Here is an 83,131-nt window from a genome sequence, read left to right as displayed (position 1 = left end):
CCCCCATTTAATAGGAAAAAAAGAGAACTTTCCTATTAAATTAAAAAATGAAAATGTCGAGGTAAAGGGTTAAAAGCCCTATGCCTCGACATTTATTATTCATCTTCAAGTCTACTAAGTATTAACTTATATCCATCAGCTCCATAATGTAGGCAACGATTTACTCTACTGATTGTAGCTGTACTGGCACCAGTTTTATCTTCAATTTCATTATAGGTTTTTCCTTCCTTTAGCAATTTCGCAACCTCCAGCCTTTGAGAAATGGACTGAAGCTCTTTTATGGTACATACATCCTCAAAAAACCTATAACACTCTTCAATTGTTTCTAATTTTAAAATAGCTTGGAATAAACCATCGGTAAAGGGGTCTTGAAGTTTTGACCGGTAGGTCATACAATCACCTCAATTCTTTTATTGATGTTATTTATTCTATTAATTTTATCAAAATCCTGTTTTAGCATCAAAAAATATACATCATTATTCTCTTGGGCTAATCTGAAAAATAAAAAACACCCTCCAAACACCAGATACACTCTAAGATTTGGAGGGCGCTTTATATAACGCTATGCATATAAGCAATAATTAATTTATGAGTTTTCCTATAACTAGCTAAAATGTATGTGCTTGATTATTAATTACTAATTATTAATTGGAGTTACTAGCTCTCCACATTACTAATTAGCTTTTCTATTGCATCCTCTAAACCTAAGCCTATTTCCTTTTGATTCTCAGATAGATTATTCAGCTTTTCTATTTCAGTTGAAACAGATTTAACTTCATGGTTAATAGTGTTTAAAATGTCACCTATTTGATTCGCGAACTCCTCATTATTACTGGCAAGCTTTTGAACCTCTTTGGCTACAATGGCAAAGCCTCTTCCATGCTCTCCGGCCCTAGCAGCCTCAATTGAAGCGTTTAATCCAAGGATATTGGTTTGCTGAGTGATCTTACTCATAATCTTGATTATTTCATCGGTTTCCTTTACCAAATTAATTGTTCTGGCGGCAAATTGATTGAGGGTATTGCTTAAAACAACAGTACTATCAATTGTATCATTCATCTTATTGATACTTTCTGCTGTTACTGAACTGAGCTTATTAATCTCTTTAATTTGAGATTCAATTTTATTCACTAGCTTTTCTTCATTCTCTACTAAATGCATCATTAAGTTGGCTGCAACACTGGACATTATAGTAGCATTATGTATGTTATTATTTTCAATTTCATTTTTTACCCGCTCTACACCAGTAGCCTCTATTACAATATCCATTTTTTTTGACATTAAATCTTTTATACTAATTGCATTAAAAATATCCAGGCTTTTAGCCAATTGTATACCCTGGGCATCCTCATTTATATCTGCGATTCCAACAATATTTACCCCATCCATTTTGGTTAAAGTTTTTAGTATCGCTGTGCCCCCTTGGCCTTCACCTACAATTCCTACATGCATTATATGAAACCTCCTTGTTTTTTTGCTAAAATATTACATTGCTTACATTGATTATACATTAAGATCGTTATTATTTCAAAATATTTGTTAATCAGTCAAAGTAGAACTTTCTTATCCAATATTTATTAATCTTATAGCCCTATAAAACCTTCTTTTTATGCACAAACTATAACAAACATTTAGTGGAGGTTTTATTATGAAAAAAAAATCTAAGGAAAGCTTTAGAAATCCTCAAGATATGATTGATAGCACCTTTAATAGACGGGATTATAAAATATCGGAAAAGACCATTAATGCCTATGTTATGCCTCTAGATATGGTAAAGGATAGAGATGCACTAGATTCAAGACGTTTCTATAATGAGGAATGGAATAAGGAGCTAAAAAAACTGAGATAGCAGAAATCAACCCAGCCAATAGATTTTTGCTGGGTTGGTTCTTTTATTTTTCTATAAATACCTTTCCTTCTAAGGGACTTAGTTTTGTATTTAAAGTACCGTCCTTAATTTCTACAAGACTATTTGATAAGACTTCTAAAGCTCCATCACTAAAATATTCTTTTACATTGATATCTATCGTATGACAATCCTCTTTACTGCTATTCATTAACACTAAAGCAGTTTTCCCTGTCATGGGTTGATTAAAAACATCCCTTCCCCCTTTAAAGATTCTGATAAAACCATATACACAATGATCCATCACTATTGGAATCCAAGCTGCTCTTTTAAAAACTGGGTTTGCTTTTCTAAGCATAATCATTAGCCTGTACCATTGAAGAAGATCTTCATCTTCACTTCCCCAAGGGTAGGTTCCTCTGTTGAAGGGATCATCAAAGCCCTCTAAGCCTGCTTCATCTCCATAGTAAATAGAGGGGACACCAGGAAAGGTCATTTGAAAAAGTACCATCAGCTTAAGCCTTTTTACAGCCCATTCTCTTTTTTTAATGGGTAGTCTAAAGCTGGCCTTTTCCTCTAATGATAAATTAGTATTGCATCCTCATCAATTTGTCGTAGACCCTTTTTAAAGGCCTTTACAAAGGGAGTGGGTAGCTCGTCCACTACGTCCAAGCGCCAGCCCTTTATTCCCATCCTATGCCACTTATTGATTACGCTATCTGAGTGGTGAATGATATAATTCTGGTAGGATTCCTCCTGCTCATTTACATTGGGCATATTATCATAGCCCCACCAGCAGTCATATTTATCAGGGTATTCTTCAAAGAAGTACCAATTAAAGTAAGGAGATTCCTTTGATTGATATGCTCCTAAGCTGTCAAAATTGTCATCTTTGTTAAAATAGATACTGTCACTTCCCGTATGGCTAAAAACTCCGTCAAGAATTATGTTAATCCCCCTTTTCTTTGCCTCTATACAAAGCTTCAGAAATATCCCTTCATCCCCTAGCAGATCATCAATTTTTTCATAATCAGAAGTATCATAACGATGATTGCTTGGTGAAAGGAAGATTGGATTAAGATACAGAAGATTAATTCCTAAGTCTTCTAAGTAATCTAGCTTATTCGTAATACCTGCTAAATTTCCTCCAAAGAAATCCCATTTGCTAATTCTACCTGATTCGTCTCTAATGTAAGAAGGGGTATCCTGCCAGTTTTTATAGATGTAGCAATGCTTCTTGAAGGGGGATGGCATTTGCGAATCTCTATAGAAGCGATCTGGAAAGATTTGATACATAATAGAATCCATAAACCAAATTGGAAGCTTACCCTTATAATCAAAGACAGTAATTTGGTAAGGCAAGGGCTTCTCATCATAAATATCCCCCAATCCCCCCAAGGCTTGTTGATTGTTTCCGTAAAAAATCGTCTGATTTTTACAATGTATTTTAAAATAATACCACACCAAGGAGGATTTTGAGGGAAGCTTAATCTCTACTTCATATCTGCTGCTCTCATGGTCTATGCTATGTAAGCTTAAACTGCAGGTCCTTTTTTCAAGACCCTCTATCCAATAGACTAGCTTAACCCATTCAACCTCCATAATATTGGCAACTGAAATCCTCAGTCTCACCGTCTCACCTATTGGCAAGCTACCAAAGGGAAATCTATAGAATTCATCCTGGGAATTATGATGTATCTTTATATTATCCATAAATGCACCTACCTCTATTATTTTCCGTTACCCACAAGTCTATATTAGCAGAGATATCGTTAAAATAAAAATCCTGCAGCAATCCATATATAGTCAGTATAGGGAAAAAAACCTACTACTCCATGAATGACTGCAGGAACATTTAATTTTGTGCAATATCTCTCCGATATGTGATGCCTTCAAAGTATATCTTTTCTGCGTTACGATAGGCCTTTGACCTTGCCTTTTCTATATTGCCCCCTAATGCGGTGATTCCTAAAACCCGACCCCCATTGGTAACAATTTTTTCATCAATAACCTTAGTTCCGCTGTGGAAAACCATAACATCCGTATCGATACTTTCTAAACCTTTAATTTCTTTACCCCTTTGATACTCTATTGGATACCCCCCTGATGCCAATATTACACATACAGCTGCCTGTTCCTTCCAAGTAATATCAATTTTTTTCAGCCTCTTCTCCAATGTAGCCTGTAATATTTCCACCAAATCCGTCTCAAGTCTAGTTAAAACAACTTGGGTTTCTGGATCTCCAAATCTTACATTGTATTCTAAAACCTTAGGGCCTTGAGGGGTAATCATTAAACCAATAAATACAATGCCCCTATAATCCATACCCTCCTGCTGAATTCCATAAAGGGTTGGTTCTAGGATTTCTTCCTTTACATCTAAAGCCATCTCTTCATTATAGATATCATTTGGTGAATAGGTACCCATCCCACCTGTGTTGGGCCCCCGGTCTCCATCATAGATTCTTTTATGGTCCTGACTGCTAACCATTGGTAGGATTCTATTTCCATCAACAAAACAAAGAATAGAGGTTTCAATGCCTTCCAGGTATTCTTCTACAATCACCCGATCACCAGAGCTTCCAAAAACCTTGTCCTTTAGAATTTTCTTTAAGGCCTCTTCCGCCTCCTGTTTATCTCCGCATATAAACACACCTTTTCCCGCAGCCAAACCATCCGCCTTAATGACCACTGGGTATTCATAGTTCAACAAAGACTTTAAGCCTCCTTCATAGGAAGAGACTTCGGTATATTTTCCTGTAGGAATTTTGTATTTTTCCATAAACCTCTTTGAGAAGGCTTTACTCCCCTCCAACATAGCTCCTTCCTTTGTTGGACCGATGATCCTTAAGCCTTCCTTGCGAAAGGCATCGACAATACCCATTACTAAGGGTTCTTCGGGGCCCACAATTGTTAAATCGACACTTATTTCCCGGGAAAATTCGACTAAGGCCTTAATGTCATTGGCCTTTATTTCTACACATTCCGCAATTTCCCCAATCCCAGGGTTGCCTGGAGCGCAATAAATTTTTGTCACCTTAGGGCTTTTACTTAAACTCCAAACAATTGCATGTTCTCTTCCACCTTCACCTATTACAAGAATCTTCATCAAAACCACCTCCATATAAGGCAAATTATAATAAGTAATGAATGCTTAGTAATGAGTAATTAGTAACTGATTATCTAAAGAAATACCAAACTGATGAATGAAGAATTGATAATGAGAAACAGAGAAATTTAAGACATTTAAAAAGAAGTAAAGAGGAAGCAAAGGGAAGGTTCTGTTGCTTCTTCATTAGCAATTGACACAAAGGAACCGTCCCCCTGTGTTCTTTTTAGTGTTTAAAATGTCTCATTCCAGTAAATATCATTGCAATGCCAGCTTCATCACAGGCTTCAATTGACTCTTCATCCTTCTTGGAGCCACCGGGCTGTATAATAGCAGCAATACCTGCTTTAGCCGCAGCCTCAACACAATCCTTAAAGGGAAAGAAGGCATCCGAAGCCAAAACACTGCCCTTTAATGGATGAGGGGAATTTTTAATGGCATTCTCTAAGGCCCATATCCTACTACTTTGACCAGGGCCTATGGCTAATGTCTGCTTATTCTTGGCAATTACAATCCCATTAGATTTCGTATGTTTAACCACCTTATAGGCAAATAATAAATCCTCCATTTCTGTATCTGTTGGCTTATTGGCTGTTACCCTTCGAAGTTCTTGAAAAAGTTCTAAGTTTTCATCCTGTATCAGGATACCTCCCGATACCCTTTTTATATCATAATTCTTAGTGGGACCTTTCTTAATATCTTGAAGCTTTATCAATCTGATATTTTTCTTTTTCTTAAAGATTTCAAGGGCATCGGCAGTAAAATCTGGTGCTATGATAACCTCCAAAAAGATCTCCATCATATCTTTAGCTGTGGCACCATCAATTATTTCATTGGCTGCTATGATTCCTCCAAAAATCGACTGTGGGTCTGCCTTATAGGCCTTTATATAGGCCTCATGAATACTACTTCCGCTGACCACTCCACAGGGGTTTGTATGCTTAATCGCTACAACAGTTGGTTCCTGGAATTCCTTTAGTAGTTGTAGAGCACCATTAGCATCATTAATATTATTGAAGGAAAGTTCTTTACCTTGTAATTGTATTCCAGCTGTCAGACCTCCCTCAATATTTTCCACCTGCCTATAATATGCAGCCCTCTGATGGGGATTCTCACCATACCTCAAATCCTGTAGCTTCTCATAGGTGAGGGTTAGGGTTTCTGGAAAATCGTTAGAATTCTTTCCAAGGTAACTTGCTATTAAGGTATCATAATGGCTAGTATGTCTAAAGACCTTCAGTGCCAGCTGATATCTAGTTTCCATCAGTGTATCACCATTATCCTTTATTTCACTAAGTATCGGTTGATAATCCTCAGGATTCACCACTACAGTAACATCTCTATAGTTTTTAGCAGCCGACCGTAGCATGGTTGGCCCACCGATATCAATGTTTTCTATAGCCTCCTCAAGGGTTACCCCTTCCTTTAGGATGGTCTCCTTAAAGGGATAAAGGTTAATGACAACCAAATCTATTGGAGTTATTCCTTGCTCCTTGATGGTGTCCATATGAGTCTTATTATCTCTAATGGCTAAAATACCGCCATGTATGGCTGGGTGAAGGGTTTTAACCCGGCCGTCTAAACATTCTGGAAAGCTGGTTATATCCGAAACATCCACTGCCTTCACACCAGAATCTCTTAATAGCTTGGCGGTACCTCCAGTGGAAATAATCTCTACCCCTAGTTCAGCAAGACTTTTAGCAAAATCAACAATACCACTTTTATCAGAAACACTGATTAATGCCCTTTTAATCATTTAGCTGATCTCCTTTCAAATATGAATCAAGAACCTTTTGTTGTTAATTTAATGCAGTTTTTTCTTAATGCTTTGATTTATCCAAGCTACCATAATACAATATAATAGTGCCTTTCCTCTTAACTTTTCATTTTTCATTTTTAACTTTTCATTTATCATCTACTCAACTCTCAATTTCATTGATGATCTCTACCCTATCATCTACTATCTTTAATCTACCTTCGGCAAAGAGCTTTACAGCCCTAGGTAACAATTTATGCTCAAGGGCCAATACCTTCTTTTGGAGACTTTCTTCATCATCACAAAATTCTACCGCTACTGCCTCTTGTAATATAATAGGACCTCCATCGGTTTCTTCGTTCACAAAGTGAACGGTAGCTCCCGAAATCTTTACCCCTCTTCTTATGGCTTCTTTATGAACCCTTTCTCCATAAAAGCCCTTACCTGAAAAGCTGGGAATTAAGGACGGGTGAATATTCATTATACGATTTTCATATTCTTTTATAATTCCTTCAGATAGAATATCTAAATATCCAGCCAATACTACTAAATCTATCTTATGGTCCAGTAGAAGCTGTAATAAGGCTTTTTGTCTTTCTTCCCTTAAGGGGTACTTCTTTATATCAAGAATTTCAGTTGAAATCCTATGGTTCTTTGCCCTGATCAGTCCATAGGCGTCCCTTTTATTGGAGATTACCAGATTTATTTCAGCTGCCAGCTCCTTTCCTTCTATAGCATTAATAAGCGCTTGGAGATTTGTTCCGCCACCTGAGATTAAAACCGCAATTTTTAGCACAGAATCACCCTTCTCTGTCCTTCTTCAATCCTACCAATAATAGAAGGATTTTCTCCTTCCTCTTTAAGAATGGAAATGGCTGAATCTACAAGGTTTCTATCAACCACCAGCATCAACCCAATACCCATATTGAAGGTATTATACATCTCGGCTTCCTCTATATTCCCCAGTTTCTGTAGTCTATTGAATATTTCAGGTATGTGCCAGCTGTCCTTCTGTATAATTGCATCCACAGCTTCTGGTAAAACCCTCGGGATATTCTCATAGAAGCCTCCTCCGGTAATATGAACCATCCCTTTAATGGTTATAGCCTGAAGTAGCTTTAAAATAGGCTTTACATATATTTTTGTTGGTGTCAGAAGCTCTTCTTCTAAGGTTCTATTAAAGCCTTCAAGAATGGTGGTTGTATCATAGCCCTCAACTTCAAATAGAAGTTTTCTAACAAGGGAAAAGCCATTACTATGAATTCCGCTGGAGGGTAATCCTATGATGACATCTCCCGCCTTTATATCCTTACCATCAACAATCTTAATCTTATCAACTAACCCCACTGCAAATCCAGCAAGATCGTAGTCATTGCCATGGTATAATCCTGGCATTTCAGCCGTCTCTCCACCAATTAAGGCACAGCCTGCCAGCTTACAGCCGTCGGCAATTCCCGACACAATCTCTGCTATTTTTTCTGCCTGTAGGATCCCTGTAGCTATATAATCTAAAAAGAATAGGGGTGTGGCACCTTGGCATAGTATATCATTCACACACATTGCTACACAATCCTGTCCAATTGTATTATGCTTATCTGTCATAATGGCTACCTTCAACTTGGTTCCTACACCATCGGTTCCCGACACTAAAACAGGCTCTTTTATATTCTTTAGGTCTAAGGCAAATAAACCACCAAATCCACCGATATCTGTTAAAACTTGAGGTGTAAAGGTGCCTTTAACATGATTTTTCATCAAATCAACTGCCCTTTGCCCTTCATCTACATCCACTCCTGCTCCCCTGTAGGTAAGCTTTTCCATAGTGATAACCCCCTATATGATTAATTAAAAATTAATAATTAAGAACTAAGAATTAAGAATTAAGAATTAAGAGTTAAAATTCAATAATATCAAATTGCTTCGATGCATCGAAGCTACTGCAATTCAACATTCAACATTTAACATTCAACATTATTCATTCATTTTCTATCTTAACGGTATTTCCAACGGATAATCCCCGCAGAAACATGCAGTGCAATAGGGGTCATTCGCTATACCAACTGATCTCTTTAATCCCTCCGGACTGATATAACCAAGGCTATCTGCACCAATGGCCTGTCTTATTTCCTCTATTGTCTTTACTGCTCCAATTAATTGTTTATTATCAGGGGTATCAATGCCATAATAACAGCTATAGGCAACAGGAGGCGAGCTTATTCTAACATGTACCTCCTTGGCTCCTGCCCGTTTTAAGGTATTTACAATTTGTTTGCTGGTGGTTCCCCTTACAATGGAATCATCTATCATTACCACCCTTTTTCCTATGATATTGCTTCGCAGGGGATTAAGCTTTAGCCTTACAGCCAGTTCCCTCATAGATTGATCTGGCTGTATAAAGGTTCTGCCAATATATCTATTTTTGATAAATCCCTCGCTAAAGGGAATCCCTAAGGCCTCTGAGTAGCCTATAGCAGCTGGTATTGAAGTATCTGGCACTGCAATAACCATGTCAACTTCAACTGGATGCTCCTTGGCCAATATTTCCCCGGCATTTTTTCTTGCTTGATAAACCCCCACTCCATCGATGACACTATCTGGCCTAGCAAAATAAATATATTCAAATATACAGGAGGCCTTTTTATATTCTTTATTGAGCTTTATAGACCTTATACCCTCTTGATTAATGATGACTATTTCTCCTGGTTCAACATCCCGGATAAGCTCAGCTCCTACTGAATCAAGACCACAGCTTTCTGAAGCTATAACATAGCCATCCTCCAGCTTGCCAATGCACAAGGGCCTCAAACCATGGGGATCCCTTACTCCAATAAGTTCTCCCTCTGTCATAATCACTAGGGAGTAGGCCCCCTTAATGAGATCCATGGTTCTCTCTATTGCGGTTGGAATACCATCACTGCTATATCTGGCAATTAGATTTACAATAACCTCACTATCTATGGTTGTTTGAAACACTACGCCATCATCTTCTAAACCACTTCTAATTAGGGGTGCATTTACCAAATTACCATTATGGGCCAGCCCAATACTTCCTCTTCGATATTTAACCACCAGTGGCTGTGCGTTGTTAATATAGCTCTCACCAGTTGTTGAATACCTCACATGGCCTATTCCAATGTTTCCCTTTAAGCTTCGAAATATCTCATCATTAAAAACCTCATTTACCAAACCCATTCCCTTGTGAAAGTAGGGCATGTTTCCATCATTTGTTGCAATACCAGCACTTTCCTGCCCTCTATGTTGGAGGGCAAATAGTCCATAGTAAACCATTTGGGCAACATCATCCATGGTGTTACGATAAACACCCATTACCCCACACTCTTCCTTAAGCTTATCACAGCTAAGATTATTAAACATTTAATAGCACCCCTCTATTGTTCTTCAGATATAAAAAAATATTGCTAGGCCTTTAGTCGATTCAAAACCTCCTGATAGGCCTCCTCTACCTTCCCTAAATCCCTTCTAAAACGATCCTTATCAAGCTTTTCATTGTTGGTTGCATCCCATAGCCTACAGGTATCAGGCGATATCTCATCAGCCAGGATAATCCTATTCTCATATCTTCCAAACTCCAACTTAAAATCTACTAAAAGGATGTTCTTTTCAATGAAGAACTCCCTAAGAATCTCATTTGTCTTTAGTGCCATATTTCTAATACATTGAATCTCCCACTGACTTGCTATATTCAGGGCTACAGCATAATCATCATTTATAAAAGGGTCACTCAATTGATCATTCTTGTAGGAAAACTCTAGAACAGGAAATTTCATCCTTATTCCTTCCTCTAACCCCAGACGTTTAGCCATAGCACCAGCTGTAATATTACGAACAATTACCTCTAGGGGTATAATTTCCACCGCCTTTACCAGCATTTCTCTTTCATTTATTAGGGCAATAAAATGGTTTTCCACCCCTAGCTCTTGGAGAAGTTTAAAAATCATTGCAGACATTTGGTTATTTACTTCTCCCTTATTTAAAATGGTTCCCCTCTTTTCTCCATTAAAGGCAGTGGCATCATCCTTATAGGAGACAATATACTCCTGATCTACCACGGTTTTATAAACCCTTTTTGCTTTTCCTTCGTAGAACATTTCTAATTTTTTATACATATCCTTACCCTCCGATTTCTAGCTTTTCATTTTCTCTTCAAGATATTTTAAATAACCAATCTTTTCAAGCTTTTCTGCCTTTTCCTCAACAGTCCTTTTCATGTTTTCCTTAAATAGGAGTAGGGCTTCTCTTATACTGGGGTATTTGATTGCTAGAATCTCTGCTGCAAGAATTCCAGCATTTCTGCCACCGTTAATTGCCACCGTTGCCACTGGCACCCCCGGAGGCATCTGAAGGATAGAGCAAACAGAATCGATACCATTCATACTATTGCTTCTAATGGGTACCCCCACCACAGGTAAAATGGATATGGCTGCAACCATCCCAGGTAGATGGGCTGCCCCACCAGCTCCTGCTATTATAACCTCCAACCCCTTTTTCATAGCAGATTCACTATATTGATACAATCTTTCTGGAGTTCTATGGGCAGAAACGATGGTGCATTCAAAGGGGATTCCCAGCTCCTCCAAAAGGATCGCTGCCTCCTGCATAACTGGAAGATCCGAATCACTTCCCATAATAATTCCAACCTTTGGCTCCTTCATTACACATCCTCCTCAGCAATTACCTTTATTTTACCTTTCAAATCTGTTGCAATCCTTAATCCCTTTTCCAAATCATCATTTAATACTGTAAAGTGACCCATTTTCCTGTGGGGCTTGGTTTCTGTTTTTCCATAGAAATGTAGATAAGCCTCTGGTGTCTTCATTAAATCCTCATAACCCACCACCCTTGCCCTTCCACTTGATTTGTCCTCTCCAAGGAGATTCATCATCACAGAGGGCTTTATCAAATCTGTGCTGCCCAAAGGCAGTCCCAATATTCCCCTAATATGCTGATAAAACTGTGAAGTGCTGCAGCCCTCCATACTGTAATGGCCGGAGTTATGAACTCTAGGTGCTATTTCATTTATTAATATTTCATCCTTTGCATCCACAAACATCTCAATGCAGAAAACTCCTACCCCCTCCAATAGCTCCATAACCTTTAGGGCTGTTTCCTTTGCCTTATTTTCAATCTTCTTAGATATCCTTGCGGGTACTAAAGTGGTAAATAAGATATTATTTTTGTGATGATTTTCAGATAATGGATAAATAGCCGTCTGCCCCTCTGTACTACGGGCTACGATGGCTGATACCTCCATATTAAAGTCTACAAAGGCTTCAACCATAAGGTCATTTTCTCTCTCTCCCTTTAGATGTTTATAGGCCTCTGTCATCTGCCCTTCATCCCTTATTAGGAAATTTCCCTTCCCGTCATAGCCACCCCTTCTGCTTTTTAAAATAAGGGGTAAGCCTATTTCTAAAGCTGCCCCTCTAAGATCCTCCAATGTATTAATTGGTCTAAAATCCGGTAGGGGAATCTGATGGTTCTTTAAAAATTCTTTTTGATGATATTTGTCTTGTATAATCTTTAATGTATAGGGGGATGGATATATTTTATAACCATCTTTGGCTAGTTGGATCAATACCTCTGCATCAATATGTTCAAATTCATAGGTTATAATATCTGTTAACTCAGCTAATTCCTTGATTTTATCTTTATCGTAAAAGCTAGCAATGATTTGCTGATCTACCACCGATGCAGCAGGACAATTAGGTTGAGGATCTAATATGATAAAGCTTAATCCTAGCTTTTTCCCCTCAAGGGCCATCATCTTCCCTAGTTGACCACCCCCAATGATTCCAACTGTTATCTCATTTATACTTTTCTTCAAGTAAATCACCTCATTTAAAGAATTTATTATAAAAGAAAAAAATAAAGCCCGGACGGATAGGTTTTTATCAAGTGAAACCTATCCGTCCGGGCTTTTATCCCCTCGGTGTAGCATAAAAATGCTTGTATCGCTCGGTCCTGCTCTAGTATAGACGGAACCCTAGATACACTTTCACCCATAGTAGGATATTTTACGGTTATCCCTAGAAACTGTCGAACCATATTATCGACATTATATGAGGAAATCTATAAAATTTTAGATCTTTTACTCTTTTATCATATCAAATGGAAAAGAAATTATCAATAGATTATTCGAACATTGTGCTACTATTGCATTTATTTAATATGATATAATCCGAACTTTACTCAGTTAAGTTATAATAATTGTTTGTTTTATTCCACCAACAGCTATAAGCAGTAGTGTTATTTATCTGTTATATTAAGGTCCCCTTATCTAGGATAAAGGGACCTTAACAATATATACCACTCTCAGATAAACACTCTACTCCTTTAGTTATTACTCCCACTCAACAGTTGCAGGGGGCTTTGAGGTAATATCATATACGATTCGATTAACTCCCTCCACCTCATTTACAATCCTCCGGGACATCCTCTCTAAAACATCATAGGGAATTCTAGCCCAATCGGCAGTCATGGCGTCAGAGCTGGTAATAGCCCGGATGGCAACGGTATGGGCATAGGTTCTCTCATCCCCCATTACTCCTACTGTCATGATTCCTGGTAGCACCGCAAAGTACTGCCATATTCCTCTATCTAAGCCAGCCCGTTTGATTTCATCCCGTACAATGGCATCGGCTTCTCTCACTATTGTTAGTTTTTCTTCTGTTATTTCCCCTAAAACCCTTACAGCTAGCCCAGGTCCCGGGAAGGGCTGTCGCCATACAATTTCTTCAGGCAAGCCAAGCTCTGTGCCTACCTCTCTAACCTCATCCTTAAAGAGATATTTAAAGGGCTCAATTAGCTGGAACTCCATGTCTTCTGGTAAACCACCAACATTATGATGGCTTTTTATAACGGAGGCTGTATCTGTTCCGCTTTCTATGATATCTGGGTACAGGGTTCCCTGAACTAAATAATCTATTTCACCAAGCTTATTGGCTTCTTCCTCAAACAATCTTATAAATTCTTCACCGATTATTTTTCTTTTCTTTTCAGGATCTGCTACTCCCGAAAGTTTACCTATAAATCTTAGAGAGGCATTTACCCTTATAAAATTTATTTTGAATTTGTTCTTAAACATATCCTCTACCCAATCCCCTTCATTTTTTCTAAGTAAGCCATGGTCAACAAAAATACAGGTGAGATTATCCCCAATGGCCTTATGAACCAATACAGCAGCCACAGAGGAATCCACCCCTCCAGAAAGGGCACATAAAACTTTTTTATTACCAACCAATTGTCTAATGGATGCTACTTCCTCTTCAATATAGTTCTCCATTGTCCAATTACCTTTACAGCCACATACATTGTATAGAAAATTCCTTAGAATCTCCCTTCCACCCTCTGTATGCTCAACCTCTGGGTGAAACTGTACGGCATATAAGCCCCTATCAGGGTTTTCCATGGCTGCAACAGGACAATCCTCCGTTGAAGCTGTTATCTTAAAGCCCATTGGAGGGGATTCTATAAAATCTGTATGACTCATCCAGCATATAGAGTCTTGAGGTATATCCTTAAATAATAAGGAGGCTTCACTAATTTTTAATTGAGTTTTTCCATATTCCTTGTTTTTAGCACGGTTAACCTTCCCCCCTAGAACTTCTGCCATCAGCTGCCCACCATAGCAGATCCCTAAAATGGGTATTCCCAACTGGAAAATCTCTTCATTGCATTTGGGTGCCTTCTCCCCATAAACACTTGCTGGCCCACCAGTAAAAATAATTCCACTAGGGTTTTTCTCCTTTATTTCTTCTATAGTAATTTTATAGGGTACCACTTCACAATAAACATTATGCTCCCTTACACGTCTTGCGATTAATTGATTATATTGGCCACCAAAATCTAAGATTAGTATTAATTCATTGTTCACAGCCTTCATCCTTTCATATATCAATTAGTAATGTGTAACTAAAGATGAAATTTGTGCTAGCAAATTTCTTCAATAATTCAACATTCAACATTCACCATTTAACATTTCATTTTCTATCTACTCATTTATACTATAATTAGGTGCTTCCTTCGTTATAGAAATATCATGGGGATGGCTTTCCTTTAATCCTGCTCCAGTAATTCTGATAAATTTACCTTTATTTTGTAATTCCTCAATGGTGGCAGCTCCACAGTAGCCCATACCCGCTCGAAGGCCACCAATCAATTGATATACAGTATCCTTCAAAGGCCCCTTATAGGGAACCTTGCCTTCAACCCCCTCGGGAACAAGTTTTTTACTGTCAGCCTGGAAGTATCGATCCTTACTTCCCTTTTCCATAGCTGCTATCGATCCCATCCCTCGATAGGATTTGAAGCTCCTTCCCTTGTAAATGATGGTTTCACCAGGGCTTTCTTCAGTTCCAGCAAATAATGAACCCACCATAATTACGTTAGCACCGGCTGCAATGGCCTTTGGTAAATCTCCAGAGTATTTGACTCCCCCATCGGCAATAATCGGTACACCATGTTTTTTAGCCACTAGAGCGCAATCATAAATTGCTGTTACTTGGGGTACGCCAATTCCTGCAACAACCCTTGTTGTACAGATTGATCCCGGACCGATTCCTACTTTAACAGCATCCACACCTGCTTTTATCAGTTCTTCTGTAGCTTCGGCTGTAGCCACATTCCCAGCAATAAGCTGTAGCTCAGGATATGCTGTTTTTATTTTCTTTACTGCTTCAATAACTCCCTTCGAATGACCATGGGCTGTATCAACTACTACAATATCCACCTTAGCCTTTACCAGGGCGTCGATTCTTTCCATCATATCTTTAGTTATTCCCACAGCAGCGCCAGCTAATAATCTTCCTTTACTATCCTTTGCTGAGTTAGGATATTTTATCGCCTTTTCTATGTCTTTAATTGTTATTAAACCCTTAAGGGTTCCTTCTTTATCAACGATAGGAAGCTTCTCAATCTTATATTTCATAAGAATCCCTTGGGCCTCTTCCATGGTGATTCCTTCTAGAGCAGTTACAAGATTATCCTTTGTCATAACCTCTTTTATAGACTTTTGATAATTGGTTTCAAATCTGATGTCTCGATTGGTTATAATTCCTACAAGTTTGCCGTCGGTGGTTATGGGTACACCAGATATATGGTAACGTTCCATTAGTTCTAAGGCATCGGCTACTATATGATTAGGGCTAAGATAGAAGGGATCTACAATTACTCCATGTTCACTCCGCTTAACCTTGTCCACCTCTAGGGCCTGTTCTTCGATGGACATATTTTTATGAATAATCCCTACGCCACCTTCTCTAGCCATGGAAATAGCCATCTTCCCCTCAGTAACTGTATCCATTCCCGCACTCAACAACGGTATATTGATTTTAAGAGTTTTGGTTAAATGTGTTGTAACATTTACTTGATGGGGCAGTATTTCTGATTTAGCGGGAATCAACAATACATCGTCAAAGGTCAAGCCTTCCTTTAAAAATTTATCCTCCATCCTTTCTCCTCCTTGTATAAATTTCTTTAAAAAATAAAAACCCATATAACAATTACCCTCATAGAGTGAAATTATTATACAGGTTCTTATAAAACCTCAGCAAAACCACATAGTACTCCCTACTACATAGCCCCACCGAATTGGCTTTTGAATATAATAATCCCACCCATAGTCAAACGATTTACGGTCATTTGGTAGAAACAGCCAAACCTTATTAATGGCATTATATGAGTGAAAAAATCTATTGAATTATATTATAAGTTATCAGAAGGATTTTGGTATGTCAAGATAATTTTATTAATAAAAAGAAGGCACCTTAATGATGCCTCCAAATTATCAAATAGAATAAAAACCATTAAACTCCTGCAATCCGAGATAACAAGAAAATGGCGGTGCCTACATTCTATTCTTCTATAGGGTTTTTCTTATTATTGGTCTTTTCAATAAATCTATCTAGTTGTATTATGTATCTTTCATGGGTTCCTTCTCCGATTTTTTCCTTTTCATCAAAGGCCTCCACCTTAAAGGTTAATCTCTTTCCTTCAATTTTAATCAGCTCAGCAGTTGTGTAAACCTTCATTCCCACTGGAGTTGCAGCCAAATGCTTCACATCAAGATGGGTGCCTACCGTTGAATATCCCTTAGGCAGATGAGGATCTACGGCCTTAAGGGCTGCCTTTTCCATTAATCCAATCATTAAGGGTGATGCAAATACCTTCACACCGCCACTTCCGAAGGCCTCTGCTGTATCCTTTTGATCAACAACTATTTCCACCTTAGCCACCATATTTAGAACCAAATTAAATTCATCCATTTAACCTCACCCTCCTAAAAAAATTATTTAATTATTTGCTCAAAAACCAGTGGACATACCCGCACTGATCACAGACATAATTATCAGCAGCTTTATTAGCCCAGTCAAAGCCTAAAAAGGAGGCTCCAGCTGTATTCATAAGGGTTTCTCTATGCCAAAACTGATCATGACCGCAAACCTGACATTTTAGCAAGTTCCCCAAGACTTCAATTGATTTTGCCTCTTTACCCATTTTTATACCCCTTTCTATCCAATCTTTTTATTCATGATATCATCCACTGCCTTTAACCTTTCGATAATGGGCAGCTTCTGTGTACATAAAGTTTCACAGGCTCCACAGGCTATACATTCAGAAGGAAGAGGATTGGTATCCTTTATTGTTCCAATTTCTTTAAGCCAATTTAGATGCCTTACCATCGCTTCCTCACCATCTAATATTGCTAAATTATATGCCTCCAAGTAATGATGTATCATAATCTTTTGGGGACATTTTAGACAATAGCCACAGGTGGTGCATAGTGAATTCATTTCTTCACCCAATCTACTGTTTATTTCATAATACTTTTCTTTAGATACAGTTATTGGATGATTGGCAACCTCTACATTTTCTTCAACCTCTTCGATACTAGACATTCCAGCCAATACTACCGTAATCCCCTCTTGAGCTGCATTAAATCTTAGGGCAGCCTGACTAACAGTTTCACCCTCTCTTTCAGTTAAGAAGCTAAAATAGTCCTTGTGCTGGGGTATGAGACCGCCTCCTAAAGGATTCATGGTTACTACACCGATGCCCTTCTTTAAAGCAGCATCCACTCCTCTTTGTCTATAGGGATGATTAATAACATTATACCCTAGAAGAACTCCTTCAAAAACATCATCATTAATAATCTTTTCGATATCTTCACCCTTACAATGGGTCGAGAATACAAGATGATCTATTAATCCTTCTTCCTTTGCCTTCAAAGCCCCTTCATAGGCTCCACCCGGAGTCATAACCCTCTCATAATGATTTAGGTCCATTATACACCACATGTGAAAGAAGTTGATTTTCTCTAAACCCATTTTCATTAGGGAGTCCTCAATCCTCCAGCGAACCTTATCGGCAGTATCCTCTTTATTTACTGAGCTCTTTGTAGATACATAGAATTGTCCAGGCATCTTCTTAAAGGCTTTACCAAAAATGTCTTGGCTTCTATCGTTACAATAAAAAGGAGCTGTATCGAAGTAGTTAATCCCCAATTCATTGGCTCTTCTTACTACCTCTGCAGCATAATCTTCATCCTTTCCAAATCTCATTCCTCCAAAGCCTATTACAGATACTTCTTTTCCTGTTTTCCCGTAGGGTCTGTATATCATCTGCTATGCCTCCTTCGCTTTAGTTATAATATTGATATTTTATGCTAACAAATCTCAAATCCTCTATTGTATCTGTATTGCATATTCATAGCTAAGTATCTAACTATAATTTAGTTCTTTTGCATTTTCAATTTTCAGTTCTCCATTGTCAATTTGAGACTTTATTTAGCATTACTTTAATTATACTAAAAATTATTTCGTTTTTCCAATTATTCATAGATATATTATCTGGTGATCAGTTAACCTATAGGCTATTGTGGGAAACAAAAAAATAAACAACCGGGTATTCAATAGGATTGAATTACCCGGTTATCTTATAATCCTTCTCTGTTCAGCAGAATAAAAAATCTTCTGTAATACTCAGAACCTCAAATCCCTTCTAACAGAAAAACGATATTCACTAAATTTGCCTTACTTCTTACTTCTTACTTCTTACTTCTTACTTCTTACTTCTTACTTCTTAACTGCAAAATTCATACTTCATACTTCATACTTCATACGAACTTCTTTGAACTTCTTACATACAGTTAAATGGTAAAACCTTACTCAGCGAAACTAATATTTTTACGGACAACCTGCATAAAAATGGTACTGCTTCATCAGAGAAGGATTAGCAAGAAGAAGTGAAGCTTTCTTCTTGTATTCATTATATCACAATCCTATAAGGTGTGCAATATAAAATTAATTATTTAAAATTTTCTGATATTGTATAAATATGTAAGAGGGTGCAGTATTCCACACCCTCTTTTTCATTACATCATTGGCATTCCGCCGCCCATTCCACCAGGCATTGCTGGTTCTTCTGATTTTATATCAACAATGGCTGCTTCTGTAGTTAATAACATAGCAGATACTGATGCTGCATTTTGTAATGCTGATCTAGTAACCTTAGTTGGATCAACGATACCAGATTCTATCATATTTACATACTTCTCATTTAATGCATCAAAGCCTATTCCAACACCAGAAGTCATAACCTTATCAACGATTACAGAGCCTTCTAAACCAGCATTTTCTGCTATTTGTCTTAATGGCTCCTCTAGAGCTCTTCTGATAATCTTAACTCCAGTTTTTTCGTCTCCCTCTGTGGTATCTAGTAAGGCATCTACTGCTGGAATTGCGTTTACTAAAGCTGTTCCTCCACCAGATACAATACCTTCTTCCACAGCCGCTCTAGTTGCATTTAATGCATCTTCAATTCTTAGCTTTCTTTCCTTAAGCTCTGTTTCAGTGGCAGCACCCACTTGAATCACAGCAACTCCACCAGAAAGCTTAGCAAGTCTTTCCATAAGTTTTTCTTTATCAAATTCTGAGGTTGTTTCTTCTATTTGAGCCTTTAATTGATGTACTCGATCTTTAATTGCTTTTTGATCTCCAGCACCTTCAACAATTGTTGTATTTTCTTTATCTACCTTAACAGTTCTGGCAGTACCTAACATATCCAATGTAGCTGTTTTTAAATCATAACCTAACTCCTCTGAAATCACAGTTCCTCCAGTTAGGATGGCGATGTCTTCTAACATAGCCTTTCTTCTATCACCAAAGCCAGGAGCTTTTACTGCTAAACACTCAAATGTTCCCCTTAGCTTGTTAACTACTAGAGTTGCTAAGGCTTCACCCTCTACATCTTCAGCTATGATTAGTAGCTTTCTACCTTGTTGCACGATTTTTTCAAGGATTGGAAGGATTTCTTGGATATTTGAAATCTTCTTATCGGTAATTAGAATATATGGGTCATTTAATACAGCTTCCATCTTTTCTGTATCTGTTACCATATAAGCGGATAGGTATCCCCTATCAAATTGCATACCTTCTACCACCTCTAGAGTAGTTCCCATAGATTTTGATTCCTCTACAGTGATAACTCCATCCTTACCAACCTTCTCCATTGCGTCAGCAATTAGCTTACCAATTTCTTCGTCACTGGCTGAAATTGCTCCAACTTGAGCAATAGCATCTTTGCTTTCAACTGGTTTAGAAATTTTCTTTAACTCCGCAACTACTGCATCTACAGATTTTTGAATACCCTTCTTTAAAATCATAGGATTAGCACCAGCAGCAACGTTCTTTAAACCCTCTCTGATAATGGCTTGAGCCAATAATGTAGCGGTGGTTGTTCCGTCTCCTGCTACGTCGTTGGTTTTAGTAGCAACCTCTTTAACCAATTGCGCTCCCATATTTTCATAGGCATCTTCTAACTCAATTTCTCTTGCAATAGTTACCCCATCATTGGTTATAAGAGGAGAACCAAACTTCTTATCTATAACTACATTTCTTCCCTTTGGACCTAATGTCACCTTCACTGTATTTGCAAGCTTATTTACGCCTTCCTCCAATGAGCGGCGAGCTTGTTCACTAAATTTAATTTCCTTGGCCATTTTATATAACCTCCTTATAGAATTATTTATTAAAATTAAGTATGATGTTTCTTACTCAACAATGGCTAATATGTCACTTTGTTTTAAAATGGTGTACTCAACACCATCATACTTGATTTCTGTACCTGCATATTTTGAAAATATAACTTTGTCTCCCACCTTAAGCTCCATTTTTACTTCCTTACCATCAATCATTCCACCTGGGCCTACAGCCATTACTTCAGCCATTTGTGGTTGTTCCTTTGCAGAACCTGGTAATACGATACCGCTTTTGGTCTTTTCTTCAGCTTCAAGTCTCTTAATTACTACTCTGTCACCTAATGGTTTGATATTCATTATAAACCCTCCTTATGATTTTTATTATTAATTAATTTTTTCTCTTCACTGTTAGCACTCACCACTATCGAGTGCTAATCACAATTATAATGTTATATAAAAGTAAATATACTAGCAAACCTCTAATTTCATCATTTTAGCCTATTATTACCACTATATGAATAATATATGTGATTACTTAGTTATTTCACTTATTTTCATTAATTTTCTTCATATACTTTGGTTTTTCTAATAAAATAAGGACTTAAAACAATAAAATGAAGGAGTCCAAATTGGAATTCCTTCATTTTAACCAAAGAATCAATTATCAAAGAACCTTTGTCTCGTTCATTACAAGCTGAGACCTAGCATCTAGGAAGTCGGCGGCTCTCCTACACATCATCATTCTAGTTAGGAAAATCTCAAAATACTCCATTATTGAGGATATCTCTAAATCAATATTTAAATCTAGCTGAATGGTTCTTTTACCCCCATCCACCTCTAAATTAGAATGAACTACTGCATAATTAACCCTATAACGAATAATGTTAGTATTTACCTAAGCTTATCAATAAATGTCGCCACAGTATTTAGTATAGGCTGTACAAAGGGATAAAATATTGGAATAAACACTGCAGGAAGCATGTTACCAACAGAGATTTTTTTAATTTCTAGAATATTGATAGATATCCCCATAATTAGCAAGCCACCTATTGCTGACATTTCAGCAATAACTCCCTCAACCAGCAATGGCTTTATAAAGGAGGCTGTCACGGTAATTAAGCCTTGATAAACGAATACCGCTATAGAAGAAAAAACCACTCCAATTCCCAAGGTAGATGCAAATATAATTGCCGAGATACCATCGATAAGGGATTTAGCGTACAGGGTCTGATTGCTTCCGGTTAAACCACTTTCCAAAGAGCCTACAATTGCCATTGCCCCTACACAGTAAATTAGGCTGGCGATCACAAAACCCTTGGCCATTGTTCCTTCGCCTTTACCCACATTACCTTCTAGCCAATCACCAAGCTTTTGAAGCTTGTCCTCAATTTTTAAGGCTTCCCCTATTATGCTACCAATTACAATAGAGAATATCATCAGAAGTATATTTTCACTTTTTAAGGCTCCCATTAATCCAATAATCAAAACACTTAAACCTAAGCCCTGCATAATGGTGGTTTTATAGCTGTCAGGGATTCCCTTTCGCAATAAAATACCTAAAAGTCCTCCAACAATAATTGCTGCTGCGTTAACAATTGTGCCTAACATCCTTATCCTCCTTACCAATGTTCTTTTCTCGTCCATAATAAAAAAAGTACTGCTGTGCATATCCTGCATATTCCCCATACTGATTTTTTGCAAAAGCCTCTATATCCTTCTCCTTCATATCCTTATGAAAGTAAAAGTGCTCCATTAAGCGTTTTATCCATACATCCACAGGAAAAGCATCCAGCTTTCCAAAGGAGAAAAATGCTATACAATTGGCCACCTTTGGTCCTACGCCCATTAGCTCCAATAATCTCTTTTTGCAATTGACTGTGTCTTCTTTATAAAGACTATTTAAAAGTTCTGGCTCCTCATATACCCTTTGGGCTGTTTTAATAATGAATGGCCCTCTATATCCCATATTGCATGCTGATAAAGCCCCATTATCCAAATCCTTCAATACATGGGGCTCTGGAAAGCTATAATATTCAACTCCATTGAAGCTTCCAATTCTTTTTCCATAGCTCTTACATAGCAATTCAATAGATTTTTTAATTCTAGGAATGTTATTATTAGCAGAAATGATAAAGGAGATAATCGTTTCCCAAGGATCTTGCCTTAGAATCCTTATACCACTGCCGAAGGCAGTAGCAGCCCTCATAACCTCATCATTATCAGAAAGCTGATTCTTAATAATGGAATAATCGGTATTTAAGTCGAAATAATTATGCCATATTCCGACAAAGTCATCCTCTGTACTGCCTTTAAAATAGATATCCTGTTTTTTTTGAGTCATGTTCAATATTCTACCCTGGACAACTCCTGTATAGCTACCATCAGCTTCCTTATTCCATCTAAAGCATTGTCCACATTCAAAAATATGCTCCAGCTGAAAATCTCCCTGGTTTTTTAGGTATATTGAATCACCATGCTGTATCAGTTTTTTCATTTTATCACCATGTCTTTTCTAGTCTTCTTCATTCTGATTTACTGGTTTATAGATGTAATACAATTGATAAATCTGCTTTCCTGTTAATGCATCAAAGTATACAATTATTTGTTGTTGATTTTGATCCACTTTGAAGCTGTGGGTTAATCTAGGCTTATACCTTGTTTCAAAGGTTCTAATTACCGACAACCCATCATATTGCAAGGAACCATATTCTTTAGTATAAGTAGCTATGATGTCCTCAACATTAACGACGTCATCAAAGGAGGGGGTAATGGTTCTGCTATAATCATTACTATATTTTATTACCTCTCCAGAGCGGGAGTCAATGTTAATTGTGTATGCATCAGACACCATCTTAATGTCTTTGTCTATGGGGGTAAACCTAAAGGAATATATGGTCTTTTTCTCGTCTTCTATCTTTAGGTTAAATATTTCTTCAAGGACATCATATTTATAAAAGCCCTTTAAATATTCTCTAGCCAGCTCAAGGGCATTTTCTTGGCTTAAACTTTTCTTTCCACCAGTGGATCTATCCTCAAAATTCCTTATTGCACCATTTAGCGCGTCCACCCACACAATATGCTTTATTTCTTTATTATCTTCAATAGTAAATTGATAGTAATGAAGACCATCCCTATAATTAGGAGGGCTGATATCTGCATCCTCAACTTCAAAATCAGGATATGCCTTTAGAAGAGAAGCAGTGGCCTTTTCTTCAGAAATATAGTGGGGATGCTTATTGGGAATTACACTATGTCTGTAAAGTCGAGACATCTCCTCTACATTTCCAGCCCACTGAACTAAATTCATTATTGATTCCTTTCCCTTATCCCCTGGCTGTTCCTTAAGCTTAGTAAACACCAAAGAGAATCTATCAAAATTTTCGTGGGCCTTGTCCAACATTTCTATATCAAACTCATTTAAGGTATTTTCATTCACAATGAATTGGGTATTAAGATAATTAATCATTGTATTTCGAAGGGCCTCTATACCACTTAAGCCTTTAGCTAATTCTTCATTAGGGTTTTCTATTGATTGATTTAAAGCAACCCAATGGCTAAAGGAGACTACCAGTTCTTGAACTGAACCCTGAAGGCTTTGAAGGGATATCAAAGACTTACTCTCCTTTAAATCTCTTATATGTAGCATCGTTTGTCTAATATTTCTTTCCACTTGTGCAGAAACAAGTTGATTGGTATCCGTTAATTTATCCCTTGCTTCCTTAAGCTGAAAATAATAGATAGCATTTAAAGACAAACTTAATAACAAAATAATGATTATAATAAAGCGTATTATTTTTGTCATAGCTGCCCCTCCTTATCTATAGCTATAGAATAATCATACCACAAAGTGCTGGCTGTGAATAGCTTACTAATTCATAAGGTTTTCTTAATCAAAAAAATCTTTAAACCAAGAAGGGATACTGGCTTCCATCTTGGCTTAAAGAAATATTCTTAATCTAATTATAAATCTTACTCTTCATTCTTAACTCTGCATTCTTAATTCTTCATTTCCTATCTCGTTTTCCCACATTAGTATGGCTTCAAGGACTCCACCAGCAATACATCTACCCTTGTCTGATATCGTCGTGATATAGGAAGGTTCTATTCGGGGATCTATGTCTCCAATCTTAAGGCCTGCTTTTACCTCTATACCCTCATAAATAAGACCCCTAAGGATACCATCAATAGCCGCTGTAACAGGACACCCATTCACAGTAGCTACAATATCCCCCTTTATCACTCTATCCCCTATTTTTTTGATGTTTTTTATAACCCCATCGACGGGTGATTTCAAAAGCCTATCTCTAGAGAAGCCCACGATATTTCCAGGGATTCCTGTATCAGCCTCTGCCCTTCCTTTAAGGATTATTCTACCTAAATTATGACCCCTATTGGTTTCGATTACAACATCTACATCTTCACCAGCTGTAAATCCTGGCCCTAGCCCAATGACTAAAGCTTCCTTCATCTTATATGTACCTAGATTCTTTTTGGCTAATATTGCATCAATCACCACATCAAAGCTAAGTTTTTCATTGATAACCCCCTCTGGGTCTGGGATAACAGGAATTACCCCCTCCTCAAGAATATCTAACGCCGCCAGATGGGTTAATGCCCTTTTAGCCTTTACTCCTTCTACCTCCCACTCTTCTTCGAAAATACAATTGGCGAAGGAAACGGTTCTTCTGATACAAGTAGGTACATTTATATCCGTCATAACTACTTGAAAGCCACTTCTAAATAGCTTGTGACCAACTGCAGTTGCTAAATCTCCTGCTCCCTTAATTAATACTAACTTCTTCATACAATAACCCTCAATTCTATTTAAAAAATACCCTCCACCTGCAACTCACTAATTTCTTCATCACTCAAATCCAATAGTTCCTTTAAGATTTCATGAGTATGCTCTCCAAGAATCGGAGCTGGTCTAGTAATCTCCCCTTGAGTTTCGCTCATTTTTATTGGAACTCCTGGCATCTTAAAGTTACCTGCAGTTGGGTGTTGAACCTCCACTACCATTTCCCTAGCCAATAGTTGAGGATTTTCTAGTACCTTATCTATGGTATTAATTGGTCCATTGGGAACTCCAGCTGCATCAAGGATTTTTAGCCAGTCCTCAGTGGTCTTCTCTTTAATTTTATCAGCAATGATAGGTCTTAGTAAGGGGTAATTTTGATTTCTAAGGGGGTTGGTTTTATATTTTTCATCCTCTATAAGATCTTGACAATGAATAGCCTCACAGAATTTTGCCCAAAGGACATCATTTCCAGCTGCAATCATAATTTCTCCATCTGCCGTTTCAAAGGGCTCAAAGGGTACAATTGAGGAGTGTCGATTACCTGCTGGTTTAGGAATCTCTCCCGTTACTACGTATCGAGCAATGGCATTTTCCAAAATTGCCAGCTGGCAATCCAACATTGCGACATCTACCTTTTGACCTTGCCCCGTTTGGTTTCTATAATTTATAGCTGCAAGAATGCCAATAGCACTGAATAATCCCGCCGTAATATCTCCGATGGATGGTCCAACCCTCGTAAACTTACCATCCTTTTCGCCAGTAATACTCATGATCCCCCCCATGGCTTGTACTACAGCATCATAGGCGGCCCTTTGGCTGTAGGGACCAGAATGGCCGAAACCAGAGCAAGCGGCATAGATGATTGCTGGGTTTACTTCCTTTAGCTTATCATAACCTAGACCAAGCTTTTCCATAGTTCCGGGTCTAAAGTTTTCAACAATTACATCACACTTTTTCATCATATCCATAAAGAGTCTCTGAGCCTTTTCCTTTTTCAGATTTAAGGTCATGCTCCTTTTGTTTCTATTAATACTCATAAAATAGGCGCTTTCTCCATTAACATAGGGTCCGAACTGCCTTGAATCGTCCCCTACCCCGGGCATTTCAACCTTAATTACCTCAGCACCCATATCAGCCATAATCATGGTTGCATAGGGCCCTGCTAATACTCTTGTTAAATCCAGAACCTTTATTCCTTCTAAAGCTTGCTTCACAGAATTACCTCCCATTATTTTTTATAGGGTATTCTTTTAGATGGCTCAAATCCACTTTTTCCTTCTGTTAAAATCTCACCATATACCTTTACATTACGATCTTCAAGGTGATCAAAGATCATTGGGGACTTTGTTCCATAGCTGATGTATCTTATAGGATTAGGATCTAGCTTGGCAGCAATAATTTCCTCTGTACCTCTGGCCAATGCAAGGGTCTGTCCTATGGGACTTATAATCATACTATGACCAAAATAATAATTCTTACCTGCATCAGGCCCTATTGAATTGGCTGCCAGCATATAAACATGATTATCATAGGCTCTAGCCTTATTTACAAATTCCCAGATTTCAAAGCTTCTTAAAAGGGCAGAGGGTCTCGTTACAATTTCAGCTCCCTTTAGGGCCAGTACCCTTACCAGTTCTGGAAAGTCTCCATCATAGCATATAATCATCCCAATTTTACCAAGCTTAGTTTCCACAACTACTGTATGGTTTCCTGGAGTTGTCCACCCACCGCCCTCAATTCTTTCGGTGGGGAAGGGGTGAGTCTTATGATAATTCCCCAATATTTCTCCATCATCATCTATTAAAATGGAGCTATTATAGATAACCCCCTTTTCTTTACCCCTCTCGTATAGCGGGAAAATCACATGGACTCCTAACTCTGCTGCTAGCTTTTGAATTCTTACCGTATGATCTCCCGGCACGGGCTTAAGGAGCTCATAAAACTCTTCAGAGGGCATAGCGGGGCTAAAGCCCGTAGTGATGGATTCTGGAAACACCACCAATTCAGCTTCATAATCCTTTACGGCCCTTTCTAACCAATGGCAGCATTTATCAATGTTATAATTAATATCATTGGGCTCAACAGCTATTTGTACACATGCTGCGATATGCTCCTTCATATATATATCCCTCCTACCTTCATATTAAAATTTACCCGCCCCATTGGGACGGGTAAAAGATTATTTTTCATCAAAGGCTACGATTCTACAAATACTGGATTCTCCACCAACAAATTTCCATGGGAAGCATCCAATGATCAGTCTTCTATTTAATACCTTATCGATTTCTCCCCCAAGATTTTCTGCATGGATGATTTCATGAGGCTTAGGGAATACCTTAATATGCATTGCTTGGTAGGTATCTGGCCAGGAATACATTTCATCTAAAGACTTACCATATTTCTGCTTCATATATTCATCGGCCCTCTTAGCCTCTAATGGTTCCCAATCTCTAATTTTAGTATTCATAGGGTGATCTGCAGAACCACAATCAACGCCTATCCACTTGATTTCCATCTCCTTAACCCAATCTACAAAGTCCATTGATGGGCCAGGATGTCTTAACATATACCTTCTTTCGTCTGCCTTTGGTTGATCCCAACCATACTTATGATAGCCTGTATTAATAATTAATATATCGCCCTTTTTAACTTCAACCCTATCAGTTATATCCTTGGGTGTATAAATTCCATAGTCTTCTGCCATATCAGAAAGGTCTACCACAACACCAGGACCAACAAGCTTATCAAGTTCTAATGAAGCTATATCTCTACCAGCTGTATCAAAATGCAATGGACCATCCAGGTGGGTACCCACATGATTGGAGGTTGTAATCAGCTGACCATTGGCTCCATTAGGCGATAATCTTTTGAAGAACTTAATTTGTAGAGGCTCATAGGTGGGCCATGGGGGTGTTAAGTGACTGATGTTTTGTGTTAAATCATACATTTTTACATTGTTCCAGAAATTCATTATAAATTCCTCCCTTATAATTTGATTTAAATGAATAGCTAATGATGCAGGTTAAATGTTAAATGTCGAATGTTGAATGTTGAATGTTGAATTATTGAAGAAATTTCTATGGAAATTTCGTAATAAATTTTCAAAATCTTTGATTCCACATTTATTCTCAATAAAAATATGTTTTAACAACTGTGATTTCTAGTTTTTAATTTTCTACCTCTATTCCTTATTCCTTATTACCTATTCCTTATCACCTATTACCTATTACTTATTACTTAGCTTTAATCGATTATCCCTTCCTCCTCCATCAATGCAACAAAGGCCTCAAGGGCATCTTCAAAGCATTTCATCGGTGGCCTAACCAAACCTGCTCCAACTTGACCTACACCAGGATCTTTATGGGCGATTCCGGTATTAATAATTGGTAATATCCCAGTTTCCACAACCTTTAAAAGATTGATTCCCGTTGCAGTTCCTCTAAAATTCAAAACAGGAATCTTATAGGCATTATTTTCAGCCTCTGTTATTTCATACATGGTTTTTGAAAAGTTCATAGCATCCTGAGGGGTTCCCCCTACAAATTGAACGATAGCAGGGGCTGCTGCCATTGCGAAGCCACCAATTCCTGTTGTTTCAGTTATAACACTATCTCCTATATCTGGATTTGCATCTTCTGCCGTAAATCCTGGAAAAAACAAGCCATCAATAATCTCTGCCGGAGCTGTAAACCACCTATCCCCTAGTCCAGCAACCCTGATGCCAAACTCAGTTCCATTTCTAGCCATGGCATAGACAAGGGTACTATATTTCACTTCACCTGCAGGATCAAGGGTGGCCTTACAGGCAGGCATCGAGAGATTTAAGAAAAAATGATCATTACTATGAATAAACCTTAGCACAGCCGCCTTCTCATCATTGGCAAAGGAAGTTAGTATGATATGAGGAGCCAATTCTCTAATGAACAAAGATGTGCCCGCCTTGTTTCTATTATGAGCTTCATCCCCCATCATAACTACTTGAGCGATCATGGATTTTAAATCTATTGGGCCAGCTAAGGTTAAGGCCTCCTTAAGAACTGGTGCCAGGGTTTTTTCGATCCATTTAAGCCTCTCTATTACATCTTCACTATAGGCTCCATATCTTAGAACTTTCCCTAATCCTTCATTAAGGGTACAGTAGGCTTTGTTTCCATAGCCTCTATTCTCAACAATCCAAACAGGCATAGAAGCTGTTACTACCCCAGCCATTGGACCTACAGCATTGTGATGATGACAGGGATCAAACTTTATTTCTCCAGATTCAGCAAGGGCTATTGCCTCTGCCTCTGTTTTTGCTAAGCCTTCATATATCAAACCACCAATTATAGCTCCTCTAAGGGGTCCACTCATTTTGTCCCAGGTTATAGGAGGGCCTGCATGGAGAATGGTTTTTATATCCATCCCAGGTATTTCTTCAATAGCGATTCCAATTCCTATTAATGTAGGCTGTGCATTTAAAATTCTTTCTATGGCTTCTTTATTAGCCTTTTCTACTAAATGCATCAAGTTTACCAACTCCCTTTTTAATGAAAAATTTAAAATTAAAAGTTAAAATTTAACTTAATTTACACCAAATTTATCATTTTTCACTTTTCATTTTTCACTTTTCACAATTGTATTTTTCTACTTTAGCTTATTTAACAACTTTGCCATCCTTTCATTCCCACCGGCTGGAGGTCTCCAATCTACGTGAATCACCTGAATATCTTGTTGTTTCAAATCTGTTGCAAAGGATTTAAGACCTACATTTACAACCTTGAGTTCCTTTTTAAATAACGGATTGATTTTATTCATTGCTTCACACCTACCTCTTTGCTTGGTATTTTAATATTTCTGCCGAGAAGGCCACAGCCTTAGCATTGGAGGGTAATATAATAACACCAGCCTCCTTAAGCTTAGCCTCCTGCTCCCTTAAATTCTGGGGGTCCTTTTCAGTTCCGCAAACAGAGGCAATATAAAGGGCTTCAACACCCTTCTCCATCATAACTTCTTTACTTCTTTTTATGAAGGGGACCATTTCTCCAGCAGGATCTGGATTCGAACCATATCCCAGCACAAAATCCATTAGAAAAACTGCAACCTCAGGATCCTCAGCTTCTTTAAGTAATCTTTCCTGCCGAGTGGATGGATCAATCATTGGATGAGGTCGCCCTACAGTAAAATCATCATCCCCTAAATCAATGCAGGTATGCTCCTTACTGATATTTAAGTTTTCTAGCTTTAGTTGAGGCTTTAGAGGTATATTAGAGTATATACCACCAATGTCCTTCGATAATAACTTCATAGCCTCGTCACATAGGGTTCCACCGGTATAAAGTCCCCGAAGATATTTTTGTTCTGGTTTTAGAAGCTTTAATTGATCCTTCAATAATTCCTCCAGGTTCATATTAGAGTCCATGGATTTTGCCTTTAAACCCGTCAGCTCAACTGCCTTTATAGCTGCATCCTCTAAACTGGCTCCATACACCCCTCCATATTTTTCAACCACCTCAGGGCTACCGCCAATAAAACTCACAACAAAGGGCTTTCCTCCATCCTTGGCAGCTTGTAGGACCTTTTCAGCAATCTCAGGTGATGGCGGCTTCGAAACCAACAATAGCACCTTGGTTTCTTCATCTTCTGTTAAGGCCTTAATGCCTTGAAGCATCATGATTCCTCCGATTTCTTTACTTAAGTCTCTTCCCCCGGTGCCTATAGCTTGGGAAATCCCTCCACCCAGCTTATCTATGATTACACTAACCTCCTGTGCTCCAGTTCCTGATGCTGCAACTATACCGATATGTCCCTTATTTACCACATTCCCAAAGGCCAAAGGAACTTGATTGATTATTGCGGTTCCACAATCCGGCCCCATCATTAATAAGCCTTTGTCTCTAGCTATTTCCTTTAGCTCCTTTTCCTCTTCAACCTTTACATTGTCACTAAAAAGCATAACATGCAGATTCTTATTTAATGCCTTTTTAGCTTCTTGATAAGCATATTTCCCCGGAACAGATATAATAACCAAATTGGCATCATCCATATACTTTAATGCTGAACTTAAAGTTGCAGGGGAATAATCATCTGAAGCTTCATCTTTTTTGTTCAATAGCTCTTCTACCTTAAGAAGTAACTCCTCTAGATTCTCCTCCCTTTCCCATTCTACAGTGATGAAAAAATCATTGGCATTTAACTCCTCTATTTCGTTATTGGAAAGGCCTAAATTCCCAACTAGCTCCTTATTAAGATCAGTTGCCATACCAACCAAAACCTCGTTAACACCATCAAGCTTCTTCAGCTCTTTACTAACCAGCATCAGGGTTACTGAATCATAGTATTTGTTTTTTTGAATCCTAACGCTTTTATTCAAATAAATTCACCCTCTCGTTGTGTATATTAAAAAACAGAACACATCCAACATATAGACCTGAAGCCATATCTGATCCAGAGGTGCTGCCATGATTTATAACTCTCAAAATAGCTTTTTCAAAATCTTCAGTAGCACCTAGAGAAAACATTCCCATCATCAGAACCTTAACATCTTCCGACCCTTCACCCTTTGCAGCATGTCGAAGCATTTCGGAACTAACGATTGTGGTCCTTAGCTTCCATTCCTCTACCATCCTAGCAAAATTACTAACTAAAGGTTTTATATCCACATTACTATAAATAGCACTATAGATCATGGAGATCATCAAGCCAGCAACAAAATCATCTGCTGAGGGGGTAAGGCCTGGTCCAAAGCCAATAATCTCTTTAGAAGTATGAATGATTTCTTTTTCTTTACCATCTTTTATGGCATTTATAAGTTTGAGCATTCTAGGCAATATGTAGCTACTATAATGATTTATTGGTAATTTCTCCTTAAAAACTCTTCCTAAAATAGAACCTTCAACCTCAGGAAAAATTGATGCAACCCCTTCGTAGGATGCAGCATTTAAGACTATATGCCTTAAAACCTCTACATTTTTTTTAAGGTCTTTCCTACCTACCCCTTCAAAGGCTGGAGGTTTGCCATCCCATTGACTTGCATGGGTTAAGTCCAATTCAACCATTCCTTCAATCCTTAATATCATATCCAAAACTTCTACCTCTAGGTTCCTTTTAAATCCCATGGATGAAAATTCTTGATTTTGGAGGAGCTCCACTAGGATTCCCCCTGGACTTATGGATAATTGGTGAGATATCAGGGGTATCAATATCCCTTCGGGTGTAATTATGTTACAAACCCGCTTAAATACCGAATGTATTCTACCCCTTATTACCCTCTTGCTATTGAGGATTTTCTTCGTATTGTGGCAAATCATCAGTGGCTTCATAGCAACCCTTCTTTTCTGTCTATTGGAAATATATTTCAGACTGTTGAAAAAGTAATAATTCAAATCTGAAACCACTATGTTTTTAAATAAAGAGAAATATGTGGAGTTAATAATAAAAGAACGATAAGATGGGAGATCAGTATTTTCAATGTTTGAGCCGAAGGTGAGTTTTGAAAATACCTGACATCTTTGAGTTCATCCTGCCTTTTGTCCGAGAACCAATTTCTCTGTTTTAAAATATAGGGGTTTTTTAACAACCTCATCCATTGATATATTTCTTCTATTGATAGATCAAACCTTTATACAGTTATTCTAAATATAGGTACTGATTTTTGTATTCTTTTACTATGTTTTTTTGAGAACATCATAAATTTTCAAAGCCATTTGTAAGCTCAGCTTGTCATCAGCATCATCTAGGTCCATACCCGTTATTTCTTTTATTCTTTGCACTCTATAAATAATAGTATTGTAATGGGTATACATTTCTTTAGATATACGTTTTAAATTGCCTCCAAATTTAAAGTACATATTTAACGTCTTAACCAACTCCGAATCTTTATCTTCATCATACTCAACTAAGGGCAGAAGAATTTCTTTGTAGAATCGTTGCATTTCATCCTCCAACTCATCGAATCCCATCACACGATAAACCCCAAGATCGTCATAATGTTGTATATTACTGTTATTTTCTACAATTGATTTGCTAACTGCCTTTATTGCTTCTTGATGGCTACGCCAGAGCTTTGCAGGTGTTTGATAAAATCTACCTAAGCCAATGGCTATCCTTGTATTCTTCAGTTGGAAGGCAACCTGCTTTAAAATATCTTGGGAAAAATGCATCAACTCATTTTTTGAAACCATCCATTTTTTTTCATGATCCGTACCAAACAAGATAATTATTTCATCGGTTTTGTTGCCAAAGAGGGTTTTGATTCCTTGGTTTCTGGAGAGTCGTTCAACTATTTGCAGTATTTTACTATTTATATCGTATAAGAAGGTGGAGTTATTAAAGGTTTCCTTCACCAAATCCCTTATATTGATGACCTTTATAATCATAACAGCATACGCAAAGTTACTGTCAAAATCGAATAATGGCCCCCTATCCAGAGCCCTTTTATGCCTTTTTTCATCCTTAGAGAGCAAATCATCTAAAAATTCGATTTTATGACGACTTTCAATCTCAAAAATTGAAATCTTCTTAATTAAGTCTAATAAAATGATAGATATAGAGGACTCAATAGCTGTCAACTCTATGGGGCTCAATTTTTTGTTATCCTCCCATACAAATAAATAACCATAATTTCTGTTTTCACCAAGTATATTGTAGTGAATCCTGTTTACTTCTTTATCATTTACTATATCCTTACTGACTTTGTAATTTCTAGTCTCAAGGGTAGCTATGGTTTTATTTTTATTATAATCTGCCCCAACTAATCCAATATAGTCTTCACTCCTACCATTAGGGGAGGCTATCACGATGTTGTCGAATATATTCTCTTTAATTGCTACAGTATTCCCAATGGTGTTTGCAATCCCTTCAGCAATTTTTTCAAGACTTCCACCCTTTATCATTACGTCAACTAGCTTGTTATGGATCTCATGAACCTTTATCAAAATATTTGATTGATTCCCAATAATTTCTGTTAACACTGGCATCATGATATCCGTATAGGATACATCAAAGGGAATTTCGATAATGGGAAAGGCCAATTCATTAGCCAGCTCTATGATGGAACTAGGCAACTCATCTATATATCTCTTGGTTTTTATCCCAATGCCTGCCAAACCCTTCTTTTCCATCTCCGGGAGTAATTCCAATAAAACCTGGGGTTTATCTTTAATGGAATAGGCCGTTGTTAGAAGGAATTCCCCTGCATCTACCCAATTTATAATATCCGGGACTTCCATAACATTGATCTTGGTAACCCTTTTCTTGGATCCAGATCCACCGGCCAGAAGTTTTGCATCCTTCATAATTTCCATTGAAAGCATTTCATCAACGGTAATGCCAAATGCCCTATACATATTTCCCTTCCCCCTCAATATTACTTGTTAAAGTATACCAACCCATTAGATACCCTGTCTTTTTTTATTTTGTGATATATTACTATGGTTTTTATATAAACTTCTGCATTTAGTAATTATTAATTGTTTATATATACTATTATACAATTAATTATTAAGGGATAAATCAAAATATTCTATAAACATACCAATAATAATTTGTGATATGTTAACAAAACCCCCTATCATTATGATAAGGGGCCATGCCGAGGACATAGTTAGACTGATATAAATCCCTTTATCCCACAATATGGATGTTTTTTTGTCAAGGAAAGGTAAAGACCCTTATCTTAAGATAAGGGCCTAGGAGTTGGGGTTATATGTTATTTTAGATAATTATTTTTCTGGCAATACCTTATTTAAGATGATACCAACTATCGCAGCCAGTGCCATTCCTTCTACTGCAAAATTAACATCTCCAATATTTACAGGTAACGAAGCCCCGCCAAGACCAAGGACTAGAATAACAGCTGCAATTATTAGATTTCTTGATTGGGTAAAATCAACCTTATTTTCAACTAGGGTTCTTCCCCCAATAGCTGCAATCATACCAAATAGAATAATTGAAATACCTCCAACTACTGGAACTGGTATAGAAGAGATTAATGCACCTAATTTTGGTATAATACCAACTAAAATAGCAAAGCCAGCTGCAACCCTCATAATTAGAGGCTTATGTACTCTTGTTAAAGCAAGAACCCCTGTATTTTCTGAATAGGTTGTATTTGCTGGGCCACCAAACATAGCAGAAATTGAAGTTGCTATACCGTCTCCAATCAATGTTCTATGAAGACCAGGCTCCTTCATAAAATCCTTCTCTACTGTTTCACCAATGGCCAATACATCACCAATATGTTCTACCATTGTAGCAATAGCAACAGGAGCAATCATCATAATAGCAGAAAAATCAAACTTAGCCATTGTAAACTTTGGAATTCCAAGGATAGCAGCATCTCCAATGGGGGCAAAATCAACATTACCTGTAATAATTGCAACGATGTAACCACCTATCAAACCACAAATAACTGGTAGAAGCTTGATGAAGCCCTTCGTAAATATACTAACAAAGGCAACTATTACAAAGGCAACTATCGCCAGCATCCAATTACCCGAGGCCATTCCTATTGCAGTCGGTGCTAGCTTTAAGCCTATTACCATAATGATAGGACCCGTTACAATTGGTGGGAAAAACCTCACTACCTTCTCATATCCAAATACTGAAACCAGACCTGCAACTAATAAATAAATAAGACCTGCAACTACTATACCTCCCTGTGCATAGGGCAGCATCTCTGGCTTAAAAGTATCTGTACCTGCAGCACCAGCAACTGCTGCGATTGGTGCAATAAAAGCAAAGGAAGATCCTAAGAAAGCTGGTACCCTTCCCTTTGTAATTAGGTGGAATATTAGGGTTCCAATACCTGCCATAAACAAAGCCACTGAAATATCTAAGCCGGTTATGATCGGAACTAAAACCGTTGCACCGAACATCGTAAAGGTGTGCTGAATTCCTAGAATGATGGTTTTACTTAAGGGTAAAACATCCTCTTCTCGAATTACATCCAACATTTGATTCTTCTCAACTGCCTTTTCTTTACTCATATAGTCGCCCCTTTCTTTTTTCATTTTGACCCCACTCCTTTTTATATTGTGAGCCAGGCTAATGTCTTTCAACATTAGCCTAGGCCAATTACTGTTTTTCCTTTATAGCCTTTAAAACTTTTTCAGCTGTTATTGGCAGGCTATTTACCCTAATTCCCAGGGCATCATATAGGGCATTGGCAATTGCTGGCGCAGTAGGAACCATACAGGGCTCCGCCACTCCCCTAGCTCCAAAGGGTCCTGTTTCCTCTGGATTTTCAACAAAGCTGATAATCATTTCTGGCATATCATCGGCTGTAGGAATCTTGTAATCAACAAAATTAGGGTTTTTTACAATGCCATTTTCTAAGATTAACTCCTCTAATATAGCAGAACCTAGACCCTGAAGGATTCCTCCCTCAACTTGACCCTCAATAAGCTTGGGATTGATGATTTTTCCTACATCAAAGCTAGATGCAACCTTTTTAACCTTTATTTTTCCAGTTTCAATATCAACCTCAATTTCAGCCCCTTGACAACCATAGGTCCAGAAGGCCGTTGGTTTTTCCCCTTGACCAGTGGTTTTATCTGTATTTTTCACATCAGGAGGTATGAAGGAACCCCTACCGATAATCGGTCCGTGGATACCAGAGCCATCCTCCATAGATAACCCAAGGGCCAATTCCTTAATGGGAACTTTCTTGTTTTCATTTCCCTTAGCAACAATATATTCATCAGCTAGGATAAGTTTTTCCTTCGGAACACCTAACTTTATTTGGGCTAATTCAAAGAGTTGGTCCTTGGCATCTTGGCAAGCCTTTACCACCGCATTACCTGCACAGTAGGTAATACGACTGGCCACTGTTTGCCATTCATAAGGTGTATAATCTGTATCTCCAGTCTTAATGGTAATTTTATCAGGAGGTATCGTCAAGACCTCAGACGCAATTTGTGTTAAGGTGGTATCTGAACCCTGACCAATATCTTGGGCACTTACCAATAGTTGGCATGTTCCATCTTCATTGATTCTAATAATGGCAGAGGATGCAACATTATTTGGCATAGATGGCGCTTTAAATCCACAGGATATCCCTCTACCTATATATATATTAGGCTTAGAAGAAGGTTTCTTTTCTTCCCTTTCCCAACCCAACTTATCCACTACATCTTCTAAACAATCTTGCAAACCGCAGACTTCTACTATTTGACCAGTGGCGTTACTTCCTCCTGGTCTTAACCCATTTATCCGTCTTACCTCAATAGGGGTGATTCCTAACATCTCTGCTAAAATATCCATGTTCTGCTCTATAGCAAAATGAATTTCTGACATTCCAAAGCCCCGATAAGGCCCTCCTACTGGATGGTTGGTGTAAACACATACAGAATCAGTCCAAACGTTGGGTATATCATAAGGGCCCGTCGATGAATACCCTCCTGCCCTTACAATATTTACACCATACTCTGTATAGGCTCCCCCATCCCACACAAATGTATTCTTTACAGCAACAATTTTCCCATCACTATTTATACCTGTTTTGATCGTTGCATGCATCCCTTGTCTAACGAAACTGTTTATAAATTCATCTTCTCTACCATAGGTCAGCTTCACAGGCCTTCCCTTAACCCTCATAGCCAAAGGAATCACAATTCCCTCTAGAGTTGTGCCCGCCTTTCCACCGAATCCTCCCCCAACAGCGGGAGATATAACCCTAATTTTGTTTTGGGGTAATCCAAAGGCAACAGAAAGGGCCTTTTGAACAGCAAAGGGCGACTGACAGCTGGACCATATGGTTAGAGCTTCTTCAGGGTCCATCTGGGCAATTACACTATGGTTTTCTATGGGACTATGCTGGATATGGGGCACAAAAAACTGATTTTCCACCACATGCTCTGCTTCAGCGAAACCTTTATCGATATCACCTTTACGTATTTTATAAAGATTACTGATATTGGTACCTGGCTCTGGAAAAAATATGGGCCCCCATTTATAATCCCCTAGATCTGGATGAACAAGAGGAGCATCTGATTTTATACCCTCAAGAGCATTGGTAACAGCCGGTAGTTCCTCATACTCCACCTCTATTAGTTTAATGGCCTCTTGGGCAATCTCATGGGTTTCAGCTGCTACCGCTGCGATAGCCTCTCCCCTATACCGAACCTTATCATTTGCTAAGAAGGTTTTATCCTCAAGATACAAACCTACTCTATTCGGAACATCCTTACCAGTTATTACAGCTTTAACCCCCGGTAGCTTCTCAGCTTTGGTTATATCAACCTTTAAGAGCTTTGCATGGGGATACTCACTCCTTTTCACAGCAGCATAAAGCATTCTGGACATCTTCAAATCATCAACATATTTTAATGAACCTGTAACCTTCTTAATTCCATCAACTCGATTTACACTTTCTCCTACAAATTTCATTAATATCACCCTCCTATCGAGCCGAGTTTGTCTTATCGGCAACCTCCATGATTGCCTCAACAATCTTCTTATAACCAGTGCACCTACATAGATTTCCACTAATTGCCTCTTTAACCTCTTCTTCAGTAGGGCTAGGGTTATCCATCAACAGTGCCTTTCCTGACATAATCATCCCTGGCGTACAATAACCACATTGTAGGGCAGCATGATCGATAAATGCCTGCTGTATCTGATCCAACTTATTGTTAACGGAAAGACCTTCTATTGTCAGTATTTCCTTACCATCAGCCTCCACAGCTAACATAAGACAGGCGTTTATTGGTTTTCTATCAACCAGTATCGTACAAGCACCACATTCTCCTGCACCACAGCCTTCCTTAGCCCCCGTTAAGTCGAAGTCCTCCCTTATCACATCCAAGAGGGTCCTATTTGCAGCAACCTCGTGGGTTATTTCTTCATTATTTAGTATAAAGTTAATTTTATGCTTCATGATGATATCCTCCTTTACCCCATTAGATCTCGTAAACCCCTGCTTACAAGAACCCTAGCAATTTCTTCTCTATATTCCTTAGTAGCTCTTACATCACTTATTGGTGACACTTCCTCAAGGGCCCTATGGGTAGCTTCTTTAATTAATTCTTCCGTGAGTTTTTTGCCCCTTAGGAAATCTTCTGCTTTTCTACATCTTATGGGAGTTGGCGCCACTGACCCTAAAGCAATTTTTATTTCACCATCAACCATTAAAACTGATGCACAAACAGTGGCTAGATCAACAGCATCCCTTCTTGAATGCTTTTGATAGGATCCCTTTAATTCCTTATAATATGGAACCTTAACAGCCGTTACAACATCCCCAACCTTTAGCGAAGTTCTTCTTACAAAAACAAAAAAGTCGTTGATAGAAATCTCTCTAGGTCCCTCTACTCCAAAAACCTCAACCACCGCATCAAGGGCCAAAAGGGGCGTAGCTGTATCAGCTAGTGGAGAGGCATTGGTAATATTCCCGATAATGGTTGCTCTATTTCTTACTTGACAGGAGCCAACGGTATGGGCGGCCTCTGCAATAATTTGATAGTTCTCTAAAATGTCTTTATGATTTATAACCGCATTCATATTGGCGCAGGCACCTAAAACCAATCCATCCTCCTTACTAAAACTTATTGTTTTCAACCCCGATATTCCCTTTATATCAACAAGGGCCTTGGGATGATTTAATCCATCGTGAATTCTAACAATTACATCAGTACCACCATTTAATATAGAAGCTTCCCCATTGTACCTCGTCAGAATTTCGCATGCTTCTTCTATGGTTTTTGGCTTATAATACAAAAAGTCTTTCATGAATATACACCTCCATATTATATTTATACGTCCAAATGCTTTTCGGAGTGTCCTAGAGAACACATGGGTTCTCTGGAAAACAAAAGCATTTTAACCATAGAGAATTAACCCACAAAAATGCTTTTGTTCATATTGTAAGATTTTGCTTATTATTTTATATCCATAATATTTCGTCAAAGTTTCTTTTAATCTTTTGTAACAACTCACTAAAAAAACGATTATTTTTTTATAAATCTTACTAATCATAATTTTTAGAATTTTGATAATATATAGAAGTTTCTTACATTAATTTTATCATATAATTTCTTCAACAGAAACAAAATTACCCTTCTCATAATAAATAAAATATCGTAGGGTATAGATTTTGAAAATTTAAGATTAAGAGCAAATTTCATTTGTAATTTTCATACGAATATGTTATAAAAAAATATAACAGGAGGAGGAAGTACTTATGCCTTATTTAATAACCGTTGGAATAATAGCAGTAGTTCTGATTTTAGTTATTGGAAAGTACAATAAGTTGATAATCTTACGAGATTCTGCTGAAAGTGCTTGGCATCAGCTTGATGGTAGATTACAGGAAAGAAATGACTTGATTCCCAATCTTCTTAATGTCGTTAAGGGCTATGCTAAGCGCGAATCAGAGACCTTAGAGAAGGTTATTTCTGCAAGAAACTCATTGATAACTGCACAAGGTCAAGGAGATATTTCAGAAATCGCCATAGCTGAAAATCAACTACAAGCAACTTTAAAATTCCTCTTTGCTCTAAAGGAAATTTACCCTAATTTAAAGACTAATAAAAGCTTCCTACAGCTTCAAGAAGAGTTTACTCAAATGGAAAGTAAGATTGCACCCTTAAAACAGCACTACTACGACTCCACTACTAGATATAATAATGAAGTTGAAAAATCCAACATGATGGCAAGGGTCTTTAGTCTTAAAAAAATGCCACTATTTGAGTTAACTCCTCAGCAGCAAAAGTAGTAGACTTTTAAAGCTTTTTAATACCACATTATTGATATAATTCTCCTATAATATCTTGAGGCACAAATAATGAGTCTAAAGTCCTACTTCTTCTTGCGGCCTCGTAAAGATTAAGAAATAGGCACAATATACTAAGGCTCAACAACGTAAATAACTACACTTCCACCTATTTAACATCTAAAAATATAATAGAAGGATCAAGGTGGGTGTTATAAATTTACATATTTTCTATATATCAAGAGAATTCTTTGTCCAGGTTAGCAGGAAATTTAAGTTAATTGTAGAATAGAGTAAGTGGATTCTATATTTAATAGTTAGGGGAATGGAAATGGAGAATGTTAATTTACCTAGGGAAGTAGAAAATATTTTGAACAGTATACCTGGAGTATTGTCAACTAAGGTAATCATAAGTGGAGATGCCATCGAAGAGCTTCATGTGATGGCAACAACCAGCAGAAATGCTAAGCAAATTTCTCGAGACATACAATCCATAATGTCTGCTAAATTCGACATGGATTTTGACCATAAAAAAATCAGCATTGCACAAATTGATGACATGGACAAGCTAATGGCTGAAAGACGTATCCAAATAGAAGAGATTAGCCATACCATCAATGGCAATCTAATTAAGGTAAATGTAGCCTTAAAGAAAAATGATATTATGGTATCTGGTACTGATGAAGCCTTTAACACCACCAATAATGCCCACCGGGTTTTAGCAAGCGCTACCTTAAAGGCCATTCATCAATTAATTGGTGATGCATGCGTCTTTACTCCAGAGGATGTTGAAATCATTACTATTGGAAAAAAAGAAGTGGTGGTGGCCGCTGTGAGTGCTATTAATGGCTACAGCGAAGAAATGCTGATAGGAACAGCAATTGTAAGGGGTGAATTGAAGGCAGCAATCGTCAAAGCTACCTTAGATGCTGTTAACCGAAAGCTATTAAAGTTAATAATGTAATTTTTGGGTAATTTAGATCGACTCTATAAAAACAAACCATAATGCCTTACCTAGCGAAGCGTAAATCGCCTACTGCCCTAGCGTCGTAGTGGAGATTATCATTAGGGGGCTAAAAAATGACAGTTTTTACAGCTATTTTAAAGGTTTTACTAAGCGCATCTGGCAAACTTGCTTGGGTGAAATAGAAACTTATCTGTCGATCTAAATTGCTTGATTTTAAATGGAGGAATAAAGCTATGAATCAGCTGCCAAAAAAGGCTAGGTACTACGTATTATTCATCATAACATTAGCTGTGGTGCTATTAATATCACTTGCATATTTCTATGACCTTCCTTCCATAGATACTTTTTTTATGTTTATTATTTTAGCCATTCTTGTGGAGTCACTAGCTGTTCTTCTTCCTAATGGCGGTAGTGTATCAGTAGGTTCAGCAGTAGATATAACTGTGATGATTATTTTAGGGCCCTTAGGAGCAGCGATATGTTCTTTCTTCGGAATAACACTTAAATATTTAAAGGTTTCAAACAAAGAAGTTCATCATATTGCTAATACTCCCATTTATATAACGCTTTTCAATGGTGCTCAGAGTCTCTTATCCATTGGCATTGCTTCTTTTGTTTATTATAACTTTGACACTAAAAGTTCAGATCCACTATTTTATACAAATATATTGCCATTATTTATTGCAATGCTGACATATATATTAGTTAATACATACATTGTTACACAACTTTTTTCACTTTTGCAGGAACAGTCCTTCTTTAAGATGTTTGTCAACAATTTTAAATGGACTTTACCCAATTCATTTGTTATTTCTAGTTTAGGTATCTTTATAAGCCTTCTATATCTTAATTACGGCACTATAATAATGCTATTATTCTTTGGTCCATTATTACTTGCCAGATACTCCTTTAAAATGTATATCGATACCAAAACATTATATATGGAAACGGTATACGCCCTAACAAAGGCAATGGAGGCAAAGGACCCCTACACCAATGGTCATTCTAGAAGGGTTGCAGATGTATCGGTAAAGCTTGCCACCTTTATGGGTTTACCTCAACATCGAATTGAAACCTTAAAAACAGCAGCACTATTACATGATATCGGAAAGATTGGTATAGAAGATTCAATATTAAACAAACCTGGTAGACTTACAGAATTAGAAATGAGTAAAATACGCTGTCACCCAGTGATAGGATCAAATATATTAAATGATGTTGATTTCTTAAAGAATGAGAGGGAAATCATATACAGTCACCACGAAAGATATGATGGAAAGGGTTATCCCGATGGGGTTGTCGGTGATAAAATCATCATTGAGGCTGCAATATTGTCAGTAGCAGATGCCTTCGATGCAATGACCAGCGATCGTTCCTACCGAAAGGGTATGACTATACAACAAGCCCTTACTATTATCAAGGAAGAAGCCTGCCAGCAATTCCATCCTTTAGCAGCTGAAAGCTTTTATAATATGGTACAAACCCAAGGAATTGATGAGCTTACTTTAAATTTTAGTGACTCACCTGTTTAATAAAAAATATATAAAAACATAAAGCAAAAGACAAACCAATTCTCTTCGGTTTGTCTTTTATCATTGATATTTTATATTTTAGTACCAGCCTCTAAGCTTCATTGCATCAGCAATTCTCTTGATTGACATCATGTAGGCTGCCGTTCTCATATCTACACTATGCTCTTCCTTTAATGCCCAAATATCATCAAAGGCTTTAACCATTAACTTTTCTTGTTTTTCTTGAACTTCATCAAAGCTCCAAGTATATCTCATTAGGTTTTGTACCCACTCGAAGTATGAAACTGTTACTCCACCTGCATTAGCAAGGATATCAGGAATAACGATGATTCCCTTAGAGAATAATACCTTATCGGCTTCTGGAGTTGTAGGTCCATTAGCACCTTCACTTACAATTTTAGCTTTGATATCATTAACATTCTTAGATGTAATTTGGTTTTCTAATGCACATGGCATAAGAATATCAACATCCATTGTTAATACTTCGTTTCTATCAACTTCTTTAGCTGCTCCTGGGAAGCCCTTTACTTTCTTGTTCTTATTAACATATTCAACTAATGCAGCTACATCTAATCCAGCTTCGTTTATGATACAAGCTGAAGAGTCAGATACTGCAGTAATCTTTGATCCCATTTCTACCATATACTTAGCAGCATAGCTTCCAACGTTACCAAAACCTTGGATTGCTACTGTAGCGCCTTCTAATGGAAGACCTATTCTCTTAGCAGCATCTCTAGCCATTATGGCAACACCATATCCGGTGGCTTCAGTTCTTCCTAAAGAACCATAGAAGTTTACAGGCTTACCAGTGAATACACCTGGCTCGAATCTACCTGTTGTTTTTTCGTATTCATCCACAAACCATGCCATAATTTGTCCATTTGTATTTACGTCTGGTGCAGGAATATCGATTCTCTCACCAATGATTGGAGCAATTGCTCTGGCAAAGCCCCGTGATAATCTCTCAAGTTCTCCCTTAGATAGCTCTGAAGGATCTACAGTGATTCCACCCTTACCGCCGCCATATGGAATTCCTACAACTCCACATTTAAAAGTCATCCAAGTTGATAAAGCCTTAACTTCATCCCTTGTTACATCATGGTGGAATCTAATACCGCCCTTGAAGGGACCTACTGCATCATTGTGCTGAGATCTGTAACCAATGAAGGATTTTGTGCTTCCATCATCCATTTTTACAGGAATGGAAACTTCAAGAACTCTCTTTGGATTTTTTAGAATCTCATACACCGCTGGGTCTGTACCTAGTTTGTCACAAGCTGTTTTAACCTGTTGCTGGGCAATTTCAAAAGGATTCAGTGTTTTTTCAGACATTTTTATACCCTCCTAAGTAAATTTTGGAAAATAAAACGTACTCATAGTACACTTATTTTAAGAGGCAAGGCCTACTTAAAAACGTTATCATTGTTATTTTTTTAACAGAATATAAAATTTTAAAACCTATGTAACTCTTTTGTCAGAAAATTTTTAAAAAAAGCTCTAGAAAGCACGAAAGGCAGGGCTATTAAGCCCTCCTTATCCTCACACTAGCATTATATCATTTAAAAATTTGCTTGTAAACAACTTACTCATGTATAAATAAATTTTTCACGTAAACATTTACTGCATGAATATTCAATGAAGTCATCTCCTCCACCTCGTACTTAACTTGTTTTTGAACCTCCCTTAGGATTCCCATTATAGGGTTGCCATATACCGCGATAAGTTCAATATCAATAATAATACCTGTTGCATCTGATTTTATATCAATATCCGTAATTTTTTTTATACCTATGGCCTTATTAGATGCATAAAAAATCAATTCTCTTATTACCCTATCGGAAATGGTATATCTACCCTTATAGCTAAAGGTAGGTCGAACAACTGACTTTTCATGAAATTCATTAGAATCACCTAACCCAAAATGTCTAAAGACCTTAAGGGGATTTAGAAAATATCCCGAGAAATCCCTTTTAATTTCGAAGGTAGGTACAGGAATAACGTGTTTTCCTTCCCTTGTTCGATACCTTCTAGCAGTCTTTATATCTTCACTAGATACCAGATTCTCGATGTAAACACGTTCATTTATGGCTCCTAAACTAAGGGTTTTAACGATTATATCCACCATCTTATCTGATGTTCCTAAAATTAGGATGGACTTAGGCTTTTCCCTTTCAATAACCTTAATAATCTCATTCCTATGGGGATCATTAATAAATAAAGCCCTCTTTACAGCAGCCATTTTAGATTTTTCTCTTTTGGCTGAGCTTCCCCCAAGAACCTTATTTCCCTTTATTAATAAACCATCATCTATGATATATTCAATTCCCCTATCCTTTGCAAGGGTCATTGCATGATAACTTTTTCCAGTACCACTACCTCCAACTAAAACTGTAACCTGCATTTCTACACCTCCAATGGAACCTTCTAATGATTATTATATCATGTTCTTAGAATATTAAGCTATTTATTTAGCCTTCATTCTTATTTAAAATGATTATCATTATATTTCTATCTTTTTAATCAAAAATTTATCAAATTTTTTGTTTTCTTTTAATATATATTGGTATAATACATTTGTACATAAAAACACAATTAAGGAGGAAGATGAGATGGCTTACAAAATTACTGATGCATGTATTAACTGTGGAGCTTGCGAACCTGAGTGTCCTGTAAGTGTTATTTCAGCTGGTGACAGCATTTATGTTATTGATGCAGATGGATGTATTGATTGTGGCGCATGTGCCAATGTATGTCCTGTAGATGCTCCAATTCCAGAATAAAAAAAATCAAGGGGCTGCTTTAAAGGATTTTAAACCTTTAGAGACAGCCCCTTAATTTTATTAAAAAGGTTTATTATGAATCAGACTTTTTATATAACATATCTAACTTAACAAGAAACTTTAATATTGCTTTTTCTTCGTTAAAGGTAAAATCATTCAATAAGTTATAAAGAGTTGTCTTCTCCTTTTCAGTAATCTCTTTAAGAGCATCTAATCCTTTATCTGTTAGACTAAGAATCTGCACACGCTTATCCTGAGGGTCCCTCTTCTTAACGATATAATGGGAAGTATATAATCTTTTCACTAAGGGATCTAAGATATTCCTATTAATTTTTAGTTCCTGTATAATTTCGTAAAGCCTCTTTTCTTGACAATTACCTAGTGTTTTTAAAATATAGATATCATTAATGGATAAATTCTCTCCATGAAAACTAATACCTTTTCTATCGATTTCCATAATGCTATATACGAGTTTTTCAAGATAATCATGGATTTGTATATAATAATTCCTCATTTAATCACCTAAATAGTTACTTTTCTTGTTAATCCCTCTTACTTTTTTCATTTAACAGGAATGAGAGGATAAATAAACTTTCACTTACGTGGACATTTTCAACTATTATATCCTTTGGAACCTTTAAGTCTATTGGGGCAAAATTCCATATTCCTTTAATATTGGCTTTGCACAATGTATCAGTAATGTCTTGTGCTACCTCTTTGGGAGAGCATATAATTCCGATTTCAATATCATTTTCTTTAACGAAGGTTCCCAATTCATCAACATCATAAATATTTATATCTCGAATTTTCATTCCCACCAACTTAGGATTTACGTCAAAAAGCCCGTGTAGCTCAAATCCATACTTAACAAAGCTTGGGTAATTGGCTATCGCCTGTCCTAGGTTTCCAGCACCTACAATTACAGTAGAATATACTCTGTTTAGGCCTAAGATATTTCCAATTTCTTTATATAGTTCTTCTACATTATATCCATATCCCTGCTGTCCAAAGCCTCCAAAGCAATTTAAATCCTGTCGAATTTGAGATGCTGTAAAGCCAATTAATCTACTTAACTCTCTAGAAGATATTCTATACACCTCTTTGTCTAGCAGATCCTTCAAATACCTATGATATTTTGGTAGTCTCCTAATAACAGCCATTGAAACATCAGTAAAATCTCTATTCATTATATCTCCCCCCAGTAATAGTTTAAAAATTCTGTTTATTTTAATTAAAATTTTTTGTAGGTAAATTAATTATTGGATAGTTATTTAATAGATAACAATGCCAGTCAAAGAAAATTTCATCTAAAAATATTCGATAATAAGAATAATTATAACAATCTCTTAGGGAAAAGTCAATTTACCTTGAGGAAAGTAACGGTGGAGTTAGTACAAATCTTTCTTATGCTACATATATAATATTTATTGCCTTGATTAGCGTTCTTATACTTCTTTAGGTAATGTGGAAATATGTCCCCTTTTATCGGCCAATGATTTTTGATAAAATGTTTATTATATGAGGACTTTGGGAGGAGTTAGGATGATTATACTTTCATGTAATAATATATCAAAAGCCTTTGGAATAGATATCATATTAAAAGATATTAGCTTCAACCTTCAAAAAGGGGAGAAGGTTGGCTTAGTAGGGCTAAACGGTGCGGGTAAATCCACTCTTTTTAGAATTTTAACTGGAGAGCTGTCCTATGATACCGGAGATTTGTATATAGCTAAGTCTACTAGAATTGGTTTTCTGCAACAAAGTGAAGTTTTTGCTGTAGATTCTACAGTTTATAATGAGGCATTATCCATTTTTCAGCACCTAATAGATATGGAAGAAAACTTAAGAAGGTTAGAGAAGGAAATTGCTGTTATGGCCAATAATCATGATTCTAATCTGGACGAGGTTATGGAGGAATATTCTCAACTAACCCATAGCTTTGAACAGAATAATGGCTATGGCTTTAAAAGTGAGGCCAAAGGTATCTTAAAGGGTTTAGGCTTCTCTGAAGAAGAATTTCAGCAGCCTGTAATACAGTTAAGCGGTGGAGAAAAGACTCGATTATCCCTTGCTAAGCTCCTTCTATCCAAGCCAGATATATTGCTATTGGACGAGCCCACCAATCACTTAGATATTCAGGCTGTTGAATGGTTAGAGGGTTTTATAAAGGATTATAATGGTACTGTATTCATGATCTCCCACGACCGTTTCTTTTTAGACCAATTGGTTATGAGGGTTTTAGAAATAGAGAATCACTGTATTACCAGCTATAACGGCAACTATACTACCTTTGTAGAAAAGAAAAGAGTTATTAGGGAACAGCAAACTAAAGCCTACGAAAACCAGCAAAAAGAGATTGAAAAACAAAAGGACATCATAAGAAGATTAAGACAGCATGGTACTGAAAAATTAATGAATAGGGCTAAAAGCAGGGAGAAGCAACTGGCTAAAGTAGAGGAAATAGAAGGGCCGTTAGAATTTAATAAAAGAGCTAGGATTAAATTTGAGGTCAAAACCAAAAGTGGTGACAATGTCTTGTTTGTTGATAACCTCCAAAAGAGCTTCGACAATACTCCAATATTTAAGAATGTAAGCTTTCGTATTTATCGAGAAGAAAAGGTTGCCCTCATCGGACCAAACGGTATTGGCAAGTCTACAATCTTTAAGATACTGACTAATGAGCTTGAAGCAACTGATGGAAACTTTCAACTTGGGCATCATGTAAAAATTGGATATTATCATCAGGATCAAGGGAACTTAAACCCTCTAAATAACGTGCTAGAAGAGATTTGGCAGGATCATCCCTTAAGAACTGAGGGAGAAATTCGTGGTCTGCTGGGAAGATTTTTGTTTCATGGAGATGATATCTATAAAAGTATTTCTAGCTTAAGCGGTGGGGAAGAGGCAAGGATATCCTTGTTAAAGCTTATTCTTTCTGATACCAACTTTTTATTACTGGACGAGCCAACCAATCACTTAGATATTCAATCTAAAGAGGTTTTAGAAGAAGCTCTATTAGATTATGAAGGAACCATTTTGGCTATTTCTCATGATCGTTATTTTCTTAATCGTGTATCCAACAAAGTTATTGAGTTATCTTCTGAGGGGACAGCGATCTTCTTAGGGAACTATGATTACTATATCTTCAAGAAAAAAGAAAAGAAAGAATTAGACAATACTGAAGTTAAAGAAGAAAAAACCAAAACCCAAATTAAAGAGGAAAAGCGAAAAGAGCGAGAGGATAAAAATCGCATTAAAGAGGAAAAAAGAAATTGCAAAAGGCTAGAGGATGAGATTCAGCGCCTGGAAGGTGAGCTGTTAGACCTTGAAGAATTAATGTGTCAGGAAGAAGTCTACTCTAACCCAGAAAAGAGTAAAGAAATACAGTTTAAGACCATGGCAACAAAAAAAGAATTGGAGGAGCTATACCTTCAATGGGAGGCTTCGATAACTTTATTATCTGAAATTCAATAGTCTAGAGCTTCTAAATTGAAGCTCTTTTTTACATTTTTCTACATTTATTGATGATAAATTTATTATATATTTATTTCTTTCACTTTATGTTAACGGGTATTTTGTCGAAAATTTAATCTTTAAGTGTATATTTTTTAGTTGATTAGAATTGTGCACATTCCTCCACATTTTATCCACAGATTCCACAATATTATCCACATTTATTCTTATTAGCATAGGTTTATTAGCGGTTTATTCCACATTATCCACAGAGGGGAACAGGTTTTCTTGTTAATAAGTCCACAGAATACACCTAATAAAAATACCCCTTCACCATTTTTGTGAAGGGGTAAACACTTAACATAATATGTACTTAACAATTTATTTTTTACCTACTGGTGTCAGTTCCATTATTGTTTCCTTGTATTTTTTATTTTCCACAAGTAAAGAGTTAATAATACTATGCATGTCCTCAATAATTTCTAACAGCTCAGTTCTTGATAGATCTTCATCAACCCTTTTCATCCAAGATAACAGTTCCATCAACAGCCCCCCTAATTTTAGTATGCACCCTGATTATATCATAGGTCTAAGGGCATTTATACCGGCAATATAAAGGGGTATTACTAGTTTATAGCCCTTCTCCCAACTTAAGGGATGGTACTGCATTAAGGCTTAAGGGAGACCTTAATCCCTTTATATAATCATAATAACCTACGCAGCCGATCATTGCAGCATTATCGGTACACAGCTTTAATGATGGATATTTAAAGGCTATTCCATGCTGACTACATAAGTCTTTTAAGTGGTTTCTAAGGCTGCTATTAGCAGCTACACCCCCGGCCAAACAAATTGTTTGAACTCCCTTATCAATTCCACATTTAATTGTCTTTTCAGCTAAAATTTCTACAACTGCCCTTTGAAAGCTTGCTGCAACATCCTCAGCAATAATGTCATTTCCCTTCATCTTCTGACTGTTTATGTAGTTTAATACCGCTGATTTTAAACCACTAAAGCTGAAATCGTAGCTACCTTCCTCTAGGTATGCCTTAGGAAATTCAATGGCGTATTTGTCCCCCACCTTAGCCAACCTATCAATTTCTGGTCCTCCTGGATAGTTAAGCCCTAAAGCTCTAGCAATTTTATCAAAGGCCTCCCCAGCCGCATCATCCCTGGTTCTGCCAAGGACTTCATATATGCCATAATCCTTTACATGTACCAAATGACTATGACCTCCAGATACAACCAAGGTGATAAAGGGAGGTTCTAAATCCTTGTCTTCAATAAAGTTTGCATAGATATGCCCTTCGATGTGGTTCACTCCGTTAAGGGGTATGCCTCTAGCAAAGGCTATTGCCTTGGCAGCCGCTACCCCCACCAGTAGTGCACCCACGAGACCAGGGCCATAGGTAACAGCTACATGGTTTACATCAGAAAAGTCTAGCTTAGATTCCTGCAGTGCCTGCTGGATAACCTGATTAATAACTTCGATGTGCTTTCTAGAGGCTACCTCTGGGACTACACCACCAAATTTTTGATGCTGCTCTATTTGAGATGCTATGATATTTGATAACACCCATCTACCGTTTTCCAAAATACTTACTGAGGTTTCATCACAACTGGTTTCTATTGCTAGGGTTATTACCCTATCTTTAGTTTTTTCCATACAAAAGCTTCACACCTTCCAATGATCTCTTTTATATTTCATTATAACTTTAAAAAGAAAAAAAATGTAGAGTTTTAGAATAATGGATGATTATTTTTCTTCTAGCTTCAAATAATAAACTTAAGGAGTGTGATAATTATGGCAAAAAGACGTAATGAAAGAAAGCATAGCTTCACCGAAAGGTTAAGTGATAAGAATATCATGTCTGATGGTATGCTAGAGCCAATAAATCAAATGGATATGGCTATATTACCAGTAGCAATGAAGGCTCCTACTGATGAAAAGAAGAGAGGTAAAAAGGACCAAAATCGATAGCATTGCTATCGATTTTTTTATTATTTCCTAATTAATTCTATTCAATTTACTCCATTAGTCCCTTCTCACCATTTAGCTCCCTAATGCCTGCAATATTTTGGGTTACTTCAAGGGTTCCCATGAAGCTCCCTTCTTTATCTCTAACTGAAAAGTACTGAATGTAAATAAACATTCCCTTCATCTGAATCCAGAAGTCTACATGATCCCTGACACCATTCTTAAAGTCGCTAACGATTTTTTCAACAACATGGACACTTATGGGGTGTGACGATTTTCTACCTTCCGCCCAATGATTTGTCCTATTAAATATTCTTTCCTTTCCTTCCGAGAAGTATTTAACCAATTATTCATTACTACAATTTAGGATTTTCAGAGCTTACATTACCTTACCTATTCCTTATTACGGTTTACTTCTTATTGATTACTTTGATTTTGATCTTTGTCTTATATTACCCTTATATTACCTACAAAACCGTGATTAAAATCAAACAACTGAAAGTATAGCAAATGAAAAAACACCTCCAAATATAGACTAACATACGTTTGGAGGTGTTACAACCAGGAGAACCGTCCCCTTGGTTTTCTCGCCCTTGGTTTTCTCCTTGGTTTTCTTTTCGTTATTCACTGCCTTCTTCTTCTTCATATTCCTTTTTGTAGTATCCTTTTATCATAATGACGGAAATTCCCATACCTATGATTAATACTACGAAGGATAATAGTTTCCCCACTACTGGAATCAGCGAAGCTGCGCTTATTAATATGCTCCCAAGAATAAATGCTAATATAGGGTGAGGTGAATCTTTAAATATCTTCTGTCCCAGCCACAACCCTACAGGTATTCTAGATAGGTATATTAATATGAAGTAAAATACAAAAATCATACCACCAATGGGTATCCCAATAACTGTTGCCATTAGTAGAATAGCTACAATAGGCACTACCACCAGCAGTGCCAATCCAATGCCTAGACCTAAAATAGGAGATTTCTCGATATTGGCTGCAGCTCTTTCAGTTGGTTTTTTAAATAGTCTAATCAATATGCTACCAACTATCAAATAGGATATTAGGAATAAAACCCTGAATAATAGTAAAAACCTTTTTAACTGTTGACCTAAGAGATTTAATTGGTAAGGTAAGCTAGAGTTTGTTGGATAATTATGCTCTATGGTTCCCCCAATATATTCTTTAGGGATATCTAGTTCATCTTCGCTAATATATACTAAATCTCCCTCAATTTTTCCCCCACTGTCAAATTCAATGTTTTTTACATGTATATAAACATTCCCTTTAATTGTTCCGTGAATCTCTAAAGTATTAACGGTTCCTCTAATATCTCCTCCAACAAATCCATAGAGCTTCATTGTATTAGCTAAAGCATGGACACTACCATCAATAACACTGCCATCATTGAAAATTATATGGTTTGCTAAAATTGATGCGTTGCGATTTACTTCTCCTTCTATGTTTACTTGAGAAGCGAACCCCCTTATATCACCCTTTACCATTCCTCGAGAGGTTAATTCCGAAGTCATTGCCAAAATATCCCCCTCAATTAATCCATCATTTTTAGCCTCGTCACCTATGACAATAAAATCACCAATTACCTTTCCATAATTTTCACCACTTGTCGAAAGGGCAATGAAATCCCCTTCAACAATCTGATTTTCACCAACAGTTCGATATTTGCTTTCATTGCCGTAGGAAATAGCTGTTAAAATGATCAATGATAATACTATTAGCAGAGTAACTATTTTATATTTATTATAATTATTTATCATCATTACCATTTCCCTTCTGAGGGCCTTCAATGGCGGAGGTTATCAATGGAGGTTGCCTATCTTCTCCGAATCGGCTATTTACTACTTCTCCTACGCCAATAAACCTAAGAGCTAACGTAAACAACCTTCCTATAACAGTAAGATCGATCAGAGTGTATACTATGGATCCCACTGTCAACTCAAGGATATTGTTCCACCTTCCATTTAATATGGAAGCAGCTTTTCTACCTATAGCCAACTTAACAGTTGTGGTGCCTGTAAACTGCAATAAGCCTAAGGCCGGAATAAGGATTAGCAAAGCGGGTATTCCTATTATAGTCATAATTAATATAATTGATAGAACCAAACCACCCACTAAAATCAAAATTCCAATTAAAGCCTTCTTTCCGATTTCTTTATTAAAATTATCTGCCATTCTATCAAAACGTTGCCTAAAGAAGAGTAATGCGATAATTGAAATGATGTAGGAAAAGGTATGGGTAACTATTGTTATAACGCTAAGGATCAGGACTAAGATCCCAATAGGGGGTATTCCACTTGGGATAAAACCCATAACACTAATTGAATCTCTACCAATGGTGCCCCTCTCATTGATCCCTGAGCCGAAAATGGATATAGCATCTCTATTTATGCTACCTCCCTCTTCTACGTCAATTCCGCCAAATATGACGACTGTATCACCGGTTATTTGTCCCCTTACGGTAACATTTCCAAATATCACCACCGCATCTCCTCTTACCTCACCATCTATGGTGATGTCACCAAAGAAAGAAACTGCACTGCCGTTGACCACTGTGTTGGAGGTTAAGTATATATCCTTAAAAAAACTAACTATTTCTCCTCTGTAGATTTGGTTCATTCCATAGATGGAGGATGTTGACATGATGATTAATGCGAAAGTAATTATCACTAAGGATTTTAAGCTTTTACTTTTCATTTCGATACCTCCTTAACTATTTATTAGTCTTTGTAGCTTCCCTTCAATTAGGAAGAACAAGGCTGTTAGTCCGGCTAAAGCAATAAAATAAAACATAATCGTTGTAATCTGTGTATTAGAAATTATTTGAAATTGCAACATTATAAGTCTACGTGAGTAAACAAAGATTGTAGCAAATCGACTTAGGAAGCTTTCTATCACACCAAAGATATGACTAACATAGTATAGCCCTCTAGTGATCCATTCTAATACCTTAAGGATATTCCATCCTGGATTTTGTACAGCAAGAAGAAAGGTTAAATAGATTCCGAAGGATATCAAAACTTCCCTTATACCAAACCATTGTCTATTCTTTTTATGGTAAAGACTATGGTCTATAGCTTCCATAACTCTCACTTCAAATTTATCTGATATGTCAGGGGTTTCCATTGTTTCTAGAGCCTCCAGCATTTCCTGGTATACCTTAAAGGCTTCGTCGCAATCTTTGCATATCATTAAATGTAATTGGAGGTCTGCCCATTCTTGGGGTGTAATGTGATTATCTAAGTATTTCATCATTAAATTTGTACTTGCTTGGCAGTCCATTGTGATTCCTCCTTCTTAACATTTTGTAAAGTGTCTTTAAGTATACTTCTGGCCCTATGGAGTCTGTTTTTCACCTTTGATAATGGTATATTCAGGTGCTCACTGATCTCATTGTAACTTAATCCATTTTGGTGAAAAAGTACTATCAATGATCTATACTCGATGGGGAGGGCCTTGATTGCATCTTCAATTGTTTTCTTATTCTCTTTATGAAAAAAGATTATCTCTGCGCTTGCCCCTTCCTGCTTTGTTGAAATTTCTTCATCTAGGGGCAATGTCTCTACCTTTTTCTTTCTAACAAAATCTATGGTGGTATTCGTAGCTATTTTTAAAATCCAGGTTGAAAATTTGAATTGAGGGTTATACTTGCTTAGATGGTTATAGGCCTTAATAAAGACCTCCTGGGCTAAATCCTCTGCCTCCTCTTGATTATGTACCATTCTGTAGCATAATGAGAAGACTGCCTTTTTATAGTTATTCACGATTTCACTAAAGGCATTACTATCTCCCTCTAGTATCCTTTGTACAATACTATAATCTGTGTCCTGCAATATAACCACCTCTTTTCCCTCATACTAATATACGGATTCTGTTAAAAATAGTCTATAATTTTCAAAATCTTTTTTTAAAGCATAATTACTTCTATCAATTCCCCTATACACTGCATATTTTTAATTTCTGCATAAATTACAGAAATTCCTTTTTTCTTGATTTCTAATAAAATTCCTTTTAACTGTTGTCCCCCATCAGTTAAATATTCACCTGCAGCTATTAATAGGACTTTTGGCTTTACCACTGCTCCCTTTGCTATCTTTGCTTTCATTAGTTGAAGGGGGGTTAGTTCATCTCCCTTTTTATCTGCAATGGTTTGAATCTCCAATTGCGAGAGGGTTTCATTAATTAGTGCTTTCCACTTAGTTGGATATAGTCCACTTCTTTTCAATTGCTGTTGTAAATTTTTCTGTACAGTAAATTCTCCATTATAAAATGCCGAATCTAACAAATTAATGATGGTATTCTTCCGCATAAATGCTTTTTCTAAATTTGATAATTGGTAGAATTTTCTGCCCTCAAAAAAATAATCTCCTTCACTGGGAATCAATCTTCCTTCTAACAGACCATAAAGGGCCTTAAGGTTTTCAATACCTAGGCCCTTCAACAGATATACTTCATTTTCGTCAACAGATAGATTGATATTCTTTAATAAATAATCATTATCTTTTATTAGGCTCAAATCTTTAAGCTGGATCACTTTTTAATTTTGCCTCCCTATCGTTTAATTCGTCACTGATTATTTCACCATCTCTAAAGGTTACAATCCTTTTTGATTGTTCGGCTATATCCCTTTCATGGGTTACTAATATAATCGTAACTCCATCCTTGTTAAGCTTCTTAAAGATCTCCATAACCTCTTCACCTGATTTAGTATCGAGATTACCAGTAGGCTCATCAGCAAGAATGATGGCAGGTTGGTTTACAAGGGATCTTGCAATGGCAACCCTCTGTTTTTGCCCCCCTGATAGTTCATTGGGGTTATGATGAGTTCTATCGCCAAGACCAACCCAATCGAGGGCCTCAAGGGCTCTACTTCTTCTTTCCTTTGCACTTACCTTTGCATACACCATAGGAAGCTCAACATTCTTAAGGGCACTGGTTCTAGGCAGTAAATTGAAGGATTGAAATACAAACCCAATTTTATTGTTCCTTACTTCAGCCAATTCATTATCTGACATGTTTTCTATTGTCTTATCATCCAAAACATATAATCCAGAGGTTGGTCTATCCAAACATCCAATTATATTCATAAAGGTGGATTTTCCCGAGCCAGAGGGACCCATGATACCTACAAACTCTCCCTTTTCAATCTTAAGAGTAACATTCTTTAGAGCCGTTACAGAGATATTACCCGTTTTGTATATCTTTGATAAATTCTTGATCTCTATCATTTTATAAACCATTCCTTTCCCTTCCCAGCAAGGGATTTTCACTAATTAACTCACTGGTTAATTTGATATGCTTTATTTAAGGAAGTAAAAAATCTCATAATTCATGTATCACCATAAAATGATTGTAATGAATTATCGATTTCTAACTAAGGGACTAACACAACAGACAAGCTGTTGGTTATCTGCATATTTTCTAATTTCCTGTTTTCATTTTTCACTTTTCATTTTTAACTTTTCACTTTTCACTGGTCTTTCACCTATTACCTATTCCTTATTACTTAATCTCTGATCTTTCCCTACTCATACCTTAGGGCATTAATCGGATCCATCTTAGAGGCTTTATTGGCTGGATAAACACCAAATATCACTCCAACTAAAATGGAGAAGATAAAGGCCATTGTAATACTATTGCTTGATATGATAAAGGGGAGTTTGAACATACTAACCATACCATACCCTATGGCCGAGCCAATGGCTAGACCCAATAATCCACCTAAAACCGACAATATGATCGCCTCCAGCAGGAACTGCAATAGAATTACGCCCCTTTTGGCCCCAATAGCTTTTTTAATTCCCACTTCTCGAGTTCTTTCCGTTACCGAAACCAGCATAATGTTCATAATACCAATTCCTCCAACTAGAAGGGAAATGGCTGCAATTCCTGATATAATTGTGGTTAAAGTGTTTATTACTTGATTAACCTGTTTAAACTCTGATTCTCGATTACTCACTCGATATATTTCAGAGTCTTTATTTCTTCTTTCAAGAAGGGTTAGTATTCTTCCCCCTGCTGAATCAACATCCACTAGCTCATTTACATGAACCATTAGTCTTGGGTAACGATCTGTGTAATACATTCTGGATGCAATGGTTATCGGTGTATACCCATAGCCGTAGTTACCCATAGCCATATTTAAAATAGCCGAATCTGAAAGCTTATCGACACCAACCACCATTAGCTCGGCTGTAAAATATCCTGTTGTCACGCTGATCTTTTCACCTATACAATCTAAGGTATCAAATAAAGTCATTGCGGTACGTTCATCAATAATAATCACATTTCTTCTACCCCTAACATCCTCTTCTGTTAGGAATCTACCCCTAGACACCTCAATGCTTTCAACCTCGTTGTAATTACTGTTGACCCCTAATAGATTTATGGTGGTCTCTTCATTTCCGTAGTTTAGGGTAACCCATCTAGTAATTTCCGCGGAAGCTGCCAGTACATCTTCATGGCTATCTACAGCTGAAACATCATCCTCTGTAAAGAAGTCTCTATATTGAACAGGTCTTTCTGTGTTGTAATTTAAGTTGATATTAATCTTACCCTTACCCTCTTCATTAAAAGCGCTATAAATATCAGCCTGAGCTGCATTTCCTAAGGTGGTGATAATAACTACAGCCATTATTCCGATGATTAAGCCCAGCATTGTAAGGATAGACCTCATTTTATTAGACCATATATTTTGAACAGATACCTTCAAAATTTCTATTAGTACCATTTTTATCATCCTCATTACTTTCTATCATTACTCATATCTTAGTGCTTCAATAGGATCTAACTTAGAAGCTCTACTGGCTGGATAGACGCCAAACAATATTCCCACAAATATTGCTAAACCAGCAGCCAATAGTACCTCGGCGATGCTTATCTGTGGTGGCATCTTTAATAGGGCTGAAGCTAGGCTGGCAAAGGCAAAACCAAGTACTATACCCACTATTCCTCCCACTAATGAGATTAGTGCGGATTCTGTTAAAAACTGTAACAATATGACCTGTCTTTTAGCTCCTATGGCCTTCTTTACACCTATTTCCCTGATTCTTTCTGTTACAGTAACCAACATGATATTCATTATACCAATGCCACCAACTAGAAGGGCTATTCCTGCTATCATGGCTAGGACCATTGTAATGGTGGAAATAACACCATTAACTGTCTCCATAGCCTCCTCAAGATTAAAAGTCATGTATTTGTCTTGGCTATTGTGTAATCTATTTAACAGGGCTAATACCTGTTGACCAATGGCATCCATCTCATTACGATCCTCTATTTTTAAGTTAATTCCATAGTAGGTGGTCTGATTGTAAAGCCTCATAATGGTTTTTATGGGTACATATATTTGACCCCTTCCCCCATTGACATTTCCGCCAAAGGGGCTATCCTCGTGATGATAAACCCCCACAATTGTGAAATCCACAGGTCCTACATAGGAGTTCATGGTTACCTTCTCACCCAAAACATCCTGTTGACCAAATAGCTCCTTTGCTTCTTTTTGAGAGATTACAATAGAGTAGTTATGATTATCCACATCCTGTTGGGAAATAAATCTTCCTGATATCATTTCAACATTGTTTATTACATCTGTTTCGCTATTGGAGCCTATCAATATCACATCTATGGTTTTATCTAAAATTCTTAAGGAAGAATAATCCTCGTAAATTGGTGATATTGCCTCTATACCTTTTATGTTCCTTATTGCTTCGACATCCCTATCGGTTAAATAATCCCGACTACTAAAGCTTTTCTGGTCATTCCAATTCATATACACCATTAATCTATTGGTGCCAAACTGTTCAAGACTCTTTTGAATTTGATACTTTCCTCCATTTCCAATGGCCGATATTGTTACAACCGCCGCAATGCCAATTATTATCCCAAGCATTGTTAAAAATGTTCTCATTTTACTGGCTTTAATGGAGGATAGGGCTAAACGAATATTCTCTAGGAAATTCATAGGACTACCTTCCTTGCTTATTTATTTTCTACTTCCCGTACCATAACGGTTGTTCCCTCTTTAAGGCTGGTGGTGGGTCTTTGAACAATCTTATCTCCTACCTCTAAGCCTTCAGCTACTTCCACGTGGAAATCAGATTCAACTCCTGTTTTAATCTCTCTTTTCTCCAGCTTATCATTTGCAACTACAAAAACATATTTCACTTCTAGGTTATCTTGCTCATATACAATTGAGTCAAAGGGTACGACAATTGTATCCAATTTTTCTTCGCTGATAATTCGAGTCTTTGCTGAAAATCCTGGTTTAAGCATTTCGTGCTGATCTGAAACCTTAATTGTCACCAATACAACGGTTTCACTGGTTTGACCAGATGCCATTCTGGTTGCGACAGGTGAGATTTTTTCAACAACGCCATTGAATACAACCGATGGTAATGCCTCTGCTTCTATCTCAACCTTTTGCCCCAACTTCACCTTATTAATGTCATATTCGTTTACATGTATTTGGATCTCAAGATTATTCGTATCAGATATTACAAATCCAGGCTGGGCAGGATTCGTAATTGCTCCTTGTTGAAGATTCACCTGGGTAATGGTACCAGAAACCGTAGCAACAATAGCTTCTTCCATTTTAGTTATATTCCTTTTAATATCCTGAATATTGAGCTCTGATACCCTAATCTGCTTTTTTAATCTCTCTATATCAAAGTACATAGAATCACTATTCTCTTCATATTGTTGATATGTATCCATAAGCTCTGAGTAGCTCTTCTCACTGTTTTCAAGTTCCACCTTAGAAATCCCACCGCTGTTATAAATCTCTTTGTTTCTTTCTAATAGGGCCTCTGCATCCTGTATATTTTTCTCTAGATCCTTCATAGCCTCCACCCTGGCTTCTTCTAGCTTTACTAAACTAATTCTTTCCATTTCCAACTGAACTTCAGCTATTTCAAGTTGATTACCCATTTCAGCTGTATCTAGAGTTGCTAGTACTTGGCCTTCTTCCACCGTATCTCCAACTTCAACCTCAATTGTCTCGACTCTACTATTCCCTTCATGGAATATCATTGTTTTTTCAACCTCTTCCAACACTCCATTAGCTGGAACCTTAACAAAAATGTCACCCTTATCAATGGTTATAGCATCAACAGTAATACCCGCCTTTGACCCTTTAGATGCAGATACGGCAGCTGCTGAAATTCCCCCTAGTACCAAAAGGATAACAATAACAGTTATCAATCTCTTCTTTCCCTTTTTAGTCATATTGAGCCTCCTCATATTTCAATCATAATTTTTTTTAAAATACACTTCATAGATTTTTACGTATAATTCGTTGAAAAGTTTATAGTTATAAAAAATAATTTTTTTATATCTATAAATCCTTCCACATGATGATTGCATCCTCTCCATTATCACTATAATAGCCAGGCCTTATTCCACAGGGTAAAAACCCTAAACTTTTATATAGATTCTGAGCTACGACATTATTTTTTCGAACCTCAAGGGTAATCTTTAGGGCTCCCATTGCTTTGGCTTCTTCTATCATCTCTTCTGTCAACCTTCTACCAAAACCCTTACCCTGCTCCAATGGATCTACCGCAATATTGGTGACATGGGCTTCCTCCATTATTAGCCACATACCCCCATAGGCTACAATTTTGTCGTCTATTAATACTACATAATATTTAGCCAACAGATTACTCCTTATTTCCTTTTCGAAGGCTGCCTTGGTCCAAGGAACTGCAAAGCAGGCCTCTTCAATTTTGGCAACTTGATTTATATCCGAAAGCTTCATGCCTCTAATTATACAAGACTCCATCCTTTACTTTTCCCTCATTCTTTCTTCAAATTGCTTTTCTGCTTGTGATTTTCTCATGTATATAGGAAGGAGTTCTTCAGCCTTCTGTACATTCCCTTCCTTAATTTGTATTAAGGCCAAGCCCCCTATTGAAGAAGCCCTAGGAATGGAAAGGGCATTGTGGGGGAAGAGAGCCTTCTCCTTTAAGCTGCCTTCTAAAATTTGTTGAAACTGATTTATACCATCTCCTAAAAAGATGATCTTTTCATTCTGATTATTTAGAACATCTATAAGTTCATCTATATGTAATATGTCATAGTCAGAGATTCTATTGAGTTCCTGTTTTTTCCACTTATATCTAGCTGTGTAGAGATTATCCCTTTGTGCATCTATGATCGGACAGAGGATTCCTTCGCTACAGGGTAGATTATAGGCCAAGGCATCAAGGGTTGAGACTCCTACAACAGGTTTATTCAATGCCTGTGCCATTGCTTTAATTGTGGTAATGCCTATTCTTAAGCCCGTAAAGGAACCTGGACCTAGGGAGGCAGCAAAATAATCAATATCCGCCGGTGTTAATCCACAGTTATCCAAGGCCTCTTTTATTAATGGCATCAATTGACTTGAGTGGGTCTTTTTGTGATTTAAAACCGTTTCTGCTATAAGTTTATCCTCCTCCATAATGGCTACTGTAGCCACCATTGATGAAGTATCCAGTGCTAGTAATTTCATATCTTCAACAGCTCCTCAATTATTTTTTCGTACCCAACACTGTAGTTAAAGTATATGCGTCTCTCTTCTTCACCATTAACCAAGATTTCTATCCATAAGCTATTGTTAGGTATTAGCTCCTTAATAATATTAGCCCACTCTATTACACAAACTCCATCGCCAAATAAATATTCATCAAAACCAATATCCTCCATTGCCTGAGGATCATCTATTCTATATACATCAAAATGATATAGGGGAAGTCTACCTTCATATTCTTGAATGATGGTAAAGGTTGGACTTGTTACTGTATCAGTTACCCCTAGGCCCATAGCAAGGGCTTTGGTAAAGGTGGTTTTTCCTGCACCCAAGTCACCTGTTAGGCATATGATATCTCCCCTTCTTAAGCTCTGTCCTAGCTTGAGGGCTATTTCTTGGGTTTTTTCTAATCCTTTTACTTCTATACAATTCATAAATTCACCTACTAAATTATTATTCTCTCTTCAATATTCTATTGTAGCATAGTTCCCTGTTAATTCCATCCTTTTTTCATATTTTCTACATTATAGCCAATGACGGGAATAAATATAGATATAGAAGACAATGTTGAATGTTAAATGTTGAATTATTACCAACAGTCTTATAAAAAAAGCAACGAACCCTAATCTATAATCAACTAACTTATTTAATAGGGGTAAAATGTTTTAATATTGTTATTCCAACAGCTAAAGGCTTTCAATCAATAGCTAGGGTTTACTGGGTAAAAAAAAAAGAAATTTGCCTAAGCAAATTTCTTCATTAACTCAACATTCAACATTTAACATTCTTCATTTAATATTATTTTACTTATTCTTTAATATCGGTGATATTTTCTTGTAAATTAACAATGTTACCACTGTGATTATTGTACCTTTTAATAAGTTAAAGGGAGTAATTGCATATAAAGCTAAGGTACTTATAGAGTTAATATTGCTGTTCACTGCAGTTCCCATAGCTACTATTGCATCAATTGGCATAAAGTTTGCGTAAAAGGGTATTAGAATATAGATATTTGCCAAAGCGCCCACAATAGCCATCGTAATGGTTCCAGTTATTCCACCAATAATAGCAAACTTCTTCTCTTTTCTAGCTTGGTATATTAGGGTTGCTGGTAATATATAAGACACACCTATGATAAAGTTTGCTAGTTCACCTACTCCTCCAGTTTCACTTCTAGTGATAAAGAACAACAACACCTTCACCAGCTGGATGGCTACAGCTGCTACAGGACCTAATGCAAAGCCCCCTACTAAGGCCGGTACATCACTTAAATCTACCTTTAAAAAGGCAGGAAATAGTGGAATAGGAAATTGCAACATCATTAACATATAAGCTAAAACCGATAACACAGCTACCTTCACCATGGTTCTAGTAGTAAACTTTGTTTTAAAACCATAACTAGAAGCTCTCTCCATAAATATAACCTCCTAAAGTTTTGTATAAGGTGTTTTATGTAATAAAAAAACACCTAAAGATTTCTTCAGGCGCAAAAAAGCATGCTTCAAAATCTTCTCCCATCCAGACTTTACTGTCGATACTGGAATTTCACCAGTTCAATCGATTAAATCGACTCGCGGATTTTGACCGCCGGTCGGGAATTTCACCCTGCCCTGAAGAATATATACCATATTCTATTAATGTAATTATATACCTAAATTCTTCTAAAATCAATAGATTATTTAGGCCCTTTCCTTAATCCTTTTAAATATGTGTATATCTTCATCTAGTGTAAAGCTATATTTCAGGCAGAGATATACCAGTATAAGCAAAACAATTTGTTTTGGTGTAGTAACCGCAATCCTCAACCAGTCTCGCGATAATATTTCTGGGAGGGTAATAGCAGTAAAGTTAATGATGATGCTTAGAAGAACTCCTTCAATCAAACTGTTGATAATCATTCCTAAGGCACTGGCAATAGCTGCAACAAGTATATTGGTTTTAATGATTAACCAGGTTAACAGCGTCATTGTCAGATATAGGGTTACGGTATGCATCCCAAAGAGTAAATACCGTCGAGTAAAATAGGATAAAACCCCCTGTATTATGCCAATTATCAGAACCTTTTTCCAATTTCCTCTGATACCAAGTAAGGCTAAGCCCATTAGTAATACCAATGTAGCTTCTGGTATTGAACCCAATATAACAACATTCATCGGCATATTCTCCATAGTACAATCCCCTTTTAATCCCTAATTATTATCTTTTTTTCTATATTTCTACAAGTTCAATAGAAAAACTAGAATTCCTGCCTTTATAGCATAAAATAGTCCTATCAGTCTACATATACTAGACGAGCAAACTCATCTAAAAGTTCCATTATTTATAAAAAACCATATGAAAAAATTCCATGGTTAATTTATATGATGATTAAGCCATGGAATTTACTATGATTTATTTTGTTACAACCTATAGATTCCTCATACTTAGGGATATCTTTCCTCTTTCAATATCTAACCCAATAATTTTTACCTTAACTTCATCTCCAACAGAAACCACACTCATTGGATTCTTTACAAATTTATCGCTTAGCTGGGATATATGAACCAACCCGTCCTGTTTAACACCAATATCCACAAAGGCCCCAAAGTCAACAACATTTCTTACGGTTCCTGTCATAATCATATCTAGCTTTAAATCCTCCATCTTTAAAACGTCACTCCTGAATATAGGCTTAGGCATCTCCTCCCTAGGGTCCCTTCCAGGTTTTTTTAGTTCTTCAATAATGTCCTTTAAAGTAAGTTCTCCTACCTGAAGTTCTTCCGCCAATAGTTTGATCTGAGAACTTATACCCTTAGCATTTTTTCCACCATATTCCATGATCCTATCTTCAATGTTTCTGAGTTGTCCATTTCTTATATCGTCAGTAGTATATCCTAGTTTTTCAATAAGCTGCATAGTTATTTCATAGGATTCGGGATGGACTGCTGTATTATCTAAAGGATTTTCTCCATCTGAAATTCTTAAAAAGCCTGCACACTGCTGAAAAACTTTGTCTCCCAATCGCTTTATTTCCTTTAGCTGGCCCCTGGCTTTATACTTTCCATGATCTTCTCTATGTTTAACAATATTTTTAGCTACGGCATAGGATATCCCTGAAACATATTGAAGGAGAGAAGGAGTTGCTGTGTTTAAATCAACACCCACGCTATTAACGCAATCCTCTACTACATTCTTAAGGGTTTCTCCTAGTTTCCCTTGATTTAAGTCATGTTGATATTGACCAACACCAATGCTTTTAGGGTCTATCTTCACCAGCTCAGCTAATGGATCTTGTAGCCTGCGACCAATAGAGATGGCTCCTCTTATAGATACATCGATATCTGGATATTCCTCTGTGGCCAGTTTTGAGGCAGAATAAACCGATGCTCCAGCTTCACTAACAATGGTATAATAAAGGGTCTTTTTAATTTCCTTTATCATATCTGCAACCAATAGCTCTGTTTCTCGTGAGGCTGTTCCATTCCCAATGGGTATCACATCTATATCATATTTTTCAATTAATGCCTTCATGACCTTCTTCGCTTCCTCTACTTTGTTCTGAGGCTCATTGGGATATATTGTAGCATAATCTAGAAGCTTACCGGTTTCATCAAGAACTGCAAGCTTGCAGCCTGTCCTAAAACTAGGGTCGATGGCTAAAACCCTTACATTTTTAACAGGTGGCACCAAAAGCAATGGCTTTGTATTCTTTCCAAATACCTTGATAGCTTCCTCTTCTGCCCTTTCCGTCAGGATATTTCTAATCTCCCTTTCAATGGAGGGTGCTATTAATCTTTTGTAAGCGTCATCAACAGCTTCAACTAAAACCTCAGTGGTTATGGCTTTTTTATTGGTAACTACCGCCGACATCAAAAATTGTGTGATCTCCTCATCAGGGCTATTAAGCTTTATTTTAAGCTTTTTCTCCTTTTCACCTCTATTTAGAGCCAATATTCTATGATTGGCAATTTTATTTACAGCTTCACTGAAGCTATAATACATTTCGTAAACAGTTTTCTCTTCTGGATCTACCGCTTCACTATGAACTACAGCCTTCTTCATATTCAACTCTCTAATTTTTTCTCTATATTCTGCATCATCCGAGACCATCTCAGCAATAATGTCCTTTGCTCCATTTAATGCATCTTCTATCGTATGCACCTCTAATTCTTCATTTATAAAGGGTTTTGCCAACTCTTCTATATCTCCACTTAACAGCTCTTGTTTTATTATGAGCTCTGCCAGTGGCTCAAGGCCCTTTTCCTTAGCTATGGTTGCCCTAGTCCTTCGCTTCGGTCGATAGGGTCTGTATAGGTCCTCTATTCTTTGTAAAACCTCTGCTGCTAAAATTTCTTCCCTTAGCTCTTCTGTAAGCTTTCCTTGCTCATCAATTAATCGAATAACCTCTTCCTTTCTTCCCTCAAGGTTTCTTAAGTAAATAAGCCTTTCATGAAGATCCCTTAAAACCTCATCACTTAGTCCCCCTGTTATTTCTTTTCGATAACGGGCAATAAAGGGAATGGTATTTCCTTCATCAATAAGCTCAACGGTACTTTTTACTTGAGATTCCTTTAACTGAAACTCCTTTGCCAATTGCTTTATAATCATTTTCTTCATCCCTTCCATAAATTTCATAAGCTTATTATAACATAAAAATCAATTTTAATTAGTGATTAGTAAATAATTAAAATGCTGACACTCTTTGAGTTCATCCTGCCTTTTGTCCGAGAGCCTTTTTCTCTATTTTAGAGCATAGGGGGTACGCCTAGCCTCTACATTGAGAAAAATAAAATTGCGAAAGAGAGAATGTCCCCTGTCGCAATTTTAAAATGTTAATATAGACTGTTCAAAAGTAGTTAGATTCAAGGCGCAATAAAACCTAGCACCGGAGCGTATTCAGAACATACGTGAGGATGCTAGGTTTTTGCAGTAACGATTTAATTTATGTAGCTAGTTAATTTGATATAAAATATTGAATAATATATTGGAATTTTATATCAAATTCCTAGCTAAGTGACTGACTCAAATTAAAAATTTGGTCATCTACTTATTCAACAGTCTAGCCTTTCTTCCATTGAGTTTCTTCTACAACATAATCCCTTAACTGACCTTTACCATAAGTAAGTCCAGCTACTACTGCTGGTTTATGATTATCCTCAGATTGAGTTTCTGCCAGCTGTTGCCATGCATCTTCAATAGGCTTTATTACCTTAAGAGCATCTTCTATTTTAGAAGGGTCTTTTTTGTTAAGGGCATCGGTTACCAGCTTATTTAAATAAATGTATATGGTTCTTAAACTACTGGCTATATCTGAGGTTCCTTCAAGTGTTGCCAATAGTTCAGTTAATATATCCCTTACCTTTTGAATATGGAATCTAAGATTGTTTTCTTCTTGATTTACAATGGCTACCCTAGCATCCTGTAAATGCTCGGCCATCCCTTCATACATCAAGGTAACCAATTGAATTCCATTGGCTGTAGCTACTCTGTTTACAACATAGTCCTTATTAAGCATTATAGCCCTCCTATTCCTTAGCTACCTAGAAGCTGCAATACTGACTGTGGCCTTTGATTAGCCTGAGCTAGCATTGCTGTGCCTGCCTGAGTTAATATGTTCAGCTTTGTAAAGTTCGACATTTCTAAAGCCATATCTAAGTCTTCAATCCTCGAAAGGGCTGCGGTAATGTTTTCTGCTGTGTTGTCAACATTAGCAATAGTATGCTCAAGACGATTTTGAACCGCCCCTAATCTGGACCTTGTATCAGAAACGCTTTGAATTGCAGTACTTAATGTTGAGATAGCGGTCTGTGGAGCAGTAACCAAATTAATAGATGCTATACTTAGAGCATTAGCATCGAGGTTTTCAATGGTAAAGCTTATGGTTTCATTAGCATTGGCCCCGATTTGTAATTGCACTCCAGTGGTGGCTAGACTACCATTAATTAATTTTTTATCATTAAAATTAGTGGTATCGGCTATATTATCAATCTCATCTAACAATTGAGTTACCTCTGCTTGTATAGTTGCCTTATCATCATCTCCAAAGGTACCATTACTTGCTTGTACTGCCAGCTCCCTCATTCTCTGTAGCATTGCATGGATTTCATTCATAGCCCCTTCAGCCGTTTGAACCATGGAAATCCCGTCTAATGCGTTTCTTGAAGCTACCCGAAGACCGTTCACTTGTCCCCTCATTTTTTCTGAGATTGCCAGGCCAGCAGCATCGTCTGCTGCTCTATTTATTCTTTTTCCAGAGGATAACCTTTCTAATGTTTTCCCTGAAAGACTGGAGTTGTGACTAAGTAATCTATGGGCATTTAAAGCTGGTATATTATTATTAATTCTCATTAGTAAACCCCCTTAATTATCTTCCTATTTATTTTATCGGTAGAATGTTATGAATAGTTTAGAGACATTGAGAAAATGTTAAATGTTGAATGTTAAATGTTGAATTGATGTAGAAATTTGTTAGCAAATTTCAATGCTTCAATTTATAATCTCTCATCTATAATCTTTAATCTTTATTTGCACCTATTCACTATTAACTATTCACTATTAGTTATTCACTAATCTGTTCCCTATTACTATTCCTTATTCCCTTGTCTTCCCAATCTTCTCATCCACACCCTCTACAAAGGCTAAAACCTGTGCTACTATCTCATAAAGCTGAGTAGGTATTTCAGTCCCAATTCTAAGGGATATAAGCTCTTTTACTAATTGATCATTCTGATGCAGGGGAATTTCATTTTCTTCAGCCCTTTTAATAATATTCTCAGCAACAACACCCTTCCCGGCTGCAGTTATCCTAGGAGCAGGATCCTTATCGGCATTATACTTAAGGGCAACAGCTTGTTTCAGTTTTCTTTTTTCCATATCTATCTTACCTTTCAGATTTCTTCATTCTTAATTATATAATTTTATATAGTAATATTAATAGAATGGCTAGTAGTTAACTTATCCAACTGGATTTCCTCCACAAGTCCAAACAAATGCTGCTCTTCATCTACTTTAAAGCTCACATCCTTCATTTCATATCCTAGGTTATCCATTAATTTATCCAAAAGCTTTAACTCGCCTTCAATAGCTTTCCTATAGCTTTCCTTGCTAACACCAATTTTCAGCGTCACCTTTTTTCCACTAACAGCCAAATATACATTAATATTATCCATATTCTCAGTATCAAGATTCATTAACACCGACATATTGGCTGGATCGATCTTCTTTGTATTTTTTCTATTATTCATTACAAAAATTTGCAGATTGTTAATATTGTTATTTAGAGCTAATGGTATTTGTAGAAATGTATCATTTTTGTTAATCTGCCCTTGGGTTTGATAGGTGTTCAGGATTTTTTCAACCTGTTTATCTAGCTTTGCCTTCAAACTATCCTCCAATAGATTTCCTTTACTTCTAATTTCATTGATAAACTTTAACAGCTCATCATTAAATTTGTTTAGGTTAGGGTCTGCGGCCTTTAATCCCTTTTCCAACAACTGTAATTGGTTTTTAAACCCAACTACACCCTCTTCTAAATCACTATTTCCAGAGGTATTAACTAATTCCATCAAGGCATCCAGCTGTAGACTAATATTCTGACGATTAGAAAGAAGTAACGATAGTTTTTGAATCTCAGCTAAATTACGTGGGATATTATTCTTCATCATTAAAGCAATAATGCCTTCCCCCTTGTCCTTAATCTGGTTTAAGAAGGACAGATCCTTGATAGAGTTATTGACAGATTTGTCAATCATATTACTTAAGCTATCTAGGGGCATTTTTTCTGGTTGCAGGCCCTTTTCAACAGCTTCCCTAACCATGGAAGTGGTGAAATTCTGCCTTATATACCTATACTGCTCTTGGATATCCATCAGCTTTTGGCTGTTTATACCATTAATTTGAAGATTATTGTTTGAGAGAGCTCTTGCGATCCTTGATGGGAGATCTCCATCTTGAAAAAAATTGTCCATTTTTATGGCATTATACTGATGAATATTCTCTAGATTTAGCGGAATATTTCTATTCATTTGCAGGGCTATGGTATTAAAATCTACCTCTTTTACACTATTAAATATATTGATTAATTGCAATGAAGAGTTAAGGGTCTGCAGGAGACTTTTATCCTGAAGATCCTTTGATATTAGGTTTGTACCTCTTTCCACTCCTGATATTTGATTTAGCTTTATTTCGTTGTTGTTTTTTAATAGGGTAAGTAGTTCCTCCTCTGTTAGTCTTGTCAGTTTTTCCACCTTACCCAGTAGCTTTTCAATTGATTCAGCCTTAGTAACGTCGCTGGACAGTGTCTGAGCTTCAAGATTCAAAATATCCTGAAGCTTCAATAGCAGCTGATTTATATTTTCCTTCTCTATATTGATACCTTCCTTTAATAGTATAGCAATCTTATCTTTACTTAATTGCTTAGCTAATTCTTCAATTGTGGCCTTTGCCTCATTAAGCTGTTGTATGGTTTCATAGTTCAGGGGCATATTCTCTTTGATCATAAGCTTAGATATGCGGATATTTTCTTTTGTTGGCTCTAATCCCTGATTCTGTAGCAATTCTTTTATCTGATCCTCCAATAATCTTAGCTCTTTTTCAGTTAGGGGGTTTTGAGGTATTGCTCCTTCGTATACCCTAGCAGCCAATTGAGAAAGCTTAGAATCGGAATCTAGCCTCCCTTTTACCACAGCTCTTTTAATCTTATATAGATTATCAATGGTTACATCTATTTTATTACGAATTGCATCTAATAGCTTTTCATCATCAATTCCCTTAATATCCTTCAATTTATTAAAGACCTGATTTACCTTATCAATGGTTTTCTTACTTATTTCCATCCCAGATTGATAAAGGGCCTTTATGATATCTGTAATATCCTTACCCATCTTATTTCCATAAATCTCTTTTGCTACTTCCTCTGCCTTTTCAGTACTGAGCTTATTTAGACTCTTTAATATTTTCGCTAAAGACAACCCTTCCTCACTATTAGAATTATTGATCTTTTCTGCCACCTTATCGATTGATATTTTTTCTATATCAATATCTTCCTTTACAAGTTTTAGAGCTGTATCATAATCTAGGTCGCTAATTATGGTATCCAACTGGTTTTTCGTTGCCATAAAGGAAAGAATATTTTCCTTTGTTATGTTAATCCCAAAAGTATCTAGGGTCTTTAAAGCTTGCAGCTCTCCATTATTACTTGGTAAATTGAAGGACTTTAAAATTTGTGTGTAACGATCCTCTTCTCCTGGGGACATATTTGAAGCTTCAACAGTTTGGAGCTTTGAATTTAGTATATTTTTTTTATCTATAATTACAGTATCACCAATGTCTGCTGATATTTCTTCCTTTAGATTTATATCAAGTATCCTAAGGTTGCCAATATCTAACTTAACATTTTGGCCTTTATTCATAAGCACAGTACCCCTAATCTTAAAGGAGTTGGCTAAATTACCATAGTTACTAATAGGCTTATAAAATTGATTGGTAATTCCATGATTCATTCTCCTCACCTCTTCTAATAATTTATCGACAGCTAAAACATATATCTTTAACACCCTAAGCTATTCCATATAATCTGCCGATATTATATAATAGAAGGTGAAAATCCATGTTGAATGATCAATGTTGAATGTTGAATTGATGTAGAAATTTGCATAGCAAATTTCATAACCAGTATCTATAAAGCTTTTTTATGTTCTGTATATAATCATAAGTTTTTAATTTTCAACTTTCAATTTGCAATTTTCAATTTTATAGGAGGTTTCTCCATGAAGAGAATAGAAGGTATTCAATCCTTAGAAACACGAGAGATTAACGTAAATAATATAAAAAAACCAGAAATAAATCATCAGCAATTTACCTCTCGATTGCAAGAGATAAAGTCGGAGCAGGTTAGAGGTCATCTTGAAAATCTCTACAATCAAATTGTTAGTCAATCAGATAAAATAAAAAACAGACTACATTTAAGTGAAGTGGTTAAATATAAAAGCCTAGTTAGGGAGTTCTTAGATGTTGCTGTTAAACATTCCCACCAATTTTCTAAGCAAAACTTTCTGGATAGAAGAGGTAGACATAGGGTTTATAGCATCATTAAAAACGTTGATAGAGAGCTTGAAGCTTTAACTAAGGATTTCTTAAATCAAGAGGTTGATAGAATTTCCATCATTAAAAGATTAGATGATATTAGAGGATTATTATTAGATGTCTTCATGTAAAAATGCTAGGTATAAATTACCTAGCATTTTTTATGAGTACTGTTTTATCTAGCATCCTTTAAATATTCTATTACAAAGGTGTCAATATCACCATCTATTACAGCTTGAATATTTCCCATCTCTGCTCCTGTGCGATGATCCTTAACCAGATTGTAGGGATTGAATACATAGGAGCGAACTTGACTTCCCCATGCTATTTGGCTATATTCCCCCTGTAGATCCTCAATTTTTTCCTTGTTTTCCTGTTCCTTTAGTTCCACAAGCTTTGCCCTTAGCATGGCCATTGCAACATCCTTATTGGTATGTTGAGAACGTTCATTTTGACATTGAACAACTACCCCAGTGGGTAAGTGGGTTATTCTAACTGCAGAGTCGGTTTTATTGACATGCTGTCCTCCCGCTCCACTGGCCCTATAGGTGTCGATTTTTAAATCACTGGGCTTTATATCAATTTCAACAGAATCATCAATTTCTGGCATTACATCTACAGATGCAAAGGAGGTATGGCGCTTTCCTGATGAATCAAAGGGAGATATTCTAACAAGGCGATGTACCCCCTTTTCTGACTTTAGAAAGCCATAGGCATTTAAGCCCTCTATCATCATGGTGACGCTTTTTATACCAGCCTCAGGGTCTTGAAGTAAATCCAAAAGCTTCACCCTATAGCCCCTTTGTTCAGCCCAACGGGTATACATTCTCATCAGCATTTTTGCCCAGTCTTGGGCGTCTAAACCCCCAGTTCCTGCATGGATAGAGATTATGGCGTTATTTTTATCGTACTCTCCTGTTAGAAGGGTTGTAATCTTAGCCTCTTCTACCCTTTTTTCTAAGTCTTCAAGGCCCCTTATTAGCTCCTTTTCAAAGGATTCCTCACCTTCTTCTATAAAGGCAACCATGGTTTGTAGCTCTTCATAATCCGTTGTAAGCTGCTGATGACCCTCCACTATATCCTTGTAGGCCTTAACCTGCTTCATGGTTTCTTGAGCTTCTTGGGGCTGTAACCAAAAGCCTTCTTCTGCCATTTTGGCTTCATAATCCATTATTAAGGTATGAATGTGATCTACGTCAAAGAGAAGCCCTCAGTTCTTCAATATCTTTTTTTATGCTTGAAAGCTGTTGCTTTGACAAATCTAAATTTACCATCGAAAAATCACCTCTTTATGCTCCACAACACTTCTTGTATTTTTTACCGCTACCACAAGGGCAAGGATCGTTCCTACCTACAGTATTACCATCTTTAACCACAGTTGTAATCTTATTTGAATTCCCGTGGCTAGCTTCAGTAGGCTTTGCAACCTGCTTTCTTTGTACCTGGAACTCACCTTCAATACTGTATAGATACTTTACAGTGTCTTCTTGAATGTTTTTAACCATCTGCTGGAACATATCATAGCCTTCCATTTGGTAAGCCCTAACTGGGTCTTCTTGGCCGATGGCCCTTAGACCTATACCCTGTCGCAGCTGATCCATAGCATCAATGTGATCCATCCATTTTGTGTCGATTATTTGAAGAAGGATAACCCTCTCTATTTCCCTCATTCTTTCTGTGGTAAGCTTTTCTTCCTTTTCCTTATAGAAATTTAGTAGATTATCCATGATATTATCTTTAAGGTCTTCGAGGGTTAAGTCCTCTACATTATTATATTGAACAATATCCTTCATCGAAAAAATACCTGAAAGATAATCATCTAATCCATTTAAGTCCCATTCTTCTGGATACTTAGCATCAGCCGTATAAAGGGCAATGGCATCATTAACAATAGACTCTATCATATTGACAATATGCTGATACATATCCTCTCCCTGAAGAACCTGCCGACGTTCCTTATAAATTACTTCCCTTTGCTTATTCATAACGTCATCATACTGTAGTACATGTTTACGAATGCCAAAGTTCCTTCCTTCCACCTTCTTTTGGGCGTTTTCAATTGATCTACCCAAAAGACTATTTTCCATAGCTTCGTCCTCTGGCATCCCTAATCGTTCAACTAAGTTTTGCATTCTTTCTCCACCAAAGAGTCTCATTAAATCATCCTCTAAGGATATATAGAAGCGGCTGGAGCCAGGGTCACCCTGTCTACCGGAACGACCCCTTAATTGGTTGTCTATACGTCTAGACTCATGTCTTTCAGTACCGATTATATGAAGGCCTCCTATGTTTACTACTTCATTATGCTCTAGATCGGTCTCCTTTTTAAACTGCTGATGCAGCTCTTTATAAACTTCTCTTGCTTCTTTTATTTCTTCGTCATCTGTTTCAGTAAAGCTACTTACAGTGTAGAGGATATCGTCACTATAGCCCCTTTTCTTCATTTCCTTTTTAGCCAAAAATTCTGGATTACCACCAAGGATTATATCGGTACCCCGGCCAGCCATATTAGTTGCAATGGTTATGGCGCCCTTTCTACCTGCCTGGGCTATTATTTCAGCCTCTCTTTCGTGGTGCTTTGCATTTAATACTTCATGAGAAATACCCCTTTTCTTTAATAGATGAGATAATTCTTCTGATTTTTCAATGGAAATGGTACCAACCAACACAGGTTGTTTCTTTTGATATTTCTCATAAATCTCTTCAACTAGAGCACCAAATTTACCCTTTTCGGATTTATAAATACTATCTGTGTAGTCTTCTCTTATTACAGGCTTGTTGGTGGGAATTTCAATAACATCCATGCCATAGATGGATATAAATTCTTCTTCCTCTGTTTTAGCTGTACCAGTCATTCCTGCCAGCTTTTGATACATTCTAAAGTAATTCTGGAAGGTTATTGTAGCCAAAGTCTTTGATTCCCTTTGAACATCTAGCCCTTCTTTAGCTTCAATGGCTTGATGTAGGCCATCGCTGTAGCGTCTTCCAAACATCAATCGGCCTGTAAACTCATCAACGATAATGATTTCTCCATCCTTCACTACATAGTCCTTATCGCGCTTCATAAGGTTTTGGGCCTTAAGGGCTTGATTTATATGATGGGAGATTTCCATATTGGCTATATCAGATAGATTTTCTATAGAGAAATACTTCTCTGCCCTTTCTACCCCTTCCTCAGTCAAGGTTACTGTATTGGCCTTTTCGTCAATATTATAATCTACTTCTCTTTTAAGCATCTTAACAAATTGATCTACCACAAAATACATCTTGGTGGATTTTTCACCCTGTCCAGATATAATCAAAGGGGTTCTGGCCTCGTCTATTAGGATACTATCCACCTCATCGACGATGGCAAAATTCAAGTCCCTCTGCACCATTTCATGCTTGTGTATGACCATGTTATCCCTTAGGTAATCGAATCCAAATTCATTGTTGGTACCATAGGTTATATCGCAGTTGTAGGCATTTCTTCTTTCTTGATTCTTAACTCCATGCTTTATTATTCCAATGGATAGGCCTAAAAAGTTATATACCTTACCCATCTGTTCCCCCTGATATGTGGCCAGGTAATCATTAACCGTTATAAGGTGAACCCCTTTGCCACTTAATGCATTAAGGTACAAGGGTAAAGTTGCCGCTAAGGTTTTACCTTCTCCTGTTTTCATCTCTGCTATACGACCTTGATGAAGGATAATCCCTCCATACAACTGCACTGGAAAAGCTTTTATCCCAAGAACCCTCCAGGCCGCTTCCCTTAAAGTTGCAAAGGCCTCTGGCAGGATATCATCAAGACTTTCTCCTTTAGCAAGCCTTTCTTTAAATACAGAGGTTTTATTCCTCAATTGGCTATCTGAAAGTTTACTATATTCTTCATCTAGAGCTAATATATGATCTACTGTTTTTTTAATTTTCTTTAATTCTCTTTCACTATAAGTGCCAAAAATCTTTTCAAATGCTTTTAACATGTAACCACCTCAATTTTCTATTAGTGTTAACCTATTTTTCCATTTTATCATTATTTTTTTATCAATACAAATTAAGCTTTTATGATATTTATACAAATACTATAAGGGATAAAAGTCTAATAAGTAAAGATTATACAAAAATCAAAAAAGGACTGAGACATCTCAGCCCTTATCTAACTCTACCATGATGATCAAACCTTATTATCCCACTGGCCTTTCGGTATATTCTTGAGTGCATAACCCCTTGAATGAAAAAGAAAAGACCCAAGGATATGAAGGCATCACCTATGCTAAAAATTTGTCTAAGGGGATAAGAAAAGGGTACAACCCATTGTCTCCCTAAATAAAATGTAAGGGGGGCTGCTTCAGTTAGGGGAATATAATTGGGTAAAGTGCCGTTATTTATAGATGTCAACATATTTTCAAAATTCATTTTCTCTAGCAATACCATATCTACTGGCATGCTCCCTTGATTTAAGACTATGGCAGCAAAGTTGGCTATTGCCCCTATCAGTATAAACCATAGGGATTTATTATGTAGATTAAAGAAAAGTACAATAAATAAAATACAATAGGCAAAAATATAAAGCTTCATTCTATGCTGAATTACAGTGGGGTTTCCCATGGCTATCAAAATAGAGGTTACCAGCATCATCAAAAAGGATATTAAAAGTAAAATGGGTAGCTTCATTGAAAAGTAACCTAAGCGTTTAAGATTTCCTCCCCTTAATTTGCCAATAATCATCCCTAAAATTAAAGCTTCTATAAGCATATATTCACCTCACCCCTTTTAATTGATTTAGTTGATAGTCATTTAATGATACGAAGTAATAAAGTCATTAACAATAGAGAATTCGATATTTATTTTGATATTCCTCTTTTTTTTACAATAATAAGGCAGCATGGCTGCTGCCTTATTACTCAAGTACTCTTTATTTATATTTCTGGTTCTATTAAACCATAGTTACCATCTTTTCTTTTATATACAACATTTACTTCATCAGTATCTGCATTTGTATAAACAAAGAAGCTGTGTCCTATCAGTTCCATTTGCAGAACTGCTTCTTCTGAGCTCATTGGCTTTATTGCAAACCGCTTAGTTTTTACGATCTTAGGTTCAAACTGGTCACCGTCTTCTTTATAGGTGGGTATGTTTTCAAATCTTATAGTTTCATATTTATTGATTCTATTTTCTAGCTTTGTTTTATGCTTTCTTAATTGTCTTGTTAATTTATCCACTACCTTATCAATTGAAGTATACATATCGTCTGTAGCTTCTTCTGCCCTTAAGATTGACCCATTAATAGGTATCGTTACTTCTATTATTTGTCGTTGCTTCTCAACAGACAAGGTAGCTTGTGCCTCCGCATCCTTATTAAAATACTTTTCAAGCTTTGTAATTTTTGTTTCTACTGAATTCCTAAGAGCATCTGTAACATCTACGTTCCTTCCACTAACTATGACCTTCATAAACCCAGCTCCTTTCACTTCTATAAAATTTAAGCTGTATGCAGCTTAAAATGGAAAAACTCATTCAATAGAATTTATTTTGTTATATTTGTTATGTGATATTTACCCAAATAAATTTGTACCAAACATTGCTTGTACTTTTTTATTTTTATTTAGTCTTAACAACATTATATTCCTTTTATACACCTTAAATTACATATTAGCTACATTGGGAAGTATTCATAATTAGTAGTCATTCTCGAATGAGGTTGTCCAATTTTATTCACATTGTATACACACCTTTAGTAACTGAAAAACACATTATCAACAGATTTACCCACATTATCCACAGCTTTTTCAAATGATATATTCACATATAGGTCGGGATATCCACAGGTAAAATGTAGGTAATTAGTACTATTGAGGAATAGGAAATAGGTAACAAAAGATTATAGATGAAAGATTATAGATTATAGATAAAAAGAAATAGGTAATAAGGGATAGAATAGTGAATAGTGAATAAGAAATAGCAGATCTTTAGATTATAGACAATAGCTTTGAAATTTGCTAGCAAATTTCTTCATCAATTCAACATTCAACATTTAACATTCAACATTGAATCTACAGACCTTCAACAATCAGTATTCCAGATTGATAAAATTTATCCTATACAAAAAGCTCTTGACGTTGTCAAAAGCTTTAAAGGGTGTACATATGAAGCTGACCTGGTTTTTTACCCCACACTCGCCTGCTGGAGGGTTCGCTACGGGATTACCTTCACTACTACCCCTCTCGGTTTTACCGGCAGGTCTTACATCTAAGCCGCACCATGATCAATAGCTGTTTTTTTTGCTATCTTACGTGGGTCCTTTTGCCTGCGACTGGCATGGACTTTCAACCACAGACCTTCCCTTGTACAATAATATTATATCTCATTTAATCCTTCTTATCAATAATCTGCATTTATATAGCATTTATTACCGCAAAAGATTTATGCCAATTTAATTTACCCTCCCCAGAAAATTCCAGAAAAAATCCCTTGACCTTGTGTCAAAAGCTTCCTGTACTCATAAATATATTCTATCGCTTATTCTATCGCTTCCTATCTATAAAAATAGATGGGCTTTCCTTATATTTTTTGCCATAGCTGTTGGTTGCCATTTTTCCTGTTTTCATGGTTTTAAGCTGACCCTTTATGGCCTCCATATTTTTAATGGCCAACCGATGGTTTTCATCATCTAATATTTTAATTTTCTGCATCACAGTCATAATCTCACTAATTACTAATTTTAACTCTTTAAAGCCCTTCACAGGCTCCTCTTTAATACCCTCAAGGCTCTTGAGACCTAAAGAATCTAGAAGAGCATCGTAATTTGATGAAAAATCGTAATCTAGATGATTAATTGTAGTAATTATGCATTGTTTTTCTTCAACAATTCTATTTAATAGTTCAGTACTATTATCCTCAGCGGCTAATAAGCTTTCCTTTTGCTTTATAGTTAATTCTAGTAGCTCCTTCACTAGCTTAAGCTTTTCAGTTGAAACATGCTTCAGGATGGCAACATTTTCTTGTGGATTCATCTAATCACCTATTTTCCCATTTTAGCCAGTTTCATGGCTTCCTTCCAGGTATCCCGTAGTTCTGTAACCATCTCAATTGCTTCATTCAGAGACTCTGTACTTTTATAAATATTGGAGTCAACTAACTTTTCAATTATATATACGTATAAAGCTCGTAGGTTTTTAGAAATATCATAATTCATATCAAGGGTTATATTTAATTCTTGTATGATATCCTGTGAACGCATTAGAGCTTCATTTGTTTTGGGTATGTCCTTTTGTTCAATATATAACTTTCCTTGATTCATGAATTTTAATGCACCGTTATAAAGCATAAGGGTAAGCTCCTGTGGTGTAGCCGTTTTAATGCTGCTTTCTTTATACTGATTATACGGATTATTTATTGCCATTTATAGTCCTCCTTAGTTTCCTCCACCCATGCCCAGCTGACCCATTAGCCACTGGCTTTGAGATTGCATTTCAGACATAGCCTTTTCCATAGCTGTAAACTGACTCCAGTATCGTTCTTCTTTTCTAGCTAAAAGTGCCTCTTCCTTGACAATGGAACTATTAATATTTAATAGATTCTTTTCAATGCTACTAACAGAACCTTGGGTTGTAACAAACTCTATAAGTATATTAGTTTGTACACTTCTAAGTAAGGTGGCATCATTTCCTGCACCTGATCTATTAACGATATCCTTCATACCTTCAACTAAACCATCATTAACCCTTTGAATAATGCCAGAAGCCTTAGTCCTGTCCTCTCCTGTTATATCACTGGCTGGAGCTTTAAAGAAAACGTCCATTACAGCTTCTGTATTATTTTCAATGGCATTCTTTAGTTTTACTTCATCTATAACAAGCTTTCCTCCATCCTTATAGTGACCAGTTGTAATACCGATTTCTGATAAGTGGCCTATTGTACCAAAGGAAAACTCTTTATAAAGATCTTGTCTAATGGTCTGGAGGCTTCTTGTTATCACCTCATCGCTCCTAAGAAGCCCACTCTTTGCCTTTTCCTCCCATAGCTCAATTTCCTTTTCAGTCATAGCTTCCTTTTCCTCAGTAATAAGAGGTTGAAAGCTTCTATTAACCTTTTCATTAAGCTTACCGTTTAATCCATCTAATAGTTCGTTATAGCTGTCAATAAAGGTTTTAATATTGTCGTATATACCCTCAGTATTGGTACTAACATTGACTGTTACAGGAGCAGTAGTAGTACCCTTTAGGTTTAGGTTTATACCAAAAACTGTTACGTTATTAGACTTTAGATTACTAATAATTGATCCATTAAAATCAACACTAGCAAATGTACCTGCTTGGCTATTTGATCCAGTATTTATAGTGTCAGCTATACTACCAGCCAATCCAAGTATACTAATAGTCTGGCTTCCTGCTTCCTTTGTACTAAGCATGATTTTCCCCAAATTAGTATCATAGGCAGCTCTAACTCCTAAATCAGAGTTGTTTATTGAGGTAATTAAGCTATGGATATCCTCATTTTGACCTGGCCCTACTTGAAAGGTTCTATTAATAGTTCCTGAGCTACTTACTACTTCAATCTGAAACTCATCATTAGCTGTAAATTTAAGCTCTGTATCTAACTTAGATGTTATATCACCCGAAGTAAAGGTTGCTTCCTTAGCCAAGGATAACACTTCAACGCTGTAACTACCATTCATCGCATTGGAATTAGCAGTGGCTGCAACTAAATCGCTATTACTAGAAGTAGCCTCCTTAACCCATTTAAGGTTATTTACACTAGATTGAGTTATAGTACCATTGACAAGATTACTTAAACCTAAATCTTTTCTTGATTTTAGAATAAAATTGGCCATAGTACGATTAACATCTAAGTAGGCTTCCTGTCTCCACTTTAAGGTTTGTTCCTGCCTAAAAAGTCTGTTAACACGACCACTTTCTGCACTTATTAGGTTTTTAACGATCATTTCCGTATCAATTCCGGATGCAATGCCTCCGATTCTCATATTAAATCACCTCACTTAATTGTCCTGCTACCCTCTTTTATCAACGATGATACCTGCTACCTCCAGCATATGGGCAACCATGTCCAATATTTTTTCTGGTGGTAGTTCTCTGATGACTTGGTCGTTTGAGCTATCTATAACCTTCACCATTATTGCACCGGTTTTCTCGTGTACAGATCTTTCAAATTTTCTGTCAAAGGATTGAAAGCTCTTATTGGCTTTTTCTAATGCCTTGTTAAGCTGTTCTGCTGTATGTTCTCGTTTCTGCATAAACTGCTCTTTTACCATATTGTTGTCTTCTGCACTTTTATGTTCCCGGCTTCCTTGCCCCATACCTTGATTTAAGGGATAACTTACTCCCCCTTGAATTCCTTCAACTCTCATTTTAGGCTCCCTCCTAAACGATATATATTCTATCAATATTATCGGAATATATTTGAAAAAGTTTATATTAAATAAAAATTAAAAAATCTATTGATATCTCAATAGATAAACAATAGATTTTTATTAGTTAGCATCCATAGATAATATTCTCTTTTGTAGGTCTTCCTTTTCATTTGATGTGGTCATTTTTTCTAACAAATATGCAATAATTATGATACCAGGTATATTGATTAATAATCTTGTAAAAGCAAAGGCCTTTCCAAGGGAAGCCATTTCAAATAGAAACATTGGTATCTTAGTAGTTGACCAAGCCCCTATAAAGATTAAAACATTACTTAATCTTGCACCCTTTTTCATCAAAACTAAAGAAACTGGGAAGGCAGCATATAGGGGTCCTGCTGCTGCAGACCCTAGAAACAATGCAAGTAAAATTCCCTTTATACCTGAATTCTCTCCCATAAATTTTATCATCGCTTCACGTGGGACCCAAACATCCAACAGTCCCAACAAAATAAATACAGGGGGGATTACCAGTAACATCTCCTTGAGGCTGAAACCGATAACTCCTACTGCCTTAGCACCATAGTTGTAATCTACTAAAGTTAATCCTCCAAGAGCTAGAATTGCTATAATTGAAAACATGTATCTTCTTAGGACTTGTTTCATTTAGCCCACCACCCTTCCTATTATTAAGGCTACTATGAATGAAAATAAAAATGCCATTGTATTTCTTAGAATTGTTAGCTTCTTGCCAAAATACTGGGTTTCTACAGGGACTGTAACAACTCCCACCATCATCAGGGAGGATACAAAAGCAGCTATTTGCATTAGCCCTGCACCATTTTGTAGCAATAATGATGCGGTTGGGAAGGCTACAAAGGCCGGTATTAGTGTTATTGCGCCTACAAAAGCGGATATAATTACCCCCATCCATCCCGATTGCCCACCAATTAGTTTGCTAATGGTAATAGGGTCTAATATTGCCAGCATAATACCTACTAAAAATATGACTCCAATAAACTGCGGCAATATATTTTCGAAGGCCTTCCATGCTTTCTTTAATGCCATTTTGGTTTTTTTCTGATCCTTAACTAAGGAAAAGGCCAACAGGGTTATTGTAATCCCGTATAAAATTAAGTTGGTCACGGAAATCATCCTTTCTTTTAAATCTTACAGTTACATTATACCCCCACCCCCTATAGGGGGTCAAGAAATATTTTTATATTTACTGAACAAAAGCATTTCATGCGTTAATTCTGTATGGTAAAATGCTTTTGTTTTCCAGA

Annotated in this window: 80 protein-coding genes and 3 riboswitches; of the genes, 8 read left to right on the top strand and 72 right to left on the bottom strand. The window is 36.8% G+C overall.

What is annotated here, in order from left to right:
• Positions 1 to 95: 95 nt before the first annotated feature.
• Both F8153_RS03355 and F8153_RS16520 read right to left on the bottom strand, forming a co-directional pair.
• The gene (locus F8153_RS03355; RefSeq protein WP_151864946.1) at positions 96 to 392 is read right to left on the bottom strand and encodes a YerC/YecD family TrpR-related protein; all 297 of its coding nucleotides are present in this window, start codon (positions 390 to 392) and stop codon (positions 96 to 98) included.
• Between the two features lie 265 nt (positions 393 to 657).
• A complete protein-coding gene (locus F8153_RS16520) occupies positions 658 to 1,452 on the bottom strand; it encodes a methyl-accepting chemotaxis protein (protein ID WP_151864945.1) in 795 nt (264 codons plus the stop codon).
• Between the two features lie 196 nt (positions 1,453 to 1,648).
• Between F8153_RS16520 and F8153_RS03345 the strand changes: the two genes are divergently transcribed.
• On the top strand, positions 1,649 to 1,849 hold the full coding sequence (locus F8153_RS03345; protein WP_151864944.1) for a hypothetical protein: 201 nt from the start codon (positions 1,649 to 1,651) through the stop codon (positions 1,847 to 1,849).
• A gap of 43 nt (positions 1,850 to 1,892) precedes the next feature.
• Here the strand turns inward: F8153_RS03345 and F8153_RS03340 are convergent, their stop codons facing one another.
• The 34 genes from F8153_RS03340 to F8153_RS03180 form a co-directional block, all read right to left on the bottom strand.
• Complete coding sequence (locus F8153_RS03340) at positions 1,893 to 2,357, bottom strand: hypothetical protein (RefSeq protein WP_151864943.1); 465 nt, start codon at positions 2,355 to 2,357, stop codon at positions 1,893 to 1,895.
• A gap of 65 nt (positions 2,358 to 2,422) precedes the next feature.
• Complete coding sequence (locus tag F8153_RS03335; RefSeq protein ID WP_151864942.1) at positions 2,423 to 3,559, bottom strand: alpha-amylase family glycosyl hydrolase; 1,137 nt, start codon at positions 3,557 to 3,559, stop codon at positions 2,423 to 2,425.
• Positions 3,560 to 3,701: 142 nt separating this feature from the next.
• Complete coding sequence (purD, locus tag F8153_RS03330; protein ID WP_151864941.1) at positions 3,702 to 4,955, bottom strand: phosphoribosylamine--glycine ligase; 1,254 nt, start codon at positions 4,953 to 4,955, stop codon at positions 3,702 to 3,704.
• A gap of 226 nt (positions 4,956 to 5,181) precedes the next feature.
• On the bottom strand, positions 5,182 to 6,711 hold the full coding sequence (gene purH, locus F8153_RS03325; protein WP_151864940.1) for a bifunctional phosphoribosylaminoimidazolecarboxamide formyltransferase/IMP cyclohydrolase: 1,530 nt from the start codon (positions 6,709 to 6,711) through the stop codon (positions 5,182 to 5,184).
• 163 nt (positions 6,712 to 6,874) lie between these two features.
• On the bottom strand, positions 6,875 to 7,507 hold the full coding sequence (purN, locus tag F8153_RS03320) for a phosphoribosylglycinamide formyltransferase (protein WP_151864939.1): 633 nt from the start codon (positions 7,505 to 7,507) through the stop codon (positions 6,875 to 6,877).
• Positions 7,501 to 8,532, bottom strand: a complete 1,032-nt coding sequence (gene purM / locus F8153_RS03315; RefSeq protein ID WP_151864938.1) for a phosphoribosylformylglycinamidine cyclo-ligase — start codon at positions 8,530 to 8,532, stop codon at positions 7,501 to 7,503. The genes purN and purM overlap by 7 nt, the downstream gene beginning before the upstream one ends.
• Positions 8,533 to 8,697: 165 nt before the next feature.
• Positions 8,698 to 10,086 (bottom strand): amidophosphoribosyltransferase, encoded by a 1,389-nt coding sequence (gene purF / locus F8153_RS03310; protein ID WP_151864937.1) that lies wholly within the window; start codon positions 10,084 to 10,086, stop codon positions 8,698 to 8,700.
• A 44-nt stretch (positions 10,087 to 10,130) separates the two neighbouring features.
• The gene (gene purC / locus F8153_RS03305) at positions 10,131 to 10,838 is read right to left on the bottom strand and encodes a phosphoribosylaminoimidazolesuccinocarboxamide synthase (protein WP_151864936.1); all 708 of its coding nucleotides are present in this window, start codon (positions 10,836 to 10,838) and stop codon (positions 10,131 to 10,133) included.
• A gap of 18 nt (positions 10,839 to 10,856) precedes the next feature.
• Entirely contained in the window at positions 10,857 to 11,384 is a 528-nt protein-coding gene (gene purE, locus F8153_RS03300; RefSeq protein WP_151864935.1) for a 5-(carboxyamino)imidazole ribonucleotide mutase, read from the bottom strand.
• Entirely contained in the window at positions 11,384 to 12,556 is a 1,173-nt protein-coding gene (locus F8153_RS03295; RefSeq protein WP_243136885.1) for a 5-(carboxyamino)imidazole ribonucleotide synthase, read from the bottom strand. Before F8153_RS03295 ends, purE begins: the two co-directional genes overlap by 1 nt.
• Before the next feature lie 158 nt (positions 12,557 to 12,714).
• A riboswitch (purine riboswitch) is annotated at positions 12,715 to 12,815 on the bottom strand.
• A 257-nt stretch (positions 12,816 to 13,072) separates the two neighbouring features.
• Positions 13,073 to 14,605 (bottom strand): glutamine-hydrolyzing GMP synthase, encoded by a 1,533-nt coding sequence (gene guaA, locus F8153_RS03290; RefSeq protein ID WP_192929634.1) that lies wholly within the window; start codon positions 14,603 to 14,605, stop codon positions 13,073 to 13,075.
• 117 nt (positions 14,606 to 14,722) lie between these two features.
• On the bottom strand, positions 14,723 to 16,180 hold the full coding sequence (gene guaB / locus F8153_RS03285) for an IMP dehydrogenase (protein WP_151864933.1): 1,458 nt from the start codon (positions 16,178 to 16,180) through the stop codon (positions 14,723 to 14,725).
• A 149-nt stretch (positions 16,181 to 16,329) separates the two neighbouring features.
• A riboswitch (purine riboswitch) is annotated at positions 16,330 to 16,431 on the bottom strand.
• A 152-nt stretch (positions 16,432 to 16,583) separates the two neighbouring features.
• Entirely contained in the window at positions 16,584 to 16,994 is a 411-nt protein-coding gene (locus tag F8153_RS03280) for a thioesterase family protein (RefSeq protein ID WP_151864932.1), read from the bottom strand.
• Between the two features lie 31 nt (positions 16,995 to 17,025).
• Positions 17,026 to 17,226 (bottom strand): hypothetical protein, encoded by a 201-nt coding sequence (locus F8153_RS03275; RefSeq protein WP_151864931.1) that lies wholly within the window; start codon positions 17,224 to 17,226, stop codon positions 17,026 to 17,028.
• A 14-nt stretch (positions 17,227 to 17,240) separates the two neighbouring features.
• On the bottom strand, positions 17,241 to 18,350 hold the full coding sequence (locus F8153_RS03270) for an aldo/keto reductase (RefSeq protein ID WP_151864930.1): 1,110 nt from the start codon (positions 18,348 to 18,350) through the stop codon (positions 17,241 to 17,243).
• 752 nt (positions 18,351 to 19,102) lie between these two features.
• On the bottom strand, positions 19,103 to 20,728 hold the full coding sequence (groL, locus tag F8153_RS03265) for a chaperonin GroEL (RefSeq protein ID WP_151864929.1): 1,626 nt from the start codon (positions 20,726 to 20,728) through the stop codon (positions 19,103 to 19,105).
• Between the two features lie 51 nt (positions 20,729 to 20,779).
• A complete protein-coding gene (gene groES, locus F8153_RS03260; protein ID WP_151864928.1) occupies positions 20,780 to 21,064 on the bottom strand; it encodes a co-chaperone GroES in 285 nt (94 codons plus the stop codon).
• 307 nt (positions 21,065 to 21,371) lie between these two features.
• A complete protein-coding gene (locus F8153_RS15970) occupies positions 21,372 to 21,542 on the bottom strand; it encodes a hypothetical protein (RefSeq protein WP_192929633.1) in 171 nt (56 codons plus the stop codon).
• 56 nt (positions 21,543 to 21,598) lie between these two features.
• A complete protein-coding gene (locus tag F8153_RS03255) occupies positions 21,599 to 22,315 on the bottom strand; it encodes a DUF554 domain-containing protein (protein WP_151864927.1) in 717 nt (238 codons plus the stop codon).
• Entirely contained in the window at positions 22,296 to 23,201 is a 906-nt protein-coding gene (locus F8153_RS03250; RefSeq protein ID WP_151864926.1) for a DNA-3-methyladenine glycosylase family protein, read from the bottom strand. The genes F8153_RS03255 and F8153_RS03250 overlap by 20 nt, the downstream gene beginning before the upstream one ends.
• An 18-nt stretch (positions 23,202 to 23,219) precedes the next feature.
• Positions 23,220 to 24,509 (bottom strand): PepSY domain-containing protein, encoded by a 1,290-nt coding sequence (locus F8153_RS03245; RefSeq protein ID WP_151864925.1) that lies wholly within the window; start codon positions 24,507 to 24,509, stop codon positions 23,220 to 23,222.
• A gap of 180 nt (positions 24,510 to 24,689) precedes the next feature.
• The gene (gene yqeB, locus F8153_RS03240; RefSeq protein ID WP_151864924.1) at positions 24,690 to 25,511 is read right to left on the bottom strand and encodes a selenium-dependent molybdenum cofactor biosynthesis protein YqeB; all 822 of its coding nucleotides are present in this window, start codon (positions 25,509 to 25,511) and stop codon (positions 24,690 to 24,692) included.
• 20 nt (positions 25,512 to 25,531) lie between these two features.
• Complete coding sequence (locus F8153_RS03235) at positions 25,532 to 26,719, bottom strand: CaiB/BaiF CoA transferase family protein (protein ID WP_151864923.1); 1,188 nt, start codon at positions 26,717 to 26,719, stop codon at positions 25,532 to 25,534.
• 14 nt (positions 26,720 to 26,733) lie between these two features.
• Positions 26,734 to 27,624: a carbon-nitrogen hydrolase family protein gene (locus F8153_RS03230; protein ID WP_151864922.1), complete on the bottom strand. Its 891-nt coding sequence runs from the start codon at positions 27,622 to 27,624 to the stop codon at positions 26,734 to 26,736.
• Between the two features lie 60 nt (positions 27,625 to 27,684).
• A complete protein-coding gene (locus tag F8153_RS03225; RefSeq protein ID WP_151864921.1) occupies positions 27,685 to 28,476 on the bottom strand; it encodes a cyclase family protein in 792 nt (263 codons plus the stop codon).
• A gap of 272 nt (positions 28,477 to 28,748) precedes the next feature.
• On the bottom strand, positions 28,749 to 30,008 hold the full coding sequence (locus tag F8153_RS03220; protein ID WP_151864920.1) for a YlbE family protein: 1,260 nt from the start codon (positions 30,006 to 30,008) through the stop codon (positions 28,749 to 28,751).
• Between the two features lie 120 nt (positions 30,009 to 30,128).
• Complete coding sequence (locus F8153_RS03215; RefSeq protein WP_151864919.1) at positions 30,129 to 30,299, bottom strand: fdrA domain protein; 171 nt, start codon at positions 30,297 to 30,299, stop codon at positions 30,129 to 30,131.
• A gap of 10 nt (positions 30,300 to 30,309) precedes the next feature.
• Positions 30,310 to 31,854, bottom strand: coding sequence for an acyl-CoA synthetase FdrA (fdrA, locus tag F8153_RS03210; RefSeq protein ID WP_151864918.1), 1,545 nt, complete (start codon positions 31,852 to 31,854; stop codon positions 30,310 to 30,312).
• Positions 31,847 to 32,803, bottom strand: coding sequence for a DUF2877 domain-containing protein (locus F8153_RS03205; RefSeq protein WP_151864917.1), 957 nt, complete (start codon positions 32,801 to 32,803; stop codon positions 31,847 to 31,849). The genes fdrA and F8153_RS03205 overlap by 8 nt, the downstream gene beginning before the upstream one ends.
• Positions 32,804 to 33,148: 345 nt before the next feature.
• On the bottom strand, positions 33,149 to 34,828 hold the full coding sequence (locus tag F8153_RS03200) for a PucR family transcriptional regulator (protein WP_151864916.1): 1,680 nt from the start codon (positions 34,826 to 34,828) through the stop codon (positions 33,149 to 33,151).
• Between the two features lie 375 nt (positions 34,829 to 35,203).
• Complete coding sequence (locus tag F8153_RS03195; RefSeq protein WP_243136884.1) at positions 35,204 to 36,493, bottom strand: uracil-xanthine permease family protein; 1,290 nt, start codon at positions 36,491 to 36,493, stop codon at positions 35,204 to 35,206.
• 64 nt (positions 36,494 to 36,557) lie between these two features.
• Positions 36,558 to 38,870 carry a xanthine dehydrogenase family protein molybdopterin-binding subunit gene (locus tag F8153_RS03190; RefSeq protein WP_151864915.1) on the bottom strand — a complete coding sequence of 771 codons (2,313 nt, stop codon included), beginning with the start codon at positions 38,868 to 38,870 and terminating at the stop codon, positions 36,558 to 36,560.
• A gap of 13 nt (positions 38,871 to 38,883) precedes the next feature.
• A complete protein-coding gene (locus F8153_RS03185; protein ID WP_151864914.1) occupies positions 38,884 to 39,360 on the bottom strand; it encodes a (2Fe-2S)-binding protein in 477 nt (158 codons plus the stop codon).
• 14 nt (positions 39,361 to 39,374) lie between these two features.
• Positions 39,375 to 40,211 (bottom strand): FAD binding domain-containing protein, encoded by an 837-nt coding sequence (locus F8153_RS03180; protein ID WP_151864913.1) that lies wholly within the window; start codon positions 40,209 to 40,211, stop codon positions 39,375 to 39,377.
• A gap of 451 nt (positions 40,212 to 40,662) precedes the next feature.
• Here F8153_RS03180 and F8153_RS03175 point away from each other — a divergent pair, with 451 nt between their 5' ends.
• The 3 genes from F8153_RS03175 to F8153_RS03165 all read left to right on the top strand — a co-directional run bounded on the left by F8153_RS03175 (position 40,663) and on the right by F8153_RS03165 (position 43,692).
• Positions 40,663 to 41,196, top strand: a complete 534-nt coding sequence (locus F8153_RS03175) for a LemA family protein (RefSeq protein ID WP_151864912.1) — start codon at positions 40,663 to 40,665, stop codon at positions 41,194 to 41,196.
• Positions 41,197 to 41,524: 328 nt separating this feature from the next.
• Complete coding sequence (locus tag F8153_RS03170; RefSeq protein ID WP_151864911.1) at positions 41,525 to 42,157, top strand: hypothetical protein; 633 nt, start codon at positions 41,525 to 41,527, stop codon at positions 42,155 to 42,157.
• A 236-nt stretch (positions 42,158 to 42,393) separates the two neighbouring features.
• A complete protein-coding gene (locus F8153_RS03165) occupies positions 42,394 to 43,692 on the top strand; it encodes an HD-GYP domain-containing protein (protein WP_151864910.1) in 1,299 nt (432 codons plus the stop codon).
• 78 nt (positions 43,693 to 43,770) lie between these two features.
• On the opposite strand, the gene F8153_RS03160 is transcribed toward F8153_RS03165, so the two are convergent.
• Complete coding sequence (locus F8153_RS03160; RefSeq protein WP_151864909.1) at positions 43,771 to 45,024, bottom strand: Glu/Leu/Phe/Val family dehydrogenase; 1,254 nt, start codon at positions 45,022 to 45,024, stop codon at positions 43,771 to 43,773.
• Positions 45,025 to 45,274: 250 nt separating this feature from the next.
• Positions 45,275 to 46,093 carry an Asp23/Gls24 family envelope stress response protein gene (locus F8153_RS03155; RefSeq protein WP_151864908.1) on the bottom strand — a complete coding sequence of 273 codons (819 nt, stop codon included), beginning with the start codon at positions 46,091 to 46,093 and terminating at the stop codon, positions 45,275 to 45,277.
• Between the two features lie 208 nt (positions 46,094 to 46,301).
• Between F8153_RS03155 and F8153_RS03150 the strand changes: the two genes are divergently transcribed.
• Positions 46,302 to 46,472: a 4Fe-4S binding protein gene (locus F8153_RS03150; protein ID WP_151864907.1), complete on the top strand. Its 171-nt coding sequence runs from the start codon at positions 46,302 to 46,304 to the stop codon at positions 46,470 to 46,472.
• A 73-nt stretch (positions 46,473 to 46,545) separates the two neighbouring features.
• Here the strand turns inward: F8153_RS03150 and F8153_RS03145 are convergent, their stop codons facing one another.
• Together F8153_RS03145 and F8153_RS03140 are read right to left on the bottom strand one after the other, a co-directional pair.
• The gene (locus F8153_RS03145) at positions 46,546 to 46,986 is read right to left on the bottom strand and encodes a MarR family winged helix-turn-helix transcriptional regulator (RefSeq protein ID WP_151864906.1); all 441 of its coding nucleotides are present in this window, start codon (positions 46,984 to 46,986) and stop codon (positions 46,546 to 46,548) included.
• 28 nt (positions 46,987 to 47,014) lie between these two features.
• A complete protein-coding gene (locus tag F8153_RS03140; protein WP_151864905.1) occupies positions 47,015 to 47,659 on the bottom strand; it encodes a redox-sensing transcriptional repressor Rex in 645 nt (214 codons plus the stop codon).
• Between the two features lie 355 nt (positions 47,660 to 48,014).
• Between F8153_RS03140 and F8153_RS03135 the strand changes: the two genes are divergently transcribed.
• Positions 48,015 to 49,946, top strand: a complete 1,932-nt coding sequence (locus F8153_RS03135; protein ID WP_151864904.1) for an ABC-F family ATP-binding cassette domain-containing protein — start codon at positions 48,015 to 48,017, stop codon at positions 49,944 to 49,946.
• A gap of 360 nt (positions 49,947 to 50,306) precedes the next feature.
• On the opposite strand, the gene F8153_RS15965 is transcribed toward F8153_RS03135, so the two are convergent.
• On the bottom strand, positions 50,307 to 50,468 hold the full coding sequence (locus tag F8153_RS15965; protein ID WP_192929632.1) for a hypothetical protein: 162 nt from the start codon (positions 50,466 to 50,468) through the stop codon (positions 50,307 to 50,309).
• An 88-nt stretch (positions 50,469 to 50,556) separates the two neighbouring features.
• Entirely contained in the window at positions 50,557 to 51,591 is a 1,035-nt protein-coding gene (gene tsaD, locus F8153_RS03130) for a tRNA (adenosine(37)-N6)-threonylcarbamoyltransferase complex transferase subunit TsaD (protein WP_151864903.1), read from the bottom strand.
• 138 nt (positions 51,592 to 51,729) lie between these two features.
• Here tsaD and F8153_RS15960 point away from each other — a divergent pair, with 138 nt between their 5' ends.
• Entirely contained in the window at positions 51,730 to 51,906 is a 177-nt protein-coding gene (locus tag F8153_RS15960; protein WP_192929631.1) for a hypothetical protein, read from the top strand.
• A gap of 46 nt (positions 51,907 to 51,952) precedes the next feature.
• On the opposite strand, the gene F8153_RS03125 is transcribed toward F8153_RS15960, so the two are convergent.
• The 20 genes from F8153_RS03125 to F8153_RS03030 all read right to left on the bottom strand — a co-directional run bounded on the left by F8153_RS03125 (position 51,953) and on the right by F8153_RS03030 (position 71,913).
• Positions 51,953 to 52,249 (bottom strand): PAS domain-containing protein, encoded by a 297-nt coding sequence (locus tag F8153_RS03125; RefSeq protein WP_151864902.1) that lies wholly within the window; start codon positions 52,247 to 52,249, stop codon positions 51,953 to 51,955.
• Positions 52,250 to 52,523: 274 nt separating this feature from the next.
• Positions 52,524 to 53,687 (bottom strand): bactofilin family protein, encoded by a 1,164-nt coding sequence (locus tag F8153_RS03120; RefSeq protein ID WP_151864901.1) that lies wholly within the window; start codon positions 53,685 to 53,687, stop codon positions 52,524 to 52,526.
• A complete protein-coding gene (locus F8153_RS03115) occupies positions 53,674 to 54,621 on the bottom strand; it encodes a bactofilin family protein (RefSeq protein ID WP_151864900.1) in 948 nt (315 codons plus the stop codon). Before F8153_RS03115 ends, F8153_RS03120 begins: the two co-directional genes overlap by 14 nt.
• A gap of 12 nt (positions 54,622 to 54,633) precedes the next feature.
• Positions 54,634 to 55,206, bottom strand: a complete 573-nt coding sequence (locus F8153_RS03110) for an anti-sigma factor family protein (RefSeq protein WP_151864899.1) — start codon at positions 55,204 to 55,206, stop codon at positions 54,634 to 54,636.
• A complete protein-coding gene (locus tag F8153_RS03105; RefSeq protein WP_192929630.1) occupies positions 55,179 to 55,757 on the bottom strand; it encodes an RNA polymerase sigma factor in 579 nt (192 codons plus the stop codon). Before F8153_RS03105 ends, F8153_RS03110 begins: the two co-directional genes overlap by 28 nt.
• 74 nt (positions 55,758 to 55,831) lie before the next feature.
• Complete coding sequence (locus F8153_RS03100; RefSeq protein WP_151864897.1) at positions 55,832 to 56,458, bottom strand: P-loop NTPase family protein; 627 nt, start codon at positions 56,456 to 56,458, stop codon at positions 55,832 to 55,834.
• Positions 56,445 to 57,164, bottom strand: coding sequence for an ABC transporter ATP-binding protein (locus F8153_RS03095; RefSeq protein WP_330577595.1), 720 nt, complete (start codon positions 57,162 to 57,164; stop codon positions 56,445 to 56,447). The genes F8153_RS03100 and F8153_RS03095 overlap by 14 nt, the downstream gene beginning before the upstream one ends.
• A gap of 284 nt (positions 57,165 to 57,448) precedes the next feature.
• Positions 57,449 to 58,654, bottom strand: coding sequence for an ABC transporter permease (locus F8153_RS03090; protein WP_192929629.1), 1,206 nt, complete (start codon positions 58,652 to 58,654; stop codon positions 57,449 to 57,451).
• 27 nt (positions 58,655 to 58,681) lie between these two features.
• Entirely contained in the window at positions 58,682 to 59,887 is a 1,206-nt protein-coding gene (locus F8153_RS03085) for an ABC transporter permease (RefSeq protein ID WP_151864895.1), read from the bottom strand.
• Positions 59,888 to 59,904: 17 nt separating this feature from the next.
• Positions 59,905 to 61,149 carry an efflux RND transporter periplasmic adaptor subunit gene (locus tag F8153_RS03080; RefSeq protein ID WP_192929628.1) on the bottom strand — a complete coding sequence of 415 codons (1,245 nt, stop codon included), beginning with the start codon at positions 61,147 to 61,149 and terminating at the stop codon, positions 59,905 to 59,907.
• A gap of 109 nt (positions 61,150 to 61,258) precedes the next feature.
• On the bottom strand, positions 61,259 to 61,705 hold the full coding sequence (rimI, locus tag F8153_RS03075; RefSeq protein ID WP_151864893.1) for a ribosomal protein S18-alanine N-acetyltransferase: 447 nt from the start codon (positions 61,703 to 61,705) through the stop codon (positions 61,259 to 61,261).
• 3 nt (positions 61,706 to 61,708) lie between these two features.
• On the bottom strand, positions 61,709 to 62,416 hold the full coding sequence (gene tsaB / locus F8153_RS03070; protein WP_151864892.1) for a tRNA (adenosine(37)-N6)-threonylcarbamoyltransferase complex dimerization subunit type 1 TsaB: 708 nt from the start codon (positions 62,414 to 62,416) through the stop codon (positions 61,709 to 61,711).
• Positions 62,413 to 62,868, bottom strand: coding sequence for a tRNA (adenosine(37)-N6)-threonylcarbamoyltransferase complex ATPase subunit type 1 TsaE (gene tsaE / locus F8153_RS03065; RefSeq protein WP_151864891.1), 456 nt, complete (start codon positions 62,866 to 62,868; stop codon positions 62,413 to 62,415). Before tsaE ends, tsaB begins: the two co-directional genes overlap by 4 nt.
• A 369-nt stretch (positions 62,869 to 63,237) precedes the next feature.
• Positions 63,238 to 63,849: an ECF transporter S component gene (locus F8153_RS03060; protein WP_151864890.1), complete on the bottom strand. Its 612-nt coding sequence runs from the start codon at positions 63,847 to 63,849 to the stop codon at positions 63,238 to 63,240.
• 87 nt (positions 63,850 to 63,936) lie between these two features.
• Positions 63,937 to 64,056: riboswitch (FMN riboswitch) on the bottom strand.
• A 57-nt stretch (positions 64,057 to 64,113) separates the two neighbouring features.
• Positions 64,114 to 64,602, bottom strand: a complete 489-nt coding sequence (locus F8153_RS03055; RefSeq protein WP_151864889.1) for a hypothetical protein — start codon at positions 64,600 to 64,602, stop codon at positions 64,114 to 64,116.
• A gap of 238 nt (positions 64,603 to 64,840) precedes the next feature.
• Positions 64,841 to 67,030 carry a Tex family protein gene (locus F8153_RS03050; RefSeq protein ID WP_192929627.1) on the bottom strand — a complete coding sequence of 730 codons (2,190 nt, stop codon included), beginning with the start codon at positions 67,028 to 67,030 and terminating at the stop codon, positions 64,841 to 64,843.
• Positions 67,031 to 67,472: 442 nt separating this feature from the next.
• A complete protein-coding gene (gene fliS, locus F8153_RS03045; protein ID WP_151864887.1) occupies positions 67,473 to 67,928 on the bottom strand; it encodes a flagellar export chaperone FliS in 456 nt (151 codons plus the stop codon).
• Between the two features lie 17 nt (positions 67,929 to 67,945).
• Positions 67,946 to 68,761, bottom strand: coding sequence for a flagellin N-terminal helical domain-containing protein (locus F8153_RS03040; RefSeq protein ID WP_151864886.1), 816 nt, complete (start codon positions 68,759 to 68,761; stop codon positions 67,946 to 67,948).
• Positions 68,762 to 69,004: 243 nt separating this feature from the next.
• Positions 69,005 to 69,286 carry an EscU/YscU/HrcU family type III secretion system export apparatus switch protein gene (locus tag F8153_RS03035; protein ID WP_151864885.1) on the bottom strand — a complete coding sequence of 94 codons (282 nt, stop codon included), beginning with the start codon at positions 69,284 to 69,286 and terminating at the stop codon, positions 69,005 to 69,007.
• A 44-nt stretch (positions 69,287 to 69,330) separates the two neighbouring features.
• Positions 69,331 to 71,913, bottom strand: a complete 2,583-nt coding sequence (locus F8153_RS03030) for a DUF6240 domain-containing protein (protein WP_151864884.1) — start codon at positions 71,911 to 71,913, stop codon at positions 69,331 to 69,333.
• Between the two features lie 267 nt (positions 71,914 to 72,180).
• On the opposite strand from F8153_RS03030, the gene F8153_RS03025 reads away from it, so the two are divergent.
• Positions 72,181 to 72,627 (top strand): YaaR family protein, encoded by a 447-nt coding sequence (locus F8153_RS03025; RefSeq protein WP_151864883.1) that lies wholly within the window; start codon positions 72,181 to 72,183, stop codon positions 72,625 to 72,627.
• A gap of 44 nt (positions 72,628 to 72,671) precedes the next feature.
• Here F8153_RS03025 and prfB read toward each other — a convergent pair.
• From prfB to F8153_RS02975, 10 genes are all read right to left on the bottom strand, one after another.
• A protein-coding gene (gene prfB / locus F8153_RS03020; RefSeq protein WP_243136883.1) for a peptide chain release factor 2 occupies positions 72,672 to 73,770 on the bottom strand; the annotation gives its coding sequence in 2 pieces (ribosomal slippage) (positions 72,672 to 73,694 and positions 73,696 to 73,770; 1,098 coding nt in all).
• 15 nt (positions 73,771 to 73,785) lie between these two features.
• Positions 73,786 to 76,461, bottom strand: a complete 2,676-nt coding sequence (gene secA, locus F8153_RS03015) for a preprotein translocase subunit SecA (RefSeq protein ID WP_151864881.1) — start codon at positions 76,459 to 76,461, stop codon at positions 73,786 to 73,788.
• Positions 76,462 to 76,630: 169 nt separating this feature from the next.
• Complete coding sequence (locus F8153_RS03010) at positions 76,631 to 77,233, bottom strand: DUF5317 domain-containing protein (RefSeq protein ID WP_151864880.1); 603 nt, start codon at positions 77,231 to 77,233, stop codon at positions 76,631 to 76,633.
• Between the two features lie 164 nt (positions 77,234 to 77,397).
• Positions 77,398 to 77,931 carry a ribosome hibernation-promoting factor, HPF/YfiA family gene (gene hpf, locus F8153_RS03005; RefSeq protein WP_151864879.1) on the bottom strand — a complete coding sequence of 178 codons (534 nt, stop codon included), beginning with the start codon at positions 77,929 to 77,931 and terminating at the stop codon, positions 77,398 to 77,400.
• A gap of 1,071 nt (positions 77,932 to 79,002) precedes the next feature.
• A complete protein-coding gene (flgN, locus tag F8153_RS03000; protein WP_151864878.1) occupies positions 79,003 to 79,491 on the bottom strand; it encodes a flagellar export chaperone FlgN in 489 nt (162 codons plus the stop codon).
• Positions 79,492 to 79,499: 8 nt separating this feature from the next.
• Positions 79,500 to 79,880, bottom strand: a complete 381-nt coding sequence (gene fliS / locus F8153_RS02995) for a flagellar export chaperone FliS (protein WP_151864877.1) — start codon at positions 79,878 to 79,880, stop codon at positions 79,500 to 79,502.
• 12 nt (positions 79,881 to 79,892) lie between these two features.
• Complete coding sequence (gene fliD / locus F8153_RS02990; protein WP_151864876.1) at positions 79,893 to 81,461, bottom strand: flagellar filament capping protein FliD; 1,569 nt, start codon at positions 81,459 to 81,461, stop codon at positions 79,893 to 79,895.
• Between the two features lie 27 nt (positions 81,462 to 81,488).
• The gene (locus F8153_RS02985) at positions 81,489 to 81,845 is read right to left on the bottom strand and encodes a flagellar protein FlaG (RefSeq protein WP_151864875.1); all 357 of its coding nucleotides are present in this window, start codon (positions 81,843 to 81,845) and stop codon (positions 81,489 to 81,491) included.
• A gap of 123 nt (positions 81,846 to 81,968) precedes the next feature.
• Entirely contained in the window at positions 81,969 to 82,511 is a 543-nt protein-coding gene (locus tag F8153_RS02980) for a permease (protein ID WP_151864874.1), read from the bottom strand.
• A complete protein-coding gene (locus tag F8153_RS02975) occupies positions 82,512 to 83,000 on the bottom strand; it encodes a permease (protein WP_192929625.1) in 489 nt (162 codons plus the stop codon). It abuts the gene before it with no gap.
• Positions 83,001 to 83,131 lie beyond the last annotated feature (131 nt).

The sequence above is a fragment of the Alkaliphilus serpentinus genome (assembly GCF_009017255.1).
Lineage (GTDB): Bacteria > Bacillota > Clostridia > Peptostreptococcales > Natronincolaceae > Alkaliphilus_D > Alkaliphilus_D serpentinus.
Note: the sequence above shows the minus strand (reverse complement) of the source record. Positions and strands in the feature narration are given on the sequence as shown.

Bases quoted from the DNA above. Each gene is read 5' to 3' on its own strand.
- F8153_RS03025 (WP_151864883.1), top strand. From the start codon at position 72,181: ATGAAGAGAATAGAAGGTATTCAATCCTTAGAAACACGAGAGATTAAC.
- purE (WP_151864935.1), bottom strand. From the start codon at position 11,384: ATGAAGGAGCCAAAGGTTGGAATTATTATGGGAAGTGATTCGGATCTT.
- purM (WP_151864938.1), bottom strand. From the start codon at position 8,532: ATGGAAAAGCTTACCTACAGGGGAGCAGGAGTGGATGTAGATGAAGGG.
- F8153_RS03150 (WP_151864907.1), top strand. From the start codon at position 46,302: ATGGCTTACAAAATTACTGATGCATGTATTAACTGTGGAGCTTGCGAA.
- fliS (WP_151864887.1), bottom strand. From the start codon at position 67,928: ATGCTTAATAAGGACTATGTTGTAAACAGAGTAGCTACAGCCAATGGA.
- F8153_RS03040 (WP_151864886.1), bottom strand. From the start codon at position 68,761: ATGAGAATTAATAATAATATACCAGCTTTAAATGCCCATAGATTACTT.
- fliD (WP_151864876.1), bottom strand. From the start codon at position 81,461: ATGAGAATCGGAGGCATTGCATCCGGAATTGATACGGAAATGATCGTT.
- F8153_RS03185 (WP_151864914.1), bottom strand. From the start codon at position 39,360: ATGAAGCATAAAATTAACTTTATACTAAATAATGAAGAAATAACCCAC.
- F8153_RS03220 (WP_151864920.1), bottom strand. From the start codon at position 30,008: ATGCATTTAGTAGAAAAGGCTAATAAAGAAGCCATAGAAAGAATTTTA.
- tsaE (WP_151864891.1), bottom strand. From the start codon at position 62,868: ATGAATTGTATAGAAGTAAAAGGATTAGAAAAAACCCAAGAAATAGCC.
- F8153_RS03060 (WP_151864890.1), bottom strand. From the start codon at position 63,849: ATGGAGAGAGCTTCTAGTTATGGTTTTAAAACAAAGTTTACTACTAGA.
- F8153_RS03080 (WP_192929628.1), bottom strand. From the start codon at position 61,149: ATGACTAAAAAGGGAAAGAAGAGATTGATAACTGTTATTGTTATCCTT.
- F8153_RS03145 (WP_151864906.1), bottom strand. From the start codon at position 46,986: ATGAGGAATTATTATATACAAATCCATGATTATCTTGAAAAACTCGTA.
- F8153_RS03355 (WP_151864946.1), bottom strand. From the start codon at position 392: ATGACCTACCGGTCAAAACTTCAAGACCCCTTTACCGATGGTTTATTC.
- F8153_RS03035 (WP_151864885.1), bottom strand. From the start codon at position 69,286: ATGGAAAAAAGAAAACTGAAACAAGCTGTTGCCCTTAAGTATAATGCC.
- F8153_RS15960 (WP_192929631.1), top strand. From the start codon at position 51,730: ATGGCAAAAAGACGTAATGAAAGAAAGCATAGCTTCACCGAAAGGTTA.
- F8153_RS03165 (WP_151864910.1), top strand. From the start codon at position 42,394: ATGAATCAGCTGCCAAAAAAGGCTAGGTACTACGTATTATTCATCATA.
- F8153_RS03055 (WP_151864889.1), bottom strand. From the start codon at position 64,602: ATGGAGAATATGCCGATGAATGTTGTTATATTGGGTTCAATACCAGAA.
- F8153_RS03270 (WP_151864930.1), bottom strand. From the start codon at position 18,350: ATGATATACAGACCCTACGGGAAAACAGGAAAAGAAGTATCTGTAATA.
- F8153_RS02975 (WP_192929625.1), bottom strand. From the start codon at position 83,000: ATGATTTCCGTGACCAACTTAATTTTATACGGGATTACAATAACCCTG.
- F8153_RS03250 (WP_151864926.1), bottom strand. From the start codon at position 23,201: ATGAAAAAACTGATACAGCATGGTGATTCAATATACCTAAAAAACCAG.
- F8153_RS03255 (WP_151864927.1), bottom strand. From the start codon at position 22,315: ATGTTAGGCACAATTGTTAACGCAGCAGCAATTATTGTTGGAGGACTT.
- purH (WP_151864940.1), bottom strand. From the start codon at position 6,711: ATGATTAAAAGGGCATTAATCAGTGTTTCTGATAAAAGTGGTATTGTT.
- tsaD (WP_151864903.1), bottom strand. From the start codon at position 51,591: ATGGAAAAAACTAAAGATAGGGTAATAACCCTAGCAATAGAAACCAGT.
- F8153_RS03215 (WP_151864919.1), bottom strand. From the start codon at position 30,299: ATGAATAAAATCAATCCGTTATTTAAAAAGGAACTCAAGGTTGTAAAT.
- F8153_RS03115 (WP_151864900.1), bottom strand. From the start codon at position 54,621: ATGAAAAGTAAAAGCTTAAAATCCTTAGTGATAATTACTTTCGCATTA.
- F8153_RS03085 (WP_151864895.1), bottom strand. From the start codon at position 59,887: ATGAATTTCCTAGAGAATATTCGTTTAGCCCTATCCTCCATTAAAGCC.
- F8153_RS03090 (WP_192929629.1), bottom strand. From the start codon at position 58,654: ATGGTACTAATAGAAATTTTGAAGGTATCTGTTCAAAATATATGGTCT.
- guaB (WP_151864933.1), bottom strand. From the start codon at position 16,180: ATGGAGGATAAATTTTTAAAGGAAGGCTTGACCTTTGACGATGTATTG.
- F8153_RS03155 (WP_151864908.1), bottom strand. From the start codon at position 46,093: ATGCAGGTTACAGTTTTAGTTGGAGGTAGTGGTACTGGAAAAAGTTAT.
- F8153_RS03170 (WP_151864911.1), top strand. From the start codon at position 41,525: ATGGAGAATGTTAATTTACCTAGGGAAGTAGAAAATATTTTGAACAGT.
- hpf (WP_151864879.1), bottom strand. From the start codon at position 77,931: ATGAAGGTCATAGTTAGTGGAAGGAACGTAGATGTTACAGATGCTCTT.
- F8153_RS03280 (WP_151864932.1), bottom strand. From the start codon at position 16,994: ATGGATGAATTTAATTTGGTTCTAAATATGGTGGCTAAGGTGGAAATA.
- fliS (WP_151864877.1), bottom strand. From the start codon at position 79,880: ATGGCAATAAATAATCCGTATAATCAGTATAAAGAAAGCAGCATTAAA.
- F8153_RS03340 (WP_151864943.1), bottom strand. From the start codon at position 2,357: ATGGTACTTTTTCAAATGACCTTTCCTGGTGTCCCCTCTATTTACTAT.
- yqeB (WP_151864924.1), bottom strand. From the start codon at position 25,511: ATGAAGAAGTTAGTATTAATTAAGGGAGCAGGAGATTTAGCAACTGCA.
- F8153_RS03200 (WP_151864916.1), bottom strand. From the start codon at position 34,828: ATGTATAGGGCATTTGGCATTACCGTTGATGAAATGCTTTCAATGGAA.
- flgN (WP_151864878.1), bottom strand. From the start codon at position 79,491: ATGAATCCACAAGAAAATGTTGCCATCCTGAAGCATGTTTCAACTGAA.
- F8153_RS16520 (WP_151864945.1), bottom strand. From the start codon at position 1,452: ATGCATGTAGGAATTGTAGGTGAAGGCCAAGGGGGCACAGCGATACTA.
- groES (WP_151864928.1), bottom strand. From the start codon at position 21,064: ATGAATATCAAACCATTAGGTGACAGAGTAGTAATTAAGAGACTTGAA.
- F8153_RS02985 (WP_151864875.1), bottom strand. From the start codon at position 81,845: ATGAGAGTTGAAGGAATTCAAGGGGGAGTAAGTTATCCCTTAAATCAA.
- F8153_RS03225 (WP_151864921.1), bottom strand. From the start codon at position 28,476: ATGAATTTCTGGAACAATGTAAAAATGTATGATTTAACACAAAACATC.
- F8153_RS03245 (WP_151864925.1), bottom strand. From the start codon at position 24,509: ATGACAAAAATAATACGCTTTATTATAATCATTATTTTGTTATTAAGT.
- F8153_RS03205 (WP_151864917.1), bottom strand. From the start codon at position 32,803: ATGAAGCCACTGATGATTTGCCACAATACGAAGAAAATCCTCAATAGC.
- F8153_RS03160 (WP_151864909.1), bottom strand. From the start codon at position 45,024: ATGTCTGAAAAAACACTGAATCCTTTTGAAATTGCCCAGCAACAGGTT.
- rimI (WP_151864893.1), bottom strand. From the start codon at position 61,705: ATGGAGTCTTGTATAATTAGAGGCATGAAGCTTTCGGATATAAATCAA.
- F8153_RS03110 (WP_151864899.1), bottom strand. From the start codon at position 55,206: ATGGACTGCCAAGCAAGTACAAATTTAATGATGAAATACTTAGATAAT.
- F8153_RS03230 (WP_151864922.1), bottom strand. From the start codon at position 27,624: ATGAAGGAGCATATCGCAGCATGTGTACAAATAGCTGTTGAGCCCAAT.
- purF (WP_151864937.1), bottom strand. From the start codon at position 10,086: ATGTTTAATAATCTTAGCTGTGATAAGCTTAAGGAAGAGTGTGGGGTA.
- tsaB (WP_151864892.1), bottom strand. From the start codon at position 62,416: ATGAAATTACTAGCACTGGATACTTCATCAATGGTGGCTACAGTAGCC.
- F8153_RS03275 (WP_151864931.1), bottom strand. From the start codon at position 17,226: ATGGGTAAAGAGGCAAAATCAATTGAAGTCTTGGGGAACTTGCTAAAA.
- F8153_RS03050 (WP_192929627.1), bottom strand. From the start codon at position 67,030: ATGAAGAAAATGATTATAAAGCAATTGGCAAAGGAGTTTCAGTTAAAG.
- F8153_RS03175 (WP_151864912.1), top strand. From the start codon at position 40,663: ATGCCTTATTTAATAACCGTTGGAATAATAGCAGTAGTTCTGATTTTA.
- F8153_RS03030 (WP_151864884.1), bottom strand. From the start codon at position 71,913: ATGAATCATGGAATTACCAATCAATTTTATAAGCCTATTAGTAACTAT.
- F8153_RS03140 (WP_151864905.1), bottom strand. From the start codon at position 47,659: ATGAATAGAGATTTTACTGATGTTTCAATGGCTGTTATTAGGAGACTA.
- F8153_RS03345 (WP_151864944.1), top strand. From the start codon at position 1,649: ATGAAAAAAAAATCTAAGGAAAGCTTTAGAAATCCTCAAGATATGATT.
- F8153_RS02980 (WP_151864874.1), bottom strand. From the start codon at position 82,511: ATGAAACAAGTCCTAAGAAGATACATGTTTTCAATTATAGCAATTCTA.
- groL (WP_151864929.1), bottom strand. From the start codon at position 20,728: ATGGCCAAGGAAATTAAATTTAGTGAACAAGCTCGCCGCTCATTGGAG.
- F8153_RS03095 (WP_330577595.1), bottom strand. From the start codon at position 57,164: ATGGTTTATAAAATGATAGAGATCAAGAATTTATCAAAGATATACAAA.
- F8153_RS03195 (WP_243136884.1), bottom strand. From the start codon at position 36,493: ATGAAAAAAGAAAGGGGCGACTATATGAGTAAAGAAAAGGCAGTTGAG.
- purC (WP_151864936.1), bottom strand. From the start codon at position 10,838: ATGTATAAAAAATTAGAAATGTTCTACGAAGGAAAAGCAAAAAGGGTT.
- F8153_RS03190 (WP_151864915.1), bottom strand. From the start codon at position 38,870: ATGAAATTTGTAGGAGAAAGTGTAAATCGAGTTGATGGAATTAAGAAG.
- F8153_RS03120 (WP_151864901.1), bottom strand. From the start codon at position 53,687: ATGATGATAAATAATTATAATAAATATAAAATAGTTACTCTGCTAATA.
- F8153_RS03180 (WP_151864913.1), bottom strand. From the start codon at position 40,211: ATGAAAGACTTTTTGTATTATAAGCCAAAAACCATAGAAGAAGCATGC.
- F8153_RS03010 (WP_151864880.1), bottom strand. From the start codon at position 77,233: ATGCTTATAGAAGCTTTAATTTTAGGGATGATTATTGGCAAATTAAGG.
- secA (WP_151864881.1), bottom strand. From the start codon at position 76,461: ATGTTAAAAGCATTTGAAAAGATTTTTGGCACTTATAGTGAAAGAGAA.
- F8153_RS03335 (WP_151864942.1), bottom strand. From the start codon at position 3,559: ATGGATAATATAAAGATACATCATAATTCCCAGGATGAATTCTATAGA.
- purD (WP_151864941.1), bottom strand. From the start codon at position 4,955: ATGAAGATTCTTGTAATAGGTGAAGGTGGAAGAGAACATGCAATTGTT.
- F8153_RS03135 (WP_151864904.1), top strand. From the start codon at position 48,015: ATGATTATACTTTCATGTAATAATATATCAAAAGCCTTTGGAATAGAT.
- F8153_RS15965 (WP_192929632.1), bottom strand. From the start codon at position 50,468: ATGGAACTGTTATCTTGGATGAAAAGGGTTGATGAAGATCTATCAAGA.